The organism is Sphingomonas benefaciens, from assembly GCF_052907485.1.
In genome coordinates this window covers 280912-390504 of sequence record NZ_JBREIC010000004.1, presented here as the reverse complement: position 1 = coordinate 390504, position 109593 = coordinate 280912, and the positions used below count along the sequence as shown (strand labels likewise).

Genomic DNA, 109593 nt, shown 5'->3' with positions numbered 1-109593 from the left:
TGGAAAACCGACTTGGCCAGATCAATGCCGACTGTGCTAACCTCTTCCATGGACGCCTCCTGCAGTGGTGCTTCAACACCTCCACTCTGGCACATCGATGCCGTCAGGGGGCGTCCACCCCAACGCATCTGGGTCGCCGCTGCCGGTGGCCACTACAGTGCGCAACGTTTATCTCTGTATTCCAAAAGCAGTAGGCATTCCCTATCGGCTAGGAAGAGAGGAAACGATGGGACTGATCTTAGCCGTCTTGCAGGCTGCGTCGCTTGGCGCGGCGAACTACGCCGTGGATGTCCCGATGGTTGTGCCCGAAGGCGCGCCAAGCTTCGCCGACGAATTCCGCGGTGGGACGGTGGACGCTCACACATGGCGGTTCGATACCTCGCGTAATGCAGTCGGCTGGTTCAACAACGAGCGCCAATATTATGCGAGGGATCGCTCCGCGAATGCGCGGATCGAGGAGGGCGCGCTCGTGATCGAGGCGCGACATGAGCGGGCGACGCGATCGCGGTTCAGAGACGCGGGCGGGCAGGACTACACGTCTGCCAAACTCGTCAGCCGGCAGCCGTTGGGTTATGGTTTCTTTGAGATTCGTGCCAAGCTGCCATGCGGACGCGGCGCATGGCCGGCGATTTGGCTGTTGCCGTCGAGCGGGTCCTGGCCCGATCGGGGTGAGATCGACGTGATGGAGATGGTCGGCTGGGATCCGAACGTCATTCATGCGACATTGCATTCAGGCACGTTTAATCATCGGCTGGGGACCCAGCGAGGCGCGGAGCGGCACATGCCGACCAGTTGTACCGCCTATCACCGCTATCAGCTCGACTGGCGCCCGGGCGCAATCACGATTGGGGTCGATGGCCATGGGTATATGCGGGTCGCGCAGCCGCCGGCGCCCGACCACGGCGCGTGGCCGTTCACGCGCCCTTACAATCTTATCCTGAACGTTGCGATCGGTGGAGACTGGGGCGGCCAGAAGGGTATCGATGATGCGGCCTTCCCCCAAGCGATGCGCATCGATTATGTTCGCTACTGGAAGGCGCAGTAGAGCAGCCACAACGCGCAACGCGGTTCGCGCCGACTCCTTACGCTCTAGGACGGCAGCCTGATCGCTGCCGGCGAGGTTGTGCATCGCTAAAAGCTATCGCCCGGTAGCTGTCGCTTCGCCGAACCGAGCAAATGGCTGCATGCGGGTGAACCGCCGTCGCCTATGAACGTCGGCTTATGGGTCAGTCGCGGCGGAAGGGCAGGGCGGCCGCTTCCCGGCAAGGAACTGACGCGCATCCACGTTGAGCGCAAAACCGGTAGTATTTTGCAAGCGAGAGCCGCGACCAGACTTTTCTTGGCGACCCGTTTCTGACAATCAGTGTCTGATAACGCTACCAATAAGGAGGGGACATGAACCGCCGCGACGTAATCAAGACGGGGCTGACGACTGGTGGGGGATTGGCCGCGTTCAGTCCGAAAGGCCTCATGGCGGCGACGACCGAGCGTCGGCGATTGGATTCCAGCTTTCCGAAGAACTTCCTCTGGGGCTGTGCGACTGCGTCCTACCAGATCGAAGGGGCGGTCAAGGAAGACGGGCGTGGCGCAACGATCTGGGATGTATTCTCCCACACGCAAGGGAAGGTCGCCAATGGCGACACGGGCGACGTCGCCTGCGATAGCTATCACCGTTATCGTGACGACATCAGGCTGCTGAAAGACCTCGGTGTCGGTGCCTACCGCATGTCGATCGCCTGGTCCCGGATGTTCCCCGAGGGACGGGGCGCGGCCAATCAGAAGGGTATCGATTATTACAACCGGGTCATCGACACTCTGCTTGCCGCCGGAATCAAGCCATATGTGACGCTGTTCCACTGGGATCTGCCAGCAGGCCTGCCGGGGGAATGGCGTAACCGCGATACAGCACTCGCCTTCGCCGATTATGCCGGCTTCATGGCGGGCAAATTGTCCGATCGCGTTCGCCACTTCATGACGGTCAACGAATTGCGGTGCTTCACCGATCTCGGCCATCTGCAAGGGATCCACGCGCCCGGGCTCAAGCTGCCGCCCGCCGAGGTCAATCAGGTCCGCCATCATGGCGTGCTGGCGCATGGCCTCGGGGTGCAGGCGATCCGCGCCCATGCCCGCGCGGGAACGCAGGTCGGCCTGGCCGACAACACGACGATCTACACGCCCGTGATCGAGACGCCCGAGCATATCGCCGCCGCGAAGAAGGCGACGCGGGAAATGAATGCGATGTTCCTGACCGCTATCATGGAGGGGCGGTATATCGACGAATATCTGGGGCAGGAGGGAGCCGCGGCGCCGAAGGTGCAAGCGGGAGACATGGCTGCGATCGGCAGTCCGCTCGATTTTGTATCGCTCAATGTCTATACGCCCGAATGGGTACGGGCCGACGACAGCCCCAAAGGTTATGCCGTCGTTCCGCATATCGCCTCGTCGCCGCGCATGGCGTCGCCCTGGCTCATCGTCGGGCCCGAAGTCGCCTATTGGGCGGTGCGTCTGGTCAGCGAATTGTGGGACCCCAAGACGCTGTTCATTTCCGAAAACGGCGCCTCCGCCGATGACCCGATGACCAATGGTCGGGTCGATGACGTCGACCGGGTCATGTATCTGCGCAACTATGTCGGCCAGTTCCGACGGGCGGTCGCTGAGGGCTATCCGCTCAAGGGCTATTTCCTGTGGAGCCTGATGGACAATTTTGAATGGGCTGATGGCTATACCAAGCGGTTCGGCATCCATTATGTCGATTTCGCGACCCAGAAGCGCACGCCCAAGCTCAGCGCGCGATGGTATCGCGAGGTGATCCGCCGCAACGCTCTCGTCTAGAGCCAGGCGGGGGGTGATGCACGGACGGCGAGAGGAGCGCGCATGCTTCGCCAGCTGATTCCGGTGGCGTTGGCCACCCTGGTCCCGGGGGTCGCGCCGTCGTCGCCCGAACCGGTGCGCTTCACCGACTTCCGCTATGCGGGGCATGACGCGACGTTTGATACGATCCCGCACGGCCATTACGCCAATCCCATCCTTCCTGGCTTCTACCCGGATCCCAGCGTCATTCGCGTCGGTCGCTGGTTCTACCTGGTCAATTCTACCTTCTCCTATTTCCCGGGCCTGCCGGTGTTCCGCAGCAGCGACCTGGTGCACTGGGTGCAGATCGGCAACGCGATCGACCGACCAGGTCAGATCGACCTAACCGGTCGGGGTCTGTCGGAAGGGTTGTTCGCGCCCGCGCTGCATTATGCCGGCGGGTTGTTCTACATTATCAATACCTGCGTCGGCTGCGGCGGGACCTTCGTCGTCAGCGCCCGCGATCCGGCGGGCCCATGGTCCGACCCCGTCTGGATTCGGGAGGTGGGCGGTATCGATCCTTCGCTGTTCACCGATGCGGACGGTTCGACCTGGCTGGTCAACAACGACGCGTCGCCGGAGGCACCGCGGTACGACGGACATCGCGCAATCTGGATCCGGCGGTTCGATCTCGCCACGCTAAAGGTCGCGGGGCCGGCCATTCCGATCGTCGACGGTGGCATCGATCCCGCGGCCAGGCCGGTGTGGGTCGAGGGGCCGCATCTCTTCCGACACGACGGCCACTATTACCTGATCACTGCCGAGGGCGGTACGAGCACAAACCATTCGGAGACGGTGTACCGCGCGAGCCGGCCGAATGGTCCCTTCGTGCCCTGGCCGCGCCCGATCCTGACGCAGCGCGACCTTCCGCCAGGGCGGCCTGCGCCGATCACCTCCGCGGGACATGCGCAGTTGGTCAACGCGGGGGCGGCGGGATGGTGGGCGGTATTCCTGGCCACCCGGCCCTATGCGGGGGACCTGTACAATACAGGCCGCGAAACCTTCCTGCTGCCGGTGACCTGGCGGGCGGGTTGGCCGGTGGTGACAGAGCCGGGAACAACGATCCCATATGCGGTGCGCCGACCGGCACTGCCGACGCCGCAAGGTGGCCGGGCCATGGCGAGCGGGAATGCCGTCACTGACGACACATTCGTCGAACCGAGCCTGGCGACGACGTGGCTGATGGTGCGCACACCCAAAACGCAGTGGTGGCATACCGGTCGAGGCGGTCTCCGCCTCGACCCACGGACGGAGCCGATCGGCGGGACTGGGCAGCCGAGCTTTCTGGGGCATCGGCAGCAGCACATGCATGCGCAGGCGACGACGACGGTGAGCGTCGCCGCGATGCGGAACGGCGCCAAGGCGGGGCTCGTCGCCTATCAGAACGAGGCGCATTATTATTTCATCGGCATGGTGCAGGACCAAGGACGCCGGCAGATGCGGGTCGAACGCCGCGCCGGCAGCGGCGATCCGATCGGCGGCGCGATACTGACGAGCACGCCGCTGCCCGACGGCGTCGGCGGCCCTGGCTCGCCCGTGCAGCTGCGGATCGCGGCCGACGGCGGCCGTTATACGTTCGACTATGCGACTGCGCCGGGGCGATGGGTGAGGCTGCTGGGTGATGCCGATGGCACGGTGCTCAGTACGGCACGCGCCGGGGGCTTTGTCGGGACGACGATCGGGCCCTACGCTTATTCGCCGTAGTCGATCGGGGCGACGCATGACGCGCCGCCCCGATCGACCGACATCAGAAGCGGTTGAGCAGGTTCTCGAGCCATTCCTGCCGGCCGGAGCGCGGTTGCGGGTCGAGGTTGCGGCTTACGGCGAGGTCGGCGATGTCGGCGAGGCCGGTATCGTCGGCATGGATCATGCGGCCGAGTTCCTCGTCCCATCCGGCATAGCGGTCGCGCTTGAAGGCATCGATCCGGCCGTCCTCGATGATCGCCGCCGCGTTGAGCAGCGAGCGGGCGACGGTATCGATGCCGCCGATATGGCCGTGGAACAGGTCGACCGCGTCAATCGACTGGCGCCGCACCTTGGCATCGAAGTTGAAGCCGCCCGTCGTGAAGCCGCCCGCCCGCACGATCTCCAACGTCGCGCGGGTCAGTTCCTCTACCGAATTGGGGAATTGGTCGGTGTCCCACCCATTCTGGTAATCGCCGCGGTTAGCGTCGATCGACCCGAAGATGCCCAGCGACGCCGCGGTCGCGATCTCGTGTTCGAACGTGTGGCTGGCGAGCGTCGCATGATTCGCTTCGATATTGACCTTGACCTCGTTTTCCAGCCCGTGGCGCTTCAGAAAGCCGTAGACGGTCGCGGTGTCGAAGTCATATTGGTGCTTGGTTGGCTCGAACGGCTTAGGTTCGATGAGGATCGCGCCGGTGAAGCCGATCTTGTGCTTGTGCTCGACCACCAGGCTGAGGAAGCGGCCGAGGTTGTCGGTCTCGCGCTTCAGATCGGTATTGATCAGCGTCTCATAGCCCTCACGGCCGCCCCACAGCACGTAATTGGCGCCACCCAGCCGATGTGTCGCCTCCAGCGCGGCGCGCACCTGCATCGCGCCCCAGGCAAACACCTCCGGATCCGGGTTGGTCGCGGCGCCCGCGGCGTAGCGCGGATCGCTGAACAGATTGGCGGTGCCCCATAGCAGCTTGATGCCGCTATCGGCCTGCAGGGTCTCGAGATGGTCGACCGCTTCGCCAAAATAGCGGCCGTATTCTGCGACGCTGGCGGCGTGCGCCGAGACGTCGACGTCGTGCCAACAGTAGAAAGGGACGTCGAGCCGCTTGACGAAATCGAACGCCGCCGCGCGCTTCGCCGCCGCACCTTCCGGCGTATGGGCGTGCGCGGCCCAGGGACGCGAGAAGGTACCCGGCCCGAAGACGTCGCTGCCCGGCCAGCAGAAGGTGTGCCACATACACACCGCGAAGCGCAGATGCTCTGCCATCGTCTTGCCCAGGACGACGCGGTTCTTGTCGTAGAAGCGATAGGCGAGGTCGTCGTCCGTATCCGGCCCCTTGAAGGTGACGGTCGGGATATCCGCGAAATAGTCGGTCGCCATGGTGGGTCAGATGCCTTTCGGTGTGATGCGGGGATAGGCGTCGCGGAAGCGCGCCTTCTTGGCGGACAATCGATCGACCAACTGCGGATCGGGATCGATCATATGGGATATGGGCGGCGGCGCGCAGACGGTGGCGGGATCGCCGCCGTCGACCGCGATCTGCGCCAGGCGCGCGGCGCCGAGCGCAGGCCCGACCTCGCCGCCCTTGAGGTAGACGAGCTGGGTGTCGAGCGCGGCGGCGATGATCCGCCCCCAATAGGCCGAGCGCGCGCCGCCGCCGATCACCGCGAGCTGGTCGACGCGGGAGCCTGCGCCGGTCAGCGCGTCCAGCCCGTCGGCGAGCGCGAAGGCGACCCCTTCCAGCACCGCCTGCGCGAGTCGTTCCGGCCCGGTCTCGTTGTCGAGATGGAGAAAGGCGCCGCGCACCGCGACATCGTTGTGCGGCGTGCGTTCGCCGGACAGATAGGGAAGGAACAGCTCGGGGCCGGCGGCGGGGCCCGCCGTCTCGGCGCGCGCGAACACCTCCGCTGCACCGCCGGCACCGGTCAGCCGCGCGGCCCAATCAATGCAGGACGCCGCGGACAGGTGGACGCTCATCTGGTGCCACAGCCCGGGCAGGCAGTGGCAGAAGGCGTGGACGGCGCGCGCCGGATTGGGGCGGAAGGCGTCGGTCGCGACGAAGATCACCCCCGACGTGCCGAGCGACAGCAACGCATCGCCGTCGCGCACCACCCCGACGCCCGCCGCGCCCGCGGCATTGTCGCCCCCACCCGCCGCGACGGGCACGGACGGTACCCCCCAATGTTCGGCGACGTCGGCGCGCAGGCGCCCGGTGATGTCGGTTCCCTCGAACAGCCGGGGCATCTGTGCCTCGGTCAGGCCGCAGGCGCCAAGAGCGGCGTCGTTCCACCGCCGGGTCGCGCCGTCGAGCCATAACGTGCCGGCGCTGTCCGACAGGTCGGATGCCTTGTCGCCCGTCATGCGAAGCCGGACGTAATCCTTGGGCAGCAACACCGCCCGGACCTGCGCGAAAAGATGGGGTTCATGCGTGCGGACCCACATCAGTTTCGGGGCGGTGAAGCCCGGCATGGCGATGTTACCCGTGATCGCCTGCAGCGTCGGCAGCGCAAGCTCCAGTTCCGCGCATTCCGCAAAGCTCCTGCCGTCGTTCCACAGGATCGCCGGTCGCAGGGGCTGGTCGTCCGCACCGAGCAAGGTCGCGCCGTGCATCTGTCCGGCGAGCCCGATCCCGCGTACCGAACCCCGTATCCGAGGATCGATCGCCTGCACCGCGGCGGTCGTCGCCCGCCACCAGGATTCCGGGTCCTGTTCCGACCAGAGGGCGTGGGGGCGCTGGACATCGAGCGCGGCGATGCCCTGGCCGATGACCATGCCTTCCTCATCAACGACGACCGCTTTCACCCCGGAGGTGCCGATGTCGATTCCTAAAAACATCGGATTACGGCGCGAAGGGGTCAATGGTCGGGATCGAGCCGTCCGGCGCGAACCGGAGCTCGGTGACCTTGACGTTTCGCAGGTGGTTGCGGTTCGACATCTGCGTGTCGGCATAGAACAGCCACCACTTGCCGCTCCATTCCACGATCGAATGATGCGTCGTCCAGCCCTGCACCGGCTGCAGGATATGGCCGCGATAGGTGAACGGCCCGTACGGGCTGTTGCCGGTCGCGTAGTTCAGGAAGTGCGTATCGCCAGTCGAATAGGTGTAATAATAGACGTCGCCGCGACGGAACATCCACGATGCCTCGAAGAACCTCTTGTCGTGGTCGCCGCCCAGCACCGGCTTGCCGGTCGCGGGATCGAGGATCACGGCGTCGCGCGGCGTTTCGGCGAAGCTCTTCATGTCCGCGCCCATCCGGACGACCTTGCCCGACAAGGCGGGCGCATCGTCGCGGTGGAGATCGGTGTCGCTGCCGTTGGGGTCGAACGCGCCAGCGGTCCAGCGCTGCAGCTGGCCACCCCAGATGCCGCCGAAATACATGTAGGTCGCGCCGTCGCGGTCGGTGAATACGGCCGGATCCATCGAAAAACTGCCGGCGATCGGCTGAGGTTCGGCGCGGAATGGGCCCATCGGGTTCTTCGACGTCGCGACGCCGATGCGGAAGGCACCGAGACCGTTCTTGTCGCGTCGCCGGTCTCGAGCCGGGAAGTAGAGATAATAGATGCCGTTGCGATAGGCGGCGTCGGGCGCCCACATCTGCTTCGATGCCCAGGGCACATCCTTCACGTCGAGCGCGACGGGACCAACCGTGACCGGGCCGCCAATGCGATCCATGCGCAGCACGCGATAGTCGCGCATCGCATATTCGCTGCCCAAGTCGTCATCAGGGATATCGGTCGGCACGTCATGGCTGGGGTAGACGTAGATACGGCCGCCAAAGACGTGAGCGGAGGGATCGGCGGTGTAGATCTGCGTGGTCAGCGGCTGTGCGCGATAATGCCGTCCGTCCCGGGTCGTCATCGGAACGGGGGTGCCGGCCGGCGTGATTGCGCCGGGGACTTGGGATTGTGCCAATAGCGCCAAGGCGGACGTGACGAACGCCATGCACAAGCCCAATTTTCGGAATTTTTGGCTCACTTCACCCTCCCCTTGCAACCAAGTCTCTGGCGGACTTCGCGGTAGCGCTACCATATTGCGAAATTCGGGCATTGCAACCCGGCTTGCGAAACATTGCATTTCCCGATTGGCCGCGCCCGACCCACTACTGGGGTGCGATAACGCGCGGCCCACGACGAGCCGGCGGTCCTGCTTGCGCAGGGCAGCGGCCCTGTCGTACCGGATAGAGGCTTCTGTTCATGAGGAGATCATTCTGGCCATCGCCAAAACCAGCTCCCGCAACGGGCGTCGTCAGCGTGGCGCACCGACCATCAGCGACGTGGCACGGCATGCCGGCGTCTCGCCGATGACCGTGTCGCGCGTCATCAACGGCGAAAGCAACGTGCGTGCCGAAACACGCGAGTTGGTCAACGCTGCGGTCGAGGCGCTCAATTACACGCCCAATCAGGCGGCCCGCAGCCTCGCCGGCGCGGGGCAGGTGCGTATCGGCCTGCTTTACGCCAACCCCAGCGTGGGATTCGTCGGCGAGTTTCTGATCGGCAGTCTGGACGAAGCGACGCGGCGCAATGTCCAGCTGGTCTTCGAGCGCTATGGGGACGACGAGCGGGACGAAGAGGTCGCGACCCGGCTGATCGAGGATGGTATCGACGGGGTGGTGCTCACGCCGCCGCTGTGCGAGGCGGACCACGTCAGGGCGATGTTCGCTGCCGCGGGTATCCCCATGGTGTTGCTGGCCACGTCTCGCGGTGAGGGCGAGCAGCGCGCGGTCGCGATCGACGATGTCGCGGCGGCGCGCGAGATGACCAAGCATCTGCTGGCCCTTGGCCATCGGCGGATCGGCTTCGTTACGGGAAACCTCAACCTGTCGGCATCGGCACAACGCCTGCGCGGCTATCGAGAGGCGCTGGGAGAGGCGGGGCTGCCGCTCGACGACGACTTGGTGGCGGGCGGGCTTTATACCTATCGATCGGGGCTGGACGCAGCGGAGCAGTTGTTCGCCCTCGCCGAGCCGCCGACCGCGATCTTCGCCTCCAACGACGACATGGCGGCCGCGGTCGTGGCGGTCGCGCATCGCAACGACTTCGACGTCCCGGGCGACCTGACCGTCGTTGGATTCGACGACACGATACTGGCGACGGCGATCTGGCCCGAGCTGACGACCATCCGCCAGCCGATCGCCGACATGGCGCGGTTGTCCGTCAATCTGCTGGTCGATGCGATCCGCGGGCAGGGGGATCCGGCAGCGGATGCGGTCAGCCTGCTGCATTACACGCTGATCCGCCGCCAGTCCGACGCGCCGCCCAGGCGGCGGCCGCCCAGCGGAGGCTGACGCGCTGGCTTGACACGCCGCCTCCTGCTGATAGCGCTATCAGGATGAGAGTCGTCAAAGGACGACCTGAGGAGGGGTGACATTATGGGCAGCCATACGTCGGAAGGTAGTACCAATATTGGCTTCGTTGCCGCGATCGTTGCGGTGGCGACGATCGGCGGGCTGTTGTTCGGATATGATTCGGGTGCGGTAAACGGCACGCAGGACGGCTTGCGCGCCGCCTTCGCCTTATCGGACGCGAGCCTGGGGTTCACGGTCGGTTCGCTGCTGATCGGATGTTTCGTCGGCGCCTTCCTCGCGGGGCGGCTCGCCGACGTGCTGGGCCGACGCAACGTGATGATGTTCGCAGCCGCCCTGTTCTTGGTCGGCGCGATCGTCCAAGGCGTCGCGCATGACCACACCATCTTCCTGATCGCCCGTCTGTGCGGCGGGATGGCGGTCGGCACGGCCAGCGTGCTGTCGCCCGCCTATATCGCCGAGGTGGCGCCGGCGAACGTACGCGGACGGATGACAACCATTCAGCAGGTGATGATCATCACCGGCCTGACGCTAGCCTTCGTCGTGAATTACTTTCTCGCCGCGGCGGCGGGGACGTCGACGGCGCCGTTCTGGGGCGGGATCCCGGCGTGGCGCTGGATGTACCTGTGTCAGGCGATTCCGGCGGCGGTGTTTTTGGTCGCCCTGTTTTTCATTCCCGAAAGTCCGCGCTTTCTCGTCTCGCGCGGGCGCCACGACGATGCCCTGGGCGTGTTGGCGCGGCTGTTTGGCCACAGCGTTGCCGCCGCCAAGCTGACGGAGATCCGCGCCAGCTTCTCGAGCGAACAGCCGCCGCGGCTAAGCGACGTGCTCGCGCCCGGCGCAGGGCTTCGGCCGATCGTCTGGGCCGGTCTGGTCATCGCGGTGTTCCAGCAGCTCGTCGGAATCAACGTGATCTTCTATTATGGCGAGACGTTGTGGAAGCTCGCGGGTGCGAGCGAATCGACCGCGCTCCAGCGCAATATCATCTCCGGCCTCGTTTCGATCGCGGCCTGTTTCGTTACGATCGGCCTCGTTGACCGGATCGGGCGCAAGCCGCTGCTGTTGATCGGATCGGCGGGGATGGCGGTCGCGCTGTTCGTGATGGTCTATGCATTCCATTCGGGCGTCATCGACGCGACCGGGCAGTTGCAACTGTCGCAAGCCAATGGCACGCTCGCGGTGATCGCGGCGAACATCTACGTGATCTTCTTCAACGCCAGCTGGGGCCCGATCATGTGGGTGATGCTGGGCGAGATGTTCCCGAACCGGCTGCGCGGATCGGCGCTGGCGGTATGCGGCTTCGCGCAATGGTTCGCCAATTACCTGATCGCGCAGAGCTTTCCAGTGATGGCGGCCAAGCTGGGCCTGACCGCGACCTATACCTTCTACGCGGTATCGGCGCTGATCAGCTTCTTCCTGGTCCAGCGCTTCATCCACGAGACGAAGGGCCGCGAGCTCGAAGAGATGGTGGGCTGATCTAGCGGCACATCGTGTCGGCGGGCAGGGGGGTGTCGGGGGGCACCGGCACACCCTTCGCCCGCGCCGCAGCCTCCAGCGTCGGGCTCGGGCCGGGCAGCGCGAGGTCGACCGCCGGCATGTAGAAGGGGTCGGCTTCCGCCGCGGGTAGCGTGGTGAAGGCGAAGCCCATTTGTTCGTACAAGGTCAGCAAGCGTGACAGCATCCGCGCATCGAACGCGCCGAGGTGCATCAACAAGACGTAGGGTATGTCACGTCCCAGCGCGTCGTGTGCCAATTCCCGCGAGCGCAGCGCCTGCCTGCGCGCGGCGTCGAGATAGCTCGTTTCCAGCATCCCAATCGCCGCCGCGTCCCGTTTGGCGAGGCAGCGCGCGTAAACGCCGTTCCAGGCGTAATCGGCAAAGCTCATCGTCACGGCCGCAACGCGGTATCCGCGGTTCCGCAATCCAGTGCGTACCGCGGACCTGGTCGTGAAATCCTGTCCTTCGGACAGGAAGGGATAGCGGAACCAATGCCAGTCGTGCGCGCCCGCCGCCGCCGCCAATGGCCCCTCGTTGCGGGCGACGTCGGCGAGGAACGAGCTTGCGCCGACCTGGGCGAGATCGAGGTGGCCGTAGCCATGATTGCCGATCGGCAGTCCGGCTCCGCGCCATGCCGCGAGGACCTGCGGCGCATCCGCCACGCCGTCGCCGAATCCTGCGTTCATGAAGCCGAACGCGGGCGAGCGATGCGCCGCGAGGGTCGCGATGATCGATCGCGCGATGCCCAGGCGCGTGGCGCCGGCAGGCAAGGCGCCATGTGCTGGAATGTCATCGAAGGTGATCGCGATACGCGGCCGGGATGACCTCGCTTTGCCGGTTGGCGCGCAATCGGCGGCCGCGCAGCCGCGGGCGAACAGCATTAGCGGCACCGCCGCCGCCATCGCGCGATATCCCTCTGGGCTCGGATGCAGATGATCTCCAGAATCGTATCGGGGCAGCAGGCGATCGGGGCGGGCGGGATCATGCAACGCGCCGTCGAAATCGAGGACGCCGTCGAAGGTCCCCGACGCGCGGATGAAGGTGTTGATCGCCTGCCGATCGGCTTCGCTTCGGGCATCGGGGTGATAATAATCGTTGCCGCCATAGGGGGTGATCGTACCGCCGAACACGGCGATGCCCCTCGCGTGCGCCCGGTTCGCGATCTGACGGTAGGCGGTGGTGATCGCTGCGACCAGTTCGCGGTGAGTCGCCGGGTCGGCCGGCGCGTCGCGGGTCGCGACACCGAGGTCGTTGACCCCCTCCAGCACGATTGCGGCCCGCACGCCGGACCGACCCAGGACATCGCGATCGAACCGCCCGATCAGGCTTGGGCCGATGCCGTCGCGCAAAATCCGGTTGCCGCCGATCCCCGCATTGACCACGGACCATCGCACGGGCGCGTCGACGGCGGCGAGGCGCCGGGCAAGCGCGTCGGTCCAGCGCGCATTGCTGTCATCGACGATGCCACGGCCGTCGGTGATCGAATCGCCGATCGCGACGAGCGTTCCGGTACGCGTGCTCTCCGCGACCTCAACATCCGCGAGCCACCACCATCCGCCGATACGGCGCGGCGCAGTGAGGGCCGGGGTGGCGGACTGGTTGCCTGCGGTGATGAAGGTGGTCGCTCGCGCACCGGGATGCCCGGAAAGCCGGCCTGATGGCGCCGTGAGGAACAGGCTGATCGCGACATCGTCGCCGGCAGCCACCGTTAGCGGGACCGGGTCGCTGTAGAGTTCCGCGCCCGCCGGGATGGTGACGACGGTGGCGCCGGAAAAGGTGAGCGGCCGAACCTGGGTTATTCCATCGTCACCCGATGCCCGCGCACGGGCCAGCGTAGCGGCCGTCACCGCCAGCGGACGGTCGCCGGCGACGTTCGACAGGCGGATCCGCACGCTGTTGCCGTCGGCGGAAAGATGGACGATCTGGCGGATCGTGACCGGCCCAGAAGCCGCGACGAGCGCGGGGTCCTTACCCTCCAAGGGCATCTGGGCCGAGCCCCACGCGGCGACCCAGTCCGGCCTCTGGATGGCGGCCGCAGCCGATAGTGTCGTCGTTGCCATTGCCACCGCGGCGATGTGCGCGGCAGCACGGATACGGCCGCGCCGTACCCTGGCCGGGCAAAAATGGAGATAGTGAGAGGGTGGCGTCCCGCGGGTGGGGCTTGTGGATAGCATTACCTTCGCTCGCTGATCCACGTGCATCCCCTTCCCATCTTATCTGTGATAGCGCTACCGTGTCGTCCACGGACCGTAGCGTCAAGCTTGAGCGCCGGGTGGCCGATGCGAGCGGTGAGGTGGACCATGACGGGACTGGTGTGGCGCATCGCCATGGGGCGGGGGCCGATGTGGGCGGTCTCGATGGTGACTATGCTCATCATGCCCACCGCCGCCTTGGGGGAGGCGTGTCAGGCACCGGTCGCAGCCTGCCTGGCCCCACAGACGGGCGCAGTCGCGTTATTGACCCCGGGGCGCATGACGGCGGTGGTGGTCGACCCGGAAGACGAACCCGGCGTTCGGATCGCAGGAGCTGATCTCGTCGCCGATCTGAGGGCGGTCGGGGGCGGCGATGTTCGCCTTTCCCGCGATATGACGGAAGCGACGGTGATCGCCGGCACCCTGGGCCACAGCCGGCTGATCGATGGGCTGATCCGTGCCGGTAAAGTGGATGTGACCGGACTGGCGGGACAATGGGAGGGCTATGTCGAACAGGTGGTCGCGCAACCGGCCCCGGGTATCGACCGCGCCCTGGTCATCGTCGGCAGCGACCGGCGGGGTACGATCTTCGGCTTGTACGACATCAGCGCGAAATCGGGGGTCAGTCCCTGGACATGGTGGGCAGACGTGCCGGCCCGGCGCCACGCCTCCCTCTGGTTGACGGCTGGTCGGGTAGCCGATCATCCGGTCGTCAAATACCGCGGCATCTTCATCAACGACGAGGAGCCGGCGTTTGGCGGTTGGGCGAGGGCAACATTCGGGGGCGTCAATCGGCAGGCCTACGCCCGGCTGTTCACGTTGCTGTTGCGCTCAAAGGCCAATTTCCTGTGGCCCGCGATGTGGGGCAAATCGCTGTGGCAGGATGATCCCGGCTCCGCGCCGCTGGCAAGATCGATGGGCGTTATCCTGGGCACGTCGCACCACGAGCCGATGGAGCGCGCCAACATCGAGTGGCGGCGCAGCGGTGGGGGAGCGTGGGACTATAGCAAGAATGCTCCCGCGCTGCAGGCATTCTGGCGCGCCGGGATCGTGCGGCGCGGCACGTCGGAAGACCCGGTGACGATCGGCATGCGCGGCGACGGCGACGCGCCGATGACCCGAGGCACCGCGATCCCGTTGCTGGAACGGATCGTCGCCGACCAACGCCACATCATCGCCGACGTGACCGGCCGGTCCGCCGCCGAGACGCCGCAGATCTGGGCGCTCTATAAGGAGGTGCAAGATTATTACGACAGGGGCATGCGCGTTCCCGATGACGTGACCCTGCTGTTCTCCGACGACAATTGGGGCAACATCCGCCGTCTGCCGTCTCCGGGGGTAGCGCGGCGCGGGGGGTACGGCGTCTATTATCACTTCGATTATGTCGGCGACCCACGTAATTACAAATGGCTCGATACCAATGCGATCCCTCGCGTCTGGCAGCAGATGGCCATGGCGCACGCCTTCGGGGCCGACCGGCTGTGGATCGTCAACGTCGGTGACCTGAAACCGATGGAATATGCCACCAGCTTCTTCCTGGCGATGGCGTGGAACCCAGACAGCATGACCGCCGCAGCGATGGCAGACTATCCGGCCCGCTGGGCTGAACAGCAATTCGGGGTGGCGCACGCCGGGGCGATCGGAGCGATGATAGCGCGCTACGGCGAGCTCGCGAGCCGCCGCAAGCCGGAATTGATCGATGCGGACAGCTATGCGCTCGCCACCGGCGACTGGGCGCGTGTTGTAGGGGAATGGACTTCGCTTGAGGCAGAGGCCCGGCAGGTCTACACAACGATACCGGCCGACCGTCATGCGGCTTATGACGAATTGGTGCTGCATCGTATCCAGGCGATGACGAACCTTCATCGCCTATACGAGGCGGTGGCGCAAAATCGCGCTGCGGCGCACAGAGGCGATGCCGCTGCGGCGACACGGTGGGCGGTCGCCGCCCGCCGCTATTTCGACGAAGATGGGGAGCTCGGCCGACGCTACGAGCAATTGGCGGGAGGCAAATGGCCCGAGATGATGGCCCAGACACACATCGGCTATGCCGGCTGGCAGCAACCCGATCGCGATATCATGCCCGCGCTCGCCACGGCCGCTGCGCCGGGTCCGGCCTTGAAGGAGAGCGTGCGCCCGTTTCTGACGATCTCCGCCGACGCGGGGCGGGCTCGCGATGGTGCCGGCTTTCATTGGCAGCGCATCGCCGGCTTCACCGCGGGGGGCGCGGCGATGATCGCCGGCCCCGTCATCGCCGCACCGATCTCGCGCCTGAGCAGCGATGGGCCACAGATTGCATATGACGTGACGCTTTCGGGGGGCGAGCGCGTATCGGTCGGCGTCGTCGCGGCGCCAGGTCTGGATGTGCGCGGAAGCGGGCATCAGCGTGTCGGTCTCTCGATCGACGATGGCGCGCCGCAGATCGTCGATCTGCTAGAGAATGCCAGCGATGCTGCGTGGCAGCGGGCGGTGATCGCCAATCGGCGTGTAGCCCGTGCGACCTTCGCCGTCGCCGGGTCGGGCCATCATGTCATCCGTCTGTGGCTGGTTGATCCGCAGATCGTCGTCGAGGGCCTCGAAATCGAAACCGCTAGCTGATGCGGATCAGCAGGCTTATCGGAAGTATCGCATGATCGTGATGCCGCCCCCCGCCACCGACCGCCGCGTCGCCGAGCGGCAGGCCGTCGACGCCGAGACGTTCGAGCGCGAAATTCTTCCCGATTACCGTCCGGTCGTGCTGCGAGGGCAGGCGAGGCATTGGCAGGCGGTGGCGGCCGCAGGCGGCGGCGATCGCGGCATGGCCGAGTATCTCGCGCGCTTTGGTGGCGGTGCGCCGCTGGAGACGCTGATCGGGCCACCGGACATCGACGGACGGTTCTTCTACGCCGACGATACGCTGACCGCGTTCAACTTCCATCGCCAACAGGTGCCAATCGGTGCGTTGGTCGCCGAATTGTTGCGCTTCGCCGAGGACGGCACCTCGCGACCGCACGCCCTTTATGCCAACGCCGCCACGGCGCCGGAACATCTGCCGGGCTGGCAGGAAGCAAATCCGCTAGGCCTGGGCATCGATGCCCCGGCGCGGCTTTGGATCGGCAACGCAACGCAGGTCGCCACCCATTACGACACGTCGATCAACATCGCCTGCGTGGTGGCCGGCAAGCGGCGCTTCACCTTCTTTCCGCCGGATCAGATCGCCAATCTGTACGTCGGCCCGCTCGACCATACGATGGCTGGGCCGCCATCGAGCATGGTCGATCCCGACGCGCCCGACCTGACGCGCCATCCGCGATTCGCCGAGGCGCTGCGTCACGCGGAAGTCGCCGAATTGGCGCCGGGCGACGCAATCTTCATCCCGCCGTTATGGTGGCACCATGTCCGATCCGCTGGCAGACTGAACGTGCTGGTCAACTATTGGTGGGAACATAGGTCAGGCGCGGCCTTCGTGGCGATGATCCACGCCATCGGCGCGGTGCGCGACCTGCCGGCCGCGGAAAAGGCGGTGTGGCGGACGTGGTTCGACCATTTCATTTTCGCACCGGATGCCGCCAACGCTGCGGATCACCTTCCGGAGGCCGCGCGGGGCATATTGGGGCCGCCAAGCGCGGCACGCAGCAACAGAATCCGCCAGTTCCTCGCAGGGGTTCTGGGGCGGGCGTGATGGGCCCGCGCGACCCGCGTGGCTATTGCGACGGCCCGAGGTCGAGATAGGTCGCCACCCACAGCAGCGGCGCGTTCCAGTTGATCGCGACCTCGTTGAGAGCATAGGCGCGGCCATCGTCGCGCCAGCAGCGCTGCGGCGCACAATGTCCGGCCAGCGTCGCGGCGACCGGATCGGCAAGCGCGGTGTTGTTGGCGCCGCCGCCCATGACACCGGGCGGTGGGCCCGGTAGACGCGGGTCAAACTGATGGGCCCAGAACCGATGATGCGGGCGCGTCATCATGTCCCAGCCAAAACCCGAGACATAGCTTCGGTCCAGCGCGTTGCGTCCCATGACGTAGTCCGCGGCGTCTATAACTGCATCGCGATAGTGCGCCTGCCCCGTAAATCGCGCCGCCAGCGCGAGAACGATGCCGCGGTTGAGAATGGCGCCGTTCGATCCCCAAGGATAGCGGACGGTCGCATAAGGGATGTGATACCCCGTACGGGCCTCATCATCGAGGAAGCGATCCGCCAGCGCAATGAGCTTCGCCCGCGCCCTGTCGCGGTCCGTCGCGGGGATGCCGGGCGCGGTCGCGAGCGTCACCGTTCCGAGCGCTGCGGTGCTGGCCCACCCCGGCTCGTCACCAAGCGGCGCGGCGTCGAGCGCCATGCGGTGCAGCGCCGCCGCGAGCTCGGGCATATGCGTCGTCGCGTACAGTTCGGCGGTCGCCCAGTAAAATTCGTCGGACAGGTCGCTGTCGCCATAGCCGCCGCTGCCGGTGAAGGCCTGTGCGGCATAGACGTCCGGGTTACGCAGCGCGGCTTGATAGGCCCGACCGGCGGCGGCGAGGCATTGGTGCGAGAAGGCGTCGTCAATTCCCCTCCACAGGCGCGCGCATTGTGCTGCGGTGGCGGCGAGATTGAGCGTGGCGGCGGTGCTGGGCGGATAAAGCAGGCGCTCCTCGCGATCGCCGGCGGGGATGGTGGGCAGCGGGGTCCAGTTGCGGTCGGCGACCTTGTGATGCGCCATGCCGCCGGCGTCGACCTCGCTCAGCGTCAGCCGGCCAGCGACTTGCCGTCCGAGCGGCAGTGCGAGCCGGACGCCGTCGGGAACCTGCATCGCCAGCAGGAAACGCATTTCCCAGCGTGCTTCGTCGAGCAGGTCGTTGATGCCGTTGCCCGCCTCGGGCAGCGCCGCAGCCCCGTCCGCGAAGGGCGGCGCCTTGGCGTTTGTTTCGTAGAGGTTCTGCAGCGTCCACAACGCGATACCGCCGTTGACGACGTATTTCCCCTGGTCACCGGCATCATACCAGCCGCCGGTCACGTCGAGGCGATAGGGGCAGCCCGGCCAGACCGTACCGTTCAGGTCCGGCCCCGTGAAGCAACCGGCGACTTCGTGGGGATGGCCGGCGGCACGCGCCCATTGCGCGCCACCGGCATAGCGTGCGTCGATCGCGATGCCGGCACGCGTCTGGTAGAAATAGTTGAGGGCTGCCCTCGCCAGGGGATGGTAGACGTCTGCCCTGATCGCGAAGGGATGGCTGGTCACGCCATCGACCGCGAACCGGTACGTGCCGGCGGGGACGGGCGACGTCAGCGCGATCTGGTGGACGTGGTCGCCCGAGGCCGGATCGTCGCCGAACACGATCGTCGTGCCCTGCGCCACTGGTCGTCCGGCCGCGTCGACGAGCCGCCACGGCAGCGGTCCTCGCGCGTCGTCCGCGACGATCGCGCGGATCGCGCCGTCGGGTCGGAAGCCGACCTGGTTCAGGTGCACCGACCGAGGTCCGGCGGCGCCGAGCAACAGAAGGGCAAAGGCGGTACACAAACGGTTCATGGTCGGCTGAGCTTTTCGAGGAGGGATGCGCGAAGACCGGCGAGAGCGGCGCGGTCGTTGCCGCCGAGCAGGCCACGCGCGTGATCCGGCAGGTGCGCCAGAGGATCGCCGTCCGCGTGAAAAACGAGATGGTCAAACATCGCCCGCCACGCCGCACGTTGGTCCTCGGGCGCTCCGTGCATGGCGAAGCGGGCGACGAGAAGCGCATCATAGGGGCTGACCACGGGCGGCGCGGCGGTATTCCACCAATAGTTGCACAGCACGTTGACCGCATCGAGCGAAGCGACCGCATGCCACCAGTGAAAGGGGATGTAGAGCGCATCGCCCGGTTCAAGCGTCGCCTGTTGGCCCGCCGCCTGGGCCTCGCCGAAGCGGGGGAAACGGGTCAGATCGGGCGCGTCCGGGTCCACCATGCTCACCGGCGTACCAGCGGGCGTCAGGTCGAATGGGCCAATGTACAGATTGGCGATCTGCTCGGGCGGAAACAACGTGAACCGCCGCCGCCCCGCCACCACGACCGCGATATTTTCCATCAGGTCGTAGTGCGTCGCAACGCGGATCGCATTGCCCAGCCAGAGCCGCGGCGCGACACTGCGATCGACGAGGTCTATCCCATGATCGCCAGCGAAACCCGGCAAGAGATCGTCGGCGAGGATCGACTGCACCGCCATCGCATAGGGACGCGGTTCGCCACGGTCGCGCAGCAAGCGGTCGAGGAACGGCGCGAGCGGCGATTTGCCGCGCGTGAAATTCAGTGCGGTGAGATCGGGCGTGTAGAAGAAGCGGCCTTTGATCGCGGGATCGCCGACGATGGCATTGACCGGCGCGTCATGCGCGAAGCCCTTGAGATAGTCGACCAGCGCGACATCGCCCGCTTTGGCACGCTCGACGGCCGGCCAGTCGCCGGCGAGCCCGCGGATCACGACGGGTTGGCGCGCCTGGCGGATGTCGGCGTCGAAGCGCGCGCGATCGATCGCGTCGATTTCGCGGATCGGCGTCATGCCGCCGCCCCGACCGGCGCCAATGTGCAGCCGAGCTGGCGCAGATACTCATCCTGCCGGGGCAGGTCTTGCGCGGTGTCCGCGATCACGTCGCGGATGGCGGCAAGCCGCGCCAGCGTCTCGTCATCCGGCAACGTGTCGGCGGCGGGGTGATAGCCGTTCGGCCGTACGCCCTTGCCGCTCATCACCGACAGCCAGCTCGCCTCCGCGAATACCTCGTGATGATCGCGTAGAATCCGGCCGTTTTCACGAAACATGGCGAGCTTGTAGGCAGTGCCGTCCGGCATAACGCGCGCGCGCATGTCGCGCCAGAATGCCGAATCGTCCCGCGCGCCGGCGGTGTAATGAAGCGCCAGGAAGTCGCGGATATCGCGGTATTCGCGCGCCATTTCGTCATTGAAGCGTTGCGTTTCCAACGGCGAGAAGGCGCGCGTCGGAAACAGCGTCAGCAGCCGGGCGATTGCGGTCTGGACGAGGTGTATGCTCGTCGATTCGAGCGGTTCGAGAAAGCCGCCGGCGAGGCCCAGGGCAACGACATTGCCGATCCACGCACGCCTGCGATGCCCCGCCGTGAAGCGCAGCGGTCGCGGATCGGCGAGTGGCGCGCCGTCGAGGTTGGCGAGCAGGACGCCCGCCGCCTCGTCATCCGACAGATGCGCGCTCGAATAGACATAGCCGTTGCCGAGGCGTTGCTGCAGTGGAATGCGCCATTGCCAGCCGGCGGTGCGCGCCGTGGCGCGGGTCAGGGGCAGCCGGGTCGCCGCCGGGCCGAAGGCGCACGGCACCGCCCAGGCCCGGTCGCACGGCAGCAATCCGGACCAGTCCTCGAAGCCGGCGCGCAGCCGCTCCTCGATTAGCAGCGCGCGAAACCCGGAGCAGTCGAGGAACAGGTCGCCCGCGACCCGTCGTCCATCGGCCAGGACGACCGCGTCGACATGACCGGTCTCGCCGTCTTGCTCGACGTCGACGACGCGGCCCTCGGAACGGGTGACGCCCCATCCTTCCGCGAGGCGCCGCAGCAACCGGACATAGAGCGCAGCGTCGAAGTGAAAGGCATAAGCCAGCGTCGACATCGGCGACTGCGCCAGGTCCGGGCGCGGATGGCCGAAGCGCCCGCGATAAGCAGTCATGGCGTTGAGCGAATATTGTTCCAGGGGCGTCGTGTCGCCCAGCGCCCGCGCTTTCAGCCAATGGTGGTGGAAGGCGACGCCCTGCATGTCGAGGCCGTAGGTGCCGAAGGGATGGACGAACCGGTCGCCGAGATGCGTCCAGTCGCGAAACTCGATTCCCATCTTGTACGTGGCGTCGGTCGCCCGCAGGAAATCGCCCTCGTCGAGCCCGAGCAATGCGTTGAACAGGACGATCTGCGGGATTGTCGACTCACCGACGCCGACGGTGCCGATCTCGTCGGATTCGACAAGTTCGAACGACAGGCCGGACGCGCCGCCCATGACCCGCGACAGGGCGGCGGCGGCCATCCACCCGGCAGTGCCGCCACCGACGATCACCACGCGGCGCAGGCGATCGGCCCTCACAGCGGCGGCGCCTTGCCCGGTGCGACGTCGAAGGGCGATGCGGCGCTGAATTCGAAGAAGGGGACATCGTCCCCCGCCGCAGCGCGGGTCGGCACGACAGGCGCCGACATGGCTGGCGCCAATGGCGAGGGGGCCGCCTGGCGGAGGAAGTCGCCGTGCGTCGGCAGGCGCAGCGCGGTGTCGTGATAGCCGCGCCGCATCTGTTCCATCGCATGCGCGACTTTGTCCTCGTCCAGGGCGTCGACGGCGGGTTCCCAGCCCGTCGGAACGATACCCTGGCCGAGGCATACGGCAACCCAGCTGGGTGTGCTGAACAGTTCGTGCCCGTCGCGGAACAGCCGGCCCTTGCCGCGCCACAGGTTCAGCTTGCGTTCCAGGCTATCCGGGATCGGCATGGTCCGCACCCGGTTCCAGAACGGCGTGTCGTCGCGGCGAGTCGCCTTGTAGTGCAGGATGATGAAGTCGCGGGTGTCCTCATATTGCTCCTTCATCTGCCGGTTGAACTCGTCGCGCTCCGCGGGGTCGAAGCGGCGATCCGGAAATAGGGCGATCAGCCGCTGGATGCCGGTCTGAACGAGATGGATGCTGGTCGATTCGAGCGGTTCGATGAAGCCCCCGGCGAGCCCCAGCGCGACGACATTGCCGCGCCAGCTTTCGCGCCGCCGGCCCGCCTCGAAGCGCAGGTGCCGCGGGGTGCCAAGCTGTTCCCCTTCCAGGCTGGCCAGCAACTGGGCCTCGGCATCGTCGTCTGAAAGATAGTCGCTGCAATAGACCAGGCCGTTGCCCATCCTGTGCTGCAGGGGAATGCGCCATTGCCAGCCCGCGGCCCGCGCGGTGGCGCGGGTGAACGGATCGGGTTCGCGCGGGTCGGGCAGGGCGCATGGCACCGCGACCGCACGGTCGCAGGGTAGCCATCGGGCATAGCTTTCGTAGCCGGCGTGCATCGCCTCCTCGATCAGCAGCCCGCGGAAGCCCGAGCAGTCGATGAACAGATCGCCTTCCAACCAGTCGCCGCTGTCGAGCGTCAGCCGCTCAACATGCCCCGTCTCACCGTTGGTGGCGACCGATACGATCCGGCCCTCGACGCGCTGGATGCCGGCCTGTTCGGCATAGGCGCGCAGATAGCGCGCATACAGCGAGGCATCGAAGTGGAAGGCATAGCGCAGGTCGCGTACCGGCGATCGCGCCTGATCGTTGGCGCGCCCGAATTTGCCGAGTGCGGCGGCAACCGCGGACATCGACCAGGTGGCGATATCCGGCAGTTCGCGCCTTGCCCGCTCGCGCAGCCACAATTGGTGGAAGTGGACGCCCTGCAGATCCTGGCCGTGGGTGCCGAACGGGTGGAAATAGGCCTCTCCCAGCCCACCCCAATTGCGGAATTCGATGCCCAGCTTGAACGTGCCGCCGGTCGCGGCCAGGAACGCGTTTTCGTCGATCCCCAGCATGCGATTGAATTCGATGATCGGCGGGATCGTGGCTTCACCCACGCCGACGATGCCGATCTCCTCCGATTCGACCAGCGTCACCTGGGTGTAACCGTTGTTGAGGAAGCGCGCGAAGGCAGCCGCCGCCATCCAGCCGGCGGTGCCGCCGCCGACAATCACGACGCGCCGGATCGCATGTTCGTTCATCGGGAAAGCCGTTTCGCTTGCGCCGCGCGATAGGCGGCATGGGTTGGCACTTGGGACAGCGCCGCAGTGATGCGGGTGCGGATCGCCGCCATCGCGGCGCGGGCGTCGCCCGGCGGTATCATGTCGACGAGCGGGTCGATGCGGCGGGGGATGCACCCCTGGCCGATCAGCATCGCCGCCCAGCTGTCGCGGGTGAACGTTTCCTCTTCATAGAAGGGCAAGCGGCCGCGCTCCCGCCATTGAGCCAGCGTGTGCGCCAGGCTGGCGGGCGGGGCCGCCGCGGTGACCGAGCGCCACAGCGGATCGTTGCGACGGGCGGTACGCCAATGCGCAGCAAGGAAGTCGCGGGCGCGATAGGCTTCCGCCAACGACTGCCGGTTGAAATCCGCAGCCTCGACCTCGGCCGGCGAACGCCCGGGCAGCATGGTCACCAGCCGGTCGATCGCGCTGAGCGCCAAATGCAGATTGCACCATTCGAGCGGCTCGACCTCGGTGGCGGCGTCGCCGACCGCGATGCAATTGCCCCGCCAGGGTCGGGGGCGGGTACCCGGCCGGATCCGGATGGGTGTGTCGGGGGTCTTGGCCACGGCGTTGCGCAGCGTCCGTCCGGCCTTGCCGTCTGACAGGCTGGCCGAAGCATATGCGAACCCGCTCTGCACGCCGCTGGTCCAGCGCCAGCCGGCGGGATGCGCCTCGACGGTCGTGAGCAGGCGCGGCGCGTCATCGCCCGGGGCCAGCAGTACGCGATCGCAGGGCAGCCAGGCGGACCAATCCTCCCGATCCTGGTCGATCGCGCCGCGCAACTGCGCCTGCGGCCCCGTGGCATCGACGAACAGCTGGGCGTCGAGGCGCTGCCCTCCGTCGAGCGCGACCTGGGTGATGAACCCGCGCCCGTCGACCACCGCACCGGCGATGGTTCCCCGTTCCTCGCGCACCCCGACGTGCAGCGCGAAGGCGCGGATCATCGTCGCATAGGCCGCGATGTCGAGGGTTAGGCCATATTCATGGTCCCCGAACGGCGTGTCGGTGGCGGGCGGGACGAAGCGGTCGTCGCGGGCGAGCGCGGCGGCGGGAGCATAACTGTCGAACGGGGCTGCCTCTCCGAGTGCCGCCGCGCGCATCCAGTGCAGATGAAAGGATGTCGAGCCGAAGGCGTGGCCATAGCGATCGTAGGCGTGGACATAGTCAGGCAGCCCCTCTGCCCAGCCCACGAACATTGTGCCGAGCCGATAGCCCGCGCCGGTGCGGACGACGGCGTCGCCCTCGCCGATACCCAGATCCCTGTGAAAGCCGGGTAGCGACGGCAATGTGCAGGCGATCCGATCGGCGAGCGCATCCGGCACTGGCGGCGTGACGAGGATCGTCACGTCGAGGAACGGCGCGCGGCGTTTCAACGCCGCGGCGGCGCACCAGGCGGTGATACCGCCACCGGCGACCAGCACACGGCGAAGCACGCCTGCCTGGATCATGCCGCATCCACCATCGGGCAGAAGCGATCGATGAAGGTGCGATGGTCCGGCCGGCCGGCGACGTCGGCGGCGATTTCGTCACGCAAGGCCTCGACGCCATGCCGCAGGTCGTCGGGCGCGACGATATCGGCCCGTGGATCCCATCCGTCCGGCACGATGCCTTGGCCGAGATAGACGGCGACCCAACTCGCATCCAGGAACACGCCCTCGCGATGCTTGACCAGGCGTGCACGGCGGCGCCACAGTTCCAGCTTCTCGGCAAGACTGTCGGGGATCGGCATGGTGCGCACGTAATGCCAGAACGGCGTGTCGGTGCGCGTAGTGGCATGGTAATGAAGGATCAGGAAATCGCGGATGCGGTCGTATTCCAGATCGATAACGCGGTTGAACTCGTCGCGGTCGGCGGCGCCGATCACGGGCTCCGGAAACAGCTCGACGAGGGCGGTGATCGCCTGCTGGACCAGATAGATGCTGGTCGATTCGAGCGGCTCCAAAAAGCCGCTGGCCAGTCCGATCGCGACGCAATTGCCCACCCAGCTACGCCGGCGCCGGCCGGCGCGGAAACGCAGCAGCCGCGGATCGGCGATCGGCGCGCCCTCCACCACCGCCTCCAACGTCGCCTGCGCCTCGGCGTCGCTGGTGAATGCGCTGGCGTAGACGTAGCCATTGCCGGTGCGGTGTTGCAGCGGGATGCGCCACCGCCAGCCGGCAGGCATGGCGATTGCGCTGGTATAGGGGGTCAGCGCCGTTCGGGTGCGACACGGCATCGCCACCGCGCGATCGGTGGGCAGCCAGTGCGACCAATCCTCGAACGGCTCGGCCAGCGCCCCGCCCAGCAGCAGCGAGCGGAAGCCCGAACAGTCGACAAACAGGTCCCCTTCGATGCGCTCGCCCGATTGCAGCACGACCGCGGCGATGTCGCCGCGGGCGCCGTCACGCTCAACGGCGGCGACGGTCCCCTCGGTGCGGACCGCGCCCATCGCCTCCGCCAACTCGCGCAGATAGGGAGCGAACAGCAGCGCGTCGAACTGATAGGCATAGCCGAAGGTGCCGGCGAGCCGACGACGATCCGGATCGGGATGGTGGAAGCGACCCTGCCGCGCCAGCGTACAGGCATAGGATAGAGCGTCGAGCGGTGGCATCGCCGCGCCGCGGGCGATCAGCCGCACCCAATAATGGTGGAAATCGATCGCGCCGGTGCCGCGGCCGAAGGTGCCGAACGGGTGGATATAGCTGTCGCCGATCCGGCCCCAGTCGCGAAACTCGATGCCCAGCTTGAAGGTCGCGCGGGTGCGCGCCATGAATTCGGCCTCGGCAATGCCGAGCCGCTCGTTGAAGGCGCGGATATGCGGCAGCGTCGCCTCGCCGACTCCGACGACGCCGATCGCCTCCGACTCGACGAGCCGGACCGAGCATCGGGTGGGCAGCAGCCTTGCCAGGGCGGCGGCCGTCATCCAGCCCGCGGTTCCCCCGCCGACGACCACCACGCGCATCTTGCCGCCGCCTTCCGTCACGCTGGTTCCTGCTCCCGTCCTGCGCCACGGTTCGGGTCGTGGTCGCGCTCACACGCTTCGTGCCGCGTTTGCCGCAGCCCCGTCAATCGTTGCGTGAAAATCACAGTATTCGAAAATTCCGCCTTGATCGCGGCTAAATGGTAACGCAAACATTGCGCAGGTCGAGCGGGTCTGCTTGACAGGATCGAAGACCAAGAAGGCGCCATCAAGGACGCCGGGGCGTTTTAGGGGAGGATCACGATGCGCTTCGTCGCGCCGTCGAACAGCAATAGCCACACCATCGTCACCCTACTGCGCAGCGCGTCCGCTACCGCATTGTGCATCGCGGCGATCAACGGCGTCGCCCAGGCGCAGGACATGCCCGCCGCCGGTGCCAGCCAGTCGCCGACCGGCGCCAAGGCCGGAGAGGGTACAGCCGGTGCCGCCACCGGGCCGACCTCGTCCTCCACAACCGGCATCGCTGCGGCCCAGGCGGCCAGCGATCCCCAGGACGGCACCACCGCCGCGACCGACGACCGCGGCCGGGGTGGCGACGACATCGTCGTCACCGGTATCCGGCAGAGCCTCGCGAACGCGCAGAACATCAAGCGCAATTCCGACACGGTCGTCGACGCGATCACCGCCACCGACATCGGCGCGCTGCCCGACCGTTCGGTGACCGAGGCGTTGCAGCGCGTGCCGGGCGTCGCGATCAGCCGGTTCGCCGGTACCAACGATCCCGACCATTGGTCGAGGGATCGGGCGTCAACGTCCGCGGCCTCAACTTCGTCCGTTCGGAATTCAACGGTCGCGACGCATTTTCGGCAGGTATCGGCGGTCAGTCGCTCAATTTCAGCGACGTGCCCGCCGAACTGCTCGGCTCGGTCGAGGTGTACAAGAATGCCACCGCCGAGCTGATCGAGGGCGGCCTTGCCGGCACGGTCAACCTCAACACCCGTAAGCCGTTCGACAACAGCGGCTTCCACATGGGCGTCGATGCCGAGGCCAATTACGGCGATTTCGAAAAGAAGTGGTCGCCGACCGGATCGATCCTGGTCAGCAACACCTGGGAGACCGGGATCGGCAAGATCGGCCTGCTCGGCGATCTCAGCTATTCGCGCATCCGCAGCCGCGCCGACGGCATCCAGGTGACGAACTTCCAGACCCGCGACAACGGCACCGCGATCGCCGCGAACACGACGAGCACGACGGTGTGCCGCAACCCGTTGCCGGGGACCACGGATACCTCGACGCTGCCCGCGGCCGGCGCCGCCTGCGGCACCGCAAGTACGGCGGGCGCGGACGGCCTGCTGGACCCGGCGGCGGTGCGCTATGCGCCGATCGGCGGCCAGTTCCGCAGCCAGGACTTCGATCGCAAGCGCGACGGCCAGGCCGCCGCCTTCCAATGGCAGAGCAACGATGAGAAGGAGCTGCTGACGTTGCAGTTCCTGCGCAGCCACACGACCAATTCGTGGGGCGAGCATACGTTCGAGTCGGCGCCCGACCTGTCGGAATACAGCACCTATCCGTTCGGCTGCGCGAACAACACGAATGGGCCGGGGGGCACGACCCGCGCGGAATGTCCGACAGGATCGACGCGCAATTACGCCTATGACAACACCGGCCTGTTCCAGAGCGGCTACATCACCTATCCGGGCAGCACGGCCTATCGTGGTCCGGGTCCGAACAGTTCGACGGGCTTCGTCCCCGCCGGCGGCGTGCAGCAGTCGTTGTCGCGGCGCCAAGTGTTCGAAGAAAATACCGTCAATGACTTCGGTGCCAATTTCAAGGTCAAGTTTAACGATCATCTGTCGATGAACCTAGATGGCGACTACACGCGCGCCGTCCACGACAACCTCGATTTCTCGGTATTCGGCTCGACCTTTGCGGACTCGGAACTCAACATCACCGGCAATCTGCCGACGGTAGTGCCGCACAAGCCGGCAAACCTCAATTACAACTGGTCGGGCGCCGCGCCAAATCCGATCGTGGCCGCGCAGACCGACACCCAGTATTTCAACGACCCGCGCAACAGCTTCTGGCGTGCGGCGATGGATCATATCGAGCATAGCGTCGGCCGCGAATATGCGTTCAAGGGCGATTTCGATTATAAGTTCGACGATGGCAGCTTCTTCACGCACGCCAAGTTCGGTGCGCGGTATGCTGACCGCACCGAAACCGTTCAGTACAGCGCCTACAACTGGGGCGCGCTGAGCGAGGTCTGGTCGGGCAATGCGCCCGTGTCGTTCGCTCAATCGCCTGCCAATTCCGCTTTCTATTCTTACGACAATTACTTCCGGGGGGCGACCAACGCGCCGCCGGGGGCCTATTACTACACCGGCGATCTGATCAACAATTATGCGCAGTCGGCGGCATATTTTCAGCAGATTGGCAAGATTTGGACGACCACCAACGGCGCGAACAGCCTTGGCACGTCGGTCAGCACCTGCGACGCCAGCAACGCCTGCACGCCGACCGCGACCTGGTTGCCGGCCGGACAGCGTGCCGGTGTGGTGCCGGGTACGTCTTACCTGCCGTCCGAGATCCAGCGGGTCACGCAGCAGGACAAGAACCTCTACGGTCAGCTGAACTTCGCGACGCCGGGCTCGCTGTTCGGAAACGTCAAGATGAGCGGCAACGTCGGCCTGCGCTACGTGGTGACGGACGTGACCTCGGCCGGCAGCATCGGCGCGCCGACGCAGCAGCAGACGGGTACGGACAATACGTACCAGCAGCGCTGCCTGACTCCGCCGACCAACCTGCCAGCGGGCGCGCCCGATCCACGCGTGTCGGGTGCCTGTACGCTCGGCGAGGCCGGCTACAACGCGCTGCGCAACTTCTCGACGGGCCAGACCACGCCAGAGGTCGCGCGGACCAACTACAGCTACCTGCTGCCAAGCGCGAACCTGAAGTTTGGCCTGACCCGCGACCTGATCCTCCGTCTTGCCGCGTCGAAGGTGCTGACGCGGCCAGATCTGGCGAACATCCGCGACTTCCTGACCGTCGGCTTCGATTCGACGGGCAGCAACCTGTCGGCGACGGCGGGCAATCCGTATCTGAAGCCCGCTACCGCCTGGCAGTTCGACGCCACGGTGGAATGGTATTTCGGTCGCGTCGGCCAGCTGTCGATCGACGGCTTCTACAAGTCGGTACACAACTTCTTCTACCAGCAAGTGTTCAATCGGTCGGTGACCAGCAACGGTATCACCCAAAGCGTGTTGGTGCGTGGCCCGGCCAATTACGACGGCTATGGCAAGGTCAAGGGCGTCGAGGTCGCTTATCAGCAGACTTTCGACTTCCTGCCCTCGTTTTTCAGTGGGCTGGGCACCAGCCTGAACTATTCGTACATCGACAGTTCGGGTCTGCCTAATTCTTTCCTGAACGGCGGCACGCCGCAGGCGACGTCGAACATCAAGCCGGGCAACCTGCCGCTGGAGGGGTTGTCGAAGCACAACTTCAACGCGACCGTCTTCTACGAGAAGGGCCCGATCTCGCTACGTGCGGCCTACAATTGGCGGTCCAAGTATCTGCTGACCGCCGCGGACGTGATCTTCCCCTACACGTCGATCTATCAATCGGCGGGCGGGCAGCTCGACGCCTCGGCATTCATCAACGTCAACAAATACGTGAAGATCGGCGTTCAGGGCGTCAACCTCGCCAACCAGGTGGTCAAGACCGAGCAGGCCTATATCAGCGGGTCGAATGCGACGGCGCCACGGTCCTATTTCGTCAACGACCGCCGCTTCTCGTTCATCCTACGCGGCAACTTCTGATCCGGACGCGGCGGAGCGGAAGCTCCGCTGCTGCCGATACGCCACGAAAAGAGGCGCGTCCCGACTGGGGCGCGCCTCTTTGCTTGATCGCAGCGGACGATCAGTTGCGAGGCAGTTTCGACCGGTCGAAGTTCGGACCCAGGTCGAGCAAGAAGGCCGGCCCGATCTCGATCACCTGCTTGGCGCCGGCAAGCTGGACGGCGATCCGTGCCTTGCCCGGGGCGAACGCCTTGGCGGTGACGCCGCTGGCGAAGAAACGCTGCCAAGTCGGGCCCACCTGCACCGTCTCGTCCGCAATCGGTTCATAGGGGGCATCGGCGGTACCGGCGCCGATCGGGATCGGGACGTGCTCGCCGGCCTTGGCGTCCGGTGCGCGGAGATACACCATCGCCAGCAGTGTGTCGCCCGCCGCCACCGGCTTGATCGTCGGATATTGCGCGCCCGCGTCCCACGGATGCGCGCCCGCGCGTTTTACCTGGACGCGCACAGCTGCCCCGCCCGGCACGTCCGTTGCCGGAACCTGTTTGGCGGTCTGGTCGGCGCCATAGACGGTCCAGCCGATGCCGGGCTGGTTCACCGCCTTGTCGAAGATGCTCGCGGGCGGGTTCGACTGCGCCGCCGCGATCGCCGCGGTCGACGCCAGCGTGAAGCCAAGCGCTGTTTTCATCCTTTCCCTCCTGTTTTCCGTCGGCGTTGATCGCCGGTTTTCCGATCGTCTCAGCGTGGTGCGGCGGCGGCGAGCGCGGCGGCGACCGCCGCGCGCATCGGCTTGGGCCGCAACGCGTCGTCGTACAACGTCGGGCGGCGGCGTGATCCGTCCGATCGCGGCTCGAACCCCTCGATCCAGCTGTATCGATCGGCCAGACCCCAGCACAGCACGTCGCGGATCTGCCGATAGGCGAGGGTGATGTCGAGGTAGCCGCGGGTGTAATCCGCCACCGCCCGATCACGGAGGACGATGTCCGCGGGAAGGCCGTTGTCGCGCACGTCGAGCTCGGTGATGATCAGGTCATATCCCATCGCGGTGACCGCATCGAGGAACCGTCGCCACGCCCCCTGTTGTCGCGCGATCGTCGCACCGATGGCACTACCTTGAGTGATCAGGTGAGACTGGATTCCCAGCGCATCGACCGGGGTGCCGCGCCGACGAAATCCCTCGAGCAGCCGCAACACCCCGGCGCGGTGCGCCTCGTTATGCGGTTCCCAGCTCATATAGTCGTTGTAGACCAACTGCGCCTGCGGCGCGGCAGCGCGCGCGGTATGGAAGGCCAGGTCGAGCGTGGGCTCCGCCCCGCCGATCGCGCGTGACAACGAGGTGTCGTACAGGGCGCCATCAGACGGCCGCACCGCCTCGTTGACGACGTCGTAGCTGCGGATCCGCGTTCCGTAACGCGCGAGGATCGTGCGGATGTGCGTCGTGAGAAGCCGTTCGCCCTCGGCGTGCGGATCGGTCCCGAAGTCATAGGCGTTTAGCCAGGCCGGAAACCACTTGGGTTGATGCCACAACAGATTGTGACCGCGTACCGCGATGCCGTGCTGCGCCGCCCACGCGACGATCGCATCGAAGCGTTCGAAGGCGAAGCTGGTCGGAGTCGGGCGAAGCCACTGCCACTTCATTTCGTTTTCCGGGACGATGACGCCGCACTGGTCCGCGATCAGTCGGGCATAGGCCGGATTGCCGCCCTTGACGCCCTTGGCGCCCTCCGGCTGAATCGTATGCCATGCGACGGCGGTGCCGAACCGCAAGCCGCGCCCCTTGGCGATCTGCTCCAGCGATCCGGCCGGTGGCGTAGCGATCGCCGGACCGGCGGCGATCAGCGCCGCCGCGCCGCCCAATGCCTCTCGACGGGTAATGTGGGTCACGCTCGCCCCTCTCCGGCTTTGTTCTGATAACGCTATCATCGCATGGCATTTCCAGCCGTCAAGGGAGCCGGTGCAAGGTGATGCGGAGGAGCGTCGGCGAAGCGAGATTGAGGCCGTAGTCCGTCTGGTCGCCGTTCCAGATGCGGTTGGCTACGAAGCCGCCATCGGGGGCCAGACGGCCTTCCTCGACGCGCAAGATCTCGCTCGGCCGGCCATCGGCGGGGGCGAAACGGACGCGCACGTCGCGTCCGGCAAGCAGGAACGTATCCGGTGCCGTCTGTGCCGCGACCATGCCGCCGACCGGCCGCCCGGCCGTCGGGGCGGGGTCCGCTTTCAGGAAGGTCCATTCACGCTCGCCGAACGGCCAGAGACCATATTGCGCGGTGATCGTCCAGCCGCCCAGCGTGCCGTGCTGATCGGCATCGTCCGTCCCGCGCGCCGTTCCCCATAGGGGATGCGCCATTGCGACGCGGGCCCATCCTTCCGCCTGCGGCGCGAGCAGTGCATAGGGGGCCGCGAAGGCGTCAAGCGTCGCCTCGTCGAGCGACTTCGCACCCAGCGGATAGTTGATGTACCCGCTGGCATCCATGCCGAAGGGCGCAAAGCCGATCGCTCCTCGGCCGAGCGCCGGCCACAGGAACCGCGCATAGTCCGCGGCATTCCCGATCTCGGGGACCAGCAGTGGATTGTCGGGCCGCGCGTAGCGCGCGAGAATGGCGGCGACCTTGTCGGCGTTGCGGTCGTAGATGTCAGGCGCGACGAGGCTGAGATGCGGCGCGGCGGCCTTCCACACCGCGATCATCGACAGATCCGGGCCGCCGCTCGCGCCCGTCTCGGTGCCGGGGGCCGCGGTGGGGTCGCTGAGTGCGGCGTTGGCGTACATCGGCACGGCCAGTTCGGCCTGGCCCGCCGCGGCGACCTGATCGACGTAGCGCGCGACATGCCAGGCGTTGAATGCCGTTTCTGCGCGCGGCCCAAACAGTTGCGACCAGCTTCCGCTGCGGCCGAGGGCGCGGGAAAGCGGGGGCGGGACGGGACCGGCGAACAGCCGCGTCGCCTCCGCCGACAGATCGCGCTTCTGTCCGTAGACGCCGGTTTCGTTTTCGACCTGCACCATGATAACGCGATGGTCCCGGTCGGTCTCGGCGAGATGATGCATCAGTGCGGCAAAGGCGCGGGCATCCGCCACGCGCGTCGCCTCGCCGTGCGGCGAGAGCGTGACGCTGGGGCGCCCGTCGGCGGTGACCACGCGCGGAAAGCGCCGGCGGTCAAGCCGCACCCAGGCGGGCGCATAGCTCGCGTTGGTGTTCTTCCACGTCCCGAACCACAGCAGCACCAGGCGCATTCGATGCTCGCGCGCGCCGGTCAACAGGGCATCGACCCAGGCAAAGTCGAAATGGCCTTCCTCCGGCTCGATCTGTTCCCAGGCGACGGGCATCTCGAGTGTATTGCCATGAAGCCGTTCGATCACCGGCCACACCTTCGGTAGCATGACGGGAGAGTTGCTGGAATTGTTCGCCTGCGCACCCAGCATCAGGAACGGCCGACCCTCGACCATCAGGGCGTGGTGGCCGTCCCGCGACACGATGCGCGGCAGCGGCGTCTGGGCGACGACCGTCGCAGCCAGCGCGGCCGTGGCGACCGTCACGATCCGAACCAGCCGCCCGATCACCGCCCCACCACCCGGACCAGTGGCGCGAGCGCTTGACCGGTCGGCAGAACGCCGGTCGCGCTGAGGCGCCCGCTCTCCTCGTCCCATACCAGGGTCGCGCTGCGCCCGCGGCCGGCCTTGTACCCGTTGGTGGTGCCATCGTCGTCGTACAGCGTGAAGCGCGCGTCGCGCCCCGGGAAAACGCGGATGCTGTCGAGCGGTTGCGCGGCGGCGGTGTTGGGAATCGTCGAACCGATCGGCACGATCGACCCCGCCCGGACGAACAGCGGGATATGCTGGATCGGCGCGGCCGCAGTGATCCACTGGCCGCCGGCGTGACGCGCGTTGGTCCACCAGTCGTACCAATCGCTGCCCGCAGGCAGGTAGACGCGGCGGCTGGTCGCGCCCTGTTCGGTCACCGGCGCGACGAGGAAGGCGGGGCCGAACATATATTCGTCCCCGAGCGTGCGGGTGATCGGATCGGCGGGAAAATCCATGAACAGCGCCCGCATAAAGGGGGCGCCGCTTTTATAGGTCGCGTGACCCAGAGCGTATATATACGGGATCAGGCTGTAGCGGAGGCGCAGGCTGTCGGCGAGGATCGGTTCCGCCGCGCCGCCATAGTCCCAGATCGCCGTCGCGGGTCGCTGGCCGTGGATGCGCAGCGTCGGGGTGAAGGCATTGTACTGGAACCAGCGGACGAATAGTTCGGGATAGTCGCGGTAGGACGGCGCCATCGCCGTCGCACCGGCCGGATCGACCAGCACCGGGCGTTCGGCCGCCGGCCCGTTCGGCCATTGCCAGCCGCCGGTGTCGCTCGACCAATAGGCGATGCCGCTTGCCGTCATGCCGAGGCCCGCGGGCATCTGGCGCCGCAGCGCCTCCCAAGTCGACTGGACGTCGGACGACCAGAACAGGCAGCCATTGGCCTGTGTGCCCAGATAGGCGGCGCGGCACAGGATCATGTTGCGCAGGTCGGGCCGGTCCTGCGCCGATCCGTCTGCGACGCTGGCGGTGTGCAGCAGCGGGAAGACGTTGTGGTACCGGTCGCCTGAACCGATCGCATAAAAAAAGCCGTCGGGAACGAGGTCCGGCTCGGTTTCGTCGAGCCAGGCAAAGTCGAAGCCGGTGCTGAAGATATTGTCGCGGATCTTGCCCCAATACCATTGCCGGGCCTGCGGATCGGTGGTGTCGATCAACGCGCCCGCCCGATCGGATCGGATCGCGAGACCATCGACGGGTTTGCCGTCCTTGTCGTGCAGCAGCCAGCCCTTGGCAGCGAGATCGTTGAAGTAGCGGCTTTCCTTCTCGAAACGCGGCCAGATGCTGACGATCGAGCGAATGCCGGCGTCGTGCAACTGGCGGTTCATGCCTGCCGGGTCGGGAAAGGCGGTGCGGTCGATGTCGAGCTGCCCCATCCGGGTCCAGTAGAACCAGTCGAGCACCATGACGTCGAGCGGCAGCCCGCGCTTGCGATAGCCGTCGGCGACCGCGAGCAGTTCGGCTTGCGTCTCATAACGGGCCTTGGACTGGATCAGCCCGAAGGCCGCCTTGGGCGGCAATGGCGTGCGGCCGGTGAGCCGTGCGTAACCGGCGTACAGGTCATCTGCGTCGCGCCCGGCGATGACGAAGAACGACACGCGCTCGCCGACGTTCGACTGGAAGCGCGTTGCGTTGTGCAATCCCGGCGAGACGATCGTAGCGGAGGGGTTGTCCCACAGGATCGCATAGCCCTTGTCCGTAACCATGAACGGCACGCACACCGCCTCGCCGACGGGGCGATCATAGTCGTGGCGGCAGTCGATGGTGCGCCCGCGCAGATCGAGAATGCCGTCCTGATACTGGCCGAGGCCATAATAGTGCGTGTCGGGAGTGTCGGAGAAGCTCGCGCCGACACGAAAGGTGTGTTCGCCCGCGACGTCGTGCGGCGCCATCTCCCAGCCGGTCAGTCGGGTGAGTGATGATCCATCCGGCCGGGTTAGGTCAATCGACACGGGGGGCAGAGACGGCGCGAAATACCGCTCCATCTGGCTAGGGGGCTTGGGCCAGGGTTGTGACGGGATAGTCACCGTCAGCCCCGCCGAGACGAAGACGTCGCCCTTGTCGCTGGTGTGATGGGACCAGCCGTCCGCGTCGGGCTTGCCGCTGATACCGAAGCCCGGCGCCGCATCAATCTGGGAACGGTCCGTCGCGATGGTGACACGCACGATACCGGGGCCATAGGGCTCTACCGCGACCAGGGCGCCGTTGCGATCGACAGACCCGGTGGGCGCCGCGACGGCGGGGACGGCAAGGCCAGCGAGGAGCACCGTAAGGAGCGGCCTCATCGGTGCGCAGCCTGGCGAAGCGTCAAGCGGGCGGCCGGCGGCCAACCACCGCCATTCGCGATGCGGGCAATCACGCACATAGACGAACCCCTTTCATGCCGCTGATACCGGTTCGGCCGACCGCCGAACCGCATCACGGCGTCACCACGAACATCGCGACGCCATGCGGCGCGACATCGGCGGCAAGCGTGCCGCTGGCCATCGGCAGGTCGCGGTGCGCCCACAAATCGCGCACGTGAGCCCGCAGATGCTGCGGCCAATCGAGCTGGTCCCAGCTGGCGGCGATCCGCGCCGCTGTCGCACCGCGATTGAAGAAGAGTAATGCGCGGCGCCCACCAGTGAGCGGACGCGTCCATATGTCACGATCGCCGTCGCGCCAGACCCGGTGGCCCTGCCGGCCTAGCGGATCCTGATCGACTGCAATCACCTCGCGGTTGGTCAAGATCGTGCGGGTCGCATCGGTCATGGCCGCCACGTCGTTGCCGGCGATCAGCGGCGCGGCCATCATGGCCCAAAGCGAAAAGTGGCTGCGATATTCAATGTCGGACAGGTGACCATTGCCGACCTCGAGCATGTCGGGGTCGTTCCAGTGACCGGGCCCGGCGAAGGGCCAGAGCGGCTCATTGAGGTCGACGATGGTAACGACACCGTTGTCGTAGCCGTTGGCGCTGGTGTTCCAGCGATCCGCGATGTCGCCTGTGGTGCGCCACATCTGACCGACCTGGGGCGACCATAGCCACGGCTTGTTGGTGCCCCATTCGCAGATGGACAGCAGGATGGGGCGGCCCGTTGCTGCGCCCGCCTCGGCGAGGGCGGCTGCCATCGTGCGATAGGCCTCCTGGCCGTTACGCGTGCCCGTCGAACACCAGTCGTATTTCAGGTAATCGACGCCCCACCGGGCGTAGGTGCGCGCATCCTGATATTCATGACCCTCGCTGCCCGGCCGACCGCCGCAGGTCTTGGTGCCTGCATCCGAATAGAGGCCGAAGAGCATGCCGCGGGCGTGGACATAATCGGAAAGGGCTCTCATTCCGCTTGGAAATCTGGTCGTGTCGGCAAGGATCGTGCCGTCGGCGTCGCGAGCATTCTGCCAGCAGTCGTCGACGACGACGTAACGGTAACCGGCATCGCGCATGCCCGATGCGACGATCGCGTCCGCGACATGCCGGACCTTATTCTCGTCGATAGCGCAGCCGAACTTATTCCAGCTGTTCCACCCCATCGGCGGCGTCGCGGCCAGCGTGGTGGGCCGATCTTGCGGAATGGATGGCGTCGCAGCGCTGGCGGGCAGCAACATCGCGGCGACGGCCAGCGCTGCCGTCCTCATCGCGCACCGACGGCGCGGCACCAAACGGCCGATCATCGCTCTCCCAGTCCCCGGCTTGCCGATGTGTGAGCGCTACCGTAGCGTCGTGGCATCGTCTCGGAAAGGGCCAGCATGGAGTTCACCCGCCGCACTGCTATCACCGCCGGATCGGCGCTGCTGGCCATCACCGCGGCGGCTCCCATACTGCCTGCAGCCGCGCCGGATCGTTTCGTGCGGCGGGACGGGATGCAGTTGATGCGGGGCGGTGCGCGCTATCGCTATGCTGGCGCGAACATGTGGTATGCCGCCTATCTCGGCGCAGCGACGCCGACCGGCGATCCGGATCGCCTCCGCCGTGAGCTCGATACCCTCGCAAGCCTCGGCGTCGGCAATATCCGGCTGCTCGCATCCGCTGAACTGTCGCCCCTGACCAATTCGCTGCGCCCGGCGTTTCGCGACAGGGGGACCCAGTACAACCAGGCGCTGCTGCGTGGTCTCGACGTCGCACTCGCCGAGATGGGGCGGCGCGGCATGACTGCTGTCCTCTACCTGACCAACTTCTGGGAATGGTCGGGCGGGATGATGACCTATCTATCCTGGGTCAACGGCGGCCATTTCATCAATAACAACGATCCCGTGCATCCTTGGCCGGAATTCGCGGATCGCGCCTCGGCTTTTTATGCCGATGCGCGCGCGGTCGCGCTATACAATGACTATGTTGCCGCAGTGGTCGGACGAACCAACAGCGTCACCGGCGTCGCCTATCGCGACGATCCGACGATCATGGCCTGGCAGCTCGCCAACGAGCCGCGGCCCGGCGGGGGCGTTGCAGTGGCGCGCGCCAACATGCCGGCGTTCGACGACTGGGTGCAGCGCACCGCTCGGCTGATCAAGGGGATCGACCGCCACCACCTCGTGTCGACGGGTAGCGAGGGGTTGAAGGGCTGTATCGAGGAGGATGCGTGCGTTCTGGCCGAACATCGCGTGCCGGAGATCGACTATCTGACCACGCACGTCTGGCCGCTGAACTGGAACTGGGTCGACGACAAGGATTTGGCCGGGACTTGGCAGGCCGGGGCGGCAAAGGCCAGGGCCTATGTCGACGCGCACGTCGCGCTCGCACGCCGGCTGGGCAAGCCGCTGGTGATCGAGGAATTCGGTTTCCCGCGCGATGCAGGCTACGATCCGGGGACGCCGACGACGTGGAAGGACCGGTTCTACGCGCTGATCTACGAGGCGGCGCTGGCCGGCGGCAGCGCTGGCGGGCCGGTCGCGGGCACCAATTTCTGGGCATGGGGCGGGGAAGGGCGCTCCCCCCGCGTCGATCACCGCTTCACGCCCAGCCCCCGGTCCTACGTCGGGGATCCGCCGCACGAGCCACAGGGCTGGTACAGTGTGTTCGACGTCGATCGGTCAACGCGGGCGGTGATCCGCGATCACGCTGCGGCGATCGCGCGCGGCTGACCCTCAGCGGACCGGCCATTCGAACGGCACCGCGGGCAGATCCTCCGCGCCATACAAATTGACGTAGGGTGCGTCGGACCAAGCGTAGCGGACCTTGTCGGCGCCACCCGACGCGCCGCCGCGCAGGATCACGTGGTCGCCGTCGATCGTGCCGGGCACGTAGCGACAGCGCGTGCCGGCGCAGGCCTCGAAGCCGATCGCCTGATCACTGCTGTAGGCGCGCAGCCCCCCGCCGGTGCGCCGGAAGGCGACGATCAGATCGTCCCCCGCGCGTGTCACGGTCGCGACTTCCGGTCCGCCGGCAAGCACGGGCGCACCATAGGCCAGGCTGCGCGCGGCGCGGGCAAGCCGTTCGCCGACCTGCATCTTCTGCGTGGGATGGATGTCGTAGCGATCACCAAGGTCGAGCGTCACGGCCAGCCCCGCATGGGGATCGGCACGGACGGCCTTCGCCTGGATGTCGCGCAGCGCCGCCCAGCCGGACTCGACCGGTTGCGCGCTGGGCTTTCCATAAGACGCGAGCTGCGCCACGAGGAACGGCAGGGCGGGATCGCCCAGGTGACTGCGCCAGTCGGCGATCAGCATCGGCAGCAGCGTGCGATATTCCTGCCATTCGCCGACGTTCGATTCGCCCTGATACCAGGCGGCGAGTTTGAAGCCGTAACGCTCGATCGGGGCGATCATGCCGTTGTACAGCGTCGACAGGCTGGCGGGCACCTCCCAGGGTGAGCCAGGCGCCGTGACGCCCTTCAGCGGTGCGGCGACACGGTAGCGCCAAGCCGGCGCGAGCGGCACCACGCCGCCGTCGGCGAGCTGGATCTGGCGGTTGCCGGGCTGGCCTGTTGGACCGCCGTCACCAAGGACGCGGAGGGCGATGACGTTGCGGCCCTCGTGCAGGGCACCAGCGGGGATGGCATAATCGCGCCAGAACCAGTCAATGCCGTTGCTGCCGATCCAGCGGCCATTGATCCACACGGTGTCGTTCGTGGCGATCGGGCCAAGCGCCAGCCGACGCGCGCCGGCGGCCTGCGCGGCGGTCAGCGTGATCTCCTGCCGGAGCCAGACGACACCGTCGAAGCCGGCGAGGTCCGGATGGTTGCCGCCCTTCCAGCTTCCCGCCGGCACGATCGTCGACCATCCGGCATCGTCGAACGACGGGTCCGACCAGCGCCGCGTTTCCGCCCAGCGGGGATCATTCGTCCGCCACCATGCCTCGCTTCGCTTCGCTTCATTGGCCCGCGCGGCCGCCGGGTCGCGTGCCAGCAGCGCAAGGCTGCGTTCGCCCTCCCTGTAGGCGGGCAGGGTGGCGAGCGCGGTGGGGCTTATCCAGCTCTGGATCGTAGTGCCACCCCAATCGGAATCGATGAAGCCGACCGGTACCTTCTCGTCGCGCTGCAGGGAGCGCGCCATGAAGTAGCAGACCGCCGATGCGTCCCCGACACTGTCTGCGTCGACGATCCGCCAGTTTGCGGGCGTCTTCAGGTCGTCGACCGGCGACGGTGCGCTGTCCCGCTCGATCTTGGCGAAGCGCAGCATCGGATCGGGAGCATGGACCAGGCCGCCCCAGGCGCCCGTCGCCTGTCTGGCGGGGAATTCCATGTTCGATTGGCCGCCGCACAGATAGACGTCGCCGATCATCACGTCGGCGACGGTACGGGTTGCGGCGCCGTCGCTCGCGGTCAGTACGTAGGGACCGCCCGCGGGCAGGGCGGGCAGCGTCGCCTGCCATCGTCCACCAGCGGGGCGGGTGACGACGGTGCGCCTCCCGATGGAGACGGTAACCTGTTGCCGGTCGCTGCGGCCCCAGACCGTGATCGGCCGGTCGCGCTGAATCACGGCATGGTCGGCGAAGATCGTCGCGAGCACCGGCGACGGTCGGGCGGCAGACGAAGATGCAGGGGTGGTCGCCTGCGCGGCGACTACAAGGGCGGTGTTGGCCAGAATCGACAGCATGATGGGTCCCTTGCAGAGGAAGACGAGCCTGCGCACCTGGCGGTGCCGATCGGTCGCCTCATGGCTTTCATCATAAGCCGTTTTTTCTTGGTAGCGCTAGCATGGTCGATTAGGCTGATCGTCCGATCGAACACATCAACGGTGGTGGACGGGATGAGGATGGGAGGCGTCGCGGGGGTCGCTGCGGCCGTGTTGCTGCTCGGGGGTATCGCGGGCGCGAGCCTGGCGCGGCAGGAACGGCTGCCACCCAATCCGATCGTCCGCGACACGTTCACTGCAGACCCGGCGCCGCTCGTCGTCGGCGACACGCTGTACCTCTATACCGGTCATGACGAGGCGCAGCGCGACGAGATGTTCACGATGCGGGACTGGCTTGTCTTCTCGACCAAGGACATGATCCATTGGGTCGGCCACGGCCCGATCATGCGGGCGACCGACTTCGCTTGGGCCAAGCAGGACGCCTGGGCATCGCAGGCGATCGCCAAGAACGGCCGCTACTATTTCTATGCCGCGGTCGAGCACGACGCCACCCATCCGGGAAAGGCGATCGGCGTGGCCGTCGCCGATACCCCGACCGGGCCGTTCCATGATGCCAAGGGCAGCGCGCTCATCACCAACGAGATGACACCCAAGGGCTCACATAGTTGGGAGGACATCGACCCCACGGTCTTCACCGACGACGACGGTACGACTTGGATCGCGTGGGGCAATCGCGAATGCTATATCGCCCGCCTCAAGCCGGACATGGTCAACCTGGACGGGCCGATCACGGAAATCACGCCGCCGTTCTTCGAGGAAGGTCCCTGGCTGCACAAGCGCGGCGGGCTCTACTATCTCACCTATGCCTCGCTTGATCGCCGGACGCAACGCGACGAGCATATCTCCTACGCCACCGCGCCGTCGATAAGAGGGCCTTGGACGCCACGCGGATTGTTGACCGGCCCGGGACGGTACAGCTTCACGATTCATCCCGGCATCATTCAGTTTCGCGGCCGATGGTATCTGTTCGCGCATAATGCCGCGCTGACGATCGGTGATCAAAGTGGTGCGATCGGGCGCCGTGCGGTGACGGTCTATCCCCTCCATTACAACGCGGACGGCACGATGCGTCCGGTGCAACAGAACGACGCTGACGCACGTAGTAGCAGGGAGAAACGACGGTGAGGACGATACACACGATCTCGCATGCGCTCGTCGCGGCGATGGTGGCATGGGCGATGCCCGCACACGCGCAGGACGATCGCATGACGCCGATCGCCACGCCCGAGCAGCCGACCGCTATTCCGCTCGACACGGGCGTATTGCCGAACGCCCCGGTCTCGGAAAGCTGGTATCGGCAATATGGCAGCCGCTTCGCCCGCAACGTGCGGCAGGCGACCTTGACTCCCTTCCTGCCCGACCCGGCACGGGCGACCGGGGCGGCGGTGATCGTCGCGCCGGGCGGCGGCTTCCGTACGCTGTCAATGGACAACGAGGGCTATGAGGTGGCGCGGGCGCTGGCGGCGCACGGCGTGGCCGCGTTCGTGCTCAAATACCGACTAAACCAGACGCCTGCAGGAATGCCTGCCTTCGCCAAGTCGATGGCGGCAATGTTCTCCGCCACGGCCCGTCCACCGCAACGGACGCCGGAGCAGCAATTGGCTGATCTGGCGCCACAGATCGCCGATGCGCGTGCCGCCTTCGCCACGGTGCGGTCGCGAGCAGAGGCGTGGCGGGTAGATCCGGCACGCATCGGCATGATCGGCTTTTCGGCGGGCGCGATGCTGACCATGGCGACGGAACTGGCCGGCCAGGATGCCAGGCCGGCCTTCCTCGCCGATATATACGGGCCGCTGTCTCCCGTGTCCCCGCCCGCCGACGCGCCGCCGCTGTTCGTGGCCCTTGCGGCCGACGATCCCTTTTTCGGCAGCGGTGGCCTGGGCCTGATCGAAAGCTGGCGCGCGGCGAAACGTCCGGTCGAATTCCACCTATTCGAACAGGGCGGCCACGGGTTCGGCATGTATCCCAAATCGACCACGAGCACGGGTTGGTTCAACGCGTTCATCGCGTGGCTGGCGATGCATGGATGGGCATCGCGTTGACACCGGCGCGATTGTGCACGGGTAAGGATGCCGTTCTCCGCCGGCCGGGCCCCAGGATGGATAGCAGTTCCCTCGCGTCCACGATTGGCGACTCCCTGACGTACGCTAGGGTCCGGACTAGTTGATCACGGCCAGAGGATGATGGTGGCAGCTGGGGCGATGGCGGCGAATAGGGCAGTGGGGCGGCGATCGTAGCGGGTGGCGACCCGGTGCCAGCTTTTGAGTCCGCCGAACATGATCACCAGGCGGCTGTGCCCCCCCCCGTGGCGGTGCTTGTCGTATTGATCGGCTCGTTGCGTGATCGCCGGGACGAACCATAGTCGGTCAAGGTGGTCACCGAGCGCTTGCTCTCACGTGCGCCGCCAAGCCCTCGACCAGGGCATCGAAGACGATCCTCATGCGATGGGTCGACCTGAGGTCTTCGTGCATCACGATCCACACCGGCAGGCGAGCGACAAATGCCCCCCGTAATACGGGCATGAGCGCCGGATCACGGTTGGCGATAGGGTCTTGGAGTACACCGATGCCGAAAGCCGCTCGTACTGCCGCGACCTGAGCCAGCTGGTTGTCGGTCCGCAACGCGAAATTCGGCAGGCCGGGCCAGACGGCGTTGATCGTGCGCAGCGATGCGGCGTCCCGATCAAAACCGATCACGGCGTGGTTTGCCAGATCCTCGACGGTGGCGATCGGTGCCGATCGCATGAGGTAATCGCGATGGGCGTACAGGCCGAGGCGAATGTCACCAATGGACTTTGCGAGCAGCGCCTGCTGCTTGGGTTCAGTCATTCGGATGGCGACATCGGCGTCCCGTCGCAGGAGATTGGATGAGGCGTTGGTCAGCACCAGCTCGACCGACAGCCCGGGATGGGCGGCGTGAAGTGACGCCAAAATGGGCGGCAGCACCTCGGCGCCGATCACCTCGCTGGCGCTGATCCGAACGACCCCGGCAGCGGCGCCAGCCGGAGCGGATGCGGTACGCACCAATGCCGCCGCGCAGGCCGCCATGGCTTCAGCGTGAGGGGCCAGCGCCCGCCCTGCCTCCGTCGGCTGGAGGCCGCGCGCCGAGCGCGTGAATAGCGCACCGGTGCCGAGCGCCACCTCGAGTTCCGCGATGTGCCGACCGGCGGTCGGCTGGGTCAGGCCGAGCGCACGCGCCGCGGCCGACAGACTGCCCTCGCGCATGACCGCGTCGAACGTGCGCCATAGCTCCCAACCCGGACTGCCCATATCCATGCGGATTTGCATAGCAGCCGTGCAGTTTCCGGCAATTTTCGATTACCTGGCCGAGGCGCATCCTTTGTCGACAGCAAGGAGATGCAGAATGACGCTTTCAACCAACAAGGCTCTGGTGATCGGCGCGACCGGCGGGATTGGTGGGGAGGTAGCGCATGTGCTGCTGCAGCGGGGATGGGAGGTGCGGGCGCTGCACCGTGACCCGGCGCGCGCTGCGTCGAGCAATCCGGCGCTACATTGGCTCGAGGGAGACGCCATGGACCGCAGCGCGGTCGTAAAGGCCGCCGAAGGCATGAAGGTCATCGTCCATGGCGTGAACCCGCCCGGTTATCGCAATTGGGCCGGGCTGGTCTTGCCGATGCTGGACAACACCATCGTCGCAGCCGCCGCGAACGGCGCACGGGTGCTTCTGCCGGGCACCGTCTATAATTACGGCCCCGACGCCGGCGAGCTGGTCGACGAGAGCGCGCCGCAGAATCCGTTGACGCGAAAGGGGCTTATCCGCGTCGAGATGGAGCGGCGCCTGCACGCGGCAGCCGGGCGGGGCGCGACCTCGCTCGTCGTGCGCGCCGGAGACTTCTACGGGCCTCGAAGCGGCAACAGCTGGCTGGCGCAGGGAATGGTGCCGACGGCCGGTCCCGTGAAGCGCGTCTTCAACCCCGCGCGTGCCGGTGTCGGCCATGCGTGGGCGTATCTCCCGGATCTCGCCGAAACAATGGTTCGCTTGCTTGAAAGGCGCGAGGAGCTCGCCGCCTTCGACACCTTCCACTTCGGCGGGACCTGGGTGGACGACAACCGTCGCTTTGCAGATGCGATCCGCACGGCGGCCGGGCGGCCGAAGGCACTCATTTACCCCTTCCCGTGGTTGGCGGTGCACGCGCTGGCGCCGTTCAATGAGACGGCGCGCGAGATGCGGGAGATGACCTATCTGTGGCGCCGGCCGCTCAGACTGCTCGATAGCAAGGCACGCCGCTTCCTCGGCGAGCTGCCGGCGACGCCGCTGGACGAGGCATTGCGCAATTCGCTTCACGGGCTCGGCCGCTCATAGCGCTCAACGAGTGCCCTTGCTGGGCAGTCGAGCTTTGAGTCAGACATCGCTTGCCTTTTCGCATCGCCCGCGCGGATAGGGGCTATCCTTGGCACCCCATGCTGTGAGGGCGGCATAATTCACCGATCCTCGCGCAAGGAACCACTAATGCGCAGAGCCCGCTACCCGGCCATCCTGCGTTGAAGCCGCCAGCCAGCGGTAGAGGCTGGGTAGCAGCAGCAGCGTCAGGATCGTCGAGGTGACGATGCCGCCGATCACGACGGTGGCGAGCGGTCGCTGGACTTCGGCGCCGGCGCCGCTGGCGATCGCCATCGGGACGAACCCGATCGAAGCGACGAGCGCCGTCGACAGCACGGGGCGCAAGCGATCGCGGGCGCCCTGGCGGACCGCCTCGTCGCTCGACAGCGGATCGCCGCCTTCCCGGCCGTCGCGCAGCGCGTTGATGTGGTCGATGAGCACCAATCCATTGAGCATGGCGATGCCCGACAGCGCGATGAAGCCGATCGCCGCGGTGATCGAGAAGGGCATGCCCCGCAGCCACAGCGCCAGCACCCCGCCGGTGACCGCGAAGGGGATGCCGGTATAGACGATCGCCGCTTCCTTGACGCTGCCGAGCGCGGCGTAGACGAGCAGGAAGATCAGCAGCAGCGCGGCGGGCACGACGATCGCCAGCCGCTTCTGCGCTGCTTCGAGCTGATGGTATTGGCCGCCGAATTCGATGCGATAGCCGGGCGGCAGCTTGACGCCCTGCGTCACCGCTGCGCGCGCCTTGGTGACATAGCCGGCAAGATCGCTGGTGCTGAGGTTGACCATCAATGCCGCGCGCCGCTTGCCGCCGTCGTGGAGGATCGGTTCCACCGCATGGACCCGGTGCAGACGGGTGACGCGCGACAGCGGGACCATGCCATAGTCGCCGACGCGGAGCGGCAGCGCGAGGATCGCGGCGGGATCGGCGCGCAACGCCTCGGGCATGCGAACGACGATCATGTGGCGCGCCTCGCCTTCCGGAATGAAGCCGACCTCTGCCCCGGCGACGCCGTCGGCGATCGCCCTGTTGACCTCCGCGGTGCCGAGGCCGAGGCGGAGCATCGCATCATGGTCGAGTTCCACGACCAGGTTTTTGGGGCGTCCCGCGGTTTCGAATTCGACGCCTTCGGTGCCGGGCTGTTTCTCGAGGATCGCCTTGGCCTGTTTCGCCGCCCGTTCGAGGACGTCGTAATCCTCTCCGAAGATCTTCACCGACACGTCGGCGCGTACGCCCTCCAGCATCTCGTTGAAGCGCATCTCGATCGGCTGGGCGAATTCGAACGTTTGGCCGCGATAGACCTGCCGCCCGATCTTCTCGATCCCGGCGATGAGATCCTGCTTGGTCTTCGGCTTGCCGTCGCCTTGCGGCCAGTTCTTTTCGGGGGCGTAGAAGATGTAGAGATCGTTCTCGTTGGGCGGCATCGGGTCGGTCGCGACCTCGCTGGTACCGATGCGCGAGAAGGTGTGGGTGATCTGCGGATAGGCGCGGCGGATCGCGCGTTCGGTCGCCTCCTCAATCGCGAGGCTGCGGTCGAGCGACATGCCGACCGGGCGATAGACCATGGCGGTGATCGCGCCTTCGTCGAGCTGTGGCGTGAATTGCGAACCCAGCGAGCGGAAGACGAGATAGGTCAGGCCGAGCAGGACCACGGCGCCGAGCGTCAACCACGCCGGGTGCGCGATGGCGCGCTCCAGGATCGGCGCATAACCGCGTTCGGCGTAGCCGATCAGTCCGGTGTCGCGGTCGTCGCTGTCCTTGGTATCCGGCGCCCGCAGCAGCCACGCCGACAAGGCCGGCACGATCGTGAAGGTCCAGATCAGGCCGGCGCCGATCGCCAGCATCACCGCCTGCGCCATTGGCTGGAACAGCTTGCCCTCGACGCCGCCGAGGCTAAGGACGGGCACGTAGACGAGCGCGATGATCGCGATGCCGAACAGCGTCGGACGCGCGACCATGCGGGCCGCTTGGGCGACCGTTTCGCGCCGTTCCTCCGCATCGAGCGGCGCGCCCTTGTCGCGCCGGCGTCGGGCGAGCAGGCGGAGGCTGTTTTCGACGACGACGATCGATCCGTCGACGATCAGGCCGAAGTCGAGCGCACCGAGGCTCATCAGATTACCCGACAGGCCAATCGCGTTCATGCCGGTGACGGTGACGAGGAAGGCGAGCGGAATGACGATCGCGACGATCAGCGCGGCGCGCCAATTGCCCATCACCAGCAGCAGCACGATCGCGACGAGCAGCGCGCCGACGCCGAGGTTGTGCTCGACCGTCGCGATCGTCCGGTCGACCAGGTCGGACCGGCTGTATTGGGGGTGGATGACCATGCCTCTGGGCAGTGCCCCCTGGATGTCGGGCAGGGCCTGTTCGGCGCGCAGTGCGACCTCGCGGCTGTTCTGGCCGACCAGCATCATCACCGTGCCGAGCACCGTCTCGCGCCCGTTCTGCGTCGCCGCACCCTGCCGCGGTGCCGAACCGATCACGACGTCGGCGAGATCGCGGACCTGCAGCGGCAGTACGCCGGCGGCGAACTTGACCGGGATGTTGCCGATCTGGGTCGCGTTCATCACGCGCGCGTCGGTGCGTACCGTCAACCGCTCGGGGCCCTGCGCGATGATGCCGCCGCCGGCATTCTCGACATTGTCGCCCACCGCCTTCGCCAGTTCGGCGGCGGTGACGCCGTGCAGCGTCAGGCGGACGGGATCCGGTTGGACGACGAACTGCTGTTCGATGCCGCCGTTCGAATTGACATCGGCGACCCCGGTAACCGCGCGGAGCATCGGCCGCACCGTGTATTCCTGCGCCTCGTACAGTTCCATCAGCTGGCGTTGCGCGTCGAGTCCGGGCGGCGGGGTGCGCCATTCGAGCGTGTAGTAATAGATCTCGCCCAGCCCGGTGGTGATCGGCGCGAGTTGGGGCGAGGCGCTGGCGGGCAGCTGGTCGCGCACCGCCGCCAGCCGTTCGGTAACCAGCTGGCGCGCACGCAGCTGATCGGTGCCGTCCTTGTACAGCAGCGTCACCTGGCTGAGCCCGGTCTTGGTCAGCGAACGCGTCTCGTCGAGGCCGGGCTGACCCGCCATCGCGCGCTCGATCGGCAGCGTCGCCAGTCGCTCGATCTCCTCTGGCGCGAGCGCGGGGACGGTGGTGTTGATCTGGACCTGGACGCCGGTGATGTCGGGAATCGCGTCGATCTTCAGCGTTGCGAACGCCCAGAGGCCGACCGCCGCGGCCAGCGCGGTGATAAGCGCGACGACGAGCCGATGCCGCGTGACGCCGTCGAGCAGCCGCGCGATCATCGATCGAGCGCCGTCCCGCCGTTCAAAGCGCGCAGCTGCAGCAGCGCCTCGAGCGCCTCGCGCCGGGTATCGAGGATCGCGACCGTCGCGTCGACATAGGCCTGCTGCATCTGCGTATAGGTGGTCAGCGGGATCGCGCCGAGCCGGTAGTTGCGGTCTGCATCCTCGGCCGCGGCGGCGAAACGCTGGGCCGATTCCCCGTCCCACTGGGCGAGTGCGCGGCGCTTCGCCTCATATTGCGCCGCCTGGTCGAACACGTCGCGATCGATCCGTCGTTCGGCGGCGATCAGCGTGGCGTTCGCCTGCGCCTGGCGACCCTGTTCCGCCGCGACCTCGCCCGCCTGGCGGTTCCACAACGGCAGGGTCGTCGACAGTCGCACGCCGTAGTTGGTTTCGCGGACGTCGGACCGGGCGTGGTCGTAATAAGGCCCGACGCTGACGACGGGGATGCGGTTCTTGCGGGCGAGATCGACGCGCAAGCCCTGCTGTTCGAATTGCGCACGCAGCGATTGCAGCTCGAAATTGTTGGCGGCGGCGCGCGACGCCAGCACGGTGGCCGAGGGCAGGGCGGGGAGCGACATGTCGGGACGGATGATGCGGATACGCGCCGCGAACGGCGTGCCGCGCAGCTGATTGAGTTCGTACAGGATCGAATTGGCCTCGGCATCCGCCGTCGCAGCGGTGCGCTCGGCATTGATCGCGTCGGCCTGCAATGCCGCCGCTTCGAGCTGGGGGGCGGGGCCGGCGGGATCGCGGGAGACGATCACCCGCGCCAACACGCGCATCCGCGCTGCGACGGTGCGGGCCGCGGCCGCCTTCTCATCCGCGGCGAACAGGCCATAGCCGAGCGAACGCGCGCGCGCCGCCAGCGTCGCGTCGAACTGGCGCAGGCCGAGCCGCGCCAGGCCGATCTGCCGTTCGGCAATGGCCCGCCTGAGCGCGATGCGACCACCGAATTCGACCGGCTGGACGACGGACACGGCATAGGTCTGGCCGTCGCCAAGCGGCGCGCCGGTGCCCGGATCGGTTGCGCGTCGTTCGCCAAACTCCACCACCATTTCGGGGTCGGCCAAGCGTCCCGCCGCCGTGCGTTCGATGCCCGCCGTCTCGATCTGGCGTTCGTAGAACTGCCGTTCGGGATTGTTGGCGATCACCTCCTGCACCAGCCGGTCGAGCGAGATGGCGGTCGCATCCGGCGTCGTCCGATCCTGCGCGACGGCCGCGACGGGTGCCGCCGCCATGATCCCGGCTACCACGGTCCATCGCGTCATCGTCATCCTGCCTATCCCGTCGGCGTCTCTCCCGCCGGTAGTCAGCCATAGTGGACGGCGCGACTAAAACCCGTTTCACATTCCGTGATTTGCGCCCGAACTGATCATAACCGGGTTGACGTTCCGGCGGGGGCAGGGCGAACAGGCACGATGGCGCTGATAATGCTGATCGAGGACGATGCGGGCACCGCGCGGGAGATCGCGCTGGAGCTGGGCGCGGCAGGGCATGCCGTGGCGCATTGCGGATCGATCGAGCAGGCCTTGGCAGCGACCAGCGACAAAGCCGTCGACCTGCTGATCGTCGATCGGCAACTGCCCGATGGCGAAGGGCTCGACTTCATCGCGCGATTGCGCGCCGAGGGCGGGCGGACACCGGCGCTGGTGCTGAGCGCACTCGGTAGCCTCGACGATCGGGTGCGGGGCTTGCGCGCCGGCGGCGACGATTACCTGCCCAAGCCCTTCGCGCTGGTCGAGCTGATCGCGCGGGTGGAGGCGCTGCTGCGCCGCCCGAACGAGACGCGCGAGACCCGTCTGATCGTCGGGCCGCTCGATCTCGACCTGCTCGCCGGCAATGCGACGCGCGCCGGCCGGCCGCTGGAACTGCTGCCACGCGAATTGCGCCTGCTCGACTATCTCGTCCGTCGTCCGGGACGGATCGTGACGCGTTCGATGCTGTTGCAGGACGTTTGGGGCTATACCTTCCTGCCGAACAGCAACGTCGTCGACGTGCATATGGGGCGGCTGCGACGCAAGGTCGATGCCCCTGGCGAGGCCGCGCTGATCCGCAACGTGCGCGGCCAGGGATATGTGTTCGATGTACCAGGCTGATCCGCGCACCCGCGCGACGCTGCGCTGGGGCGGGGCGATCGCGGCGCTGCTGATCGTACAGTCGCTGATGGCGGCGGCGATCTTCTGGGCGCTGCTCAACGCCAGCCACCGCCGCACCATGCAGGAGGCGCTGGCGGGCGATTGCCGCTTCTTCGCGCAGGTCGATCCGGCCGAGCGGCGCGAGGAGTTGCGCGAGATGTTGGAGCGCGACATCCATCGCGAACGCTTCCTCGCGCTGTTCGACAGTCGTGGGCAGCTGATCGACGGCAATGTCGCGCGCCTGCCCGACGTGCCGGCGGACCGGACGGGGACGGCGGTGGCCACGATCGTGCCGACCGAGCTGCCGGGCAAGAGCGAGGATGTCGCCCGGTTGACCGTCTGTGCTCTGCCAGGTGGCGAGCGGCTGCTGACCGGTTTCGACCTCGACGACGCCGAAGAGGCTCTGGGCCTCGCAGGGCACGCTTTGCTGCTCGGCCTGCTCCCCGGTCTCGCACTGGCGATCGGGGTCGGCCTGGTCGCGGGACGGCGGGCGGCGCGACAGGTCGATACGGTGCGGCAACTGACCGCCCGGATCGTCACCGGGGCGCTTGACGAGCGTTTGCCGGTCGCGCGCCGTCCTGACAGTTTCGGCCTGCTAGCGGTCCACATCAACGCGATGCTCGATCGACTCCAATCGCTGATCATCGATGTGCGTGGGGTGGGCGACGATATCGCGCATCAGTTGCGCACCCCGCTGACCCGCCTGCGCGCGCGGATCGAGCGTGGCATGCGCGAAGCGCAGGGCGCCGCAGAGTTTCAGCAGGTGGCGGAGGCGGCGCTGGCGGAGATCGACCAACTGCTCGGCATCGTCGCCGCGCTGCTGCGCATTCGCGAGCTGGAGGACCATGCCCGCCGCAGCCGGTTCGCGCCGGTCGACCTCGCCCGGATCGCGGCTGACGCCTGCGACCTGTATCACCCGACCGCCGAAGATCGGGGCATCACGCTTGTGTGCGAGATCGAAGAGGGGGTGGTGATCGAAGGCGACGCCAGCTTGTTGATCGAGGCGCTAGCCAATCTGATCGACAATGCGATCAAGTTCGGTCCGCCCGCCAGCCGGGTCGTGGTGTCGCTACGGCATACGGCAGGGACGATCCGCATCGCCGTCGCGGACGAGGGGCCCGGCATTCCGTCGGCCGACCATGATCTGGTGACGCAGCGTTTCTACCGCGGCCGCCACGAGTGCGGCGGTGTTGGTCTGGGACTCAGCCTGGTCAAGGCGATCGCCGAGATGCACGGCTTCGCGCTCCGCTTCGGGGATCGTGGCAGCGTCGTCACCCTGGAAAGGCCGAATCCCGAACTCTGAACGGGAATTTAGACAACCCGAGCCAGCGCCGCACGTTCGTCGGGTGAAGCCGCTCCGGCCATATGGTTGCCGGTGGGCTCGATGAAAGGATCATCCATGCGCTCCGTCCCGTATCTCGCCACGCTGTCCGCAGCCGTCACCCTGATCGCCGCGCCGGCTTGTGCCCAGACGACGGCAGGCATCGGCAGCTTCCCGACGAACAGCATCAGCGATCGCCTGCACGGCGGTCCGCAGGGCGGCGACCAGCGCGCGTCGATCCAGGCGCTGCAGCAAACGCTGACCGAGCGTCAGCAACTGCAGTTGCAGACTAAGCAGGCCCATTGGAACGTATCCGGCACGCTGTTCTACCCGATGCATGAGCTGTTGCAGGATCATTACGAAGGCGTGAGCAAATATGCCGACGAGGTGGCCGAGCGGTTGCTCGCGATCGGCGTGTCGGCGGATGGTCGCGCCAATACGATCGTCCGCACCAGCCGCATCCCCGAATATGCCGGTGGCTTCACCGACGATGCCCAGGTGATTGGTTGGTTCGCCCGCTATTACAAGGTGACCAGCGACGAGATCGGCCAGGGGATCAAGGCGACGGAGGACAAGGACCCGACGACGTCGAACCTGTTGCAGGAGGTGCAGCACGCCATCGACAAATATCAGTGGCAGATGCGCGCGATGATCCAGCCGACGCCGACCGATCCGAACAGTGGCCAAGATCTCAACGCCGGGCGGGCAGTAGCGATACCGACGCAGCCGGTCGCCGGCTGATCGCCACGGCGCCGTGGGCTATCTCCGGTTCTTCGCACTCGCCGTGCTTGCGGGTCTAGGTGGCTGCGTGTCTCCGGTCGGCATGCAGCCCCATGTCGCCCCGGCGTCGCCGGTCTTCGATCCCGTCGCGTTCTTTGCGGGCAAGACCCATGGCACGGGCGTGCTGCACGTCATCGCCTCCAAGCCAAGGCAGACCGACGTCGTCGGCTACGGCACGTCGCCTGGCCCGGAGGCAATCATGCTCGACCAGCAGGTCAAACAGGGCGATGCGGCGGCGACGCATCGCACCTGGCATCTGCATCGCATCGCGCCCGGGCGCTATGCCGGTACCTTGACCGACGCGATCGGCCCGGTCACCGCGGAGAGCGTCGGCGCCGAGTTGACCATACGCTTCACGATGCGGCGTGGATTGAAGGTCGTCCAGCATCTCTACCTTCAATCCGGCGGCCGGACCGCCGTCAACACGATGACCGTCCGCAAATGGGGCATCGTGGTGGCGCGCCTGGACGAACGGATCGAACGGATCTGATGGCCCCGCAAAGATCGCCGCTGCGCCGCTAGTGTATGCGATACCGTCCTCAGTGGTTCAATGGTGAGCCCTCAAATCCGGCCAGCAACGCGGCGACGTCGTCGTACAAGGCCACAGCGCCCGCGGCCTTCAGCGTCTCGTCGTTGAATTTGCCCGATCGCACGGCGACGGCCGCGATGCCGCACTTGGCGGCCGCTTCGATGTCATACGGCGTGTCACCGACGACGATCACCTCGCTCGCATCAAGCGACGACAGCTTCTTGAGCGCGGTAGCGAAGATGTCGGGAGCGGGCTTGGTCTTCTCGACGTCGTCCGCCGTGGTCGAGACGTCGACGATCCCTTCGGCGTTCAGCAAGTCCACATAATGTTCGAGCTCATCCGATGACGCGGAGGACGCCAGCACCACCTGCCGGCCGCTTTGCTTGACCCTCGCGAGCAGATCCCTGGCGCCGGCAAAGGGCCTCACCCGCTCCAAATATTTCGTCTTGAAGATTTTCCCGTGCTCCTGGCCCATCGTCTCCTGTTCGTCCTCGTCGGTGTCCGGGAGCAGCGTCGGTACAAGCATGTCGGTGCCCTTGCCGATCTGGTCGTGGACGATCTGATCATCGAACGTCGCGCCGATCCGCTCGAAGACGGCCTGCCATGCCGCGATATGATAGTCGTTGCTGTCTACGAGGGTGCCGTCGATGTCGAATAGAACCGCCTTGATCGCCATGGTGTCATCGCTCCTGATTCAGGCTTCAACGCACCGGCCGCGATCATCGGCGCCGCAGGGAATGATATTGTCGAACGGGAAGCGTCGGCGGGTGGCCAGGGCGGGGTAGGGGGGCCTCGATCCCTCGCCCCGGACGCTCGGCGCGGCCTGTTCCCTGCTCGAGCGTCCCGTCAACGCTCACCACGCTACGCTGAGCGGCGCTCCGCCGCGTTGGCGGACTGGTGAATCTGCGCGAGCCAGGCGCTGCTTACCGCAGCCTGACCTCCGCCGTGCGGAAGGGAATGGGCGGCGGTGGACCGGGCCGAGGGGATCAGGCGTGGAGGCGGCGTTCCAACGTGCCGCGCTGCTCGGCGATCTCGGACTGCGTGCGGCGCATCGCCTCCACCTCGGTGGCGGACAGCAGGTCCTGGATGACGCGGCGCAGATGGTCGCGCATGGCGCGGCGCGCGGCGGCGGAGTCGCGGGCGCGCAAGGCGTCGACGATCAGCCGGTGCTCATCGACCCGCGGGTGGACGCCCTCGCGCCGCGCTTCGGCGAACATATGTGCGCTGAGCGGCGCGCGTTCGCGCAGGTTCCACAGCATCTCGACGACCGTGGAGATCACCGTGTTGCCGGTCGCTTCGGCGATGCGCAGGTGGAAGCGCCGGTCGGCGTCGAGCGCTTCGGGACTGGCTTCGGGATTGGCGGCCATCTCGGCGAGCAGCCGGTCGAGATCGGCCAGTGCCTCGTCGTTGATCACCGTCGCGGCGACGGCGCAGGCCTCGCCTTCGAACAGGATTCGCGCCTCGATCAATTCGAAGGCGCCGATGTCGAGTTCGGCCGGCGCCGTCGAACTCGCCGGGGTCGAGGTGACGTAGAGCCCGGAGCCATGCCGCGCCTCGACCAGGCCGCGGATCTCCAGCGCGATCATCGCCTCGCGGATCGTCGGCCGGCTGACACCGAACTCCTCCGCCAGCTCCCGCTCGCCCGGCAGCCGCGTGCCGATCGTGTAGCGACCGTCGGCGATCGAGTCGGCAATGGCGTTGACGACACGCTGATACAGCTTTTCGGTGCGCGGCTTCATGCCTCGTGACTCTCACAGAACGCCGATTGACACAACAGACCAGTTGCGCCTAATTGGCCTAACCAAAAGGATCGGCCAATTTTAGAAGCCGGCCTGCGGGCAGGAATGCGCGCCGTCCGGCGCGGCGGGCGGCAGCCCGAACAGGAGAGGGGGTCGCATGAAGTTCGCCGTCACCGCAGGAGGTCGCTCGCTCGCCGCCATGTTGCTGGCCGGGAGTGCGTTGTCCGCCACGCCGGTTCTCGCCCAGCAGAGCGCGACGCCGCCCGCGATCGAGGTCAACAATCCCGCGACGCCGACCGTCGCCACCCCCGCGAACCCCGACCAGAGCATCGCTGCCGATCCCAATTCGCAGCCCGATCCGATCCCCCAGCCGCAGAGCGACATCGTCGTCACCGGTTTCCGCCAGAGCTATTCGGACGCGATCCGCTCGAAGCGCAACGAGATCGCGATCACCGACGGCATCTCGTCCGATGGTTTGGGCCGATTCCCCGACCTCAACGTCGGCGAGGCGCTGCAGCGCGTCCCCGGCGTGCAGATCAACCGCGAGGCGGAGGGGCGCAACGCGACGATCAACCTGCGCGGCCTGCCCGGCGAATATGCGCGCCTGACGCTGAACGGCGTCGCCTTCGCCGAGCCGATCCTGGCCGAAGCGACGCCGCTGGGCGCGTTCAACGCCGACATTTTCAGCGCGATCGTCATCGACAAGTCGCCGCTCGCCAATGCCCAGTCCGGCGGCCTGTCGGGCAACGTCGACCTGCAGATTGCCACCGCGCTGAGCCGCAAGGAGGGCGGGTTCGTCAAGGCGGCGCTGGAATACAACCAGCTCGGCAAGCGCTTCGCGCCCGCGGCGACCGTGGGGTACAACCACCATTTCTCCGACAGCTTCGGCGTCTTCGCGGTGCTGACCTACAAGAAGGAGAATTTCCGCCGCGATACGCTGCAATACAACAGCTATTCCAGCTTCTCCGCGGCGCAGGCCCAGGCGAATGCGTCGGTGCTGGGCAGTTACTATGCGAAATCCACGGCCTGTCCGTCGTGCACGGGCAGCGTCACCACCAACGGTGTGCTCTACAACAGCCAGCTGCGCCAATATTCGCGCATCAATCCCGGCGACCTGTACACCGGTGCGGCGGGCGCGGAATGGAAGCCCGATGACAATACCAAGGTCAGCCTGACCGGCTTCTATACTGATCGTCGTCTGCCCAAGACGATGCAATATCTGTCGATCATCAGCAATAATGACGCCAGCTTCCTGACGCCGCGCTCGTCCCCGATCCAACTCGACGATGGCCGCTACGTCGTCACCGATTTCGACTTCTCCAACCCGGATTCGCGCATGTCGACGCGGCGGCTGGGGATCAAGCAGCGCGCTTGGGGCATCAACGGCAAGGCCGACTGGAGCAACGACGACTGGCGCCTGTCGACGGTGCTGACCGCGTCGAAGGCGGACAACAATTCCGAGGAAACCTCGATCGACTTCGACCGCGTGCAGACCGCGACGGGCAATGGCGCGACCGGCACGATCCGGACCGGCGCGGGCAATGTCGCAGATCTCTATTACTCTCTGGCGCCCACGCCGCTGGTCAACACCAATGTGCCGACCTGGTACTGGGGCGGCGTCACCGATCCGACGCAATTCTACAACACGCCGACCTCGGCCGGCCGGACCAACCGGCTGCAGTTCACCGGCACGCAGAGCTATGGCGGCAACGAACTGCTCGCCTATCAATGGGATGCCGAGCGGACCTTCCACGGCGGCGTGCTGACCGGCATCCAGGCCGGCTTCCGCTTAGAGCACAATCGCTTCGTCTCGCGCGGCTATCGTATTTCGGCCTATGGTCTTCAGGTCCAGAATATCGACAACACATTCCTGACGACGTCGCCAACGGTCGATGATTTCTTCGGCGGCAAGCTCGGCACCTACAGCACCAACTGGCAGGTAACCCGCTACGATTACGCGATCGGCAAGTTGACGCCAGTGACCCTCTATCCGGGAGGTGCGCTGTCGCCCTCGGGCTACAACATCCGCTACAACGACAATAATTACGCGCTGTACAACTTCACCAACCAGACCGATGTCGCGTCGGGCTATGCGCAGCTGAAATATGAATTCGAGGTCGGCGGCATCCGCGTCCGCGGCAACGGCGGCCTGCGCTACGAATATGCCAACAACACGATCGACTCGCTGGATCGCGTGTCGCTGACCGGCACGATCGGATCGCCCGCCGACTTCCGCACCAACACCTACAACCAGAAATACGGCAAGCTGCTGCCGTCGTTCATCCTCGTCGCCGACCTGACCGACAAGCTGGTGCTGCGTGGCGCGGCCTATCGCACCTATGTGCGGCCGCAGCCGCGCCAGTTCACCCCGGCGACGATCGTCGGCAACCCGGTCAACGGCGTCTATTCGGTGACGCTCGGCAATCCCGATCTGAAGCCCTATGATGCGACGTCGTTTGACGTGTCCGTCGAATGGTACAACCGTCCCAACGGCATCATCTCACTGGCGGCATTCCAGAAGCGGATTACCGGACTGATCGGCCAGGTCACCGACCCGACCAAGCTGTGCCCGGCGGATGCCAGTGCGCTCGGCCTCGGCACTTTACGGGTCAACGGCGACCGCTGCGAAAGCAGCCTGATCTACACCGGCGGCGCGGTGCCGACGCCGTACCTGGTCTCCGCCAGCGGCTTCGTGAACCAGGACAATCCGATCACGGTGCGCGGCCTCGAATTCAACCTGCAACAGTCGCTCGACTTCCTGCCCGGGGCGCTGCGTCACCTGGGTGGCGGCTTCAATTACGCGTACACCGACATCAGCGGCACAACCGCGACCGGCGCGGCGGCGACGCTGCCCGGCGTGTCCAAGCACAATGCCAACGTCATCGGCTATTACGAGACGACCGACTATGGCGTGCGCCTGGTCTACAACGTGCGCAGCAAGTACGACCTCGCCTCCGCCGGAACCTTCACCGGCGCGGCGCGGCAGGTGCGCGCGCGCGGTCAGCTCGACATGTCGGCCTCGTACAACGTCACCGACACGGTCTCGCTGTCGTTCGACGCCTACAATCTGACCAATGCGATCCGGGTCGAATATGAGAACGACCCGCGCCTGATCCGCCGCGCTGATTACGACGGCCGGACCTTCACCGTGACGGCGCGCGCGACCTTCTGATAGCGACGTGTTCCTCCCCTGGCGGCGTTCCCATCATCGGGGGACGCCGCCGTTCTTTCGTGCCGGAGGGTGTATGACGGGATGGCTGATCGACCGGCGCGGCGTGCTGGGTGGCGCGGCCGCGATCGCGGGCGCCGGGCTGGCGTTGCCGCTGGCGGCGGCGCTGGCGCAGGGCAAAGCGGTGCTCGACGTGCGGGCGTTCGGCGCACGCGGCGACGGCCGGACGATCGACAGCCCCGCGATCAACCGCGTGATCGACCATGCCGCGGCGCGCGGCGGCGGGGTCGTCTGGCTGCCCGCCGGCGATTATCTGTCGTACAGTATCCAGCTGAAGAGCCATATCACGCTGCACCTCGACGCCGGCGCCCGGCTGATCGCGGCGGACACGCCCGTCGAGGGCATGGCGCGCGGCGGCTACGACCGGTCGCCCGACCTGCCGGCCAGCTATGCAGCGTTCCAGGACCATGGTCACAGCCATTGGCGCAACGCGCTGATCTGGGGAGAGGGACTGGAGGACATCACGATTGAGGGGGCGGGCCTGATCTGGGGGCGGGGCCTCGGCCGCGGGCACGATTATGACGCCGGCCGGCCGATCTCCGGCCGACCCGGCGTCGGCGACAAGGCGATCGCGTTGAAGCTGTGCCGCAATGTCACGCTGCGCGATTTCCGCATGCTGGAAGGCGGCTGGTTCGCGCTGCTCGCCACCGGCTGCGACAATCTGACGATCGACAATCTGCTGATCGACACCAATCGCGACGGTCTCGACATCGACTGTTGCCGCAACGTCCATGTCACGCGCTGCACGATCAATTCGCCGTGGGACGATGCGATCTGCCCCAAATCCTCGTTCGCGCTCGGCTACCCGCGCTGGACGGAGAACGTGACGATCAGCGACTGCACCGTCAGCGGCAGCTATGCGATCGGATCGGTGCTGGACGGCAGCTTCAAACCCTTTCCGCCGGCACCCAAGAGCACGCACGGGCGCGTCAAGCTCGGTACCGAATCGAACGGCGGCTTCCGCAACTTCGCGATCAGCAATTGCATCTTCGACACCTGCCGCGGGCTGGCGCTGGAGACTACCGACGGCGCGCGGCTGGAGGATATCAGCGTCACCAACCTGACGATGCGCGACGTTACCACCGCGCCGATCTTCCTGTGGCTGGGAACGCGGATGCGGGGGCCGGCGGGGTCGAAGCCGGGCACACTGAAGCGGGTGCAGATCGACAACGTTACCGTATCCGGCGCCGCGCCGCTGCCGTCGATCATCGCGGGCCAGCCTGGCTATCCGGTCGAGGACGTGCGGATCAGCAACATGTTCGTCGATCAGGTCGGCGGGCAGGGGGCGGCGATGGCCGCGCTCGATCCGCCGGAAAACGCGGCCGGTTACCCGGAGCCCAACATGTTCGGCGACCTGCCCGCGACCGGGTTCTTCGTGCGCCATGCGCGCAACATCGCGCTGTCGCATGTCGAGGTGCGGACGCGGGTGCAGGATGCGCGGCCGGGCTTCTGGATGCGCAACGTCGACGGTGTCGACCTCCACGACGTCAAGCTGCCGTCCGGACCCGCCTTTCGCCTCGACGCGGTGCGGCGATTCCGGCTGTGGGGCAGCCGCGATCTCTCCGACCGCCGCATGGCGGGGCCCGTCAGCGCGGCGTGGTGACCGCGCCGTAACGCGGCTTCGCCCGGTCGAGCACGATCTCGACCCGATCAAGGATCACGCCGGGGTCGAGCGGCGTCACGGCCAGCCGGTGCGTGCCCGCGGCCAGGGCGGTCAGCGGTATCGTCGCGACACTGGTGTTGCTGAGCACGTTGCCGCGCCACCGGTCGCTGCGGCCGATGGTGCCGAGGTCGAGCGCGACCGGCGGCGCGCCATCGAGACTGACGGCCACCCTGACGCCATGAGACGGGTTCATGGCATGCGTCGGGAGCGCGACGACGCGCACGACCGCATCGCTGGTCGTCACGGTCGAGAAGGTCCAGCGCGCCGGATCGACGGACGCGGACAGGAGCAAGGAACTGCGCAGGCTCCCGCCCATGCTGCCGAGCCCGTTGAGCATCTGCCATCCGCCGCGGGCTGCGACGGCGGGGGGCAGCGTCACCCGCCGCTCGCGCTCGACCAACGCGCCACGGGCTTCGGCCAGCGTGTCGACGGCGACGGAGAATTCCCGCCCCGCACAGCGCAAGCGGACCTTGCCCTTGGCACCCGTCGTGCCGTCGTAGCGGACGGTGATGCGCTGTTGATAGGCACCGTCCCGGGTCAGCGCGCCTGAGCCCGCCGACAGCCGGTAGCCCGGCGGTGCGCTGATCAGCGACCAGTCGGCGGTCTGCGGCTGGTGCGCGAAAAGGGTGAACGTCCGGGTATCGGTGCGGCCGGCGGGGAAAGCGAGGGTGTTGCCGTCGTCCAGCCATTCGCCCCATGCGGAGACGCCGCAGCCTTTGGCGGAGGAGATCGACCATTTCGGCCATGCGGGCTCATCGAAGACGGGCAGCCTGCGCGGCGCCATGTCCATGATGCCGCGCCACTTCCCCCCTGCCGAAACATTATAGGCGGCGGTGTCGGCGACCAGCCGAGCATGGGCGCCGCGCGCCCGCTCCACCATGACGTTCGCGCCGCCATGCTGTGCCCGTGCATACAGACCGGCCAGATCGAGCGACAGGATCCGCGTGTTGAGCGCTGCCGCGGCACGGACGGGATACAGCACCAATTCGAAAAAGGCGTCGCGACGGTCGGCCGGCATCTGCGCCGCCACGGCTTCGGCACAGGCGACTAGATCGCGATAGGCGGCGATGCGATCCTCCGCCTCCTCGCCATCGGACTGGACATAGGCGCTCGGGCGGTTGGGCGTGACCCATTCGGTTTCGCCGAAGCCCATGAATTCGGGCCGACGCTCCCATGCCAGATCGTAGAAGCGCATCATGATCGCGGCGGTTTCGGCGGCGTCCGCCTCGCCGAACTGTTCGGCCATGAACCGCGCCAGATGCGCCTGCGGCGGCTCGCCGAGCAAGCGGTCGTCGAAGGCAAGGTCGAGATAATATTGCGTCAGATATTCGATCGGCTTGATGTCGCCGACGTTGACGATCCACATCCGCCGCGCGTCCGTCTGCCACGCGCGCTCCATCTCCTCGCGGATCAGGGCGGGATGGGTCGTGCCGAGCCAGAGATAATCGTGCGGCCGTCCCCAATAGGACAGATGGTAGTAGATGCCGGCACCGCCCGGCCGCTGTCGTTCCTTCACGTCGCTCAGCCTACGCAGATAGCCGTAATTGTCGTCGCTCCACATCAGCGTCACGTCGGGCGGCACGGCGAGGCCGGCGTCATAGGCCTCCTGCAGTTCGTGATAGGCGACGAACACCTGCGGCACGTCGGACAGCGGCTTGTGCAACGTGTCCGCCAGCAGGGCCTGTTGGCGCGCGAAGACCGTTTCCAGGATCGCGCGGCGCTGCGCATTGGTAGTTGCGCCCTGCATCGGCCCGTCGTGGATGCCGCGCAGGCCGAGCGTGTAGATCGTCTCTTGCTGCCGCGTCGCCGCGACGCGTTCGCGCCAATAGTCGACGATCGCCTGCGGCCGCCGGGTGAAGTCGAACGGGCCGCGCTGCGCCTCGTCCCATTCGCGCAGGTTGTTGCGCAGCATCGGTTCGGCATGGCTGGTGCCGACGACAATTGCATAATCGTCGGCCAGCGGGGCGTTGCCGGGATCGCCGTAGAAGGGCGTCGAAACGCTGTGCATCGCCGGCCACAGCGTGTTGGCCTTGAGCCGCCACATCAGTTCGAAGACGCGCGCGTAGGTGCGGGGCCCGATATTGCCCTTGGCAGGATCGAAAGTCTTCGCGGCCCAGGGTTGCAGCCCCCAATCCTCGTCGTTGAGGAAGATGCCTCGATACCGGACCGATGGCGAGCGCGACACGACCGTCCCATCGTCGATGGCGATATGGTCGCGCCGGCGCGGGGTGACGTCCGCCCACCAGTTCCATGGCGAGATCCCGAGCGCGCGCGACAAATCGACGACGCCGTAGATCACGCCCCGCCGATCCGATCCGGCGATCAGCAACACGTCATGCCCGTCCACCCGGACACGGGCGCGGACGTAGCGTTCCCAGGCGCCGTGCAGCATCGACAGGTCGACCCCGCCGGCGGCGGCGACACGGCGAACGAGCGGGGTGTCGTAGCTACCGATCACGATGCAGGTGCCGCGGCATTGCGCCGGCGCTGCGACGATCGGCGACCGTGCCGCGCCGAGCGAGACGAGATCGCCGGCGAGCATGGTCGCCGCCAGCGTCGCCGTCCGCCCCCCGCCCGACGCGACGACGAGGGAGGTACGATCAAGCGAGAGCGGCGCCGCCGCCGCTGCCGCTGCCGCGGGAAAGGTCGCTATCATCAGCGTAAGCCACAACCGCATCCTCGCCCCCGGACCAAAATTGGAAATACCAGTCGGAGCTGGCTTAATGACGCTGGTCATGCCACTATCCGTCAGCCGCGTCGAGCAGGCATGGAGGGGAGAGACTATGCAGCGCAAGCTGGCGCGCGTCGCAGGCCTGGTTCTGATCGGCGGAGCGACTGCCGCCACCGTCGCGCCTGCGACCATGGCCGCACCGCAGCTCTATCGTTACGTCGACCCGCGGATCGGCACCGGCAACAACGACCAGGGCGATACCGTGCCCGGTCCGACCCGCCCGGCAGGATCGATCCACCCCAGTCCCGAAACCCTGGTCGGCAGCAATGCGGGCTACGACAAAGACGCGCCGATCAGCGGCTTTGCGCAACTGCATACGCAAGGGTCGGGCGGCCGGACCACCTACGGCACCTTCCTCGTCTCGCCGCAGACCGGCGATCCGGTGTTCGACGAGGCCGCGCATCTGTCGCCCAAGGCGGACGAGCGGCTGGCGGCGGACGCTTATGCGGTGACGCTGACCCGTTATGGCATCCGCGCGGCGGTGACGCCCGCGGCCTTCGCCGCGCTGTACCGTTTTACCTATCCCGCCGGCAAACCGGCGACGATGGTGTTCGACGTCACGCGGAAGATCCGCGGCGAGCTGGCGAGCGCCGGGGCGGACGTCGCGCTCGATCCGGCGCTGGGGCGGATCAGCGGCCGGGTGCGGGCGAAGAGCTACTGGAACCCTGCCGAGACCGACATCTGGTTCGTCGCGCAGCTCGACCGGCGGCCGACCCGCTGGGGCATCCACGTCGGGCAGCAGGACCGGCCGCGCGCGACCACCGCCAGCGCGCCGGCGGACACGCAGCTGGCCGGCTGGTGGCAGTTCGACGTAGCACCGGACCGGCCGGTGCAGATGAAGATCGCGGTGTCGTTCACCAGCGGCGAGCGGGCGGCCGAACTGCTGGCGGAGGATATCCCCGGCTGGGACTTCGACGAAGTGCGGCGCGGCGCGCAGGACGCCTGGAACCGCGAACTCGCGCGCGCGACGATTGATGGCGTAAGCGAGGCGGACAAGCGCCGCTTCTACACCGCGCTTTTCCACAGTGCAGTGCAGCCGCGCGACCGCACCCGCGACCAGCCGGCGGCGGACCGCGCCACGCCGCATTGGGACGATTATTACACGCTGTGGGACACGTACCGCACCGGCTTTCCGCTGATGTCGCTGCTGCGCCCGGATGTGTATTGCGGCAATGTCGCGTCGATTGTGCGCACCTTCGAGCGGTTCGGCGCGGCGCACACCGCCTTCATCGCGGGCCGCAACTATCATGTCGGGCAGGGCGGCGACGAGGTCGACAATGTGCTGGGCGAGGCGCTGATCCGCGGCGTGCCGGGGATCGATTGGGCGCGGGTCGCGCCGATTGCGCTGCACAACGCTTATGAGGAACGCCGACCGCGCTATCTGATCGACGGCTGGTTCGCGGTTGGCGACCGCAGTCCGGAAGCGGACAATCAGCGCGCCCGGTCGGGATCGTCGACTCCGGCCTTCGCGCTCAACGACTTCTACGCCGGGCGGATCGCCGCGGCAGCCGGCCGGCCCGATGATGCCGCGGCGCTGCAGGCCCGGTCCGGCAACTGGCGCAAGGTGTGGAATGCGCAGGCGACGAGCGACGGCTATAGCGGCTTCATCATGCCGCGCTTCGCCGACGGCCGCTTCCAGCCGCTCGATCCCAAGATCGGCTGGGACGGCAAGAAGTACGAGAACGTCGGCTTCTACGAGGGCACGGCCTGGGTCTATTCCTATACGATGCTGCACGACATCCCCGGCATGGTCGCGGCCATGGGGGGCCGTGACCGGTTCATCGCCCGGCTGCGTCATGCGCTCGACGCCAATCTGATCGACATCACCAACGAGCCGAGCTTCGCGACGCCGTGGCTGTTCAGCGACGTCGGTCGGCCGGACCTCGCCAGCTATTGGGCGAACCGCATCTTCCAGCGCTTCACGCCCGACGCCTATCCGGGCGACGAGGACAATGGCGCGATGAGCTCGCATTATGTGTTCAACCGGCTGGGGCTGTTCCCGAAGCTGACCACCGACCTCTATTATCTGCACGCGCCGCATCAGCCGCGCGGCGTCATCACGGGCGAGAGCGGGCGGCCGTTCACCATCCTCGCGCCCAATTGGCGGCCGGGGCGGATCTACATCGCCTCGGCGACGCTCAACGGCCGGCCGCTGACGACGCCCTTCCTACATCAAGCGGACATCACCGCCGGCGGCACGCTGCGCCTCGTCCTGTCGGACACGCCGACCAGCTGGGGTCGGTGATGGGCTTGCCCGCGCCTTATTCGGCGCGGGCAGGGGCTGCGGCGGCGACAGCGGTGCCGGCGCCCGCGAACGGCGTCAGGCGGAAGGCGAAGCGCCGCGGGGCGACGGGGATGCGATAGCGGGGCAGCGGCCGGCCGTCGGCGTTCCACTGCGTGTCGCCGCCGACGCCGGACTGGATCGCATCGACGAGCAGCGAGACCTCGCCGTGCGGGCGGATGTCGCTGCTGTGCCAGGTTCCCGGCGCGCGGCGCGCGAGATTGTTATAGGGGAAGGCGAGGACGTTCGCCGACAGCGGCTGTTCGCCCGCGATACGCAGACCCGCGACGCCGGTGCCCGTCAGCTCCATCCAGCGGACATCGACCTTGTTGCCCGTCTCCTGCGGCCGGATGTAATCGTGATGCTGCGCGGCAATCGCGCCGCGCCACAGGCCGATCGCGGCGCCGCTCTTGCGGTCCTGATAGCTTTCGTGCGGACCGCGGCCGTACCATTCCACCGTGCGATACGTCTGCGGCAGGCGATAGGCGAAGCCGATGCGCAGCGGGTCGGGCAGGTTGGCGTGTAGCGGCGTGAAGCTGCCCTCGACATCGACGGCGCCGTTTGACGTCATCCGATAGCGGGTGACGAAGCGCACCGCGCCGTCGCCCATCGTCTGGCGCACGGTGACGTCGGCACCGCCGTCGGCGGTCCGGGTCAGCACCACCGCTTCCGTCCGGCGCGTGCGCGACATACCGTCCCACAGCGCATTATCCGCCGCCGGACGCGTGCCGATGTCGTTGTCGGTCAGCGCGCGCGTGAAATTGGGCGTGCCGCCCGTCAGCAGATCGCGCGCGCCCTGCGCGTAGCGGACGATCTCGCCCGTGCGCCGGTCGATGTCGAGCGTCGCGCCGCCGGCCGCCAGCGTGATCGCCGCCGCCGTCTCGCGCGCGGTGACGGCCCCCTGCGCAGCGGTTGGCAGCGCCGCGGGCGGCGTCAGCGCGAATTGCTCCCACCCGACGACATAGCCCGCTGGCACCGCGGGGATCGTTCCCGCCTTTGCCCGCGCGCATACCGTCACCAGATATTCGACGCCCGGTTTACGCGACAGATGCGCGATCGGCAGCACGAATGCCTCGCGGCTCCGCGCCGCCGTGCGCAGCACCGGTCCGTTGCCATGCGCCACCGCCACGCCACCGGCGGTCACCGTCCAGTCGAAGGTGAAGCCCGAGAGGTCCCGGAAATCGTGGCGGTTGATGACGGTAAACCGGCCCTGTGCCGCATCGACTGCGGCGAACTGCACAGGCGCATAGACCTTGCGCACCTCGAACAGATGCGGATTGGGGGTGCGGTCGGACTGGAGCAGCCCGTCGCCGAACTCGATCTCGCCACCGGGATTGGGGCCGTAGCTGGCGCCGTCGCCCCAATAGCGCCGCCCGTCGGCGGTATAGCGGTACATCGACTGGTCCACCCAGTCCCAGATGAAGCCGCCCTGCAACCGGTCGGGATGCGCGTAGATCGCCTGCCAATACTCGGTCAGGTTGCCACCCGAATTGCCCATCATGTGCGCATATTCGGACTGGATCATCGGCTGCGCGAATTCGGTGTGGCGCGCATAATCGACCATCTTGGGGGCGCTGTCGTACATCGGCGCATAAATGTCGGCGAAGGCGTTGGGGCGATGATCCTGCAGCTGCGACCAGCCGAGGAAGGAGATCAGCCGCGTCGGATCGATCCGCCGCGCGGCGGCGGCCGCCGCCTCGAAATTGGCGCCGTTGCCGGATTCATTGCCCAGCGACCAGAAGATGATCGACGGATGGTTCTTGTCGCGCTCGACCATGTTGACGATGCGGCTGACCTGCGCCGCGCGCCAGGCGGGATCGCGGCCGATCTCCACCTTGTCGCGATCGATGCCGGTCTGACGCGCATTGACCATGTAGCCGTGGCTCTCGACGTTCGCCTCGTCCATCACATAGAGGCCATATTCGTCGGCCAGCGCGTAGAGCCGTTCGTCATTGGGGTAATGGGACGTGCGGATCGCGTTGATGTTGTTGCGCTTCATCAGCTCGATGTCGCGCCGCATCGAGGCTTCGGAAATGACGTGGAAGGTTTCGGGATCATGTTCGTGGCGGTTGACGCCGCGGATCGTGATCGGCCTGCCGTTGACGGTGACCAGGCCGCCGCGGATCGCGACGGTGCGAAAGCCGATGCGCTGCGCGGTCGCCTGCACGATCGCCCCGCGCGCGTCGCGCAGTTCGACGAGCAGGGTATAGAGGCTCGGCGTCTCCGCGCTCCACGGCCGGATGCCCGGCAGGGTCGCGCGCATCTGCACGGTGCCGTCTACGACCGGGCGACGCTGTTGCAGCAGCAGCCGGTCGCCGTCGCGCAGCTCGGTCGTCACGGTCAGCCCGTTCGCCGCCGCGGTGGCGGTGAGCGCGAGGTCGAGCAGGCCGTCGCGGCCGTCGTCCGACAGCGAGGCCCGCACCCGGCTGTCGACGATCCGCGCCTGCGGCGCCGCGATCAAATAGACCGAGCGCTCGATCCCCGACACGCGCCAGAAATCCTGATCCTCCAGATAGCTGCCGTCGGACCAGCGGTGGATCTGGATCGCCACCGTGTTGCGGCCCGGCCTCACGAAGCGGCTGACGTCGAACTCGCTTGGCAGCTTGGAATCTTCCGAATAGCCGACCTTCCGGCCGTTGACCCAGACGTCATAGGCCGATCCCGCCGCGCCGATGTGGAGGATGATCGCGCTGCCCTGCCAGCCAGCCGGTACGTCGATGTCGCGCCTGTACGATCCGACTGGGTTGATCGCATGCGGGATCAGCGGGCGGTTGGCGGGAAAGGGGTAGGTAATGTTGTTGTAGCGTGCCTGGTCGAACCCTTCCGCCTGCCAGTCGGCCGGGACCTTGATGTCCTTCCAGTCCGAAACGTCATAGCCGGGCTGTTCGAAACCGACGGGTGTATTGTCGGCATCGGGCGACAGCGCGAACTTCCATCGGCCGTCAAGCGAGAGGAAACGGCGCGACCGCCCCATCACGCCGGCCAGCGCCTTGGCCCGATCCTCGAACGGAAAGCCGGTGGCGTGCGCGGGCAGCTTGCCGCGCGCGAACACCGCCGGACTCTCCCAGTCGGGCCGTGACGGGTCGACTTGCACTGGCTGGACCTGCGGCCCGCGGTCCTGCGCGGCGAGGGCCAGCGCGACCGCCAGCACCGCCCTCATGCGGCGCCGCTCGCATGGGCGATACCACGTTCCAGACCGCGCAGCTCGGCAAGGCCGCGCATCCGCCCGATCAGCGAATAGCCGGGGTTGCACGCCCGGCCGAGGTCGTCGAGCATCTGATGGCCGTGGTCCGGTCGCATCGGAATGCTGCGCCCTTCGGCTTGCGACAGCCGGTGCACGGCGGCGACGATCGCCGGCATGCCGGCATCGCCCTCCAGATGGGCCGCTTCATAAAAGCCGCCGTCGGGTTCGCGCTGCACCGATCGCAGGTGCAGAAACCCGATGCGCGAGCCCAGGCGATCAATCATGCCGGGCAGATCGTTGTCGCTGCGCACGCCCAGCGATCCGGTGCAGAAGCATAGGCCATTCGACGCATTCGGCACGCGGGTGAACAGTAGGTCCAGGTCGGCTTCCGTGCTGACGATGCGCGGCAGGCCGAACATCGGGTAGGGCGGGTCGTCGGGGTGGACGACCAGCCGAATGCCCAATGCGTCGGCATGCGGGCACACCGCCTCGAGGAACGCGACATGATGCGCGTGCAACGTGTCCGCATCGATCCCGGCGTAGCCATCGATCGCGGCGCGGAAGCGATCCGAGGTGAAGCTGTCCTCGCTACCGGGCAGACCGGCGAGGATCGTCGCCTCCAGCCGCCGCCGCCCGTCCTGGTCGAGCGCGGCGAAGAGGCGCGCGGCGGCATCGCGTCGACGATCGTCGTAATCTGCCTCGGCGCCCTGGCGGCGCAGGATGTGCAGGTCGTAGGCGGCGACCGCATCCCAATCGAACCGCAGCGCAAGCGCGCCGTCGTCCAACTGATAGGCGAGATCCGTCCGCGTCCAGTCGAGCAGCGGCATGAAATTGTAGGTGACGACGCGGATGCCTTCCGCCGCGAGGTTGGTGAGGCTCTGCCGGTAGGCGTCGATACGCGGTTCCCACGCCGGGCCGCGGGTCTTGATCGCATCGTCGACGGGCAGGCTCTCCACCACCGTCCAGCGCAGCCCGGCCGCCTCGACCATCGCACGGCGCGCCGCGATCGCCGCGCGGGGCCAGACCTCGCCATTGGGGATGTCGTGCAAGGCGGTCACCACCTCGCTCGCGCCCGCCTGCCGGATCGCCGCGAGCGGCACAGGGTCCGCCGGCCCGAACCAGCGCATCGTCTGCGTCATCAGCATGGCGAGCCCATCCTCCGAAAACGAGGAGGACACAGCAAGGCATGGCGCAAGGCGATCTCTCCCAATGGCGGCGCTAAACGGCACAGGATTTTCTGGCTACTCTGTCCAATTGGACAGGCCAATAGCCGGTATAGGCGAAGTCCGCAATCAAAACAGGCGGCCGGGGCACCGCGAGATCGGAAGGCGGGCGACGGGCAGGCGGGCCAGCGACGCTACGGCTCGCTCAAGTCAGCGTAAGCCTGTCCGGCTAATCCGCCGCCGCAGCGCATCACCCGAGGTGATCTCAGCCGGTCATGCTGATCCCCGTCGCCGCTGGCGGCATCGGTCTAGGCGGTCTTCTGGATCAGCGGCTCGATCCGCAGATTGACGACGTCGCAGGCAGGCGAGCGGCTCAGCACGAACAGGATCGCATCGGCGACATCCTCGGCCGGCAACATGCGCCCCTCGGCGATCGCCGCCTGCTTTTCCTCCGCGCTGCATTCCTGCATCTCTGTGTCGACCGATCCGGGCTGGATCACGCTGACCCGGATGCGCATGTCGGCGACCTCTTTGCGCAGCGTCTCGGCAAAAGCCTGGATGCCCGCCTTGGTTGCGGCATAGACGCTTTCGCCCGCCGCCTTGATCTCGGTGCTGATCGATCCGACGAACAGCAGATGGCCGCCGCCCTGTTGCTGCATGCGCAGGATCGCGGCGCGGGCGCAGGCGAGATAGCCGGTCAGATTGGCTTCGATGACATAGCGCCAGTCGTCGTCCGCCATCTCATGGATGGGCTGCGCACCAATCGCGGCGCAGGCGACCAGCATGTCGATGCCGCCCAGCCGGTCATCGACGGCGGCGAAGACCCGGTCGATGCCCTCGCGGGTCGCGGCATCCTCGACGATGCCGGCGACATCGCCGTCGATCCCGGCCAGCGCCGCATCCAGCGCGTCCTTATGCCGCCCGAAGGTCAGCACGCGGGCGCCCTCGGCCGCCAGCGCTTTCAGCGTGGCAAGGCCGATGCCGGTGGTGCCACCGGTCAGCAGGACGCGGCGGCCGGGCAGGAGGGTGGGGCTATTGGTCATCAGCTATTCCCAGCTCACAATCAGGCGCCCGTGCGCCGGTACGCGAAAGTCGATGCGGTCCGCACCGACCGCCTCGGGGCTGATCGCTTCGCCATCCGCGGTGGTGACGCGGCTTTCGGTCAACGTGCGCCGTTTCAGTCGGACGAGGCGCAGCCAAGCGGTGTGCGTCTCGCCCCCGTCGAGCAGGATGGAGAGCGTATGGTCGCCGACCCGCTCGACCGCGCGCGCCAGCATGTCGCAATAGAGCCGGAAGGGCGCGCCCTCGACGGGATGAAAGGCGCTGGTGGCGAAGATGAACGCCGCGCCTGCGCCATAGACCTCCTGTCCGACCTGGCCGGCCGGCTGGCCATCCGGATACAGGTCTTCCAGCGGGAAGGAGAGCGCGCGTTCGACATGGCCGTTGGCGTCGCGCTGATGCTCGGCGATCGCATCGGGCGGCAGCGCGTCCGGATAATAATACCAGGCCCGCGACAGGGCGTAACGGCAATATTCGCCGATCAGCATCCGCGCCTTCGGGTCCAGGTCGGGACCGCCGTCATTCAGATATTGTTCGAACGCGACAAAGCTGTCGAAACATTCATACATCGCCATGTACGGTGCATCCTGAAGACACGTCACCGCCAGGAACGTCTCGTAATGGGCGGCATGGCCGATCTGGCTTTCCCAGATCACCGCATTGTGCAGGAAGCTGGCGAGATAGACGTAGCTCTGCTCGCGATAGACATCGCGATTGGTGATCCGCCACAGCCGCATACAGGCCGCGGCGCCCCAGGCGGTCAGATTGGCCTGATAATTGAGGTTGAAGCCCAGCCCGATCGCGGCATCGATCGCGGCAAGCGCTTCGTCGAGATAGGTCTTGTCGTTGGTCAGCTGGAACGCCTGCAGCATCACCCAGGCGTAGATGCCGCCGACATCGGTCTGCCCGCGGCCGTCGACCGGCGCCTCCTTGGTGATGATCGAAAAGTCGGTGACGTCATATTCGATCGGCCATCGATAGTCGAAATGCCGGGCGGCCTTCACGCCATAGGGGATCGCCTTCAGGAACAAGTCGCGTGCGGGCGCGTCGCCGTCCAGTGCCAGCGTGCCGAGGTTCAGCATCGGGTGGTAGAGATACCAGCTGTCGATCGCATCGGCGTTCTTGTCCTTGCCGACGTTGGGCAGATAGCGGCGGAGCGTGCCGAGTTCCTCATCGAAAAAGCGCGGCAGTCCCGCCTTGAACGTCGCTTCGAGCGGGTGCGGCTCGCCCCGCCAGCGACCCCATCGGTGAAGCGCGGCGATCACCGACATCTGCACCATGACGTCCGGATATTCTGCCCCGGTATAGGGATGGACGTAGCGGTGGCCGTAGTGGCGGATCGTCGCGTCGGGCGCTTCGTCCAGGTCGCGTGCCGCCCGTTCGGCGCGGTCGATCCAGTCGCGATAGGCGACCGGCGGCGGCTCGATCAGGTCATAGGCGCTGCCCAGCATCTGGACGAATTGGCGGGCAGTCTCGCGTTCGTGCGCGGGGGCGTGGTGGTGGAAGACCAGGATCGTGTCGGATAGCGTCACGCACTCGCCGGCCGGCAGCGCAACCTCGGCGGGATCGGCCTTCGCATCGGAGAGGGGCAGGGCATAGCCGAGTTCGGGCCAACTGCCCCCGACGGCTTCGCGGGGCACGGTGCCGGTCGCTTGGAAATAGCCGTTCAATGCCGTAAAATTCTGGACGTAGAGGACGTTGCCGAAGGCGGGGGCGTCGATCCGGAAATACACGAGGCCGGTGTTCAGCCCGCGTTGCGTCGCCTCGACCACCCCCTGTGCGCGCAAGGGGTCGTCGCCGGCGCCGAAAGGATAGAGGTCGCGCGGGGCGGGGGGCATGACCATCGGCCGGGCAGGGATGAAGTGCGTCGCGATGCGCAGGCGCTCCACGGCCAGCCGATCGGCGCGGCAGGACACGATATGCTCACCCATGGCGCTGCTCAGCCGGAGCCTGGCGACTTCCCCCGGTTCCGGCGGCAGCACCGCGCAGTCGAAGCTGGTCGGCAGGAAGGCGGCGCGGACCGCCACCCCGCCCGCGCTGGCTCGACGCCGGACGATCGCGAACACCGACGTGGCGGTCCGGTGCAGCCGGATCATCAGGTCGCCGGCGGTGAAATCGACCAGCGGCGCCGGCTCGTCCCGCAGCAGTTCGCTCAGGTCGAGCAGATGGGGGCTGATCGCGGGCGGCGCTTCGGCCGTCGCTGTTCGGGGCATGAGAAACTCCGAAAGGATGACGCGGTTGACCTCTAATCCCCTGATAAAGCGCGCAGTTCCGGGAAAAGGGGCGGTGTTTAAACTGGGTCAGTGCATTCGTGCCGTGCGCGCCGATCGAGCCCGTTTCAGCCGGATCCGCGTGCGGGCATCACGCAACAGAGTCGCGGGCAGATCGGTCGCGGCGCGCAGGCCCGCAACCGAGGATATGTTGCGGATACTGCGCCGCGTTTCGTTCAGCACCTGCCCGACCATCGCCCGCCGCTCGATCTCCCCATGCTCGCGCACCAGCGAGAGGCGGTGGATGGCATAGAGGCCGATCAGCCCGGCAAGCAGGAAATAGAAGTCCCAGGCGGTCAGCACGATCGGCAGGGTGAAGATGCCGTTCGGGCTGCGCCATCGCGCCACCAGCTCGAACTGGCGTGCGGCGAAGAACTGGGCGAGCAAGCCGCCCAGGATCGGTGCGATTCCGGCCGCGATGGCGGTGGTCATGGCATTGGCGGCGACATAGGCGGTGGCGGACCCCTTGGGCGACAGCTTCAACGCAATATTGGTGCTCGCCAGTGTCACGCCCGCGATAGTCGCGCCCATCACGAGGTGGAGCCCGATCAGCCACAGCTTGACCGCGCCCCGATCGCCCAGCTGCGACGCGCCGATCATCGCGACGATGGCCAGGATGTAGGCGGGGGCGGACACTGCCAGGACCGACTTGTTGGCGAACCGGTCGCTGAGCCGCCCCCAGAGGCGAAGCGCGAGGATGTTGGCTATCTGGCTGGCGACGCTGAGCAGCAGCACGAAGCTGACGGCGAAATGCAATTGCCGGACGATGAAGACGGTGAAGAAAGGCGTCGCGAGATTGATCGCGAATTGCCAGCTGCCCACGAAGACGAGCAAGCGGCGGAAATTCCGGTCTCGCAGCGGTTGCGCCAGCAAGGCGCGCAACGCGACGGCGCCCCTGGCCGGCGGCATCAGCGGTTCCGGCATCATCGCGACGATCCGCGCGCTGATCAGGCCGGTGACGCAACCGGTCGCGAACATCGCCGCAAACACCATGTCACGGGCCGGGGAACCGGCGGTTGTCCGGTCGAGCGCCAGCGCAGCGACCAGACCCAGGATCAGGCTGATCGCGGTCAGCCGGACGGTCCGCCGGGCAAAGACGTCGCCCAGCCGATCGTCGGGTGCAAGATCGCGCATCCACGTGTTCCATGCGCAACCGCCGACCGCACCCAGACCGCACAACAGCATCTGCGCCGCCAGGAAGATCAGCAGCGTCGCCGTCCCGCTGAAGAAGGCGAGCACCGCCATCACCGCCAGCATCGTCCGGCCGACTAGGCTGGACAGCACGGCGATCTTCTTGCGTCGACGCCAACGCTCGACCAGCTGGATGGCGGGCAATTGCAGCAGTTGCGCCAGGAACGGCATCGCGGCGAGGATGCCGACCATCACGTTCGACGCCCCCAGATGAAGCGCGAAGGCGGTCAGGATCACCCCGCTCGTGAGTGCGGCCGCCCCGCCCGAGAATCCCGCCTCGACGACGAGCAGCCGCAATCCGCGCTCACGGTCGGTGGTGGTCAATTCGGCTTGCGGGTCCAGGGGCATGCGAGGCGGGGCAACGCCCGGTGTACGATGCGGGTTGCCATCTGCACCCATAGACCTTGATCCATGTCGTTGAGATTTAAGACTATTAGTCTGCTTGCCGTGCCACCATCCCGGGTTTCGCTGGTTTGCCTGGCGACGATGGCGAGTCCGCCGCCTGCCGCTCATTCGGGAGACATGCCGTGAAAGCCGCCCGCAAGACCGCCGATGGCCGTTTCGAGATCGCCGAGGTCGAGGAGCCGCGCTTGCCCGCGGACGATTGGGTCAAGGCGCGGGTGCGGATGGCGGGGATTTGCGGCACTGACCTGCGCCATTGGGAAAAGGCGGAGGAGGAACTGCACTGCTGCATCATGGGCCATGAACTGGCGGGCGAGGTGATCGAAATCGGGGAGGCCGTGACGCGGGTCGCGGTCGGCGACCGGGGGCTGATCGAATCCGTGCTCGGCTGCGGCCACTGCGCTTGGTGCCGGGTGCAGCAATACAACCGCTGTCCGGACCTCTATCCGACCCGGCGCGCCAGCGTCTCGCGCGCCTATGCCGAATATGTCGTCGGGCCGCAGCACAAGTTCCATCCGTTACCCGACAGGGTCGGCTTCGACGACGCGGCGCTGCTCGACACCTATGCAGTGGCGCTGCATGCCCAGCATCTGTCGGGTCTGAGCATCGGGTCGCGCGTGGCGATCATCGGGGCAGGACCGATCGGGCTGGGCCAGTTGATGCTCGCCAAGGCCAGTGGAGCGACCGTGACGATCATCGACAAGATGCCGCACGCCCTCACCCTGGCCGCACGGCTCGGCTCGGATCGCACCGTGCGATCGGATCAGGAGAAGGCCGAAGACGTGATCCTGGGGCTGACCGACGATCGGGGTGCCGACATCGTGTTCGAATGCGCCGGCGGCGAATCCATGCCCGAGACTTCGCCCCTCGCCACGCGGCTGGCGCGGCGCGGCGGCAAGGTCGTCATCGTCGGGGGCTTCGATGCGAGGGCGACCGCCATCCCGCTGGAATGGCAGCGTATCCAGATGTCCGAAATCACGCTGATCCCGAGCGCCAGCTTCGCCTTCCACGACATTCATGCCGAACAGGTCGAAGCGCTCGATCTGGTGACGCGGGGGGTGCTGAAAACGCAGGAGCTGATCACACACCGATTCCCGCTCGACCGTATCAACGAGGCGTTCGAGGTGGCACAGGATCGCGGCCGGACGAAGGCCATCTTCGTCGGCCTGGATATCTGAACCCGCCGGCCGCGGCCCGCAGGGTGCCGGCCTCGATGCGATGCGGCGTTGGTGGACTCGTCAGAAGGCGTCGAAGGCGAAAGGCATGCGCAGGCTCGTGCTGATTGCGCAGCAAGCGCGTTAGTCGCTGCTTCACGCCGCTATATGCGCTAGCATGTTGGTGATGGCATCCGAGCGAACCTCATCCAGCGTCAGACGCCGCCCGGTGAAGCGTGATGCGGTGGCCGATCGATGGCTGTTGCTGATCATGGTCGCAGCGGCGCTGGCCGTCGCGAGCAGCTTTTTCAATCCCGCCGCCTTCGAGCCGAAATCGCAGCGCGCGAGACAGATGACGATGGCGGAGGCCCGGGCGTCGAATGCTGAGGTCCCCATCGTCACCAAGGCGCGCGTCACGGCCGCCCCCTACCGGTTCCGTGGCGGACCTGCCGAACGCGCGCAGGCGGTCGACTGCCTAGCCACGGCCGCCCTCTACGAAGTGGGGGACGACCCGCGCGGGCAACGGGCGGTCATCCAGGTCATTCTCAACCGCGCGCGCGCACCCGGTTTTCCGAAAACGATTTGCGGCGTCGTCTATCAGGGGTTCGATCGTACGTCAGGCTGCCAGTTCTCGTTCACGTGCGACGGGTCGATCCGGCGACGCACCAAGCATTTCGGCTGGTCTGCGGCGCGACGAAACGCGACGAGAGCCTTGGCGGGAAGGGTCTTCGCCGATGTGGGCCGCGCCACGCATTATCACGCGGACTGGATGGTGCCATATTGGCGTGACACGATGATCAAAGTCGCCAAGGTCGACACGCACCTCTTCTACGTACGCGGCTGAAGGCGGCTCGGGCAGAGTGCCGAGCCGCCGGAGGCGGGCAAGTGATGCGCGCTGAGCGTTGCCGCTAGAAGCTGCGGGCGAGGCGAAACGAGACCCGGGGACTGCGGGTGCCGGTATCGAAGCGGTCCTCGTTCAACGGGAAGGCGATTTCGACGATGCCGTCCAACCGGCCGTTGCCCAGCCGCGCCCCGGTTCCCGTCGAGAGCAGGGAGCCGCCTCCCAAGCCGCCGCGGAGATTGTGGACATAACCGCCGTCGACAAAGCCGTAGAGCATCACCCTGTCGATCGCACCGGGGATGTGGCCGAAGTTTGTGCGTAACTCTGCGGATGCGAGGACGCCGTCATCCCCGGTCCGCTCGGCGTAATCATAGGCTCGGCCGAACCCCGGGCCGCCGACCCCGATCTCGGCCGTGGCGAGCAGGGGACGCGATGCCACCTGTCCGGTCGAGGCCAGCGACAGGGCGAACGGCCCCGGCAATGGCGTCGTCCAGTCGATGGCATAGTTCCACGCCGCGAAACGCGCGTCGCCATCGGGGCGGGATGCCAGGCGATCCCCCTCTTGCGTCACCCCGGCCAGCGGTAAGCCGCCAACCATCGCGACGGTGCCGTTCAGGATGCCTCCGCCGAGACGGGCCGTGCCGACAAGGGAACCCGTCAAGGTGACGATCCGATCGTCGCGCAACATGCTGCCGAGCAAGGACTGGTCGGTCTTCAGGGCGCGCAGTTCGACGTTCGCCCAGACGCTGCGATCTCGGCTGCGCTGCAACGGCGTGTTGAAAGCGATCGCGACGTCGATGCTGTCGCCGACGACGTCAAGCGGTTTCAGAAAGCCGCCCGGTCGCGCGCGACCTCCCGATGCCGATACGGAAAGCGAGCTTCCGCGCATATCGACGGGCGCGGTATACGCCGCGCGTAAGAAGCCAAATTCTTGTGGATCGGTTGGCGTCGTGGCGGCAAGGAGCCTCAGTTCGTCGCCGCTTTGCGCGACCCCACGCACGCTGGCCAGTGCCGTCGCGCGCAACGGACCGATCTCCCTCGACCCGCGATTGTCAATCTGCACATAGGCGGCCGTACGGGCCTGCGCGATCGTGACCAACAGGATGCCGAAACCGTCCTGCCTGACATAACGCGTCTCCTTCACGGTGACGCCCGCAATGTCGCCGACCAGAAGGATCGCGCGCTCCAACGTGCTCCGTCGAACGGGCGAGGCCGTGACAAGCGCGTCGGTCAGAAGCTTATCAGCCACCGGGTTGACAGCGCCAATCACGCGCACCGCCGAGATTCGACCTTCGTCCAGTGTGACGCGCAACAGCCCGTCGGCCGTGGTCTGTGGCTGGATCGTCGCGCTGGCGAAGGGATAACCCTCGTCCCGTGCGATGGAAGCGACCGCCCCGGCCAAGGCGGAGAGGTCCTCGGAAGACAGGGCTCGCCCCAGGAACGGCAACAGGGCCGGCGCGAAGGCCTCCGTAGCGACCGCCTCGTTGCCAACGACAATAATCGCGCGCGGGGCTGGTAACGGCGCCTGGCTTGCCGAAGATCCCGCATTGGGCGCCACCGTCACCGCCGTGGACGACGGCCTTGGGGTTGCAGCCTGATCCGGCAAGGCCCGTTCGACGATCGTCGGGTCAGCCCGATCCAGGCGAACCTGCGCGACGGCCGGCATGGCGATACTCGTGGTGCCGATGGCGATCGACGCCCAACATGAAATGCGGCGCATCTTGTTTCCTCTGGTGACGGCCCAGCGGTAGCGAGCAAGCGTTTGCAAATGGTTAGTTAGCCCTTTCGCGACGTTAACTTCGTCTGCGAACCCCGTCCTAAGTCGTTGTCATGCAAGCGATATGGTCGCGTCATACGGCGCGCGTCAAAAAGGGGACGAAATGCTGAAGCGCACGCTGGCGATACTGGCCGCTGGATGTTCGACGATGGCTCTTGCGCAAGAGCCGGGATGGACGATCAGCGAATCGAGCGGCGCGGTGCGCATCTCCCATGCCGGGATCACCAAGGTCGCTTTTCGTGGCGCTGCCGTGGCCCCGGGCGACGTCGTCACCACCGGAACCGGCGCCCGCGCTGTATTGGTCCGCGGTACGGAATTCATGATGGTCGCCCCCGCGTCGCAGCTGCGCCTGCCGGTCGAAGCCAATGCTGGCGGGCTTACCCAGGTCTTCCAGGAATTCGGCAACGTCGTCTTCATGATCAAGAAGAAGATGGCGCCGCATTTCGAGGTCAAGACGCCGTATCTGGCCGCCGTCGTCAAAGGCACGACCTTCAGCGTCGGCGTGACCCCACAAGGATCGTCCGTGCAAGTGCTGGAAGGCGCGGTGGACGTCGCCACCGGGGACGGCGGCGCCCATGAGCTTGTGCGGCCAGGATCCGTTGCCTTCATCGGCTCGAGCAACGTCTTCCAGTTGCAGATCCAGTCGGGAGGCACGCGTCGCACCATTCAGTCTCCGGCTCAACCTGCGTCCGGCAGCACGGCTGGTCCGGCGATTTCCGCGCCGGCGGGGACGGATGCTCCTGCGGAAAGTGGCACTGGCGCTACGGCGTCGCCCGCGGTTGCCGTTGCCCCCTCCGCCGCCGGCGCCATCATGACGTCGGTGTATGAAGCGCCTGTCTCGCTCAGCAAGACGACGAACGGGTTGGTATCGGGCAATATCGGTGGCGCGGCAGATATCGCGGCCGTCGCGACGGCGACGAAGATCGCCACCGAGGCGACCACCAGCACCACCAAGACGGTCGAACTGGCGGAGGCCACCGCCGCCGCGACTGCCCGGCAACACGAGGCTGCCGAGGCCGCGGCACGGCAGGCCGAAAGCGCAGCTGCAGCCGCCGAAGCGAAACGGATCGCCGAGCAGTCGAGCATGGATGCAGCGGCGGCGGCTCAGCAAGCCGCCAGCGTGGCGGCACAGGCCGCCGCCGACAAGGCGCAGAGCGATGCCGCCAAAGCCGCCGCCGCCGCTCAGGCCAATGCTGCTGCGCAAGCGGCAGCAGACGCCGCTGCGGCAGCCGCGAAGGCGGAAGCCGATGCTGCGGCAAAGACGACCATGCTCGCGCAGGCACAGGCCGATGCGGCACGAGCCGCGAAGATGGCGGACGATGCGGCCAAGGCAGCCGCCCAGGCCAATGCGGATGACGCGGCGCGGGCAGCCGCTGCGCAAGCGGCGCAAGCTGCGAGCGACGCGGCGGCAGCGGCGGAGAAGGCCAACGCCCAGGTCGCGCAGGCGGCCGCTGACAAGGCCGCCAAGGAAGCAGCGAAAGCTGCCTCCGATCAAGCGGCGCAGAAGGCCGCCGCCGATGCCGCGAAAGCGGCCGAGGATGCGGATCAAATGGCCAAGGATAAAGCGGCCAAGGACGCAGAAAAGGCCGCGAAGGACGCGGCGCAGGTAGCCGCGAAAGCAGCGGCCGATGCCGCGAAGCAGCAAGCCGATATCGCGACGGCCGCACAGAAGGCCGCCGAGGATGCAGCAAAGGCGGCCGCGGATGCCGCGGCAAAAGCGGCCAAGGATGCCGGTACTGCCGCTGATGGCATCCTGAAGAAGATCAAGGTTTAGGGTGCATCTGCTACTCTGGAGGAAATGAATCCGGAGGCGCGCCGTGCATCAACTTCGATCGCGACGCGACGGGACTTCTTGCCGGCCGAAGTCACGCTGACGGAAGCGACCGAGCGGGCCCATCGCCTGAACCTTTCTGCGTCGGGCACGTGCGTACATATGCGCGCCGCGCCGCGCCGCGCCGCGCCGCGCCGCGCGTCGGGGAGGTGGCGCAGGTGCGATTGTTCCGTCAGGCGCCACAGCGCTCGCGTCATGTGACGTCATTTGGGGTCGGCGCTTTCGTGCGACGCAGCCCTGACCGCCGAGCAGGTCTCGGAAGCCCTCGAGCTGCCCGACACCTGACCCGACGGTGTCGCGCGCTGGAATCCACTTCCCTCATCAGCGATACGCCAGCCGACCCCCTCGTCATGAGCCTCCCCGCACTCCCACGAGGCTATTGCGACAGGCTTGCTTTCCGGAAGGAGACCGGCGGCTTCCCCGCCATGCGATCGTGTCCATTGCACCCCGGCTGGCGGGGCAGGCCGGCACATGGCAGCCCCGGATCGCGCGGGAAGGGCTGCGAAGGACAGCCGACGGCTCGACGGGGTCTAAGCGGCGAGCCTGTTCCGCAGCAGCGCTCCGAGTGCATCGACCGGTAGCGGGCGACTGATCAAATAGCCTTGCGCCATGTCGCATCCTGCCGTGCGCAGGAATGCGAGACAGTCCTGGTCTTCGATCCCTTCCGCAACGACCTTGAGGCCCAGATCGTGGGCGAGCGCGATGGTCGATCGCACCATCAGGGCATCGGCGTGGTTGTGGGCAGCGTGCTGTACGAAGCTGCGGTCGATCTTGAGTTCGGTCAGTGGCAGCTGGCGCAGGTAGCTGAGCGTCGACTGGCCGGTGCCGTAATCGTCCATCGATATGCCGACGCCTTGGGCGCGGAAGCGGCGTAGCGTTGCCGCGGCGCGTTCGGGGTCGGCCAGTGTTGCGGATTCGGTCACTTCAAAAATCAGATGTTCGGGCGATACGATATTGCCGGCAAGCAGCGTATCGACAGCCTGCGCGAACGCGGGCAGGGCGATCAGCGTCGCCGACAGATTGATTGCGCCGGTCAGCATCAGACCGTGTTCGCGCCATTGCCCGAGGTCGCGCATCGTGCGTTCGATCACGTACAGGGTGAGCGGCCCGATGCGGTCCGACTGTTCGGCAAAGGGAATGAAGGCATCGGGCCCGATCAGGCCGCGTACGGGATGCCGCCATCGCACGAGCGCTTCGACGCTGGTGATGCGATCGGTGCCGATATCGAGCTTGGGTTGGTAATGCACCTCGATCTCGCCGCGGGCGATGGCTTGATCCAATTCGCCCATCAGCACCAGGCGGCGCTCCATCGCTTCGACGTCCACCGTGCTGTCGCGACGGAACACGCCTTCGGCTGCGGCCTCGTTGGCGGCGCGGGTCGCGTCGATCAGGCGGTCGTGCAGGCCCTGTCCCTGATCGGCGATGCCGACATGAACAGCGGCGTCGACGCGACGACCCAAGATCTCGACCGGCTGCGTCAGCAGCGCACGCAGTCCTTCCTGGAAGTCGACCCGCTCCTCCGCCGACATGTCGAGGCGCATCGCCAGCAGACGGTCACCGATCCGATAGACGGCCGCATCGGCGGCCGCGATCCGCAACCGCTCGGCGAGGCGCAGGATCAGGTCGTGCCCGGCGCGCTCGCCGAGCAGAGTCACCACCGTATCGAAATTGCCGACTTGCGCGACGAGGATCGGCGCGGGCACCGCGGACCCGAAGTCGCGGATGATCGCGCGCTGGTTGCCGATACCAGTATCCTCGTCGATGCAGCGCTGTTGCTCCGCACGATCGGCTAGGCGCAGCATCAGCCACAAGCCCTGGACGACGACCAGCACCGCCATCGCCGCGGTCACCGGATAGACGACGCCGAGGGTCGATTGCGCAACGATCGCGAGACTGGCGAGACCGATCGGTGCGGCAGCAGCAAGTAGCCATGCCGAGACCAGACGCCGCGGCACGACGGCCAGCGCCCCGAGCAGCAATGCCAGCGCGATTGGGATCGCCGCGCTGCCGAACGTCGGTACGCCTCGCAGCAGGGTTTCCGCGGCGAGTGCCTGAACGATGACGCCCGGCACCACGCCCCAATGGGGCGTCGCGTAGCGATCCCCCATTTCGATTGCGGTCGCGCCGATCAAAATGTCCCGCCCCCGCACCGCATCTGGCGCGAAGCGTCCGTCGCGCACATCGATGAAGCTCAGGCGCGGCAGGCGCTCCGGGTTCAGTCCGAAATCGATCGGAAAGAAGGTGTCGGCGCTGCCCGATCGTTTGGCGATATAGGCCGACAGCGACGGACGCGGCGTGCCGGCGGTGATCGTGCCGAAGGGCGCGCGCCGCACCACACCGTCGCTATCAGGCTGCATGCTGACCGATGCGAGGGCGACATGCGGGCGGAACATCGCCAGCGGCAATGCGTCGATCGAACGGCGGTCGCCGGATCGGGCCTGCTGGGCAAAGGTCGGCAGCGCGACCATTCCGTCCGCCCGCGCAAGGGCGGCGGCCAGGCTGCGATCGCCGGCAGGCGTGTTGGCCGAGGAGAGGTCGACGTCGAAGGTGACCGATGCGGCGCCGGCGCGGCGCAAGCGATCGGTCACCATGGCATAGTGATCGCGTGGCCATGGCCATTGCCGGATCGCCGCGACGCTGGCTTCATCCATTTCGACGACGACGATCTTGCCGCTCGGCGCGCGCGGGGCGGCGATAGCCCGCAGGGGATCGAACAGGCGATCGGCATGCCGATCGAGGCCGCTCGCGATCAGCGATGCGCCCACGAACAATCCGATCGCGAGCACGATCAGGATCTTGATGCGGTGGGACGTGGCGGAGAGGATCGGCATTCGGGCTCCTGACAAGTGGTCCCGACCTAGCGCGTCGCTCCTTACGTCTGGTTACCGGCCGATCACATGACTCCGAAGCCCTCGGCGCCGCTCGCCGACACGGACACGCGCGCTTACTGATGGCGAAAGGTGTTTCCGAAGCCTTCGTTGGCCTTCGTCATCTTGGCGAGCTTCCGCGCATAGGTCCGAACGTGCCGTTCGAACCGGGCATCGTCGTTCATCCCCGTCGCAGGATAATCCTCCTGGGCGATGAGCGCCTTCAGGCGGGCGGCAAACGTCATCTGGTCATTCGTGCAGTCCGCGTTCTTGAGCAGGCGGCAGGCCCATTCTTCGGCCGCAGCCTTGTCGAAATCATCCCGGCCTTCATAGCCGCGCCTGTCCGCCGCCGCCTGATCCAGTCGAGAGGCGGCGAAACGCCGCTCCAGCCATAAGCGGACCAGCGACGCGTCCCAAGGTTTGAGCGAATCCGTCATTGCTTTTCCCTTGAGACCCTTCCGGGATACTGCCGGCGGCTTGCCGCGTGCAAACGCGCTATATGCGGCAGCAGACCGCTTCGCTACAGGCGGCGGCAATCGAGGCAGTCAGATCGAGCCATGGCCAGACGTTCGAAACACGATCCCTACGATCACCTTCCGCAGGACGAGGACGCGCCGGCGGCCCCCGTCCCGTGCTGGCTCTGCGGACGGCCGACCGGCAAGATCATCGTCTGGCATCATCCCGTGCCCAAGAGCCGCGGCGGGCGCGACGTCGTGCCGATGCATGGCATCTGCCAGCAGACCCTGACCGCAAATTTCACCAATTCCGAATTGCAGCGGCATGGCATGAACGTCACCGGCCTGCTGGACAATCCGAACGTGCGGAAGTTCGTCGATTGGGTCGCCAAGAAGGATCCGGATTTCACCGCGACGATCACCAAGAAGCAACGGTGACGGTGCGGCCTTCGGCCGGGCGGGCCGGCGTCGCTGTCTAAGTCGGTGGCGCGGTATCACCGTCGCGTCCCGACCTGGCCGGCGATGCTCTGATCGATTTGCACGGACGATCAATCGCGAGTTCCTGGCGGGGAACCATCTGCCCATCCGAAGCGGTTGCGCCATGGATCACGATCAGGAGCTTCGGATGAGTATCGCTTCGGCACTGGGCCTCGGCGGCCGCAAGGTTCGCTATGCCGTCGTCGGCCTCGGCGACATCGCGCAGGAGGCGTTGATGCCCGGCGTGTCGCATACCGGCAATTCGACGATCACCGCACTGGTGTCGGGCGATCCGGAGAAGCTGACCAAGCTTGGCAAGCGCTACGGCGTCAAGCGCCTCTACGGCTACGAACAATTTCCGGCCCTGTTGGCATCGGGCGAGATCGACGCGATCTACCTCGCTACGCCCAATTGGCGGCATGCCGAATTTGCCGTGCCGGCCCTGGAGGCGGGTATTCACGTGCTTTCCGAAAAACCGCTCGACGTGTCGTCCGCCAAGGCGCGCGAAATCATCGCCGCCGCGGCCAAGGGCAAGGCGCAGTTGATGACCGCTTACCGCCTGCACTTCGAGCCGGCGACACTCGACGCGATCCGGCGGATACGCGCCGGCGAACTCGGCGAATTGATCGCCTTCACCGCCTGCTTCACGCAGATGGTCGATCCCGCCAACCATCGTGCGTCGAACGGGATAGAGGCTGGACCGCTGTTCGACATGGCGCCTTATCCGATCAACGCCATTCGATATCTGTTCGGAGCGGAGCCGCTCGAGGTCGTTTCGGCGGTGGCGACCCGGCATCCCGAGTCCGGTTTCGGCGATCTCGACGATACGTTCGCCGTCACGCTGCGCATGCCGGGTAGTCGCCTCGCACAATTCACCGTCAGCTATAACGCCAATCAGGTCGACCAATTGACGATCGCCGGAACGAAAGGGTCTATCCAGATGGACCCCGCCTTCGGATTCGGTCAGGGGCTGGCCCATCGTCGGCGCATCGGCGAAAAGCTCACCGAGCAGACATTCAAGGCTACCGACCAGTTCGGCGGTGAGCTTCAATATTTCTCGGACTGCATTCTCGAGGAGCGCAGCCCTGAACCCGACGGGGAAGAAGGTCTCGCCGACCTGCTGGTCATCGAGGCGATTGTCGAGGCACTGCAGACGGGCCGGGCGGTCAAGGTCGCGCACATCGGTCGCACGCGGCGGATCGATCCGGACAGTCAGGAACAGACGCTGCGCATGGTGTCCGCGCCTGATCCCGTTCACGCGGCCCCTCCCACCGGCGATTGATCTCGTCAGGGGGGAGCAGTCTCGGCCAGATCGTCAGGGCTGTTCTGGCAAGGCTGCGTACCATTCCGCATAGATGGTGTTGCGCGCCAGGCGCCGATTGAGGTCGGGTGCGCCATCCGTCCACCAAACCGGGCCGCGTTCTCCGAGGGCAACCTTGGCGTCGTTGACGCTTCGGCGCGCTTGGCGAAGGGACATATCGTCCCGGATCCGAACGGCATCCCGCACGGCTCGCCTCGCCTTCATCAAATCGGCGACGAGCGTTTGCCGAGCCTCCGCGTCGAGCGCGGGGTTGGCTTTCCGCCACAGGCGCCCGCGAACGACGATGTATCGGCCGTCAGGGGTGACTGGCGGCTCGGTGCCTCGCATTACCACCGTATCGCGTCGGGGATGAGCGAGCCGACAGCCGTCGGACGTTCCGCCCGAAGCGCACGCCGCCCGGATGTGGGGGCCGAATTGGCGGTGACGCATGCCGATCTGATCATGAGGCAGTGCTAGCGGTCAGATTGCGCCGCCGAATCCGCGGCCGTGACAGGATGCGCTTGATGATCCGCCATGACCGGCGGCGGCAAGAAGATAGCACGTAGGCCTTTCGATTGGAGTGACGGTTTCGGCAATGCAACGGCGGGAGCGGCATTGCGCTGCTCCCGAACGCTTATGCCTTTTTGCGCGCCCGTTTTGGGGCGGCAGCGGCCGCGACATCTTCTTCCTCGTCAGGCTGATCCTCGCCAGCCTCGGTGAGCGCCTCGCCGAGCGCCTTCAGCTTATCCTGGTTCTTGTCCGCCTTGTCAGCGATTTTGGTCGTGGCGGTCCCAAGGCGGTGAAGCAGGGCGTGAACCCGATCAGCATCCGGCTCGCCTTTTTCGAGCTGTTTGCGCAAGGACGCGAGATCGCGGAGGATACCCTTCGCCCCGGAAATCTCGACGTCGGCCAGCGCAGCTTCCCAATCTTCCACCATGTCGGCGCCCTTTGTGGGCTTGGTCGCGTCCAGGCCGCGATTGATCGCATTCATCGTTCCAGCAAACTTCACAGCCATCGGGATCATCCTCGTCTCAGCCGGCGAATGCCGGCACCGCTCAACGAAGAGTGCACGCCGGGTTTCCCGCGGGACTGCCCTTTTCTCACCACGGCCATATCGCTGCTCCTCGCCATTGTCGCACGAGCCGACGGCGCCGCTATCCGATCAGTCCGACCCGCGGGGTTGGAGAGCAGGTCCACGGCCGCCCGAGCAATCGCCTGTTAGAAGCCCCTTGTACGTCCGTCGGCACGCGGGTGGACCGAACCAAGCCAGCGGGAGTTTGCCTATTCCGAAGGGAACGTAAATGGATAAGGGGATGGCGCAGGCGGCTCGGGCAAACGGCGTCATTGCCGCAAAGGTGCCCAGCCGGGACGGTTTGCTGGGTCTGGCCGTGGCTGTCGTCGTGATCGCAGGGCTGTTCCTGGCAAAGGACGTCCTGGTTCCGATCACATTGGCGATCCTGTTGTCGTTCGTGCTGTCGCCGATCGTGCTGTTGCTGAGGCGCCTGCGGATGCCGAAGGGACTGGCGATCTTCGTCGCGGTGCTGGGCACACTGGGCATATTGGGAGGGGTGGGCACCTTGGTCGGCACCCAGGCGGCGTCTCTTGCCGACAAGGCACCGAGCTATGTCGCCACGATCCAGACCAAGATCGATGGCGCAAGTGGCTATCTGACCAAGCGCCTGCCGTTTCTCCGTCCAACCACCCCAATGTCGGCGCCGGCGCCTGATCCGGGTGTCCAGCGTGGTACGCGAACTCATCCGATGATCGTCCGGGTGGTCGAGAAGCAGACGCCGGTATTGGAAGAGGTCGGCACCTATCTCAGTCCGGTGGTGGCGCCGTTCGAGACGTTCGTGATCGTGCTCGTGGTGGCCGTTTTCATTCTGATGCAGAAAGAGGATCTGCGCGACCGCCTGATCCGTCTATTCGGGTCGTCGGATCTGCATCGCACGACGGCGGCGATGGACGACGCCGGAGCGCGTCTCAGCCGGTATTTCCTGTCTCAGCTCGCCGTGAACGGGAGCTTTGGGCTGACCGTGGGTATCGGCCTCTGGCTGATCGGGCTGCCGGTCCCCGCGCTGTGGGGCATTCTCGCCGGAGTGCTGCGCTTCGTCCCGTATATCGGCGCCTTGCTGGGAGCGGCGCTGCCTCTGGTCGTGGCGGCGGGCGGAGACCCCGGCTGGTCCACCGTGCTGATGGTGGCGGCCCTGTTCCTGATCCTGGAGCCGCTGATCGGCTATGTCGTCGAGCCCCTCCTTTACGGCCACTCCACGGGCCTTTCACCTTTGTCGGTCGTGCTCGCGGCCGTCTTCTGGACGTGGATATGGGGTCCGGTCGGGCTTGTGCTGTCGATGCCGCTCACGCTGCTCCTCGTCGTCTTGGGGCGCCACATCCCCAGCCTCGAGTTCCTGGACGTGCTGCTCGGTGATCGTCCGGCACTTACGCCGGTCGAACGTTTCTACCAGCGCATGCTCGCCGAGGATCCCGATGAAGCGCTGGAGCAGGCGGAAAGCCAACTCGCGACTCGGTCCCTGACGGCCTATTATGACGAAGTGGCGCTGGCGGCCTTGAAGATGGCGGCGGCGGACGTCGAGCGGGGTGCCATCACGCACGAGCGCGCCGCCAAGGTGGTCGACTCGATGCTCGTGCTGGTCGATGAATTGCGGGAGCAGGATGATACGGCGAGCCCAGCACAATTGGGTGGCAGCTCGTTGACCCCGCTGCCGGAAGGCGATGCGGGATTTCAGGAAACCGCGCCGTCCACGCTCCCACTGGCTCCGATCACCTGGCAAGCCGACGGAAGCGTGCTGTGCATCGCCGGCCGCGGCGTGCTCGACGATGCGGTCGCCGCCATGCTGGAGCAGCTCCTGGCCAAGCGCGGGTTCGGCGTCAGCCGTGTCTCGCATGAGGCGGGTTCGCGCGTGAATATATACCGCCTCGACGTGTCGCGGGCGCGACTGGTGTGCATCTCCTATCTGCAGATCAGCGGATCACCATCCAAGCTGCGCTATCTCATCCGTCGTATCCGGTCGCGGGCCGGCAACGTGCCCATCCTTGTCGGCCTGTGGCCGGAAGGAGAGGCGGCGCTGACCAGCCGCGAGATACAACAAACGCTGGGCGCCGACGTCTATGTCGGGAGCCTGGGCGCTGCCGTCGAAGCCAGTCTGGAGCATGCCGTCGGCGACCCGGAGCAGGCGGCATGAGCGTTTCGGATCATCGCGCCGGCGAAGGCGCGCACTCGCCGATGCAGGTGCCCGCAAAGGGGTGGCTGGCGGTGCTCCAGCGCACCTGGAAGGAGATGGACAAGGACAATATCGGCATCATCGCCGCCGGCATCGCCTTCTACGTATTCGCGGCGATCGTTCCGACGCTTGGGGCGGTCGTCCTGAGCTACGGGCTCTTCGCCGATGGCGAGACGGTACGGCACAACGTCGAGGCGGTCTTCGCATCGCTGCCGCGCGATGCCGCCTCGATCATCACCGATCAGCTGCTGACCGTGACCGCGAGTGCAAAGGACAAGCAGGGGGTCGGCCTGATCATCGCGTCGATCCTGGCCTGGTATGGCGCGACGAAAGGGTCGTCGGCAATCATCACGGGCCTGAACGTCGCCTATGACACGGAAGAGACGCGCGGCTTCGTCCGGCTCAATGTCCTGCGCTTCGCCGTCGTCGCGGGTGGCGTGCTGATGATCTTCCTCGGAATGGGCACGACGATGCTGCTGACCTTCTTGGGCGGCCTGATCCCGAACGCGCCGGGCATCGTGTTGGCCGCGATACGTGTTGCCGGTTATCTGGCATTGGCGTTGCTCGTCGTCACGGCGACGGCGGTGCTCTTCCGTTACGGGCCGGACAATCGCCAGCCCCGTTGGATATGGTTGTCGCCGGGTTCGGTCGGCGCGACGGTGCTGTGGCTGGCCGGGACGGCGGCATTCGGCTTCTATGTCGCGCATTTCGGCAATTACGGGGCGACCTACGGTTCGCTGAGCGCGGTGATCGTAACCCTCACCTGGCTATGGCTGACCGCCTACGTCTTTCTGCTGGGCGCCGAGCTCAACGCGGAACTCGAACGGCAGGTGGAAGGAGGGGCGCCCATATGCGCGACGAAGCAGAGCGGTCATGATGCTCGCCCGCCTGCCCATGTCTATCCGGCCAGCGCCATGGCGAAGCAGCCCGGATGGACCGGGGCAGGCGGCGCAGCTTCGGCTTCAAGGGATAATCGGATGGCGGGACACTCTGGACCAGGTGTGGCGGGGCGAGCGCGACCGCTGGGCGCGATGCTCGTTGCCTTCGTCGCCTTTGCGGCATGGCGGCGCGGACGTCGCGTGGCGGTGAGCGACCATGGGGGAACCGGGTGATGTCGCTCGGCTGCTCGTCCTGGCGGTTGGTCGACGTCGAGGCGGGCTTCGAGATCTGCTTCGTTTCGTCATGCTGGCAACCATGATGCGATCGGAAGGCAGACTTTGCCGCGGCGCCAAGGCGCTTCTTCCGCAACGGCGGCATTTCCGCCGAGCGGCTTTCAGACGGTAGGTAGACTTTTCAGATCAGGCGATCACGCCGTATGATCTGGTGAGCTTTGGCAATCCTCAAAGCGTGGTTCAAGTATATCGCCAATACCGGATGTCGCCGGCACATCCGATGACGATCGCCCGCCGCGTCACGGCGCCAATGTGGAGCGGAGTGCATTCAGAAGCACCGCCGGCGCCTCGACCTGCGGCGCGTGCCCGAGATCATCGAGGCGGATCAGGCGAGCGCCGGGAATGCGACCCACCGCCTCCTCGGCCGCTTGCGGCACGGTATGGACATTTGCCCGCCGATCGTCCGGGGCGCTGCTCGCGCGAAAGGCGGTGCGGTCGCGCTCGCCGATGATGAGGGTGGTCGGAACCGCCAGGCGGGGCAGCTCGGCGGCGACGGGCTGGGTCTGGATCATGTCCGACAGACGCGCCTGGGCATCCCGCACGATGTCGCCATCGGGGCTGGCATATTGGCCGGCCAGCATGGCGACCCAGCGGTCGTAGGCCGGGCGCCACACCCCATGATAGTAATTGCGTAGCTGATAGGCCTTGATCGAGGCGGCGTCGGTCTTCGCCTCCTCGGCACGCAGCTGACCCAAATCGGTGTAGGGCACGCCCTCGCTGAGCGAGTCGTTGAGGCCGAGCGGGTTGACCAGCACCAAATGCGCGACGCGATCGGGATGAAGCAGTGCGAAACGGGCGGCGAGAATGCCGCCGGTCGAATGGCCGACGAGGACCACCTTGCGGACGCCCGCCCGATCGAGAAGCGTTGCGGTCAGCGTCGCCATGGCGTGGAAGCTGTATTGATAGCCCTTCGGCTTGGACGATTTGCAGAAACCGACCTGGTCCGGTGCGATGACGCGGTACCCGGAGGCCGCCAGCCCCCGAGCGGTCTCGTCCCACGTCGCGGCGCAGAAGTTCTTGCCGTGCAACAACACCACGGTGGTGCCGTTCGCCGGACCCGTCGCCGGCCAATCGAGATAGGCCATGCGGACGGGTTGCCCCTGGGAGGTGGCGTCGAACCAGTGGACCAGCGCGGGATAGTCGAACCGTTCGAGATTGACGCCAAGCGGCACGGTCTGCGCCGTGGCGGCGGTTGCAAGCATGAGGGGGGAGGCGGCGAGAAGACGAAGCAGCATCAACGCCCAACCCCGGACGCCGCGGCGATATCCCTGACGCAAGCATCTACGGGAGCGTTGGGCGTCGCGGTGACGAGGGCTTGGCTGGATTGGGATCGCGCCCATGCGTCGCGTCCCCAGGGGCAGCCTGTTCAGCGGCGGCGACGGTGGACGATGGCCCGTCGATCGGCAGCAGGGCGGCGGGCGATGGTCGAATGAAAGGCCCCTCATCGGGCGGGATAAAGTTGACGGGGGGGGCGAAGCTATAACCCTGCGTGCGCGTGATGGGGGGCACCTCGCCACGGACGTGACTGGCTGCGCGCTCCCTATGCCACTCCCCGCCCAGCCAGCGAGCGGGTAGGCGACACCGGCGGGAGGCGGCTAGGCTCACGGAGATGATGGTATCAATGTCGTCTTCCGCTTTCGACTCCTGGCGCTGAGATGACGTGTCATTCTCTGTCCACGACCGGAATGCGAGCTGCCGTTCGGCACATCACGCCGCGTGCCACCGCTTCGCCCGGCCATGGTCATCGACTGACACCATCGTGAACGTCGCGGTGGCGGCATGCCGCGTTTCGCCGGTCAACAGATGTTCGGCGCGAAGCTCGACACCGATTTGTACCGAGCTTCGCCCGGTCATCTGCACCTTGGCCGCCAGCTCAACCATTTCTCCTTCGCGAATGGGGGAGCGGAAGTCGATACGGTCGGACGCGGCCATGACCATCACCGCCCGGGCATGGCGGGTGGATGCGATAAAGGCCGCCTTGCCCATCATGCGAAGCGCGTCCCCTCCGTACAACGTGCCATAGTGATTGGTTTGATTGGGAAAGATCATGTCGACCATCCGCAGCGGAACGGGCGGCTCTGGCGGTACCGGCGACGCGATCGGGGGCAGGGGATGGTCGATCCCGACCGCGACGAGCGTGAACCGACCGCGGGTGCAGACATGTCGTTGTCCCCAGACGGGCGCCTCCGCGACCAGTTCGACCTCGACGTCCAGCGACGTTCGTCCCACCCGGACGACCCGTCCCGTCACCTCGACCATATCGCCGACGCGGGCCGGGGCGGCAAAGTCGATCTTCTCTGACGACGCGGTGACGAATGTCGCGCGACCATGGCGCGACGCGGCCAGAAAGGCGACCTTGTCCATATGAGCCAAGGCGATGCCACCGAACAACGTACCATGGTGATTGGCGTCGCCGGGAAAGACCATGTCGATCAGTTGGATAGGGGGGCTGCGATCGTCTTGTGACATGCTGGTCCTCATCAAGCGCGAGGTCTTCCAGACGCCAGAGGCCGACGGGGAAGGGCCATTCCCCGCAGCGACGCAGCGGCCAGACCGGACACCCCGCCGGTGGTCGTTATGGCGTCGATCGGCAGGTCTCCTGGCTCACGGGTCATCATGGCAATCCCGGCCTTCCCAGCGCCGAAACGCCAGTGACACGCAAAGGGGATGGCCATTCGCCGCTTACAGTTGCGGGGGCAGCATCGGCATCGCACCGATTTCCCGTCTTAGCCTTCGGCCATTCGGCGAAGGAACCTCGACGCCCGGCGATCGCAGAAACCGGACTCCGGCGTCAAGCTTTGCCTTACCCACCCCACCCATTAAAACCGCGATGCATCAAGATATAAAGATATCTTTATATCAGGATTGACATGGCGGCGGAGTTGGTGTGGATAGGCCGTGTCGAGGTTCTCCATCCCAGGCATGGCGATGGAGCTAAGACGGGAAGCCGGTGGTGCCCTTGATGGGCAGAGTCCGGCGCTGCCCCCGCAACTGTAAGCGGCGAGTGGCGGCTCCATGACGTGTCACTGGGCTCTTGCAAAGAGCCTGGGAAGGCCGGAGCCGCTGCATTGACCCGTAAGCCAGGAGACCTGCCGATCGACGCCATAACGTTCCTCGGACGGGGGTTCCTCCGGTGGATCGCGCACGACGCCTCGACCAGTGGCTTCACGCCATCCGGGTCTGTCCACGCCCTGCGCGCTCTCGCCTGACCTCTGTCCGCAAAGCCAGGTGAGTCATGACGGACAGCGGGTTCACATTCACGATCGGCAGCATCCCCTTCGACGAGGAGTATCGCCCGGCCGATAATACGCGGATCACCACCAATTTCGCCAATCTCGCCCGCGGCGAGCGGCGGCGGGAAAATTTGCGCAACACGTTGGTGATGATCGACCGCCGCTTCAACGCGCTGATGCATTGGGACAATCCGACGGGCTATCGCTATGCGGTGGCGCTGACCATCCTCTCGGTCGCGCTGGCCTCCAGAGAGGGCGCGGGCGACGCGGCCTTTCCGCTGATCGAGATGCTGCACACCGCCGTCATCGACCGGACCAGCGGTATCCGCAGCGACGGCATGGTCGGTAACAATTTCTCCTCCTACATCCGCGATTACGACTTCAGCGTCGTGCTGCCGGATCATCTCAAGACCGGACAGGGCGGCGAGCCGGAGGGGTTCGGCGAGCTTCACGGCCGCCTCTTCCGGCGCTTCCTGCAATCGGACGTCTATCGCGACCGTTTTCGCAAGGCGCCGGTGATCTGCCTCAGCGTGTCGAGCAAGGAAGTCTATCACCGCACGGCGAATGTCCATCCGATCCTCGGCGTCGAATACCGGCACGACCAATCCTCGCTGACCGACCGCTATTTCGCGAAGATGGGCATGACGGTGCGCTATTTCATGCCGCCGCACAGCGTCGCGCCGCTCGCCTTCTATCATGTCGGCGATCTGGTCAGCGATTACAGCAATCTCGAACTCGCCAGCACAATCAGCACGATGGAGACGTTCCAGAAGATCTATCGGCCCGAGATCTACAACGCCAATTCGGTCGCGGCGGAGCGATACCAGCCGAGCCTGACCTATCAGGACTATTCGCTGACCCGCATCGTCTATGATCGCGAGGAGCGCAGCCGGCTCGCGGTCGAGCAGGGCCGCTTCGCCGAGGAGCATCTGATGCGCCCGCACGGCGCCGCGCTGCGGCGCTGGTCCGCCGACTGCGCCCTCTGATCCCCTTTCTCGCACAAGGTATTTTCCGATGACGACACTGTTGCCGACGACCACCGCGGGCAGCCTGCCCAAGCCCTCCTGGCTCGCCCAGCCCGAGACTTTGTGGTCGCCCTGGAAGCTGGCGGGCGCGGAACTGGTCGCGGGCAAGCGGGACGCGCTGCGGCTGGCGGTCGACGACCAGCGGCAGGCGGGCATCCATATCCTCGGCGATGGCGAGCAGACGCGCCAGCATTTCGTCACGACGTTCATCGAGCATCTCGATGGTGTCGATTTCGACCGACGCGAGACGGTGCGCATCCGCGACCGCTACGACGCCAGCGTGCCGACCGTGGTTGGTGCCGTCTCCCGCCCGCAATCGGTGTTTGTCGAGGATGCCCGCTTCCTGCGCGCGCAGACCGATCAGCTGATCAAATGGACCCTGCCGGGGCCGATGACGATGATCGACACGCTCTATGATGCGCACTATCGCAGCCGCGAGAAACTGGCGTGGGAATTCGCCTGTATCCTCAACACGGAAGCCCGTGAGCTGGCGGAGGCGGGCGTTGATATCATCCAGTTCGACGAGCCCGCCTTCAACGTCTTTTTCGACGAGGCCAACGATTGGGGCATTGCCACGCTGGAGCGCGCGGCGGAAGGGCTCAAGGCGGAAACCGCAGTCCACATCTGCTATGGCTATGGCATCAAGGCCAATAATGATTGGAAGAAGACGCTCGGATCAGAATGGCGGCAATATGAGCGGACCTTCCCGAACCTGCAGCGGTCCTCGATCGACATCATCTCACTGGAATGTCAAAACTCTCGCGTGCCGATGGACCTGATCGAACTGGTCCGCGGCAAGAAGGTGATGGTCGGCGCGATCGACGTCGCGACCGCCACGGTGGAGACGCCGGAACAGGTCGCTGACACGTTGCGCGGCGCGCTGCGCTTCGTCGATGCGAACAAGCTCTACCCCGCCACCAATTGCGGCATGGCCCCCCTGGCGCGCGACGTCGCTCAGGGCAAGCTGAGAGCGCTGGCGGCTGGTGCGCAGATCATCCGCCAGGAAATTCTCAGCGGAAGCAGCTGACCTCCTGCTTCATGCTGCGGCGGGCGTGGGTGATCCACCCACGTGACAACCGACGGGCCCGGGGGACGCTGGATGACGGCAGTGGTGACGTCCAGGCGGCGTCTCAGCGCCTGTTCGGCCGCTAATCGGCTCGCCGAGGCGGCATGAACCGCACGGCGGGCTCGGAGGCAGGATCAAGTAGAGCGGGCAATTGCGAGAGGGGTTGAGATGTGCTTGCGCGATACGCCGAGCTGGGCGCGTTGTTCGATTGTTCGAGTTGATGACTGTCGCATGAGCCGAAGGGAAGGGATTGCTATTCAATAGCTATTGAAACGCGAGCCTCAGCAAATACAGAGCGGGATGGTGCAGCCTGACTATGTCGGTTGATTGTCGGCTATGCTTACAAGCACCCCGATTTGGCCGCATCACGTTTGGAGGGGCTGTCGGAGGATCATGACGGATCGATAAAAAATCTGTCATCAATTGGCCTACGGCTTGTCAGCGGGCGAGATCGCGGCGCAAAGCAAGCCGACGCCAGCCTGGCGTTACGTTGTAACATCGCGAGTTGTGCCATGCGTCTGTCAATTCTGCTCAGCTGTGTCGCTGCAGCCCCGCTAGCCCTGTCGTCCGGCCAGGCGATCGCGCAGACACGCAGCGTCGCTCCCGATGCGCAGGCCAACGGCGATACTTCGTCCAGCCCCGGTGCAACCACGGCGGCCAGCCCACCACAGCGTGGCGATATCGTCATCACTGCACAGCGACTCGATGCCGCGCGCGAGCATATCCAGCCAAGCCTCGGCGCGTCGAACTACGAAATCACCAGCGACACGATCAAGGCGCTTCCCGGCGGGGAGAACCAGCAATTCAATCAGATTCTGCTGCAGGCGCCGGGCGTGGTGCAGGACGGTTTTGGTCAGTTTCACGTCCGCGACGATCATAACGGTCTGCAATATCGCATCAACGGCACCGTCCTTCCCGAAGGACTGGCGGTGTTCGGTCAGACGCTGTCGCCGCGGCTCGTCGACAAGGTGAACATCCTGACCGGGGCGCTCCCCGCGCAATATGGGCTGCGCACCGCCGGCATCATCGATATCACCACGAAGAGCGGCCTGTTCCAGAATGGCGGCACCGCGTCCATTTATGGGGGCAGCCACGATACGTGGCAGCCCAGCGTCACCTATGGTGGTTCGACCGGCAGCACCAACTACTTCGTATCGGGCGATTATCGCCACAGCGGCCTCGGGATCGAGAGCGTCGATGGACGCTCCAATCCGGTGCATGACGACACCGATCAATATCAGGGCTTCGCCTATCTCGATCACATCCTCGATGCGAACAATCGGGTGTCATTCGTCGGCGGCTATTCGAACCAGTGGTTCCAGATTCCCGATCCGGTCGGCCAGCAGCCCGACGGCACCTGGACCGTCAACGGCCAGTCGAACTTCCCGAGCGAGAATCTGCGGGAAACCCAGTTGGAGGAGACCGGGTTCGGCCAGCTCGCCTTTCTGCACGATGCCGAGCCGCTGACGGTCCAAGCATCGCTGTTCGCGCGTTACTCCTCGCTGCGCTACCGCCCCGACATGCTCGGCGAACTGCTCTACAACGGGCAGGCGCAGCAGGCTTATAAGCAGGACTTCGCGATCGGCGGGCAGGTCGATGCGGTCTACCACATCGGCATCGCGCATACGCTGCGCAGCGGCCTGCTGGTCAGCCGCGATCGGTCGACCAGCGATACGAGCACCAGCGTCTTTCCGGTCGATGCGAACGGCGAGCAGGCGGGCCAACCGATCGTCATCGGCGACCGCGGAGGCAAGACCGCGACCAGCGTCAGCGCCTATGTGCAGGACGAGTGGAAGCTCGCCCCGACGCTGACCTTCAATTACGGCGCGCGCTACGATCTCTACAACGGCTATCGTCGCGAGGGTCAGTTGTCGCCGCGCGCCAATCTGGTCTGGCAGCCGAACAGGGCCTATACCGTCCACGCCGGCTATTCCCGCTATTTCGTGCCGCCCCCATTCGAGCTGGTCGCCGACACCAGCATCGCCAAATTCATCGGCACCAGAGCCTATCCCGCCGTCACCGACGATACCGTACCGTTCGCTGAGCGGCAGGATTATTTCGACGTCGGCTTCCAGGCCAAGGCAGGCCGCTATTTCACCTATGGTGTCGACGCTTATTACCGCATCTCGCGCAACCTGATCGACGAGGGGCAATTTGGTGCGCCGATCATCCTGACGCCGTTCAATTACCGCCAGGGGCGTATCGGCGGGATCGAGGCGAATGCGAGTTACGCGCGGAGCGGCTTCCTTGCCTATGCCAATTTCGCGGCGGCCAAGGCCAAGGGGCGCGACATCGTCTCCAGCCAGTTCAGCTTCTCATCCGATGATCTCGCCTATATCGCCAACCGGTACATCTACCTCGATCATGATCAGACATTCACCGGATCGGCCGGCCTGTCCTATACCTTCGGTGCCAACAAGTTCGGCGGCAGCATGATCTACGGGTCGGGTCTGCGCCGCGACGACGACGTCAACAACGTGCCGAATGGCGCGAAGCTGGCGCCCTATGCCCAGTTCAATCTGACCGCCAGCCGGCATCTCGCTGGGCCGAACCTCGACGTGCGTGTCGACGTCATCAACCTGCTCGACCATGTCTACGAAATCCGCGACGGCACCGGGGTCGGCGTCGGCGCGCCGCAATTCGGGCCGCGCCGCGGATTCTTCGTCGGCCCGTCGAAAGCGTTCTGAGCGACTTGTCTGGCGTATGAGCCGGCCGGCAGGCGGCAGTATCCCATTGTCCGCCTCGGTCACTTGCCGAAGCGACGTCACGGCTTTTCGGGAAGGGGCAAGCTATTGTGATCGGGGCCGCGGTCTGCATAATGACCGCTATCCTGTCCTGCTGTGACGGGGATGCGTGTGGAGCAGCGACGGGATCGACGAGCCCGCGTCCACGCCGTCCGCGTCGCGTCAGATTGCCTTCAGAAAGCTCCTCGATGCGCGCGACCGCCTGCTTACTTTGGGTTTCCATGATCGCCGTTCCGGCGGCGGCGCAACAGCGACCTTCGGTGACGGCCGCGGATTACACCCGCGCCAACCGCCAGCTGATCCCCTGGACCGCGCCTTTGGTCGATCACGCGGTGCGTTCGGCGCATTGGATCGATGCGACGCGCTTCTGGTATCAGGACATCAGCAACGGCGTGCCGACGATCATGCTGGGCGACGCGGCCAAGGGCACCAAGGCACCGGCGTTCGACACCGTCCCGCTGCTCGCATCGCTCAACGCGGCCGGGCTGAAGGAGCGCGACGCGACGAAGCTGGCCTTCGAGAATCTGGAGCCGAACGGTACGAAGAACAGCGCGATCGTCAGCATCGCGGGCGATCGCTACGACTGCGCGCTGGCGAAGCCTTATGCGTGCACGAAGCTGCCGCCGCTGCACGCCGGGCAGATCGCCGGTTATCTCGCGCAACGTGGTCAGGTGGCGGCGGTGCTGTCCCCGGACGGCAAGCGGGCGGTCTTCCTGCGCGACTGGAATCTGTGGGTCCGCGACGTCGCCAGCGGGGCGGAGCGCCAGCTGACGCGCGATGGCGTCAAGGACTTCGGCTATGCGACGGACAATGCCGGCTGGAAGCATTCGGACCAGCCGATCGTCATCTGGTCGCCGGATTCGAAGAAGGTCGCGACCTTCCAGCAGGATCAGCGCGGGGTCGCCGACTTTTCGATAACGACGACGCAAGTCGGTCACTCCCGCGTCGACACATGGAAATATCCATTCGTCGGGGATAAGGAGATCATCCACATCCAGCGCGTCATCGTCGACACGGACGATGGCCATGTCGTCCGCCTGAAGATGTCGCCGGACCTGCATCGCTCGTCGTTGTGCGACGACGTGGTCTGCGGCGCCGGTCCGCAGGACATGCAATGGGCGAAGGACAGCCGCACTCTCGCGTTCGTGTCGACGTCACGCGACCACAAGGTAGAGACGATGCGCATCGCCGATGCGACCACCGGCGCGGTCCGCGACGTCTTCGCCGAAACCGTGCCGACTTGGTTCGACAGCGGGTATAACGACGAAGGCATCAACTGGCGCTACCTGTCGGAGCGCGGCGAGATCCTGTGGTGGTCGCAGCGCGACGACTGGGGCCATTACTATCTGTACAATGCCGGCACCGGCAAGCTGGTCCGGCAGGTGACGCAGGGACGCTGGAACGTGGACCATCCGGTCTACATCGACGAGCGCAGCGGCCGGATGCTGATCGCCGGTATCGGCCGCGAGCCGGGCGTCGATCCCTATTATCGCAGCATCTACGCGATCGACCTGAATGGCGCCGCGCCGAAGCTGCTGACGCCCGAGAAGCAGGATCATATCGCGATCCCGTCGAGCGACGGGCGGTTTTTCGTCGACATCTATTCGACGCCGCAGGAGCCGCAGACGGCGGTGCTGCGCCGCGCGGACGGCACGATCGTCCAGCAACTGGCGAAGGGCGACGTGACGCGGTTGCGCGCGGCGGGCTGGCAGCCGCCGGAGAACATCGCCGTCCAATGCGCCGACGGCAAGACGCTGTGCTACGGCCTGCTCTTCAAACCGGCGGGGCTCGATCCGCAGCGAAAATATCCGGTCATCGATTATATCTATCCGGGGCCGTTCACCGGCACGATCTCCTCCCGCCAATTCTCGCCGTCGATGGGTGACGCCAATGCACTGGCGCAGCTCGGCTTCGCCGTGGTGGAGATCGATGCGCTGGGGACGCCACGCCGCACCAAGGCCTTCCAGGATTACTACTACCGCGACATGGGTCAGCAGGCGGTCCCCGACCAGGTCACCGGCATCAAGGACCTCGCCCGGCGGAACCGCTGGATGGACGCCGATCGTGTCGGCATCTGGGGGCATTCGGGCGGCGGCAATGCGACCGCGGCCGCGATGTTCCGCTATCCCGACTTCTTCAAGGTCGGCATCGCGGAGAGCGGCAACCACGACAATCGCAATTACGAGGACGATTATTACGAGAAATATCTCGGGCTGTTGCAGCGCAACGGCGAGGGGTCGAACTACGACTTGCAGGCCAATCAGGACTTGGCGAAGAATCTCAAGGGCAAGCTGATGCTGGCGCACGGCTTGCTCGACGACAACGTGCCCGTCTCCAACACCTTGCTCGTGGTCGATGCGCTCGAGAAGGCGAACAAGGACTTTGATCTGGTCCTCTTCCCGCGGGCGCACCACGGCTATGGCGATATGTCCGCCTATATGATGCGGCGTCGGTGGGACTATTTCGTCGAAAATTTGATGGGGGCGACGCCGCCGAAGGAATATAAGATCGTCGGGCCGGGCGCGCAGAACTGACGAAGCCTCGGCCGCGGGGCACGTGAGTATCTCCCCGATCGCGCGACCCTTCGCCTTGCCGCCATACCGGGCCCGCAATACTCCCTGTCCCGGTCCTCCGCCTCGCCATAGACGATTGCCGACCCGGTAAGCCCCGACGGGCGCGATCGGCTTGGCGGTTGCGATCAGCGCGTCGAGCGGCTGTTGCTGCCACGCGAGCGGGGCCGGTGGATCTCGCGGGTGAAGGACAGGCAGGGCGATACGCGCAGCGGGGCTGCCGAAGCGGGGGGTAGCGGCGGGCGCCGGATGCGGCGCCCGTCCGCTGGCATCATGGCTGGCCCGAACCGCCCGCCGCGCCGTAGACCTGGCCGTTGGCATAGCTGGCGTCCGACGCGGCGAGCTGGACGTAGATCGAACCGAGTTCGGCCGGCTGACCGGGTCGGCCGAGCGGCGTGTTGCCGCCGAACTGCTGCAACTTTTCCATCGTCGCGCCGCCCGACACCTGCAACGGCGTCCAGATCGGGCCAGGCGCGACGCCGTTGACGCGGATGCCCTTCGGCCCGAGCTGCTTGGCCAGCGACTTGGTGAAGTTCATCATCGCTGCCTTGGTCATCGCATAATCGACCAAATTCTCGGATGGGTCATAGGCCTGTTCCGAGGTCGTCTGGATGATCGCCGATCCCGGCTTCAGGTGCGGCAATGCCGCCTTGGTGACGTAGAACATGCCGTACAGGTTGGTCTTCATCGTCGCGTCGAAATCCTCGTCGCTGATGTCGAGCAGCGATTGGCGCTGCTGCTGGCGGCTGGCGTTGTTGACCAGGATGTCGAGGCCGCCGAGCTGGCGGACGGCGGTGTCGACCAATTTGGTGCAATAGGCGCGGTCGCGCAGGTCGCCGGGGATGGCCACTGCCTTGCGGCCAGCCTGACGGATCAGCGCGACGACCTCGCGCGCATCGGGTTCCTCGGCGGGCAGATACGCGATGGCGACATCGGCGCCCTCGCGCGCGAAGGCGATCGCCGCCGCCCGACCCATGCCGGAATCGCCCCCGGTGATCAGAGCCTTGCGGCCCTGCAACCGGCCCGAGCCGCGATAGCTCGTCTCGCCATGGTCGGGGCGCGGATCCATCTTGCTGGCAAGGCCTGGGAAGGGTTGCGACTGTTTGGCAAAGGGCGGGCGGGGATAGCGGGTGGTCGGATCGATCAGCCCCCCGTCGGGGGCGCCCGCACCGACCTGCTGCGCCGAGGCGGAGGCCGCGGACACCGCAAGGCCCGCCGCAGCGCCGCCCATCACGGTGCGGCGGCTGATGCCGGCCGGAGCGGAGATTGCGTCGTCAGGCTGGCTGGTCATCGATACGTCCTCTGTTCGCCGTTGTTTACGGTGAACAGAAGACGGTCCGCGCGGTTCCACCGGCGGCGGGCGTCGGACGCGATGCGCCCGACGTCGCAATCGATCCTAATGCCAGATGCTCACCCGCTGCTCGGGCGGCAGGTACATGGCGTCGCCAGGTTTGACGTCGAACGCGCGATACCAGGGCCCGAAGTTGCGCACGATGCCGTTGACCCGATATTTATCCGGCGAGTGGGGATCGCTCAGCAATTGCTGCCGCACGGCCTCGTCGCGCCGCTTGCCCTGCCAGGCCTGGGCGAACGCCAGAAAGAAGCGCTGATCCCCGGTCATGCCGTTGAGCACCGGCGGCTCGCCATGGCGGGCGACGTAGCGACGATAGGCGGCATAGGCGGTCTCCAGCCCGCCGAGGTCGGCGAGGTTTTCGCCCAGCGTCAGGCGGCCCTTGATATGGACGCCGGGGATCGGTTCGTACTGGTCGAACTGGTTCGCCAGCCGGTCGGCCTGGACGTTGTATTTGGCCGCCGTGTCCTTGCTCCACCAGTCGCGCAACCGGCCGCTCTCGTCGAACTGGCGGCCCTGATCGTCGAAGCCATGACCCATCTCGTGGCCGATCGTCGTGGCGCCGGTTTCGGCATAATTGACCGCAGGATCGGCATTGGCGTCGAAGAACGGCGGCTGCAGGATCGCCGCCGGCAGGGTGATCTGGTTCATCGTCGGATCGTAATAGGCGTTCACCGTCTGCGGCGTCATGTACCACAGGCCGCGATCGACCGGCTTGGGGAAGCGCTGCAGTTGCAACCGCCACTGAAAATCGGCGACGGCCAGATTGTTGGCGAGCGGATCGGTGCGACTGACGGTCAGCGTCGAATAGTCGATCCACTTCTTGGGATGGCCGACGCGCGGATCGAAGGTCGCGAGTTTGGCGAGCGCGGCCTTGCGCGTCGCCTCGTCCATCCAGGTCGCGGCGTCGATCTTGTCCTTATAGGCGCCCTGCATGTCGGCGACGAGTTCGTCGGCCTTCGCCTGGGTAGCGGGCGACCAATATTGCTGGACGTAGATCGCCCCGACCGCCTCGCCGAGCGCGTCGTCGATCAGCGCCATGCCCCGCTTCCAACGCGCCCTCTGCTCCGGCACGCCGCGCAACGTCTTGGAATAGAAATCGAAGTTCGCCTGGTCGAAGGCCTTGGGCAGGAACGGCGCGGCGTCCGAGAGGAACCGCACCGTCATCCATTCCTTCCACGTCGACAGCGGCACGTCGCCCAGCCGCTTCGAGGCGGCGGCGACCGCGCTCGGTTCCGACACATTGACCTTGGCCGCGCCGCCAAGGCCCATCGCCGCGAGGGTCGGCGTCCAGTCCATTTCCGGGGCGAGCGCCGTCAGCTGGGTCCGGGTCATCGGATTGTGCGTCTTGACCGGATCGCGGCGCTGTTCGGGCGTCCACTGGTCCTGGCTCAACCGCGTCTCGAGCGCGATGATCCGGTCGGTCTTCGCCGCCGCATCGGAAATGCCGGCAAGGTCCTGCAGGCGGATGAGATAGGCGCGATAGGCGCGCCGGATCGCGTCGTACTTCTCGCCCGTCAGCAGGTAATAATCGCGTGTCGGCAGCCCGAGCCGCGCCTGGCCGGTATCGGCCATATAATGCGTCGGATCGTCGGCGTCGGTGGAGATGCCGATATTGATCGGGGCGGCATAGCCGGGGCGCATCATCAGCTGGATCAGCTGGGGCCGGGTCTGCACCGCATCGATCCGCGCGAGCCAGGGCTTGAGCGGGGCGAGGCCATGCGCCTCGATCGCGCGGTCGTCCATCCAGGCGGCGTAGAAGTCGCCCACCTTGCTGGCGGTCGGGCTGGTCGGTGTCGCCGCCGCCTGTTCGACGATGCGGCGGACCTGATCCTCGATCTCGTCGGGCAGGTCGTAATTGTAGCCCGCGCCCACCTTGTCGGCGGGGATCGGATGGTCGCGCAGCCAGGTGCCGAGAGCATAATTGTAGAAGTCGTCGCCCGGCTTCACGCTGCGGTCCATATCCTTCAATTCCAGCCCCCACGGCTGATAGCGGGGCGCGCCGGTCTGCGCGGCGAGGAGGGCAGGCAGCGAGGCCAGCGCGAGGGCGAGCAGGGCGGTACGGCGCATCGAGAACTCCGGATCGGGTCGAGCGCGCAGCTTAGGCGAAGCGACGAGACCGCGCCAAGCGCAACCTTGCGGCGCGGAGGGCCAGGCGGCGGAGCCGGTCGCAACGGTCGCGTCCGATCCGCTCCCGCTTCGGGGCACCGGGCTCAGCTCGGCTCCGCTGCGCCCGGTGGCTGGTAGAGGTGCACGTAATTGTCGCTGATCGCGGCTGCGAGCATCCGGCGATAGCGGTCATAGCCATCCGCACCGGGGACGATCAGGCCGAAGGCGCAGGCCGACGTATCCTGCACCTTCGCCATGGCTACGGGCGCGGCGACCGGCATCAATTGCGAGCCGCGGCCCGCCTGCAACGTCGCCAGCACGCCGTACAGCGTGCCATCCATGGCCGGTCGCGACAGCGTCTGCAAGCGATGCTGCCCCTGTTCGTTGGTCATTAGATAGATATGCCCCGACAAATTGGGCAGCGACACGTGACCGGCCTGTTCGAACCGGGCGTCGGCGCGTTCCGATTCGACGAAGCCGAGATGGCCGAGTTCGTCGCTCCAGCGGATCGTCGTCAGATAGGCGAAGATGCCGTCCGGCGTGTTGAAGCTCGGGCGCAGCGTCAGATAGCGCCCCTCCAGCCAGCCCACCGCCGCCCGCGCATAGGAACCGAGATGCTCGGGTGCCGTCTGGCGCGTCGACGCGGGCGACGCCGCCGGGCGCAGCGGGAGGCCGAGCGCCTCTTCCAGCCGGATCGTCGTCGCCAGCGTGAACGGCCGGGTGCCCGCCAGCGCCTTTTCCAGCGTCGACAGGCTGACCCGCGCCATGTCGGCGAGCGCCTGCCGCGAGATGCGGCGGCGGGCGAGTTCCTCGCGGACGCGGCGGCCGACCTCTGCCGCCTCGGCCCCGATCAATTCCTGGTCCCGCATACCGCCTCCCTCCGCACATAACCGCACATATCCGGACGCGGCGTCAATATCGTTGCACGGCCCCACCCGCCACGGCGGCATCGGGCAGGAAGAGGACGATAGTGCTGATGGCTGTCCGGCATCGGCCGCGCATAGAGGGACGGCTCCCGCTTGCAGAGGAGCTTCGACATGCCCCGCCTCCACCAGTTCCGCCACGCCCTGATCCCCGGCGCCGCCATGCTGCTCGCCTGGCCGATCGCCGGTGCGTTGGCCGTTCACCCGGTCGTCGTCGCGGCCGCCGGCGCCGCCGCCGCCGCGGACGTGACGGATGACGGCCCGCGCGCCGGCACGCTGCTGTTGCGCGGGTTGAAGGTGACGAAGGCGATGCCGGCCGTGCGGCTGGGCACCGACATGAACGTCACCGTGACCGGCAACATCGCGCGCGTCCGGGTGACCCAGGCGTTCCGCAACACCTCCAGCCAATGGATGGAGGCGTCTTACCTCTACCCCTTGCCGCAGGATGGCGCGGTCGACGGGCTGAACATGGTCGTCGGCAGCCGCGTCATCGTCGGCCGGATCGAGAAGCGCGCTGCCGCCAGGGCGATCTACGACCATGCGAAGGCGCGCGGCCAGAAGACCGGGCTGGTCGAGCAGCAGCGACCCAATATGTTTTCCACCAGTGTCGCCAATGTCGGTCCCGGCGAAACCGTGCTGATCGCGATTGATTACCAGGCGCCCGTGGTGCCGGTGAACGGAACCTACACGCTGCGCCTGCCGCTGGTGGTCGGGCCACGCTACACGCCGCCGCACACGCTCACCGATGGGGCGGCCGTCGCGGATGCGAATGCGGTCACCGCCGCGCCGGTGATGGACCCGCGCACTGGCATGTCGCTAAACCCGACGTCGATCACCGTGCATCTCCGCCCCGGTTTCGCTGCCGCCAACGTGATCAGCCCCTATCACAAGATCCTCGTCGGCGGGCGTGCCGATGAGCGGACCGTTACGCTGGCCGCCGGCAGCGTTCCGGCCGATCGCGATTTCGAATTGAGCTGGCGTTCGGCCGCCGCCGATCCGACGCTGGCGCTGTTCCGCCAGCACGCCGACGACGGCGACTATCTGATGGCGACGGTGACCCCGCCGGCCGACCTGACGCGGCTGCCGTCGCCGCCGCGCGACATGGTGTTCGTCATCGACAACAGCGGATCGATGGGCGGCGCTTCCATGGACGAGGCCAAGGCAAGCCTGCTGCACGCACTCGCGACTTTGCGCCCGCAGGATCGCTTCAACATCATCCGGTTCGACGACACGATGACGCAATTGTTCGACCACAGCGTCGCCGCCACCCCTGATCAGATCGCCCTGGCGCGGCGGTTCACGCAGGGGCTGGAGGCGCGCGGCGGCACCGAGATGCTGCCGGCGCTCAAGGCGGCGCTGCAGGATGCCGCGGACGGGCCGGCGGCGCTTCGCCAGGTGGTCTTCCTGACCGACGGCGAAGTGTCGAACGAGCAGGAGATGCTGGCGACGCTCGGCCGGGACGGCGGGCGCAGCCACGTCTTCTTCGTGGGCATCGGCTCGGCGCCGAACGATCATCTGATGAGCCGGATGGCGCAGATCGGGAGGGGGGCCTACACGCATGTAGGTACGCCCGACGAGGTCGCCGCGCGCATGATCCCGCTGCTCGACATGCTCGGCCATCCCGCCATGCGGGATCTGGCGGTCAAGGTCACTGGCGGCGCGCTCGATCTCACCCCGCGTGTTCTGCCCGACCTTTACGCCGGTCAGCCGCTGGTGCTGGTCGGGCGGACCGATCATCTGGCGGGTACGGTCACGGTGTCCGGCACGTTCGGCGATGAGCATTGGTCGCGGACGATCGACGTCGCCCAGGCGCAGGACAGCGGCTCGGTGGCCAGGCTCTGGGCGCGTCGGCGGATCGACGACATCGAGGCGGATCGGACCCTCGGCAAGCTGGACGATCGCGCCGCCGACGCGGCGATCGGCGACATCGGCATCGCCAGCGGCCTTGTCACCAGCCAGACCAGCCTGGTCGCCGTCGACGAAACGCCGGTACGCCCGGCGGGCACGGGACTGGTCAAGGAAGACCTGCCGATCAACCTGCCGGCCGGATGGGATTTCGACACGTTGTTCGGTGGGGACAGCGGGCGCGCCGCCATGCGCAACGCCGATACGCTCGGCGGCCTGGCGGCTGCGCAGGCACGGCAACTCGATCTGCCGCAGACCGCGACCGGCTTCTGGGGGATGATCGCCGAAGGCCTGGGCGTGTTGCTGATCGGGGTGGCCGGCCTGCTCCTGCTCCGCCGCCGGGGGATGCGGGCATGACGCGGGCCGTCGCCGCCATGCCGGTCGGGCATCGGATTGCGATGATCCTTCTGTCGCTCCTCTGCCTGACCGGTCTTGCCCGCATCGGCGAAGGCGCGGTGATCCCTGCCAAGGCGATCACCGCGCAACTCCTGCTCGAGCGCGCGTTCGACCGCAGTCGGGCGGAGCATCGGCTGGTCAAGCCCTGGCCCTGGGCGGACATGGCGCCGGTGCTCCGGCTCGGCGTGCCGCGACTGGGGGTCGACCGGCTCGTCCTGGACGGCGGTTCGGGGCAGGCCATGGCCTTCGGGCCGACCCTGCTGCCCGGCGGCGCGCGACCGGGCGATCCGGGCGTGGCGGTGATCGCCGCGCATCGCGACACGCATTTCGGGTTCCTCAGGGATCTGCGGGTCGGAGACGGCATCGACGTCGACGGCGTTGACGGTACGCATCGCCATTACCGCGTCACCGGCCAGCAGATCGTCCGGTGGGACCGGTTCGCGGTGCCCGAGCAGGCGGGTGCGAGCGGTCTGGCGCTGTCGACCTGCTACCCGTTCGACGCGGTCCGTCACGGACCCCTCCGCTATGTGGTGCAGACAGTGCTGGTCGACGGGCGCTGACGCGCCGCCGCGATCGGGTTCATCGTCGGGTGGGCCGTTTGGCGGGACCTGCACGCAGGGCGATGTCATGGGGCGACGCCGCGCCGTCGGTCAGTCGGATCGGCAGGATCGCACCATCCGCGGCGTAGCGGACCCGGTCGATCGCGACCTGCCGCTCGCCGCGCAGCGGCATTGGGCCGGGCGCCTGGTCCCAGCGGTGATAGACGATCAGCCATTCGCCGCGCGGGGTGCGGACGAAACTGTGATGACCCGGCCCCTGATGCGTGGCGTCGCTCTGCAGGATGGCGCCGCGATAGCGCCACGGGCCGAGCGGGGAGGGGGCGGTGGCATAATGGACCGAATAGTCCGGGCCGTTCCAGTGGCCGTGGCTGTACGACAGATAATAGACGCCGTTGCGCTCGTGCATGAACACGCCCTCGGTGAACTCGGGCGGCTGGTCGACATGCTCCTCCTGCCCGATCGTCACCATGTCGGGCTTGAGTCGCCAGACGCGCAGTCGCGCGCCGGCGCTGCCGCCGGCGTACAGGTAACTGCGGCCCGAACGGGGATCGGTGAAGACCATCGGGTCGATCGCTTCGAAGCCGTTGCCCCCGGTGATTAGCGGCGTGCCGCTGTCGCGATAGGGGCCGCCCGGTCGCGTCGCAACTGCGACCCCGATCCGGCTGGGTGTCGGATTCTGCGGTCCGACGGAGTAATAGAGATAGTAACGGCCGTTGCGACGGGCGACTCCCGGCGCCCACAGGAAATGCTCGCGGGCGCCGTCGTCGCCGATCCAGCGGATGTCGTCGCGACGGATCAGCACGCCGCGGCTGCGCCAGTGGCGCAGGTCCCGGGACGAGAAGGCGCCGAACCGGTCGGCGCTCCAGCTGCCGCCCGGTCCGCCGGTCGGGAAGACCCACATCTCGCCGTTGATGATCATCGCGTGCGGATCGGCACCCTGGAATTGGGGATTGTCCGCCGCCGCCATCGTGGCGGACGACAGGCACAAGGCCAGGAGCAGGCGGCGGGCAAGGCGGCTGGAGCGCATCGTCTATTCCCGGATCAGAAGCGGAACCGCACGCCGAGCGAGTAGCTGCGCTCGAGATACAGGACCTGACGCAGATAGCTGTCGCCCGTGTCGAACTGCCGCGACCGCTGGATCGGGTTGCCGAGCAGATTGACGATGTCGAACGCCAGCGTGATGTTCGGCACCGGCGTCACCGAGGTCGAGAAGTCGAGCTGGCCGCGCCCTTCCTCGATCGTCGGATGGGCGATCGGATCGAACGTCTCGAACGTATAGTAAGAGACGAAGCGCGAGCGGTAATTGTAGGCCAGCCGGGCCGAGAATTGCGGCTTCTCGTACAGGGCGACGACGTTGTACGCCCATTTCGACACGCCAGGGAACGCCTGCTGCTGGTTGTTGTACGACGCGGCGAAATTGGGCTGCAGGTCGCCCTTGGCGTCGATGTAGGTGCCGTTCGCCTGAATGCCGAAGCCCTTGGCCCAATCGGGCAGGCCGGCGATGTCGAGGAAGCTGGTGAACTGCACCTCCGCGCCCTGCAAACGGGTGCGGCCGAGGTTCACCGGCTGGTCGATGGCGATCAGGCCATAGGTCGGATCGCGCGAGACGTTGTTGACCGTCGCGAGGAAGCCCTTGACATCGTGGCGGAACACCGCGGCGCTGAAGAAGCCCGAACGCGAGAAATAATATTCCAGGCTGGCGTCATAGTTGTTCGACACTAAAGGCTGCAGATTGGGATTGCCCTCCGAGCCGCCGCGGGCGCAATTGCGGCTGTTGTAGGTGGCGCTGGTCGGATCGAGGCAGGGACTGCCCGCCGGGAAGGTGGGCGGCGTGCCCAGCGACAGATTGGGACGCAGGTCGATGAAGTTCGGCCGGGTCCGCGTCTTGGTGTAGGCGAGGCGCAGCTGCAGCCCGTCGTCGAACGCGATGCGGGCGCTGCCGTTCGGCAGATAGTCGGTATATTCGTTGGTCGCATTGGCCGGGGAGACGACCCCGGCGATGTTCTGCTGCGCCTGGATGCGATCCTTGGTCTTGACCACGCGCAGGCCGGCGAGGCCGTCGATCGTCACGCCACCCAGGTCGAAGCCGTATTTCAGCTGGCCATAGGCGGCATAGGCCTTCTCATTGGCACGGAATTGCTGGGTCGGATCGAAGGCGACCGTTCCCGCCGGCTCCAGGAAGAAGGCGCGCAGCGCGGGCAGGTTATTTCGGATGCTGTCGCGGGTGATCGCCGCATAGGCGACGTTCGGCTGGGCATTGTTGTAGGTGAAGCCGGGCAGGGTGGTCCGCACGTCGGCGCCGGGCAGCGCGGTCAGCGGGATCTGCCGGTCCTCGAAATAGACCGGCGCGCTGGTGGCGGTGCCGGGGGTGAAGACATTGTTGTAGATGTTGCCGAAGTCGCGCGAGGCATCGCGGTCGTCGTAGCGGACGCCGAACTGCAGGCGGCGCAGGAAGCCGTTGCCCAGATCATAGGCAAGGTCGGCGCGCGACTGCCAATCCTTGCCGCTGACCACGGTCAGTTCCTGATAGAGGCCGCGCGCGACGAAATTGGCCGGATCGGTGATCGAATAGTTGAGGAAGGTCTGCGACGGGCCACCGTCCAGGTCCTTCGACACGTCGAAATTGGAGATGTGCGTCGGCACGCCGCGGGTGGCGTAATCGACGTTGACGAGATCGGCGGTGTATTTGCTGTCGGTATAGGCGATGTCGGCGGACAGGGTCAGGCGATCGTGCGTGTAGTTGACGCCGCCGCCGCCCTGATAGGTG

73 protein-coding genes and 2 riboswitches (1 of these 75 only partly in view) are annotated in these 109593 nt (G+C 66.6%); of the genes, 32 read left to right on the top strand and 41 right to left on the bottom strand.

The genetic code is table 11. The features are described 5' to 3' along the window. Nucleotides 1-157: 157 nt before the first annotated feature. The 3 genes from ACU5AX_RS15095 (at nucleotide 158) to ACU5AX_RS15085 (ending at nucleotide 4554) form a co-directional block, all read left to right on the top strand. The gene (locus tag ACU5AX_RS15095) at nucleotides 158-1045 is read left to right on the top strand and encodes a glycoside hydrolase family 16 protein (RefSeq protein ID WP_446691621.1); all 888 of its coding nucleotides are present in this window, start codon (nucleotides 158-160) and stop codon (nucleotides 1043-1045) included. 350 nt (nucleotides 1046-1395) lie between these two features. Next, on the top strand, nucleotides 1396-2832 hold the full coding sequence (locus tag ACU5AX_RS15090) for a GH1 family beta-glucosidase (protein WP_446691620.1): 1437 nt from the start codon (nucleotides 1396-1398) through the stop codon (nucleotides 2830-2832). Between the two features lie 42 nt (nucleotides 2833-2874). Next, on the top strand, nucleotides 2875-4554 hold the full coding sequence (locus ACU5AX_RS15085; RefSeq protein WP_446691619.1) for a glycoside hydrolase family 43 protein: 1680 nt from the start codon (nucleotides 2875-2877) through the stop codon (nucleotides 4552-4554). A gap of 43 nt (nucleotides 4555-4597) precedes the next feature. On the opposite strand, the gene xylA is transcribed toward ACU5AX_RS15085, so the two are convergent. The 3 genes from xylA to ACU5AX_RS15070 are packed head-to-tail and all read right to left on the bottom strand — an operon-like array spanning nucleotide 4598 to nucleotide 8390. Further along, on the bottom strand, nucleotides 4598-5911 hold the full coding sequence (gene xylA, locus ACU5AX_RS15080; RefSeq protein WP_446691618.1) for a xylose isomerase: 1314 nt from the start codon (nucleotides 5909-5911) through the stop codon (nucleotides 4598-4600). A gap of 6 nt (nucleotides 5912-5917) precedes the next feature. After that, the gene (gene xylB / locus ACU5AX_RS15075; protein WP_446691617.1) at nucleotides 5918-7366 is read right to left on the bottom strand and encodes a xylulokinase; all 1449 of its coding nucleotides are present in this window, start codon (nucleotides 7364-7366) and stop codon (nucleotides 5918-5920) included. 4 nt (nucleotides 7367-7370) lie between these two features. Next, a complete protein-coding gene (locus tag ACU5AX_RS15070) occupies nucleotides 7371-8390 on the bottom strand; it encodes a glycoside hydrolase family 43 protein (protein WP_446691616.1) in 1020 nt (339 codons plus the stop codon). 415 nt (nucleotides 8391-8805) lie between these two features. On the opposite strand from ACU5AX_RS15070, the gene ACU5AX_RS15065 reads away from it, so the two are divergent. Further along, nucleotides 8806-9816, top strand: a complete 1011-nt coding sequence (locus tag ACU5AX_RS15065; protein WP_446691637.1) for a LacI family DNA-binding transcriptional regulator — start codon at nucleotides 8806-8808, stop codon at nucleotides 9814-9816. Between the two features lie 84 nt (nucleotides 9817-9900). After that, nucleotides 9901-11310, top strand: a complete 1410-nt coding sequence (locus ACU5AX_RS15060) for a sugar porter family MFS transporter (RefSeq protein ID WP_446691615.1) — start codon at nucleotides 9901-9903, stop codon at nucleotides 11308-11310. A gap of 1 nt (nucleotide 11311) precedes the next feature. On the opposite strand, the gene ACU5AX_RS15055 is transcribed toward ACU5AX_RS15060, so the two are convergent. Further along, a complete protein-coding gene (locus ACU5AX_RS15055) occupies nucleotides 11312-13390 on the bottom strand; it encodes a GDSL-type esterase/lipase family protein (RefSeq protein ID WP_446691614.1) in 2079 nt (692 codons plus the stop codon). 240 nt (nucleotides 13391-13630) lie between these two features. On the opposite strand from ACU5AX_RS15055, the gene ACU5AX_RS15050 reads away from it, so the two are divergent. Both ACU5AX_RS15050 and ACU5AX_RS15045 read left to right on the top strand, forming a co-directional pair. Next, the gene (locus ACU5AX_RS15050) at nucleotides 13631-16120 is read left to right on the top strand and encodes a glycosyl hydrolase 115 family protein (RefSeq protein ID WP_446691613.1); all 2490 of its coding nucleotides are present in this window, start codon (nucleotides 13631-13633) and stop codon (nucleotides 16118-16120) included. A gap of 31 nt (nucleotides 16121-16151) precedes the next feature. After that, nucleotides 16152-17183: a cupin-like domain-containing protein gene (locus ACU5AX_RS15045; protein ID WP_446691612.1), complete on the top strand. Its 1032-nt coding sequence runs from the start codon at nucleotides 16152-16154 to the stop codon at nucleotides 17181-17183. Between the two features lie 22 nt (nucleotides 17184-17205). On the opposite strand, the gene ACU5AX_RS15040 is transcribed toward ACU5AX_RS15045, so the two are convergent. From ACU5AX_RS15040 to ACU5AX_RS15010, 7 genes are all read right to left on the bottom strand, one after another. Continuing rightward, complete coding sequence (locus ACU5AX_RS15040) at nucleotides 17206-19002, bottom strand: glycoside hydrolase family 9 protein (protein WP_446691611.1); 1797 nt, start codon at nucleotides 19000-19002, stop codon at nucleotides 17206-17208. Further along, nucleotides 18999-20003, bottom strand: coding sequence for a cupin-like domain-containing protein (locus ACU5AX_RS15035; RefSeq protein ID WP_446691610.1), 1005 nt, complete (start codon nucleotides 20001-20003; stop codon nucleotides 18999-19001). Before ACU5AX_RS15035 ends, ACU5AX_RS15040 begins: the two co-directional genes overlap by 4 nt. Then, nucleotides 20000-21538 (bottom strand): tryptophan halogenase family protein, encoded by a 1539-nt coding sequence (locus tag ACU5AX_RS15030; RefSeq protein WP_446691609.1) that lies wholly within the window; start codon nucleotides 21536-21538, stop codon nucleotides 20000-20002. Before ACU5AX_RS15030 ends, ACU5AX_RS15035 begins: the two co-directional genes overlap by 4 nt. Beyond that, nucleotides 21535-23169, bottom strand: a complete 1635-nt coding sequence (locus ACU5AX_RS15025; RefSeq protein WP_446691608.1) for a tryptophan halogenase family protein — start codon at nucleotides 23167-23169, stop codon at nucleotides 21535-21537. Before ACU5AX_RS15025 ends, ACU5AX_RS15030 begins: the two co-directional genes overlap by 4 nt. Further along, nucleotides 23166-24638, bottom strand: a complete 1473-nt coding sequence (locus ACU5AX_RS15020; protein WP_446691607.1) for a tryptophan halogenase family protein — start codon at nucleotides 24636-24638, stop codon at nucleotides 23166-23168. Before ACU5AX_RS15020 ends, ACU5AX_RS15025 begins: the two co-directional genes overlap by 4 nt. Then, a complete protein-coding gene (locus ACU5AX_RS15015; RefSeq protein WP_446691636.1) occupies nucleotides 24635-26131 on the bottom strand; it encodes a tryptophan halogenase family protein in 1497 nt (498 codons plus the stop codon). Before ACU5AX_RS15015 ends, ACU5AX_RS15020 begins: the two co-directional genes overlap by 4 nt. 245 nt (nucleotides 26132-26376) lie before the next feature. After that, nucleotides 26377-26865, bottom strand: a complete 489-nt coding sequence (locus ACU5AX_RS15010; protein WP_446691638.1) for a hypothetical protein — start codon at nucleotides 26863-26865, stop codon at nucleotides 26377-26379. 12 nt (nucleotides 26866-26877) lie between these two features. Between ACU5AX_RS15010 and ACU5AX_RS15000 the strand changes: the two genes are divergently transcribed. Then, entirely contained in the window at nucleotides 26878-29904 is a 3027-nt protein-coding gene (locus tag ACU5AX_RS15000; protein ID WP_512701449.1) for a TonB-dependent receptor, read from the top strand. Between the two features lie 100 nt (nucleotides 29905-30004). On the opposite strand, the gene ACU5AX_RS14995 is transcribed toward ACU5AX_RS15000, so the two are convergent. The 5 genes from ACU5AX_RS14995 to ACU5AX_RS14975 all read right to left on the bottom strand — a co-directional run bounded on the left by ACU5AX_RS14995 (nucleotide 30005) and on the right by ACU5AX_RS14975 (nucleotide 37072). After that, nucleotides 30005-30571 carry a hypothetical protein gene (locus ACU5AX_RS14995; protein WP_446691606.1) on the bottom strand — a complete coding sequence of 189 codons (567 nt, stop codon included), beginning with the start codon at nucleotides 30569-30571 and terminating at the stop codon, nucleotides 30005-30007. Between the two features lie 50 nt (nucleotides 30572-30621). Next, nucleotides 30622-31767, bottom strand: coding sequence for an endo-1,4-beta-xylanase (locus ACU5AX_RS14990; protein WP_446691605.1), 1146 nt, complete (start codon nucleotides 31765-31767; stop codon nucleotides 30622-30624). A 58-nt stretch (nucleotides 31768-31825) separates the two neighbouring features. Then, nucleotides 31826-33415, bottom strand: a complete 1590-nt coding sequence (locus ACU5AX_RS14985; protein ID WP_446691604.1) for a DUF5597 domain-containing protein — start codon at nucleotides 33413-33415, stop codon at nucleotides 31826-31828. Nucleotides 33416-33435: 20 nt separating this feature from the next. Continuing rightward, nucleotides 33436-35745 carry a glycoside hydrolase family 31 protein gene (locus tag ACU5AX_RS14980; protein ID WP_446691603.1) on the bottom strand — a complete coding sequence of 770 codons (2310 nt, stop codon included), beginning with the start codon at nucleotides 35743-35745 and terminating at the stop codon, nucleotides 33436-33438. 133 nt (nucleotides 35746-35878) lie between these two features. Further along, nucleotides 35879-37072, bottom strand: a complete 1194-nt coding sequence (locus tag ACU5AX_RS14975) for a glycoside hydrolase family 27 protein (RefSeq protein ID WP_446691602.1) — start codon at nucleotides 37070-37072, stop codon at nucleotides 35879-35881. Nucleotides 37073-37183: 111 nt separating this feature from the next. On the opposite strand from ACU5AX_RS14975, the gene ACU5AX_RS14970 reads away from it, so the two are divergent. Then, a complete protein-coding gene (locus ACU5AX_RS14970) occupies nucleotides 37184-38515 on the top strand; it encodes a glycoside hydrolase 5 family protein (RefSeq protein WP_446691601.1) in 1332 nt (443 codons plus the stop codon). A gap of 3 nt (nucleotides 38516-38518) precedes the next feature. On the opposite strand, the gene ACU5AX_RS14965 is transcribed toward ACU5AX_RS14970, so the two are convergent. Beyond that, nucleotides 38519-40468, bottom strand: a complete 1950-nt coding sequence (locus ACU5AX_RS14965) for a sialate O-acetylesterase (protein WP_446691600.1) — start codon at nucleotides 40466-40468, stop codon at nucleotides 38519-38521. Between the two features lie 153 nt (nucleotides 40469-40621). Between ACU5AX_RS14965 and ACU5AX_RS14960 the strand changes: the two genes are divergently transcribed. Together ACU5AX_RS14960 and ACU5AX_RS14955 are read left to right on the top strand one after the other, a co-directional pair. Further along, nucleotides 40622-41632, top strand: coding sequence for a glycoside hydrolase family 43 protein (locus ACU5AX_RS14960; RefSeq protein ID WP_446691599.1), 1011 nt, complete (start codon nucleotides 40622-40624; stop codon nucleotides 41630-41632). A gap of 38 nt (nucleotides 41633-41670) precedes the next feature. Continuing rightward, nucleotides 41671-42549, top strand: coding sequence for an alpha/beta hydrolase (locus ACU5AX_RS14955; RefSeq protein WP_446691634.1), 879 nt, complete (start codon nucleotides 41671-41673; stop codon nucleotides 42547-42549). A gap of 333 nt (nucleotides 42550-42882) precedes the next feature. On the opposite strand, the gene ACU5AX_RS14950 is transcribed toward ACU5AX_RS14955, so the two are convergent. Beyond that, nucleotides 42883-43782 (bottom strand): LysR family transcriptional regulator, encoded by a 900-nt coding sequence (locus ACU5AX_RS14950; RefSeq protein ID WP_446691598.1) that lies wholly within the window; start codon nucleotides 43780-43782, stop codon nucleotides 42883-42885. An 88-nt stretch (nucleotides 43783-43870) separates the two neighbouring features. Between ACU5AX_RS14950 and ACU5AX_RS14945 the strand changes: the two genes are divergently transcribed. After that, a complete protein-coding gene (locus ACU5AX_RS14945) occupies nucleotides 43871-44830 on the top strand; it encodes an NAD-dependent epimerase/dehydratase family protein (protein ID WP_446691597.1) in 960 nt (319 codons plus the stop codon). A gap of 144 nt (nucleotides 44831-44974) precedes the next feature. Here the strand turns inward: ACU5AX_RS14945 and ACU5AX_RS14940 are convergent, their stop codons facing one another. Continuing rightward, nucleotides 44975-48151, bottom strand: a complete 3177-nt coding sequence (locus tag ACU5AX_RS14940) for an efflux RND transporter permease subunit (RefSeq protein WP_446691596.1) — start codon at nucleotides 48149-48151, stop codon at nucleotides 44975-44977. Beyond that, nucleotides 48148-49422 (bottom strand): TolC family protein, encoded by a 1275-nt coding sequence (locus ACU5AX_RS14935; RefSeq protein WP_446691595.1) that lies wholly within the window; start codon nucleotides 49420-49422, stop codon nucleotides 48148-48150. Before ACU5AX_RS14935 ends, ACU5AX_RS14940 begins: the two co-directional genes overlap by 4 nt. Before the next feature lie 150 nt (nucleotides 49423-49572). Between ACU5AX_RS14935 and ACU5AX_RS14930 the strand changes: the two genes are divergently transcribed. The 4 genes from ACU5AX_RS14930 to ACU5AX_RS14915 all read left to right on the top strand — a co-directional run bounded on the left by ACU5AX_RS14930 (nucleotide 49573) and on the right by ACU5AX_RS14915 (nucleotide 52880). Continuing rightward, nucleotides 49573-50250, top strand: coding sequence for a response regulator transcription factor (locus ACU5AX_RS14930; protein WP_198354612.1), 678 nt, complete (start codon nucleotides 49573-49575; stop codon nucleotides 50248-50250). Further along, complete coding sequence (locus tag ACU5AX_RS14925; RefSeq protein WP_446691594.1) at nucleotides 50237-51592, top strand: sensor histidine kinase; 1356 nt, start codon at nucleotides 50237-50239, stop codon at nucleotides 51590-51592. Before ACU5AX_RS14930 ends, ACU5AX_RS14925 begins: the two co-directional genes overlap by 14 nt. A 96-nt stretch (nucleotides 51593-51688) precedes the next feature. Next, nucleotides 51689-52351, top strand: coding sequence for a Dps family protein (locus ACU5AX_RS14920; protein WP_446691593.1), 663 nt, complete (start codon nucleotides 51689-51691; stop codon nucleotides 52349-52351). 13 nt (nucleotides 52352-52364) lie between these two features. Next, nucleotides 52365-52880: a DUF3833 family protein gene (locus ACU5AX_RS14915; RefSeq protein ID WP_446691592.1), complete on the top strand. Its 516-nt coding sequence runs from the start codon at nucleotides 52365-52367 to the stop codon at nucleotides 52878-52880. A 49-nt stretch (nucleotides 52881-52929) separates the two neighbouring features. Here ACU5AX_RS14915 and ACU5AX_RS14910 read toward each other — a convergent pair whose 3' ends face one another. Both ACU5AX_RS14910 and ACU5AX_RS14905 read right to left on the bottom strand, forming a co-directional pair. Next, complete coding sequence (locus tag ACU5AX_RS14910) at nucleotides 52930-53595, bottom strand: HAD family hydrolase (protein WP_446691591.1); 666 nt, start codon at nucleotides 53593-53595, stop codon at nucleotides 52930-52932. A 310-nt stretch (nucleotides 53596-53905) separates the two neighbouring features. Next, nucleotides 53906-54658 (bottom strand): FadR/GntR family transcriptional regulator, encoded by a 753-nt coding sequence (locus tag ACU5AX_RS14905; RefSeq protein ID WP_446691590.1) that lies wholly within the window; start codon nucleotides 54656-54658, stop codon nucleotides 53906-53908. Nucleotides 54659-54815: 157 nt separating this feature from the next. On the opposite strand from ACU5AX_RS14905, the gene ACU5AX_RS14900 reads away from it, so the two are divergent. Both ACU5AX_RS14900 and ACU5AX_RS14895 read left to right on the top strand, forming a co-directional pair. After that, nucleotides 54816-57830: a TonB-dependent receptor gene (locus ACU5AX_RS14900; RefSeq protein ID WP_446691589.1), complete on the top strand. Its 3015-nt coding sequence runs from the start codon at nucleotides 54816-54818 to the stop codon at nucleotides 57828-57830. Between the two features lie 73 nt (nucleotides 57831-57903). Continuing rightward, the gene (locus tag ACU5AX_RS14895) at nucleotides 57904-59490 is read left to right on the top strand and encodes a rhamnogalacturonidase (RefSeq protein WP_446691588.1); all 1587 of its coding nucleotides are present in this window, start codon (nucleotides 57904-57906) and stop codon (nucleotides 59488-59490) included. Here ACU5AX_RS14895 and ACU5AX_RS14890 read toward each other — a convergent pair. Continuing rightward, a complete protein-coding gene (locus ACU5AX_RS14890) occupies nucleotides 59474-62227 on the bottom strand; it encodes a glycosyl hydrolase 115 family protein (protein ID WP_446691587.1) in 2754 nt (917 codons plus the stop codon). The genes ACU5AX_RS14895 and ACU5AX_RS14890 overlap by 17 nt on opposite strands. Before the next feature lie 106 nt (nucleotides 62228-62333). Between ACU5AX_RS14890 and ACU5AX_RS14885 the strand changes: the two genes are divergently transcribed. Next, a complete protein-coding gene (locus ACU5AX_RS14885; protein WP_446691586.1) occupies nucleotides 62334-64526 on the top strand; it encodes a GH92 family glycosyl hydrolase in 2193 nt (730 codons plus the stop codon). Between the two features lie 16 nt (nucleotides 64527-64542). Here the strand turns inward: ACU5AX_RS14885 and ACU5AX_RS14880 are convergent, their stop codons facing one another. The 5 genes from ACU5AX_RS14880 to ACU5AX_RS14860 form a co-directional block, all read right to left on the bottom strand. Then, nucleotides 64543-67722 (bottom strand): glycoside hydrolase family 2 TIM barrel-domain containing protein, encoded by a 3180-nt coding sequence (locus ACU5AX_RS14880; protein ID WP_446691585.1) that lies wholly within the window; start codon nucleotides 67720-67722, stop codon nucleotides 64543-64545. Continuing rightward, the gene (gene uxuA, locus ACU5AX_RS14875; RefSeq protein ID WP_446691584.1) at nucleotides 67719-68891 is read right to left on the bottom strand and encodes a mannonate dehydratase; all 1173 of its coding nucleotides are present in this window, start codon (nucleotides 68889-68891) and stop codon (nucleotides 67719-67721) included. The genes ACU5AX_RS14880 and uxuA overlap by 4 nt, the downstream gene beginning before the upstream one ends. Nucleotides 68892-69217: 326 nt before the next feature. Then, nucleotides 69218-69952, bottom strand: coding sequence for an SDR family oxidoreductase (locus ACU5AX_RS14870; protein WP_446691583.1), 735 nt, complete (start codon nucleotides 69950-69952; stop codon nucleotides 69218-69220). A gap of 3 nt (nucleotides 69953-69955) precedes the next feature. Next, nucleotides 69956-72181, bottom strand: a complete 2226-nt coding sequence (locus tag ACU5AX_RS14865) for a hypothetical protein (RefSeq protein ID WP_446691582.1) — start codon at nucleotides 72179-72181, stop codon at nucleotides 69956-69958. 87 nt (nucleotides 72182-72268) lie between these two features. Next, nucleotides 72269-73777 (bottom strand): MFS transporter, encoded by a 1509-nt coding sequence (locus ACU5AX_RS14860; RefSeq protein ID WP_446691581.1) that lies wholly within the window; start codon nucleotides 73775-73777, stop codon nucleotides 72269-72271. A gap of 179 nt (nucleotides 73778-73956) precedes the next feature. On the opposite strand from ACU5AX_RS14860, the gene ACU5AX_RS14855 reads away from it, so the two are divergent. Together ACU5AX_RS14855 and ACU5AX_RS14850 are read left to right on the top strand one after the other, a co-directional pair. Further along, nucleotides 73957-75009 carry a zinc-dependent alcohol dehydrogenase gene (locus ACU5AX_RS14855; RefSeq protein ID WP_446691580.1) on the top strand — a complete coding sequence of 351 codons (1053 nt, stop codon included), beginning with the start codon at nucleotides 73957-73959 and terminating at the stop codon, nucleotides 75007-75009. Nucleotides 75010-75163: 154 nt separating this feature from the next. Beyond that, a complete protein-coding gene (locus ACU5AX_RS14850) occupies nucleotides 75164-75829 on the top strand; it encodes a cell wall hydrolase (protein WP_446691579.1) in 666 nt (221 codons plus the stop codon). A gap of 64 nt (nucleotides 75830-75893) precedes the next feature. Here the strand turns inward: ACU5AX_RS14850 and ACU5AX_RS14845 are convergent, their stop codons facing one another. Continuing rightward, nucleotides 75894-77546, bottom strand: coding sequence for a ShlB/FhaC/HecB family hemolysin secretion/activation protein (locus ACU5AX_RS14845; RefSeq protein WP_446691578.1), 1653 nt, complete (start codon nucleotides 77544-77546; stop codon nucleotides 75894-75896). Between the two features lie 160 nt (nucleotides 77547-77706). Between ACU5AX_RS14845 and ACU5AX_RS14840 the strand changes: the two genes are divergently transcribed. Beyond that, nucleotides 77707-79377 carry a FecR domain-containing protein gene (locus ACU5AX_RS14840; protein ID WP_446691577.1) on the top strand — a complete coding sequence of 557 codons (1671 nt, stop codon included), beginning with the start codon at nucleotides 77707-77709 and terminating at the stop codon, nucleotides 79375-79377. Here ACU5AX_RS14840 and ACU5AX_RS14835 read toward each other — a convergent pair. The 3 genes from ACU5AX_RS14835 to ACU5AX_RS14825 all read right to left on the bottom strand — a co-directional run bounded on the left by ACU5AX_RS14835 (nucleotide 79374) and on the right by ACU5AX_RS14825 (nucleotide 82738). After that, nucleotides 79374-79631, bottom strand: coding sequence for a hypothetical protein (locus ACU5AX_RS14835; protein ID WP_446691576.1), 258 nt, complete (start codon nucleotides 79629-79631; stop codon nucleotides 79374-79376). The two genes, ACU5AX_RS14840 and ACU5AX_RS14835, sit on opposite strands and share 4 nt — an antisense overlap. Nucleotides 79632-79964: 333 nt before the next feature. Continuing rightward, nucleotides 79965-82265, bottom strand: a complete 2301-nt coding sequence (locus ACU5AX_RS14830; protein WP_446691575.1) for a putative bifunctional diguanylate cyclase/phosphodiesterase — start codon at nucleotides 82263-82265, stop codon at nucleotides 79965-79967. A 113-nt stretch (nucleotides 82266-82378) separates the two neighbouring features. Next, nucleotides 82379-82738 carry a hypothetical protein gene (locus tag ACU5AX_RS14825; RefSeq protein ID WP_446691574.1) on the bottom strand — a complete coding sequence of 120 codons (360 nt, stop codon included), beginning with the start codon at nucleotides 82736-82738 and terminating at the stop codon, nucleotides 82379-82381. Between the two features lie 120 nt (nucleotides 82739-82858). Here ACU5AX_RS14825 and ACU5AX_RS14820 point away from each other — a divergent pair, with 120 nt between their 5' ends. Together ACU5AX_RS14820 and ACU5AX_RS14815 are read left to right on the top strand one after the other, a co-directional pair. Next, nucleotides 82859-83194: a hypothetical protein gene (locus ACU5AX_RS14820; protein WP_446691573.1), complete on the top strand. Its 336-nt coding sequence runs from the start codon at nucleotides 82859-82861 to the stop codon at nucleotides 83192-83194. A gap of 187 nt (nucleotides 83195-83381) precedes the next feature. Next, complete coding sequence (locus ACU5AX_RS14815; RefSeq protein ID WP_446691572.1) at nucleotides 83382-84515, top strand: Gfo/Idh/MocA family protein; 1134 nt, start codon at nucleotides 83382-83384, stop codon at nucleotides 84513-84515. Between the two features lie 33 nt (nucleotides 84516-84548). Here ACU5AX_RS14815 and ACU5AX_RS14810 read toward each other — a convergent pair whose 3' ends face one another. Then, on the bottom strand, nucleotides 84549-84881 hold the full coding sequence (locus ACU5AX_RS14810; protein WP_446691571.1) for a hypothetical protein: 333 nt from the start codon (nucleotides 84879-84881) through the stop codon (nucleotides 84549-84551). A gap of 286 nt (nucleotides 84882-85167) precedes the next feature. Next, complete coding sequence (locus tag ACU5AX_RS14805; RefSeq protein ID WP_446691570.1) at nucleotides 85168-85548, bottom strand: hypothetical protein; 381 nt, start codon at nucleotides 85546-85548, stop codon at nucleotides 85168-85170. 286 nt (nucleotides 85549-85834) lie between these two features. On the opposite strand from ACU5AX_RS14805, the gene ACU5AX_RS14800 reads away from it, so the two are divergent. After that, a complete protein-coding gene (locus tag ACU5AX_RS14800; RefSeq protein ID WP_446691569.1) occupies nucleotides 85835-87733 on the top strand; it encodes an AI-2E family transporter in 1899 nt (632 codons plus the stop codon). Further along, complete coding sequence (locus ACU5AX_RS14795) at nucleotides 87730-88884, top strand: YihY/virulence factor BrkB family protein (protein ID WP_446691568.1); 1155 nt, start codon at nucleotides 87730-87732, stop codon at nucleotides 88882-88884. The genes ACU5AX_RS14800 and ACU5AX_RS14795 overlap by 4 nt, the downstream gene beginning before the upstream one ends. Before the next feature lie 299 nt (nucleotides 88885-89183). On the opposite strand, the gene ACU5AX_RS14790 is transcribed toward ACU5AX_RS14795, so the two are convergent. Both ACU5AX_RS14790 and ACU5AX_RS14785 read right to left on the bottom strand, forming a co-directional pair. Continuing rightward, entirely contained in the window at nucleotides 89184-90179 is a 996-nt protein-coding gene (locus ACU5AX_RS14790; protein WP_446691567.1) for an alpha/beta fold hydrolase, read from the bottom strand. Between the two features lie 472 nt (nucleotides 90180-90651). Next, complete coding sequence (locus ACU5AX_RS14785) at nucleotides 90652-91413, bottom strand: acyl-CoA thioesterase (RefSeq protein WP_446691566.1); 762 nt, start codon at nucleotides 91411-91413, stop codon at nucleotides 90652-90654. A gap of 103 nt (nucleotides 91414-91516) precedes the next feature. Next, nucleotides 91517-91715: riboswitch (cobalamin riboswitch) on the bottom strand. A 115-nt stretch (nucleotides 91716-91830) separates the two neighbouring features. Then, nucleotides 91831-92055: riboswitch (cobalamin riboswitch) on the top strand. A gap of 124 nt (nucleotides 92056-92179) precedes the next feature. Between ACU5AX_RS14785 and ACU5AX_RS14780 the strand changes: the two genes are divergently transcribed. The 4 genes from ACU5AX_RS14780 (at nucleotide 92180) to ACU5AX_RS14765 (ending at nucleotide 99546) form a co-directional block, all read left to right on the top strand. Then, a complete protein-coding gene (locus ACU5AX_RS14780) occupies nucleotides 92180-93163 on the top strand; it encodes a putative oxygenase MesX (protein ID WP_446691565.1) in 984 nt (327 codons plus the stop codon). Nucleotides 93164-93191: 28 nt separating this feature from the next. Further along, entirely contained in the window at nucleotides 93192-94229 is a 1038-nt protein-coding gene (locus ACU5AX_RS14775) for a methionine synthase (RefSeq protein ID WP_446691564.1), read from the top strand. Between the two features lie 551 nt (nucleotides 94230-94780). Then, the gene (locus tag ACU5AX_RS14770) at nucleotides 94781-96955 is read left to right on the top strand and encodes a TonB-dependent receptor (protein ID WP_446691563.1); all 2175 of its coding nucleotides are present in this window, start codon (nucleotides 94781-94783) and stop codon (nucleotides 96953-96955) included. Between the two features lie 278 nt (nucleotides 96956-97233). Then, the gene (locus tag ACU5AX_RS14765; protein WP_446691562.1) at nucleotides 97234-99546 is read left to right on the top strand and encodes a S9 family peptidase; all 2313 of its coding nucleotides are present in this window, start codon (nucleotides 97234-97236) and stop codon (nucleotides 99544-99546) included. A 307-nt stretch (nucleotides 99547-99853) separates the two neighbouring features. Here the strand turns inward: ACU5AX_RS14765 and ACU5AX_RS14760 are convergent, their stop codons facing one another. The 3 genes from ACU5AX_RS14760 to ACU5AX_RS14750 form a co-directional block, all read right to left on the bottom strand. Then, complete coding sequence (locus ACU5AX_RS14760) at nucleotides 99854-100873, bottom strand: SDR family oxidoreductase (protein ID WP_446691561.1); 1020 nt, start codon at nucleotides 100871-100873, stop codon at nucleotides 99854-99856. 105 nt (nucleotides 100874-100978) lie between these two features. Further along, nucleotides 100979-103003 carry a M13 family metallopeptidase gene (locus ACU5AX_RS14755; RefSeq protein ID WP_446691560.1) on the bottom strand — a complete coding sequence of 675 codons (2025 nt, stop codon included), beginning with the start codon at nucleotides 103001-103003 and terminating at the stop codon, nucleotides 100979-100981. Between the two features lie 143 nt (nucleotides 103004-103146). Further along, nucleotides 103147-103911, bottom strand: coding sequence for a helix-turn-helix domain-containing protein (locus tag ACU5AX_RS14750; protein WP_446691559.1), 765 nt, complete (start codon nucleotides 103909-103911; stop codon nucleotides 103147-103149). A gap of 168 nt (nucleotides 103912-104079) precedes the next feature. On the opposite strand from ACU5AX_RS14750, the gene ACU5AX_RS14745 reads away from it, so the two are divergent. Together ACU5AX_RS14745 and ACU5AX_RS14740 are read left to right on the top strand one after the other, a co-directional pair. Beyond that, nucleotides 104080-106227, top strand: coding sequence for a marine proteobacterial sortase target protein (locus ACU5AX_RS14745; protein ID WP_446691558.1), 2148 nt, complete (start codon nucleotides 104080-104082; stop codon nucleotides 106225-106227). After that, the gene (locus ACU5AX_RS14740) at nucleotides 106224-106826 is read left to right on the top strand and encodes a class GN sortase (protein ID WP_446691557.1); all 603 of its coding nucleotides are present in this window, start codon (nucleotides 106224-106226) and stop codon (nucleotides 106824-106826) included. Before ACU5AX_RS14745 ends, ACU5AX_RS14740 begins: the two co-directional genes overlap by 4 nt. 19 nt (nucleotides 106827-106845) lie before the next feature. Here the strand turns inward: ACU5AX_RS14740 and ACU5AX_RS14735 are convergent, their stop codons facing one another. After that, nucleotides 106846-107853, bottom strand: coding sequence for a family 43 glycosylhydrolase (locus ACU5AX_RS14735; RefSeq protein WP_446691556.1), 1008 nt, complete (start codon nucleotides 107851-107853; stop codon nucleotides 106846-106848). Between the two features lie 14 nt (nucleotides 107854-107867). Further along, nucleotides 107868-109593: the 3' portion of a TonB-dependent receptor gene (locus ACU5AX_RS14730; protein WP_446691555.1), read on the bottom strand. It continues 1133 nt past the right edge of the window; the window shows 1726 of its 2859 coding nt (coding positions 1134-2859); the start codon falls outside the window, past its right edge — the gene reads right to left on this strand; it ends in the stop codon at nucleotides 107868-107870.

What these genes read in the sequence shown, in the direction of transcription:
- ACU5AX_RS14795 (WP_446691568.1), top strand. Translation starts at nt 87,730, where the DNA reads ATGAGCGTTTCGGATCATCGCGCCGGCGAAGGCGCGCACTCGCCGATG.
- ACU5AX_RS15015 (WP_446691636.1), bottom strand. Translation starts at nt 26,131, where the DNA reads ATGCGCGTGGTGGTCGTCGGCGGGGGAACCGCGGGCTGGATGACGGCC.
- xylA (WP_446691618.1), bottom strand. Translation starts at nt 5,911, where the DNA reads ATGGCGACCGACTATTTCGCGGATATCCCGACCGTCACCTTCAAGGGG.
- ACU5AX_RS15070 (WP_446691616.1), bottom strand. Translation starts at nt 8,390, where the DNA reads ATGACGACCCGGGACGGACGGCATTATCGCGCACAGCCGCTGACCACG.
- ACU5AX_RS14845 (WP_446691578.1), bottom strand. Translation starts at nt 77,546, where the DNA reads ATGCGCCGCATTTCATGTTGGGCGTCGATCGCCATCGGCACCACGAGT.
- ACU5AX_RS14785 (WP_446691566.1), bottom strand. Translation starts at nt 91,413, where the DNA reads ATGTCACAAGACGATCGCAGCCCCCCTATCCAACTGATCGACATGGTC.
- ACU5AX_RS15025 (WP_446691608.1), bottom strand. Translation starts at nt 23,169, where the DNA reads ATGAACGAACATGCGATCCGGCGCGTCGTGATTGTCGGCGGCGGCACC.
- ACU5AX_RS14890 (WP_446691587.1), bottom strand. Translation starts at nt 62,227, where the DNA reads ATGCGGTTGTGGCTTACGCTGATGATAGCGACCTTTCCCGCGGCAGCG.
- ACU5AX_RS14815 (WP_446691572.1), top strand. Translation starts at nt 83,382, where the DNA reads ATGAGTATCGCTTCGGCACTGGGCCTCGGCGGCCGCAAGGTTCGCTAT.
- ACU5AX_RS14950 (WP_446691598.1), bottom strand. Translation starts at nt 43,782, where the DNA reads ATGGATATGGGCAGTCCGGGTTGGGAGCTATGGCGCACGTTCGACGCG.
- ACU5AX_RS14780 (WP_446691565.1), top strand. Translation starts at nt 92,180, where the DNA reads ATGACGGACAGCGGGTTCACATTCACGATCGGCAGCATCCCCTTCGAC.
- ACU5AX_RS14910 (WP_446691591.1), bottom strand. Translation starts at nt 53,595, where the DNA reads ATGGCGATCAAGGCGGTTCTATTCGACATCGACGGCACCCTCGTAGAC.
- ACU5AX_RS14750 (WP_446691559.1), bottom strand. Translation starts at nt 103,911, where the DNA reads ATGCGGGACCAGGAATTGATCGGGGCCGAGGCGGCAGAGGTCGGCCGC.
- ACU5AX_RS14970 (WP_446691601.1), top strand. Translation starts at nt 37,184, where the DNA reads ATGGAGTTCACCCGCCGCACTGCTATCACCGCCGGATCGGCGCTGCTG.
- ACU5AX_RS14825 (WP_446691574.1), bottom strand. Translation starts at nt 82,738, where the DNA reads ATGACGGATTCGCTCAAACCTTGGGACGCGTCGCTGGTCCGCTTATGG.
- ACU5AX_RS14800 (WP_446691569.1), top strand. Translation starts at nt 85,835, where the DNA reads ATGGATAAGGGGATGGCGCAGGCGGCTCGGGCAAACGGCGTCATTGCC.
- ACU5AX_RS15060 (WP_446691615.1), top strand. Translation starts at nt 9,901, where the DNA reads ATGGGCAGCCATACGTCGGAAGGTAGTACCAATATTGGCTTCGTTGCC.
- ACU5AX_RS14905 (WP_446691590.1), bottom strand. Translation starts at nt 54,658, where the DNA reads ATGAAGCCGCGCACCGAAAAGCTGTATCAGCGTGTCGTCAACGCCATT.
- xylB (WP_446691617.1), bottom strand. Translation starts at nt 7,366, where the DNA reads ATGTTTTTAGGAATCGACATCGGCACCTCCGGGGTGAAAGCGGTCGTC.
- ACU5AX_RS14765 (WP_446691562.1), top strand. Translation starts at nt 97,234, where the DNA reads ATGATCGCCGTTCCGGCGGCGGCGCAACAGCGACCTTCGGTGACGGCC.
- ACU5AX_RS14735 (WP_446691556.1), bottom strand. Translation starts at nt 107,853, where the DNA reads ATGCGCTCCAGCCGCCTTGCCCGCCGCCTGCTCCTGGCCTTGTGCCTG.
- ACU5AX_RS14920 (WP_446691593.1), top strand. Translation starts at nt 51,689, where the DNA reads ATGCGCTCCGTCCCGTATCTCGCCACGCTGTCCGCAGCCGTCACCCTG.
- ACU5AX_RS14960 (WP_446691599.1), top strand. Translation starts at nt 40,622, where the DNA reads ATGAGGATGGGAGGCGTCGCGGGGGTCGCTGCGGCCGTGTTGCTGCTC.
- ACU5AX_RS14835 (WP_446691576.1), bottom strand. Translation starts at nt 79,631, where the DNA reads ATGACGCGAGCGCTGTGGCGCCTGACGGAACAATCGCACCTGCGCCAC.
- ACU5AX_RS14810 (WP_446691571.1), bottom strand. Translation starts at nt 84,881, where the DNA reads ATGCGAGGCACCGAGCCGCCAGTCACCCCTGACGGCCGATACATCGTC.
- ACU5AX_RS14740 (WP_446691557.1), top strand. Translation starts at nt 106,224, where the DNA reads ATGACGCGGGCCGTCGCCGCCATGCCGGTCGGGCATCGGATTGCGATG.
- ACU5AX_RS14935 (WP_446691595.1), bottom strand. Translation starts at nt 49,422, where the DNA reads ATGACGCGATGGACCGTGGTAGCCGGGATCATGGCGGCGGCACCCGTC.
- ACU5AX_RS14745 (WP_446691558.1), top strand. Translation starts at nt 104,080, where the DNA reads ATGCCCCGCCTCCACCAGTTCCGCCACGCCCTGATCCCCGGCGCCGCC.
- ACU5AX_RS14940 (WP_446691596.1), bottom strand. Translation starts at nt 48,151, where the DNA reads ATGATCGCGCGGCTGCTCGACGGCGTCACGCGGCATCGGCTCGTCGTC.
- ACU5AX_RS14790 (WP_446691567.1), bottom strand. Translation starts at nt 90,179, where the DNA reads ATGCTGCTTCGTCTTCTCGCCGCCTCCCCCCTCATGCTTGCAACCGCC.
- ACU5AX_RS14885 (WP_446691586.1), top strand. Translation starts at nt 62,334, where the DNA reads ATGCAGCGCAAGCTGGCGCGCGTCGCAGGCCTGGTTCTGATCGGCGGA.
- ACU5AX_RS14840 (WP_446691577.1), top strand. Translation starts at nt 77,707, where the DNA reads ATGCTGAAGCGCACGCTGGCGATACTGGCCGCTGGATGTTCGACGATG.
- ACU5AX_RS14975 (WP_446691602.1), bottom strand. Translation starts at nt 37,072, where the DNA reads ATGAGGACGGCAGCGCTGGCCGTCGCCGCGATGTTGCTGCCCGCCAGC.
- ACU5AX_RS14755 (WP_446691560.1), bottom strand. Translation starts at nt 103,003, where the DNA reads ATGCGCCGTACCGCCCTGCTCGCCCTCGCGCTGGCCTCGCTGCCTGCC.
- uxuA (WP_446691584.1), bottom strand. Translation starts at nt 68,891, where the DNA reads ATGCTGATGACGCAGACGATGCGCTGGTTCGGGCCGGCGGACCCTGTG.
- ACU5AX_RS14925 (WP_446691594.1), top strand. Translation starts at nt 50,237, where the DNA reads ATGTACCAGGCTGATCCGCGCACCCGCGCGACGCTGCGCTGGGGCGGG.
- ACU5AX_RS14965 (WP_446691600.1), bottom strand. Translation starts at nt 40,468, where the DNA reads ATGCTGTCGATTCTGGCCAACACCGCCCTTGTAGTCGCCGCGCAGGCG.
- ACU5AX_RS15045 (WP_446691612.1), top strand. Translation starts at nt 16,152, where the DNA reads ATGATCGTGATGCCGCCCCCCGCCACCGACCGCCGCGTCGCCGAGCGG.
- ACU5AX_RS15040 (WP_446691611.1), bottom strand. Translation starts at nt 19,002, where the DNA reads ATGAACCGTTTGTGTACCGCCTTTGCCCTTCTGTTGCTCGGCGCCGCC.
- ACU5AX_RS15035 (WP_446691610.1), bottom strand. Translation starts at nt 20,003, where the DNA reads ATGACGCCGATCCGCGAAATCGACGCGATCGATCGCGCGCGCTTCGAC.
- ACU5AX_RS15085 (WP_446691619.1), top strand. Translation starts at nt 2,875, where the DNA reads ATGCTTCGCCAGCTGATTCCGGTGGCGTTGGCCACCCTGGTCCCGGGG.
- ACU5AX_RS14865 (WP_446691582.1), bottom strand. Translation starts at nt 72,181, where the DNA reads ATGCCCCGAACAGCGACGGCCGAAGCGCCGCCCGCGATCAGCCCCCAT.
- ACU5AX_RS15055 (WP_446691614.1), bottom strand. Translation starts at nt 13,390, where the DNA reads ATGGCAACGACGACACTATCGGCTGCGGCCGCCATCCAGAGGCCGGAC.
- ACU5AX_RS14930 (WP_198354612.1), top strand. Translation starts at nt 49,573, where the DNA reads ATGGCGCTGATAATGCTGATCGAGGACGATGCGGGCACCGCGCGGGAG.
- ACU5AX_RS15090 (WP_446691620.1), top strand. Translation starts at nt 1,396, where the DNA reads ATGAACCGCCGCGACGTAATCAAGACGGGGCTGACGACTGGTGGGGGA.
- ACU5AX_RS15020 (WP_446691607.1), bottom strand. Translation starts at nt 24,638, where the DNA reads ATGATCCAGGCAGGCGTGCTTCGCCGTGTGCTGGTCGCCGGTGGCGGT.
- ACU5AX_RS14900 (WP_446691589.1), top strand. Translation starts at nt 54,816, where the DNA reads ATGAAGTTCGCCGTCACCGCAGGAGGTCGCTCGCTCGCCGCCATGTTG.
- ACU5AX_RS14775 (WP_446691564.1), top strand. Translation starts at nt 93,192, where the DNA reads ATGACGACACTGTTGCCGACGACCACCGCGGGCAGCCTGCCCAAGCCC.
- ACU5AX_RS14860 (WP_446691581.1), bottom strand. Translation starts at nt 73,777, where the DNA reads ATGCCCCTGGACCCGCAAGCCGAATTGACCACCACCGACCGTGAGCGC.
- ACU5AX_RS15050 (WP_446691613.1), top strand. Translation starts at nt 13,631, where the DNA reads ATGACGGGACTGGTGTGGCGCATCGCCATGGGGCGGGGGCCGATGTGG.
- ACU5AX_RS14895 (WP_446691588.1), top strand. Translation starts at nt 57,904, where the DNA reads ATGACGGGATGGCTGATCGACCGGCGCGGCGTGCTGGGTGGCGCGGCC.
- ACU5AX_RS14770 (WP_446691563.1), top strand. Translation starts at nt 94,781, where the DNA reads ATGCGTCTGTCAATTCTGCTCAGCTGTGTCGCTGCAGCCCCGCTAGCC.
- ACU5AX_RS14805 (WP_446691570.1), bottom strand. Translation starts at nt 85,548, where the DNA reads ATGGCTGTGAAGTTTGCTGGAACGATGAATGCGATCAATCGCGGCCTG.
- ACU5AX_RS14830 (WP_446691575.1), bottom strand. Translation starts at nt 82,265, where the DNA reads ATGCCGATCCTCTCCGCCACGTCCCACCGCATCAAGATCCTGATCGTG.
- ACU5AX_RS14850 (WP_446691579.1), top strand. Translation starts at nt 75,164, where the DNA reads ATGTTGGTGATGGCATCCGAGCGAACCTCATCCAGCGTCAGACGCCGC.
- ACU5AX_RS14995 (WP_446691606.1), bottom strand. Translation starts at nt 30,571, where the DNA reads ATGAAAACAGCGCTTGGCTTCACGCTGGCGTCGACCGCGGCGATCGCG.
- ACU5AX_RS14955 (WP_446691634.1), top strand. Translation starts at nt 41,671, where the DNA reads ATGGTGGCATGGGCGATGCCCGCACACGCGCAGGACGATCGCATGACG.
- ACU5AX_RS14980 (WP_446691603.1), bottom strand. Translation starts at nt 35,745, where the DNA reads ATGAGGCCGCTCCTTACGGTGCTCCTCGCTGGCCTTGCCGTCCCCGCC.
- ACU5AX_RS14880 (WP_446691585.1), bottom strand. Translation starts at nt 67,722, where the DNA reads ATGAGGGCGGTGCTGGCGGTCGCGCTGGCCCTCGCCGCGCAGGACCGC.
- ACU5AX_RS14870 (WP_446691583.1), bottom strand. Translation starts at nt 69,952, where the DNA reads ATGACCAATAGCCCCACCCTCCTGCCCGGCCGCCGCGTCCTGCTGACC.
- ACU5AX_RS14945 (WP_446691597.1), top strand. Translation starts at nt 43,871, where the DNA reads ATGACGCTTTCAACCAACAAGGCTCTGGTGATCGGCGCGACCGGCGGG.
- ACU5AX_RS14820 (WP_446691573.1), top strand. Translation starts at nt 82,859, where the DNA reads ATGGCCAGACGTTCGAAACACGATCCCTACGATCACCTTCCGCAGGAC.
- ACU5AX_RS14760 (WP_446691561.1), bottom strand. Translation starts at nt 100,873, where the DNA reads ATGACCAGCCAGCCTGACGACGCAATCTCCGCTCCGGCCGGCATCAGC.